Source organism: Trinickia fusca, from assembly GCF_003628145.1.
In the GTDB taxonomy this organism is placed as follows: Bacteria; Pseudomonadota; Gammaproteobacteria; order Burkholderiales; family Burkholderiaceae; genus Trinickia; species Trinickia fusca.
Genome location: NZ_RBZV01000004.1, coordinates 136,720 through 249,698, shown reverse-complemented (window position 1 = coordinate 249,698; position 112,979 = coordinate 136,720). Strand labels below are relative to the sequence as shown.

Sequence of the window (112,979 nt, the reverse complement as noted above, 5' to 3'; positions counted from 1 at the left end):
CATCCCCGATTCGGTTGATCGTACCCTGAGCGACAGCCACCAGCGTTTCTTTCTCGCCGTCGACCACCCATATGCGGCATTGGCACGTCGCGTGGCCCCGGCCCGCGTAAACGAGCTCGGCGCGCGCGAGCAGCACGCCGCGCACGGCCGGGCGTAGATAGTTGATCTTGTACTCGCCGGTGACGACGCGCGGCCCGAGCGCGATGGCGCCTGCGAACGTGAGCGCGTTGTCGGCCAGATAGCTGATCACGCCGCCGTGCACGAAGCCATGCTGCTGGCGCAACTCGTCGCGGATCGGCAGGCGCAGCGTGATTTCGCGCTCGCCGATCTGCATGAGCTCGGTGCCGAGCAGCACGCTGAAAGGCTGGGCGTGCAGCGCGCCGCGTGCGAGGTCGAAGAAATCGGTCATCGTAGTCCCTTCAGGGCTGAGCCCCGTGTGGTGTCCGTTCCACTCTAGAAACCGTTCGCGGGCCGTGCAAGGGGGCTCGAGCACTTCGTCGGCCCGCCTGCCATTGCACCGAGTGCGAGCTATGGCCCTACTAAATTTCACAAAATTGACTTCAAGCAAACGTTTTTCCTGCCGTTAACCCTTACTAGCGGCCCTGCGCCCGTTTTTTCTGCCCTTCTCGTCTTTCAGGTGTTTTGATGTTCAGCAAGATCAAGCTCGCTTCCGGCCTCCTGTCAGTATTGGCCGCGTTCTGTTTGCTTCAGCTCATCACGGGCGGGCTCGGTTTCTGGTCGTTGACCAGCACACATCACGACGTCGGCGAACTCGCCAACGTCGCCCTCACGCAGGTCGATGCCGTCAACGAAACCACGCAGCATTTGATGGACGCCCGGATCAATCTGTCGCGAGCCGGCACGCGCATGGTGCGCGGCGGCACCGAGCCGACTGATATCGTGCAGCATGCGCGCGAGCAGCTCGTATTGGCCGACAAGTCGTTCGCACGTTTTACCGCGGCGCCCAAGATCAGCGATGAAAACCGTAGCCGCGCGACCGCGCTGACGGACAAGTACCAGACGCTGCACACGGCGCTCGGCGAGCTCGTGCAGGATCTCGATACGAACAACGTTCAGGCGTTTCTCGATCAGCCGACGCAGTCGCTCCAGGATGCGTACCTTGCCGAGCAGCACGGCTTCGCGCAATTCGGCGACGCGCAAAGCCGCGCCTCGATCGACTCGATCGACGGTCGCCTCTCGTTGTTCGACGGTGTGAGCCTGGCGATTCTCGTCGCGCTCGTTATCGGCACGGCCCTGGTGTATCTCGCACTCAAGCGCGGCGTGGTCGCGCCGCTCGAAGAGGCTGGGCGTCACTTCGACCGCATCGCACGCGGCAAGCTCGTCGAGCGGATCGCTTCGCGCGGGACCAACGAGATCGGCCGCCTGTTCGACGGCCTCGCGATGATGCAGGCCAGCGTTGCACAAACGGTGAAAACCGTGCGCGATGCTGCGGACTCGATCCACACGGGCGCCGACGAGATCGCGACCGGCAACGCCGACCTGTCCGCCCGCACCGAGAGCCAGGCTGCCTCGCTCGAGGAAACGGCGTCGAGTATGGAGGAGCTGACGGCGACCGTGCGTCAGAACGCCGATCACGCGCGCGAGGCGAGCTCGCTGGCCGAAGACGCGCTGCAATCGACGGCGGAAGGGACGAGCGTTGTCGACAGCGTCGTGCAGAAGATGCGCAGCATTGCGCAAAGCTCCGATCGCATCGCCGAGATCATCTCGGTCATCGACGGCATCGCGTTCCAGACCAACATTCTCGCGTTGAATGCGGCCGTCGAAGCGGCGCGGGCAGGCGAGCAGGGGCGCGGTTTTGCCGTGGTGGCGGGCGAAGTGCGCGGCCTCGCGCAGCGCAGCGCGCAGTCGGCCAAGGAAATCAAGGCGCTGATCAACGAATCGGTCGCGCAGATCGAAGGTGGCTCGGAGCTCGTCGAGCGCGCGGGCGAGACGATGGAGAAGGTGTCGAACTCGATCGCGCGCGTGACGCAGATGATGGCCGAGATCAGCGCGTCGTCGCTCGAGCAGAGTACCGGCATCGAGCAGGTCAATACGGCCGTCGTGCAGATGGACCGCATGACGCAGCAGAACGCGGCGCTCGTCGAGGAAGCCGCGGCGGCCGCATCGTCGCTGCACGATCAGACGCGCCAGCTGAAGGAGGCCGTGTCGGTCTTCGAAATTTCGCAGGCTGTCATTGGCGAAGCGCGTTTTGCCGCGGCCGCGCACGCGGCTATGACTGGGGGGGCTGTCGAGGCTTATTGACGGCTGGGCTGGGTTGGCAGGTTTCTCTGCCTGTCCGGGTCTAATGGCCTACGGCAACAGACGCCCGATGAGAACCTCATCGGGCGTTTTCTATTTCAGGGCTTGAGGCGGGTGCTCTCGGCTATCGATGTGTATGGATTCCCAAACCACCATACGGGCGGCCCGCTGTAGGTCGGCGGAGTGAGGCAAGGGGCGTTCGGTCCTCGGGATGCTGTTGATGCGTTCTGCCATGGCGTTTTGATAATAGTCGTAGCCAGCAATTCTCATTGCAGCAGGTTTTGCGGGGCGATGAATGCGTTCATCCGTCTGCGTCTGCAAGGTAGCCAATTGGTGACGCAGCTAGCGTTGGCGGGATTCCATCCTTAGCAATGGGCCGCTAAGCCAATGAGGGCACCTACCCCGCAGCTAAGACATCCGGCAATGGTTGCCCGGTGACGACGAACTTCCGAGATCGGCCAGGAAGCGCCGTTTGGGGTGTCGCGGAGCCGGACAGTCGAACAACTTCCCTAGCCCATTAACCGGCCCTTCGACCGCCGACGCCCCGAATATCTCTCTGTTCCAAGTAGTTCAAATTCCCTCGAAAACGGTACTCGTCCACATCCGCGCTATACCTGATCGTGTGTCTAATACACCGAGCTACAGCTTTCGCCGGATAAGCACGCCACCGTCTCTGAACACAAGCCGCTTAATTACCTTGTTCTTCTCGTCAGGCTCGCATACCTCCTCCCATCCTTCCTCTACCCGCACATCAAGACGGTTGCGGCTGCACCGCTTTAGCTCGAAACCCTGCGCCAGAAGTTCGGCTTTAATGTCTTTGCGTTCGAGCCATTCAACGTCAACGATCTTGTCTTCTTCCTTCCAGTCGAAGTACTTGGCCTTGATGTCCTTCAGCGCGGTGTAGACGACACCAGCCAGTGATAATGGCAAATGAATCATGCGAACCTCGCACAGGTGACATAGGCGTAAATGTTAAACCGGGCCGAAATTTGCTCTACTAATCCGCGAGTACTATGTCGCGTCGGATGATTCGTCTTCATCGATACCGAACAGGTTTTCGCGTGAGTCAACGGGGACGAGACATAACGCTGGCACTTTTTTCGCAAACGGAAGGCTGCGCAGCGTGTGCGAATCGACTAGGAATCCCTGTTTCCGAAGTCGTTCAGTGAGGCTGTCGTCTCCAGCCAAGTCGGACATGTTTCCATTAGTCAAAATGTCTTTTAGCAGTTCGCTGAACTCGGATTGCCCTACGTCTTCCCCCGATTCTCGGGCCGAGAGTGCAAGCTCAACCACAAGGCGGGGTGCTGCGAGGCACTTCAGGACTCCGAGTTTGCCGCGCCACACGGCGGCTTCTGAGATGATGTGCCAGCGATAAATAGGAGGAAAGCTACTCGACAGCAGCTTTTCGGTGTCAGAGGAGTCCTTCCTTACTTTCCGGTGCATCACAATGACCTTCCGTTTCGACACCATGGAGGCGCTGTAGGTGACGCTGTCCCGCGTGTTGGTCGCAGTGACGATCATGGCCTCCTCCTATCGCTGTCTCCCCCAACGGGAATTATGGGAGATCGGGCCCAATTTCGCTCTGCTAATCCATAAAGTTAGCGCCCGCACACAGGCGTTCGGTTTCCTCCACGTGGTCCGCCTTCAAACGCGCCGGAGAGTCGGGAGGGTATCCCTCGGGAGCAGCAGTGTTGCGGTGCAACTTCCCTGTTCAGTCAATTACCGACGTCCCGCCAACCGCTACACATGACGAAATGACCGATCTACCTTGGAAGCTGTCTTTGCAGCCGTGAGAGCCTGAACGGCCGAAACGGGTCGACTACAGGAGTTCGGGGCTGAGTCGGGAAGATCGATCGTCGTCGGACGACGAACTTCCGAGATCGGCCATGGGGTGCCACTCACCCCGGGCCCAGGGTTGACATTCCGCTGTCGGCCTCGGGCCAGTTATCGGTACGCTCGCGTACCGATGACGGACGCGGCATCTCGGCCGTTTCGAGCGCCCAAGGGAAGTCGAGGTCGGCGAGCGTCTGCGTTTTCAGAATGCGTCGGCATTTGTCTCTCATGGGGGGCTGCCGACTCGTGCGCGCGGTTGGCATGCGTGTCCCCGTTTGCGTGCCGGTCACCTGACCTCCGATAATCCCATTACCTGCTGTTTTTGCCCGGCGCACCGGCCCCATTTAAATGACCGACTTGCTTCCCAACTCGCCCGACTACGCCGTATGACTGACCGACCTCAAATCGCGTGTCGAACAAGCGCGGCAACGAGCGGCACTCTCCGGCAACCGCGAATTGATCTCGCTTTACTGGCAGATTGGTCGCGACATCCTGGAGCGACAACGGCGTCAGAGATGGGGCGCAAAGGTGATCGACCGGCTGGCCAAGGACCTGAAAGCCGCGTTTCCCGACATGCGGGCTTCTCTCCGCGGAACCTTAAATACATGAGAGCGTTCGCCGAGGCGTGGCCGGACGGTATATTTGTGCAGCAAGCTGCTGCACAATTTAGCGTCGCCTCAGTCGGATTTGGCGCACGAAGTGCTCAAGGATCCGTACATTTTTGATTTTCTCGGCTTCCCCGCTCCATTTGTTTCAGACCTTCCCACGATTGAGCAAATCGAAGCCGAACTTGGTTCGGAAACGGAATAGAAGGCGAGAGCTCGTCGATCAATTCGATGGAGCGATCGCCGTACATCGAAATCGGACATTGCGGTGGCCCGAGTGGGAACAGCGGTTCAGGAGCCGAAGAAGTCTTTTGCCATGGATCTGGGGCTGCTGCCCACATCTTGCACCTCGACTGACGGAGCAGAGCGTTGGCCGCTCACGATTCTTTTGAACCTGTCTTCACGCGAATCTGTGAAGAATGCTAAACAAAGCCTACCGCTTCGAGTCGTTATTCCGGCAGCGACGCGTAAGCCGTAGCGAGGTGGTACGGCGTCGTCGACGGCATGTCGGCACGTGCCACGTCGCCTTGCGGCGTCTTGCATTCGTACCAGCCGCGCGGATGCAGAAAGCTCGTGCGAAAGCGCTCGATCTGCGGCGCAAGCGCGCGAAGGTCCTCGGGCCGGCCGCGCGTGGCGAGTGCCCGCAAGTATTCCGTTTGTGCCCAGATGCGCTGGGTCGCATCCTTTACCGTCCCGTCTTCCGCGAGTGCCGCGCACACGCCGCCTGTCTGCGCGTCGACGCCATGCCGCTGCGCGAACTCGAATGCGCGCTCGAGCGAGGCTGCCAGCCCTGACGCCGCAATCGTCTCGCCTGCGCACTTCACAAGATAGAACCACTCGAATTGATGGCCTGGCTCGAGGCGATTGTCGGCTGAGCCGATCGGCAGCTCGGCGATCGCGCCGGTCGGCTCGTGCACGAATGCGCGCGCGATGGCGTCGGCCAGCACGGCGAGCCGCGTTTCGAAGCTCGGCTCGCGCGTGGCAGCCAGTGCGGCGAGGTACGCTTCGGTCAGATGCATCAGCGGGTTTTGCAACGGGCCCGTGATGACCGACGCGAAGCTGCGGTCGAGCGCGGCGTTCAGCAGGCCTTGCCCGGCGGCAAAGCGCGTATCGATGACGGCTGTCGTCTCGGCAATCACGTCGAGCGCGGCGGCGTCGCCACATGCCGACGCGTACTGCGCGCAGGCGAACACGACGAACGCGTGCGTGTACAGATCTTTCGTCGTATCGAGCGGCGCGCCTTGCGCATCGACGCTGTAGAACCAGCCGCCGTGACGCTCGTCACGAAAGTATCGGCATAGCGCATGAAAGAGACGCTCGGCATGCGCCTTGTCGCCGGCTTGCGCGAAGACGAACATCTGACGCGCGCAGGCCATCGCGCGGTAGCGCGTGACGGGCAGCGGCGCGCCATCGTCGGCGCGTACGGCCTCATACGGCAATTGCGTGGCCACGTTGAAGCCGGGGCCGCGCCAGAGTGGCAGCACGATATGCGTGAAGTGCTCACGCAGGGCGGTGGTCTGAGCCGCGAGGGCGGCGTCGATCGAATTGGACATAGGCTTGAGGCAAAAGCTCGGGAGGCATGGTCTGACGGCTAACTGGGGCGGGTCAGGCCCATGCGCGAAGCGCCAAGGATAATTCAAATGGTCCGGAGCGGGGCGGGCCTGGCGTCAATCGTGTCGTGCCGCGTGCTTTACCGGGTGTTTCATGTCCCGATCATGAGACAATGCCGCGTTCGCAGAAACGATCAGACAAGCGGCGCCGCCCGCAACCGACCTCCTATCTATGGCAGATTCCGCAGCATCCTCGACTTCCCGTTCTTCACGTCGTTCGACCACGGCCAAGCGGCGTGCGCGTGCCGCCTCGTCGAACGCCGATCAGCGCGCCGCACGCACCGCCTCGGCCGTGCAGCAGCACGACGCGGGCGGCGCTTTGCCGCTCGGCAACGAGGATGTATTGCGCGCCGCGCCTATGCTCGAGTTCGATCCGCGTCAGGGCACGTTAGTCGGTTTCGAGTTGCCGGCCGATGCGTTGGCTCCGCTCAATGACGAGGTTGGAGACGCTGGCGAGGGCAACGCGGAGGGTGATGCCAAGCGGGGTGAGGTGAAGGCAGAGGGCGGCGGACTGTTTGATGCGACGCAAGGGGAGGCCGAGCAAGCCGAAGCCAAGCAAGCCGAGGCCAAGCAAGCCGAGGCCAAGCAAGCCGAGGCCAAGCAAGTCGAAGCCAAACAAGTCGAAGCCAAACAAGTCGAAGCCAAACAAGTCGAAGCCAAACAAGTCGAAGCCAAACAAGTCGAAGCCAAACAAGTCGAAGCCAAACAAGCCGAAGCCAAGCAAGTCGAAGCCAAGCAAGTCGAGGCCAAGCAGAACCGCCCAGCACCGGCTGCGACGAAGCGACCTGACACAAAGCCGTCCCAAGCCGCCCCGGCTCCAGCGGCTACGACCACCAACATCGCCGTGCCGCGCGATGCGGCGCCGCCTGACGACACGGCTACTGTCGTGGCGAAGGTCGTCGCTCAAGCAGCCGAGCGCGCCGCGCGACCGACTACGCCATTGGGGGCGCCACGCGCTGCCCGCCCCACCGCCAATTCGGTCGCGCCGACTCCGGCGGCTGTAGCGGCACCCGCATCGGCACCCGCATCGATCGCCCGGCCTGCGCCCGCCGCCGAACCGGCCGCTGACGCCGCAGCTGTGGCCGCAATCAATCAGACGATTGTGAACCTCCAAGGCATGCTGGCCGACGAGCGTCGCAGTGCTCGCGAACGCGCGCAACGCACGAGCCGGACGCTCACGATCATGGCGGTAGCGCTGGTCGTGCTGGCTATCCTCGGCATTGCGCAGATGATTGTTGTCCTGCGCTTCGCAAACGAAAGCGCGGCTGCGCAGCAACGGACCGAGGCGTTGCTGGCCAATCAGCAGACCACGCTGGCGGCGCTATCCGATACCGTCGTCAAAGCAACGACCGATGCGGCGACGGGCGCAATCGTGGAGGCTCCGGCGCAGCCCGACGACAGCGGTGCACAACCGCCCGTCAAGCACGCGAGGGCACATCAACATAGATCGAAGGACAAGGCAAAAACGTCGGCCACGCACTGAGCGTGCTTCACGCGCCGGCCCAGCTTTCGAGTCGTCGCAGCGCATACCTTCAGTTGAAACGGGCACAGCGGATGCTTATCAATCGATAGGCACGTAAGCCGGAACTGGAGGTAATGATGAAATCTATGACGATTGCCACGCGGGCCGCGACGATCGCAGCCACTGCGCTTTGGGCGCTGTTCACTGCGAGCGTCGCGACGGCGCAAACGTATGGGGAGCCTGCGCAGCCGGGCGTCAACATCCAGCTGTCGCTGGGGTGGCACGGTGACCGGTATTGGGACGGCCATCGCTACTGGGAGCACGACGAATGGATGCGTCGACATCCTCACGATCATGATCCGTACCGCGACCGGGACCATCGCCACGACGACGACCATGAAGTCCACTAACCGCTGCTAAACGAACGGCGGCCTTATCGGGCCGCCGCTTCACGCTTCAAGAGCCGCTCGCGTCGATCACTGTTTCCACCGCTTGAGCAGCAGCGCGTTCGTCACGACGCTGACGCTCGAGAACGCCATTGCCGCACCCGCGAGCATCGGATTCAACCAGCCCAGTGCGGCCAGCGGAATACCGATCAGGTTGTAGACGAACGCCCAGAACAGGTTCTGCTGGATCTTGCGATAAGTTCGCCGCGAGATGTCGATCGCATCGGCGACGAGCGCCGGATCGCCGCGCATCAGCGTGACACCGGCCGCATGCATGGCGACATCGGTGCCGCTCGCGAGGGCGATGCCAATGTCGGCCGCGGCCAGCGCGGGTGCATCGTTGATGCCGTCGCCGGCCATCGCCACGACGCCGTTCGTGCGTGCCTTCAACTCCTGCACGACGCGCGCCTTGTCTTCCGGCAACACCTGTGCATGATATTCGTCGATGCCGAGCGTGGCTGCCACGCTGGCGGCTGCACCGTGGTTATCGCCCGTCACCAGCACGCTTTTGACGCCGCGCGCGGCCAGGCGCTCGACGGCGTCGCGCGCGTTCGGCTTTACCGTATCGCCGAACGCGATCAGCGCGCGCACGGCAGCCGGTTCTGACGGCGTCGCCGCGGCGATCAGCCAGGAGACCGTGTTGCCCGCCGTTTCCCATTGATTCGCACGCGCAGCCACCTCGGAGGGGGGCTCGATACCGAGCTCTGCCAGCCAGCGCGCGTTGCCGACGAAATAGGTCCGACCGTCGACGTTTGCTTCGACGCCACGTCCGGCGACCGCTCGCACTTGCGATGCGCTGGGCAATGCAACCCGCCGGGCCGCCTCGTTCGCGTCGAAGGCAGCGACGAGCGCCTGGGCAAGCGGATGGTCGCTGCCGCGTTCGACGGCGGCAGTCAGCGCAAGCGCGCGCGCCTCATCGATGCCGATCGCTTCGAACCCCACGAGCCGCGGCTTGCCGACGGTCAACGTACCGGTCTTGTCGAAGGCGATCACGGCCACGCGCTGCGCAAGCTCGAGCGCTTCGGCGTCCTTGATCAGCACGCCGTGACGCGCGGCCACGCCTGTGCCGGCCATGATCGCAGCCGGCGTCGCAAGACCCAGCGCACACGGGCAGGCAATGACGAGCACCGACACCGCATTGAGGATGGCCGTCTCCGCTGGGGCGCCCGCGAACAACCAGCCGACCAGCGTCGCCGTCGCAATGATCAGGATGACCGGCACGAACACCGCGCTGACGCGATCGACGAGCCGCTGGATCGGCGCCTTTTGCGCCTGCGCGGTCTCGACGAGCCGGATGATGCGCGCGAGCGTTGTTTCGGCGCCCGTCGCGCGGGTGGTGACTTCGATCAGGCCCTCGCCGTTGATCGACCCTGCCGTTACGCGTTCGCCAGGACCCTTTGCGACCGGCAGGCTCTCGCCCGTGATCAGCGATTCGTCGACATGGGTATGGCCGGCACGAATCACGCCGTCGACGGGCAAGCGCTCGCCGGGCCGCACCGCGACGATCATGCCCACGCGCACCTGCGCGAGCGGCACCTCGTGCTCGGTGCCGTCGTCGCGCTTGACGTGCGCGCGCTCGGGCCGCAGCGCATTGAGCGCGCGAATGGCCTGGGTGGTTTCGCGCTTGGCCCGCGTCTCGAGCCACTTGCCGAGTCGCACGAGCACGATGACGACGGCCGCCGCTTCGAAGTACAGATGCAGGGTGTCGCCGGGGTGGGCCAGCATCTGCCACAGGCTCACGCCGTAGGCCGCCGACGTGCCGAGCGCCACGAGCAGGTCCATGTTGCCGGCACGCGCGCGCACCGCGCGATAGGCGCCGACGTAAAAGCGCGCCCCCGCGCCGAACTGCACGACGCTCGCGAGCGTCAGTTGGAGCCAGGCGGGCAATTCGAGCGCGAGGCCCAGCGGGCCTGCCACCATCGGCAGCAGCAGTGGCAGGGCCAGTACCGCACAACCGGCCACGATCGCGAGCTCGCGGCGGGCTTCGCGCAAGCGGGCCGCCTCTGCGGTTTCGGCGGCTTCGGCTGCGCTGGTGGCTGCGTCATCGTGCACGACGGGTCGTGCCTCATAGCCTGCGTCGACGACGGCCTTCACGAGCTCGTCCATGACTTCGGCCGCTTGCGTGGCCGGCAGGCCGACGGTGGCGCGCTCGGTGGCCAGGTTCACGGACACCGTGGCGACGCCCGGCACGCGCGTCAGCGCCTTCTCGACGCGCTTGACGCACGACGCGCAGGTCATGCCGCCGATGTCGAGCTCGGCTGTTGCGAGCGCGGGGGCGGGAGTAGATAGGTCGGTCATGAAAGAAAGTCTAGGAAAAGACGGCGCACTGCCGCGACAGACGACAGTGTCGACATTCCAATGATGGGAAGGTCAAGCGATATGACGCTTCAACCACGTCATGCCACAGCTGCGCACATTTTGCGCACATTCCATGCTGCCGCCGCCTTCGACCCCACTCAACCGAGCTCGGGCGGCGCGGCACGCATGGCCGCGGCCACGGCGCGGCTCTCGTCGTCTCCGAGCGCCTCGAGCGCGGCGATCGCGCCGAGCCGGTCGCGCGCATCCCGGTTCTGGCTCAGCTTCCACTTGCCGACGAGCCGCGTGACCTCGATTTCGATGCCGACGATGTGTTCGAGCAACTGCGCGATGAACTCGGGCGGCGCATCGCCCATCCGCCACGGGCGCGGCTCGCCGGCCTGCGCCTCCATGCGGCGCGTCAGGCGCGCGACCAACCCGCGCAGGAAGGCTTCGTCCTCACGGATGACCATGCGGCCATGCGCGTGCACGACCATGTAGTTATAGGTCGGCACCAGCCGGTGCGTCTCATGCTTGCTCGGATACCAGTTCGGCGAGATGTAAGCCGACGGGCCCCGGAAGATGACGAGCGCCTCCGGTTGCCCGGCCGCTTCGCGCCAGACCGGGTTGGCACGCGCAACGTGCGCGCGCAGCGTGCCGTGCGGCCCGGCGGCGGTGTCGAATTCGAAAGGGACATGGTTCGCGTCGAGCCCGTTTTCGCCGACGTTGACGAGGATGCCGAGCGGATACCGCTCGATCAGCTCGCGCAGCGTGTCGGGACGGTTTTCTTCGAAATGGGCGGGTACATACATCTTGAGAATCCTTGAGAATCCCGACGTGCCCGGTGTGCGAACATGAGGGCGAAGCGGATACGGGCGCGGCGTTGTCCTTGCCTAGCGATCGAGGATACGATAAAACGCTTTCGCGATTCATTCGACAACGCAGCGCGCGAGCCGGCTTTGCCCGAGCGGCGCGCAACGGCCTGGTGGCGAGAGCGCCGGCCGCTTCCCAATGATTGCTCCCATGACAACAAAAATTCGAAAACCGCTTTCGCCCGCCCGGGCCTGTTCCTGGTTTGCCTGCGCTGCCGTGGTCCTCTTGGCCGGCTGCGCCGCACAACCTCCCGCCACGCCGGCCGCCAGTGCGAGCGGCTGGACCAAGGACGAAGTCGCCGATTCCTACGTATTCGGCTACCCGCTCGTCGTGATGACGACGGCGCGTGCGGCCGCGCTAGGCAGCGCGAGCGACGCGCAGGCCGCGAACGTCAATACGCTGCGCCACACCGATACGCTGCCGACGGCCGGCGATACGCCGTCGATGCCCGACATCGATACGCTCGCTTCTTCGGCCTGGCTCGATCTGACGGCCGAGCCTGTCGTCGTTTCGCTGCCGGCCACGCGCGGCCGCTACCTCGACGCGCGCGTGCTCGATATGTGGACGAACGTCGTGTGGTCGACGGGGACGTCGGCTAACCCGCATAACGGTCAGCCGAAAGCGCAAACGGTTGCGCTCGTGCCGCCGGGCTGGGATGGTAAGCTGCCGGCCGGCGTCGAGCGCGTCGATGCGCCGGGCAAGAGCCTGTGGTTGTCGGTGCGCGTCGCCGCCAACGGCGCGCGCGAAGTGCCGGTCGCGAAGCGGCTGCAAGAGGAAGTGCGCGTGGCGCCGCTGTCGGGCTACGTCAGCGAAGCGCACACCAAGCAGCACGAGCCGCGCGGTAAGCATATGGCCAAGCGCGATGCCCGCGAGCGTGATGCGGCGAACAACGATCCGGACGGCACCGCCGTGCTGGCCGATACGCCGGCGGCGCAAGCCGAAGCCGTCGTCGAGCTCGATGCGGCCACGTTCTTCACGCGGCTTGCCGACGCCCTGCGCGACAACCCGCCGTCCGACGCGCATGCGCTGAAGCTCCTCGCCGATTTCGGTGTCAAGCCGGGCGAAGCCGTGCATCTGCCTGACGGCTCGGCCTCGGCGATCGCGGCGGGTGTGGCCGAGGCACGCACGCGCATGGCGACGCCGCCCGTCAATGGGTTGTCGAGCAACGGCTGGGTCTGGCTCGGCGACGGTGTCGGCCACTACGGCGAGGACTACGCGCTGCGCGCGTACGCGGCCTACACGCGTCCCGGCACCGGGACGAAGGACGATGAAGTGTCGCCGATCGTGAAGGCCGATGGCGATGGCCAGGCACTCGACGGCTCGAACCGCTATGTGCTGCATTTCGCGGCGAAGTCGTTGCCGCCCGTACGCGGCTTCTGGACCATCACGGCCTATACGACCGACGGCGCGCTCGGCGACGCGCATACCGCGCGCCGCTCGATCAGCTCACGTGACGTGCTGCGCCGCAACCGCGACGGTTCGATCGACATCTACGTGCAGACCAACGCGCCGATCAAGGCCCACCAGCCGAACTGGCTGGCCGTGCCGAGCGGTCCGTTTCAGCTCGTGATGCGGCTTTACGCGCCGCAGGCCCGCGCGATCGACAGCAGTTGGCAACCGCCCGCGGTAACCCGGCAGTAACCTGGTATTTGATATTTGGCGGTAACGGAGTACATGAATGACGAACGAGCCGAAAGCCGATGTGGCTTCACCCCTCGGCAGGCTGAGTGATGCGTTGCGTGCCCGCCGCACACGGCGGATCGCGATCGGGCTGGCGATTTTCCTCACGCTGTTCGGTCTGCTGGGGTTCTTCGCGGCGCCGCCGCTGATCCGCCACGTTGCGCAGCAGCAGCTGACCGAAGCGCTGGACCGCCCCGCCAGCATCGAGCGCGTCAAGCTCGATCCGTACACGCTGCGGCTCGAGGCGCGGGGCATTCGGCTTGGCGAGCGCGGCGGCAGCGGCGAATTCGCGAGCATCGAGCGGCTCGTCGTGCAGGTGTCGTGGATGTCGTTGCTGCGGTTCGCGCCGATCGTCAGCGAGGTCACCGTCGACTCGCCGCATGTGAACGTGGTGCGCTACGACGCGCAGCGCTTCAACTTCACCGACCTCGTCGAGAAGTTCTCCAAGCCGTCCCAGCCGAAAACGACGCAGACGCTGTTCTCCGTGTCGAACATCGCCGTGCAGAACGGTCGCGTCGATTTCGACGACCGCCTGCTCGGCGCGCGGCATGTCGTCGATCGGCTGTCGCTCGGCGTGCCGTTCATTGCGACGCTGCCTTCGCAGACCGATATTTTCGTGGACCCGCATTTCGCCGCGCGCGTGGACGGCAGTCCGCTCGAAATCGACGGCAAGACGAAGCCGTTCGCGGCGTCACGCGAATCGGAGATATCGCTCAAGTTTGATGACATCGACGTGCCGCGCGTGATGTCCTACGTGCCGGCGAAGCTGCCCGTGTCGGTGCTGAGCGGCAAGCTGGCCGCCGATCTGAAGCTGCATTTCCTCATCAGGAGCGACGCGCCCACGCTGACGGTGACGGGCACGGCCGATCTGGCCGATGCGCAGATCGTCGACGAACGGCGCGCGCCATTGTTCTCCGCGCATGCCGTGCATGTCGCCGCGGCGACGCTCGAACCGCTGGCGAGCGTCTATCACTTCGACGAGATTCGCCTCGATGCGCCCGCGGCGCATCTGGCGCGCGATCGGGCCGGCGTGCTCAGTGTCGTGCGCACATTCGCGCCGGCTGCCGCAGACGCCAATGCGAAGGCAAACACCAACGCCAAGGCGAACACGGCAACGGTAGCGGCGGCGAGCATGGCCGCAGCCGCGAGCGCGGCGAAGCCCACGGGTGCGTCGAGCGTCGAGGCCGACAGCAACACCACGCCGCCGCTCGATCTCTCGATCAAACGTTTCATCTTGACCGACGGTACGGTCGGTTACGAAGACCAAGCCACGGCGCGACCTGTCACGGTCGAGGTCAAGCCGTTGTCGATCACGCTCGATGACGTCTCGACGCTGGCCAAGACACCCGCCCGCTATGCGATTCACGCCTCGCTCGCGCAGGGCGGGTCGCTCGCGGCCACGGGCTCGTTCAACCTGGCCGGAAAGACCGCTGACGCCAAGCTCGACGCCGATGCGTTGCCGCTGCCGCTCGTGCAGCCGTACCTCGACGATGTGACGGCGGCGCGTATCGTCGACGGCACGCTCGGCACGTCACTGGCCGTCGACGCGGCATGGGCGAAGACGCCGCCCGAGGTGCACGTCGGCGATAGCACGATCACGTTCAAGGGCCTGAAGATCGCGAACGCGAACGGCAGCAACGGTGGTAATGGCACCAATGGCACCGCGGCATCGACGAAAGCCGCGCCTGCCCTTGCGCTGACGGAAGGCCGTGTCGGCATCAAGCGGGTCGATCTTGCGGCCCGCACGGCGGAGATCGCGAGCGTCGATGCAACGGGGCTCGCCGTCAATGTCTCGCGTGCCAAGGACGGCAACATCGATCTGGCCGCACTCGGCCACCCGCCGGGCCGCGCACCGCGGCCTGCCGCGGCGGCGGCGCCCGCCAGCGGCGCGCAGCCGGCCTGGCACTACACGATCGGCGAGCTCGACGTGAAGGATGCGGCGGCCAACCTCGTCGACAATAGCCCCGCGCGGCCCGCGACGCTGCATTTCACGGCGGTCCAGCTGAACGCGCACAACATCAGCGACGATCTCTCGCGGGCCTTGCCCGTCAAGCTCGCCGCGACGCTGAACGGCAAGGGCGCACTGACGATCGAGGGCAACGTCGCGCCGAGTCCGCTCGACGCCACGCTGACGCTCAGCGCGAATCGTCTCGATGTCGCGGCTTTCGAACCGTATTTCGGTTCGGCACTGAACGCGACCGTGGCGAGTGCGTTGCTCAACGCGCGCGCCGACGTGAAGGTCGGCATGCCCAAGGGTACGGTGCAAGCGAGCTACCGCGGCGGCGCGGCGCTCGTCGACGTGCGGCTGCTCGATCGCATTACGTCGGCACCGTTGGCGGGCTGGCGTGCGCTGGCGCTCGCGCGCGTGAACGCGCGCTACGACGGGCACGGCACATCGCTCGATGTAGGCCGCGTCACGTTCACGAACTTCTTCGGGCGCGTGCTGCTCGATGCGCAGGGCAAGCTGAACCTCAACGACGTGCTGGCACAGCAAAAGGCCGCCGCCGAGGTGGCCGCGTCGAGTGCCGGTGCGGCGAAGCCGTCGGGCGGTTCGGCCGTCGCGGCCGTCGAACCGAGCCCGAGCCAGCCGTCACCGGGCGCAGCGGCGAACCCGTTCAAGGCCCGCATCGGCGAAATCGTGCTTCAGCAAGGCCACGTCAATTACACCGACGACTTCGTGAAGCCGAACTACAGCGCGAACCTCGTCGACATTACGGGCACGATCGGCACGATCGCCACCGACGCGACCACGCCCGCCCCTGTCGACGTGAGCGCGAGCCTGGCCGGCAACGGGCCGATTGCGATCCGCGGCACGGTCAATCCGCTCGCGCACAAGCCGTCGCTCGACTTGAACGCGAGCGCGCACGACATCGAGCTCACGAACTTGTCGCCGTACTCGACGAAGTACGCGGGCTATCCGATCACGAAGGGCAAGCTCAACGTCGATCTGCATTACCAGCTCGACAATGACCTGCTGGCCGCGAACAACCATATCTTCATCGACCAGCTCACGTTCGGCGAGCATGTGCAGAACGATACGGCGACGAAGTTGCCCGTCCGCCTGGCGATCGCGCTGCTGAAGAACTCGCGCGGCCAGATCGACGTGAACGTTCCGGTGTCCGGTTCGCTGTCCAATCCGCAGTTCAGCCTCGGGGGCCTGATCTGGAGCGCGATCGTCCATCTGGTCGAAAAGGCCGTGACCGCACCGTTCGCGCTGCTGACCAACGCAATCGGCGCCGGCGGGGCGAGCGGGGCGGAGCAACTGCAGTATCTGGCGTTCGCGCCGGGTTCCGCGGACCTGACCGATGCATCGCGCGAGAAGCTCGACACGCTGGCCAAGCTGCTGACCGAGAAGCCCGAGGTCAAGCTCGACTTGAGCGGCCGCGTCGATCCCGCCATCGATACCCCGGCGCTGCGTCTCGTGTATGTCGACGAGCTCGTGCGCAAGGAGAAGATCAAGGCACTGGTGGGGCATGGCGAGAGCGTCGATCCGGCCACGGTGAAAGTCGACACCGGCGAGTACAGCGGCTACTTGGCGAAGGTGTACAAGAACGCCGACTTCAAGAAGCCGCGCAACCTCATCGGCCTCACGAAGACGCTGCCCGACGACGACATGAAGCGTTCGCTGGCCGCGCACGCGCCGATCGACGAGGCAAGCTTGCGCGCGCTCGCGCAGCAGCGTGCACAGGTGGTGCAGCAGTACTTGGCCGACAAGGTCGATACGAAGCGCCTGTTCGTCGTGGCGCCGAAGCTCGACGCGCAGGATCTCAAGGACACCGGACCGTCGACGCGCGTCGATTTCGGTCTCGAATGACCACGATCACTGCGATGACCGCTTGATCTGATCGAGCGGCTTGACGACATGCGGCGCGCGGGGGCTCGAACCTCGCGCGCCGCTGTGCTTTCTGCATGTGCTCCATTCAGTAGCGGCCCTCCTGTGGGAAAACGCTGACACGCGTAGTGCAACGGACGACACCAAGATCAGGTCTCGCCGATTTGCGCGGGCAATCTTCTGGCCAATACTTCGCACACAGCAAACGCGTTGGTGTTTTCCCGATCGGTTGCACTACCGACGCGAGGACATCAGGCCCGTCAAGCGGAGAGACGCCATGGACACTTGGGACTCGCAGGAAGCGATTCAGGAAGTCAATCTGTCGTACCTCATCCTTGCTCAGCACATGCTGCGGTCCGATCGCCCGATCGGCATGTTCCGTCTCGGCCTGTCGGCGCAGCTGGCGGATTTGTTGAGCAGCCTGTCGCCCGCGCAGAGCATCAAGCTCGCGGCATCCGACGAGTTGCTGTGCGGATTTCGCTTCAACGACGCCGCCATGCTGAGCGCGCTTGCCGAACCCGCGCGCGACGTGGACGTCACGCGGACGCACGCGGCGCTCCTGCTGGCCGGTCAGCCGGCCGAGCAGTTTGCCTGATACGGGGGGAGCCATGGCCAAGACCAGCCTGATCGAAGATGCACACGAAGTGGCCCGCGCGGTGGCGTTGATCGAACTCGGCGCGCGCATGCAGGTGCTCGAGAGCGAACTGTCGTTGTCGCGCGACCGCCTGATCCGCCTGTATCGGGAAGTGAAGTCGGAGTCGCCGCCCAAGGGCATGCTCCCTTCGTCGGCAGACTGGTACATGACCTGGCAGGCGAACATTCATGCTTCGCTGTTCTACAACACCTATTCGTTTCTGAAAAATGAAGGGTGCTGTTCGCACGTCGATGCGCTGACCAAAGGCTATCGGCTCTACAAGGAGCACTGCGCCTACGGCTGCATCGAGCCGCAGCTCGACCTCACGCGCGCGTGGACACTCGTGCGCTTCTTCAACGGCGGCATCTTGCAGTTGTCGCCCTGCCGGCGCTGCGGCGGCAAGTTCGTCGGCTACAAACACGATCTGCCGGGCCACAAGGTGTGCGCGATTTGTCAGCCGCCGTCGCGTGCCGGCAAGAAAGTGCGTGGCACAGAAGCGGGCGCGTCTGCGCCGGCGCCGATGCTCAACTGAGCCGTCGCGGCAGTGCCATGCCATGACGCAGTAACGCGACGCATTTGCGAGGAGGTAGCGTTGAATAGCGCAACTCAAGCTTTGCTTCAGGACGACGTGCCCGTGGGCACGCCGCTCGCTTGGCCCATCGTCAACGAAGACGGCACACTGCTTCTCGATCGGGGCTTTACGCTCGCGCGTGCCGACGAACGCACGTTCCTGTTCGAACACTTTCGGCCCGTGCGCGGCGATCTGGACATGGACCACGCTGACCCGCTCACGTTCGATGCTGCGCAGCCCTCGAGCCTGAAGGCGGCCGACATGGGGCTGTCGCTCGGCACGACGCTCGGGTTGCGTCCACGTCTGTGCGCGGCGCAGCCGATGCGCTCGAGCCGCATCATCGGCATCGCGCCGAATCACGAGTTGTTCGTCACGCTGCCCGCGCGCGGGCAGCCGCCGCTCGAGTTCGTGCCGGGTGAGCAGCTCGAAATGGTGTCGGTATCGCGTCAGGTGGTGTGTTGGTCCATCTGCACGATCGAGGCGGTCTACAAGGAGCCGCTGGGCCACGCATTGCTTTCCGCACCGTCACACATCCGGCGCCTGCGCATGCGCCGGGCCGTGCGCGTATCCGTGCACATTCCGGTGCGTTACGCGCTTGCCGCGACGGCCGACGGCGCCTATGACGGCCTCGCGCTCGGCCGCAGCATCAGCTCAGGCGGCATGTCGCTGGCCGTACCGGGGCAGCTCGGTGCGGTCGGGGCGCGTTTGCGCATTGCCTTCCGGCTCAAGACGAGCGACCTCGATCTGCGCGTGCAGACGTCGGCCATCATCCGCAACGTGCATGCGCAGAAGGGCGCATCGAAATGGATCACGCACGGCATCGAGTTCGAAACGATCGAGCCCGCGCAGCAATTCGCCATCAAGGCATTTGTCCTCGATCGCGTCTATGCGTCGATCTATGAGAACCGCGTCGATTAAAGAACGAGTGCGAACGACCTATGTCCGTTTCACTACGAGATCTCGTTGTTGTGAAATAACCATATGACGTAGAGCAACATGTCGCATGCCAATCGCGACGCTGCTAGACTAGGCATTCCCATCCCTAAAACCCTGAAAGGAGGCATTAAATGATGTCGAAAATGCTCGCAGCCGCCCTTTCCGTGGCCTTTGTTGCAGGTCGACGCTGACGTCGACGTCAATCGCCGCTTTAGTTCGGCAAATCCAAACAAACCAGTAACAGCAGTCAATCGCGCATCGGCTTATGCCGACGCGTGCGGTTTCGTTTCTCTTTCAATTCGATTTCATTCGATTGCTCGGCCGCTTTGCACGCCGGGCGGAGGACATATGACTCTTAAGAATTCAAATAGTGGGTCGCAAGTGTTTCGCAAGGTGTTGGGCTTCACGTTCGCCCACTGGAAAAATCAATGGCTACGCGGCAGCGTAGTAATCGTGCTGTCGCTGCTGACAGCGATGGCCGACGTGCTCATGCCGGTGTACTCGGGCCGGCTCGTCGATGCGCTCGCGGCCGGACTCGGGCAGCGCGATGCGGCGTGGCATATCGCGGTGGTGGCGCTTGCGATGTTGATCGCACTGGGGGTGGCCAGCGCGCTGATGCGCTACGCCATGCTCGTCAATATCAGCGTGTTCACGCTGGGCATGATGCGCGAGATGATTGCCAACGCATTTCATCGTGTGCAGCGCTTTTCGACCGACTGGCATGCGAACAGCTTCGCCGGCTCGACGGTGCGCAAGATCACGCGCGGTATGTGGGCCATCGACTTGCTCAACGACGCGCTGCTCGTGGGCATCTTGCCGTCGTTCGCGATGCTGGTGGGATCGATCGTCGCGCTCGGTGTGCATTGGCCCGTCATGGGCGGCATCGTCGGCGTCGGGGCCATCATCTATATCGCCGTGACGAGTGCGATGGCGCTCAACTTCGTTGCGCCCGCCGCGCGGCTCAGCAATACGTGGGATACGCGCCTCGGCGGTGGGCTGGCGGATGCCGTGACCTGCAACTCGGTCGTCAAGGCGTTCGGGGCCGAAACGCGCGAAGAGGCGCGGCTCGCACGCGTCGTCGGCAAGTGGCAGCGCCGCACGCTGCGTGCCTGGTTGCACGGCTCGACCAACGGCGGTCTGCAGATGCTCATGCTGGCGGTGCTGCAGGCCGCCATGCTCGGCACGGCGCTGGAGTTGTGGCGGGAGGGCAAGGCGGGTGTCGGAGACCTCACGTTCGCACTGACGATGTTCATGGTGCTGAAAGGTTACCTGCGCGACGTCGGCATGCTCGTGCGCCACGTGCAGCGGTCGGTCAACGACATGGAAGAACTCGTCGAGCTCGATGCGTTGCCGCTCGGCATCGAAGACCGCCCCGGCGCGAAGCCGATCGCGATCGAGCGCGGCGAGATCCGCTTCGAACGCGTGACGTTCCGCTACGACGCGCACGTCGCGCCGCTCTACGTGGACTTCTCGGTGCGCATCGCGCCGGGTGAGCGGGTCGGGCTGATCGGCCACTCGGGCTCGGGCAAGACGACGTTCATCAAGCTGATTCAGCGTCTCTACGACGTTGCCGACGGCAGGATCACGATCGACGGGCAGGACATCTCAGCCGTTCGTCAGGCCTCCTTGCGTTCGCAGATCGCGATCGTGCAGCAGGAGCCGTTGCTGTTTCACCGCTCGCTGGCCGACAACATCGCGTATGCACGGCCCGGCGCCACGCAGGCGGAGATCGAGCGCGCGGCGCGGCTCGCGAATGTGCACGAGTTCATCGAGACGCTGCCGAACGGTTATGACACGTTGGTCGGCGAGCGCGGGGTCAAGCTCTCAGGGGGCGAGCGTCAGCGCGTGGCGATTGCACGGGCGTTCCTCGCCGATGCGCCGGTGCTGATCTTCGACGAGGCCACCTCGAGCCTCGATAGCGAGAGTGAAGCGCTGATCCAGCAGGCGATGGAGCGGTTGATGGTGGGCCGCACGACGCTCGTGGTGGCGCACCGGCTCTCGACCGTGCGCGCGCTCGACCGGCTGCTCGTGCTCGACAAGGGCAAGGTGGTCGAAGAAGGCAGCCATGACGCGCTGATCCGTATCGAGAACGGCTTGTACCGGCGCTTCTTCGAGCGTCAGGCGCTCGAGCTGACGAAGGGGCTCCACCCGGCACTCGGCACGCCGTCGCTCAGCGTCCCGGAAGCGCAAGTCTAGGCCTGCGCATGCCCGCTGGCACCCTGCTCCGGTCCCGGGGCAGGGCTGCTTTGCCGATACACGTCGGGCCGGTGCAGTTCCATGTACTTGTGCGGATGCGCGAGCGCCTCGAAGCCGCATGGGCGGTAGAGGCCATGCGCGTCCGACGTCACGAGCACGACGCGCCGTAGTTGCGTGAGCGGCTCCGAATCGAAGATGTGCTGTACCAATGCCGCGGCGTATCCACGCGAGCGGTACTCGGGCAGCACGAAGACATCGCACAGATAGCCGAACGTGGCGTAGTCGGTGACGACGCGCGCGAAGGCGACTTGCCGTTCACCCAGATAGGCACCGAAGCATAGCGACCCTTCGATGGCCCGCTCGACGATGGGGCGGGCGATGCCGAGGGACCACGGCGCGTGGTCGCGCAGGAAGGCGTGGATGACATCGACATCGAGTTCGCGCTTGTCGGTCGAGATGCGTAGCGGTGCGTCTGTCATGGGGCTCCTCAAGGTTGGGCTCGTAACGGGGCGCTCGCTGGGAGCTTACCTGCGGTAACGCGGACCAGGTGGCGTATTCGGCATACATGCTCGAATTCGAATGTGCCACTCGGGTCAAGTGCCTCGCATTTTCGTTTTCGCGCTGATTATGTTCGGAAAAGAAAATTCGGACGTGATTGAAACGACAAGCCCAGGACCTGCGACATATCTCGTCGCGCGCAAGGCACTGCCATTCCCAGAAAGTCTGCGAGATCGCGAGCGGGTGCTCACATGAGCGCCTGGATCGCATCATTCAACGATCGGCGGCCGATTGTCGCATTCAAGGAGTACATCTCGAAGTTCCGGAAAAGGAAAATAATTGTGCGTGAGGCATCGTGCGGTTTTGGTTTGATTGATGTGTTGGATTTTAAGGAATTTATTCCGTATTCGGGTTGTTTGTTTAATTTGAAAAGTGGATTGGTCGTATTTTCGATTAAGCAATGTATGTGATTTTCAGGTGCTTGAAAGTCGATTGTCGGGGTTTCAGAAAATACCCGGATGGCTTGTCGGAAGGCTGTCTCGCCCAGCGGGGCGAAGCTTCTGCCGGACCGCGGCCCGGTTGACTCCGGCAGAAGATTAGAAGGCTGCAAAAAACGGTAGTTGAAATCCAGCTCGGCCCTCGTGGCGATTCCATCATTCGATTAGGGATACTCTTCTAAATTCGATTTTTGGCTACGCAATTCCTCCTTTTGCTGCTTCACTGCAATGCACCGCGCAATGGTCGTTGTGCGGTATTTATTAAGCGGAGTTTTAAAAAATGATGTTTTAAACGAAATTGATTTTCGTAAACGAAATGGAGGAAACGGCATGTCCAGGATGGTGAAGAAGAAACTGCTCGCAGGTGTCGCGGCGCTCGCGCTCGGTAGCGCGCCGTTGGCTGGTCTGACCGGGTTCACGACGTTGCTTTCGCTGTCGACCCCAAGCACGGCGGTAGCCGACACGGGCCCTGCGGTGGACAACTACGCGGCGACGCAGTATCCGATCGTGCTCGTTCACGGGCTGTCGGGGACCGACAAGTACGCACATGTGATCGACTACTGGTACGGCATCGCGGCGGACCTCGAAGCACATGGCGCGAACGTGTACGTCGCCAACGTATCGGGCTTTCAAAGCGACGACGGCCCGAACGGGCGTGGCGAGCAATTGCTCGCATACGTGAAGCAGGTGCTGGCGGCAACGGGCGCGCAGAAGGTCAATCTGATCGGCCACAGCCAGGGCGGCCTGACTTCGCGCTATGTGGCTGCCGTCGCGCCTGATCTCGTGGCTTCGGTGACGACGATCGGTTCTCCTCATTGGGGTTCGGAGTTCGCCGATTTCGTCCAGGAGACGTTGGCCAAAGATCCGACGGGGCTCGCTGAACCGGTCATCGCGAAGATCGTGAACGTGATCGGTGCGTTGTTCGGCAGCACCATCAACACGGACCAGGATGCGCTCGCGGCATTGACGGCCATGACGACGTCGGGCGCCGCTGCGTATAACCAGCGCGTGCCGACTGCGGGTCTCGGCGCGCCGGGCTCGTGCCAAACGGGTGCGCCGACCGAGACGATCAACGGCAACACGCATTTGCTCTACTCGTGGGCGGCCAATGCCATCCAGCCGAACGGGTCGTTGCTCGGCGTGCAAGGTGGGACCGACACGAGCGTGTCGGGAGCGCTCGATCCGGCCAACGCGACCGATCCGTCGACGCTCGCGCTGCTGGGCTCGGGCACGGTGATGCTCAATCGCAACTCAGGCCAGAACGACGGCCTGGTTTCCGTTTGCAGTGCGCTGTATGGGCAAGTGTTGAGCACGAGCTATCACTGGAATCACCTTGACGAAGTCAACCAGATGTTCGGCGTGCGCGGCGCGAATGCCGAAGATCCGGTGGCAGTGATTCGCGATCACGCGAACCGTTTGATGCTTCAGGGGCTGTAAACGATGACGCGCCCTGCCGATGCAAAGAAGGCCGTGCGCAACGTCGCGCTGTTCGGCATTGCCGGACTCGCGGCGGTTGCGGCGGTCGTTTATCTGAACGCGCCGGCGCGGGCGCCTCGCGCGAGCATGCAGACCGCCGCGGCCGACGGGCCCGGCACGTCTGCTGCTCGTGCGGCGCCAATGCCCACAGCGCCGAACGCGGCCGCGTTGCCCGTTTCGCTGTCGGGGACGGTGCCGCCGCATTTGCCGCTCGACGCGCATGGCCACCTCGCGAAGGTACGCGCGGTGCGCGACTTCTTCGACTATTTCCTGACGACCCGCAACGAGGTGTCGGCTCAGGCGCTCGATGCGCTCGTGCGCCGGGGCATCGCGGCGCAGCTCGACGGCACGCCGGCGCAGCGCGAGGCGCTCGATGTTTGGCAACGCTACCAGGCGTACGACCAGGCGCTTGATCACGCCTCGCCGCTCACGCCTTCATCACAAGGCAGCGGGATCGATCTTGATGCGATGCAGGCGTCGGTCGAGCAGCAAGCCGCCCTGGCGAGCCGGACGATGGGGCCCGAATGGAGCGAGGCGTTTTTCGGCGCCGAGTGGCGGCACGACTTCTACGAGATCGCGAGGCTTCGCATCGTCAACGATCGCACGCTGACTGAGGCGCAAAAGGCCGAGCGTCTGCAGGCGCTCGAGCAGACGTTGCCGCCCGACGAGCGCGCCGCACTCGAGCGTCAGCGGCAGGCGAGGGCATCCATCGATGCGATCGCGTCGCTGCAAAAGCAGGGGCTCTCGACCGATGAGCTGCGTGCGCGCGTGACGCAAACGCTGGGGCCGCAAGCCGCGGAGCGTGTCGTGCAGATGCAGAAGCAAGACGACGCTTGGCATGCGAAGTACGCCGATTACGCGCAGCAGCGTGCACGGATTGAAGCGATGGGATTGCCGGTGGCCGATCGCGACGCGCAGATTGCGCAGTTGCGGCAGCGCGTGTTCACGAATTCGTCGGAAGCGCTGCGGGCGGCTTCGCTGGACAAAGGCGGTTGAGAGAAAGAGCGGTAGTTCGACTGCCAAAAAAACCAATTGAAGGGGGTGATATGTCCAAGATGATCAAGAAGAAAGTGTTGGCAGGTGTCGCGGCGCTCGCGCTCGGTAGCGCTCCGTTGGCTGGATTGACTGGGTTCACGGCGTTGCTCTCGCTGTCGACGCCGAGCACGGCGGTAGCCGACACGGGTCCCGCGGTGGACACCTACGCAGCGACGCAATATCCGATCGTGCTCGTTCACGGCGTATCGGGCACCGATAGATACGCGAACGTGATCGACTACTGGTATGGCATCCCGGCCGACCTCGAAGCGCATGGCGCGAACGTGTATGTCGCCAACGTATCGGGCTTTCAACGCGACGACGGCCCGAACAGCCGCGGCGAGCAATTGCTCGCGTACGTGAAGCAGGTGCTGGCGGTGACGGGCGCGCAGAAGGTCAATCTGATCGGCCACAGCCAGGGTGGGCTGACCTCGCGCTATGTGGCTGCCGTGGCGCCTGATCTCGTGGCTTCGGTGACGACGATCGGTACGCCGCATCGGGGTTCGGAATTCGCCGATTTCGTCCAGGAGACGTTGGCCAAGGATCCGACGGGGCTCGCTGAACCGGTCATCGCGAAGATCGTGAACGTGATCGGCGCGGTGTACGGCAGCACGATCAACACGAACCAGGATGCGCTCGCGGCATTGACGGCTTTGACGACATCAGGGGCCGCTGCGTATAACCAGCGCGTGCCGAGTGTTGGTCTTGGCGCACCGGGCTCGTGCCAAACGGGCGCGCCGACCGAGACGATCGACGGCAACCAGCATTGGCTCTATTCGTGGGCGGGCAGCGCCATTCAGCCGAGCATCTCGGTGTTCGGCGTGCAAGGCGGGACTGATACGAGCGTATGGAGTCCGCTCGATTGGGCCAATGTCACCGACCCATCGACGCTCGCGCTGCTGGGCTCCGGCACGGTGATGCTCAATCGCAATGCAGGCCCGAACGATGGGGTGGTTGCGGTTTGCAGCGCGCTCTATGGGCAAGTGCTGAGCACGAGCTATCACTGGAATCACTTTGATGAAGTCAACCAGATTCTCGGCGTGCGCGGTGCGGATGCCGAAGATCCTTTGGCGGTGATTCGTGATCATGCGAATCGGTTGAAGCTGCAGGGGTTGTAAACAATGGTGCGCCCTGCCGATGCAAAGAAGGCCGTAGTTCGACTGACAACAAGACCCGTTGGAGGAGGCGGTATGTCCAAGATGATCAAGAAGAAAGTGTTGGCAGGTGTCGCGGCGCTCGCACTCGGTAGCGCGCCGTTGGCTGGATTGACCGGGTTCACGGCGTTGCTCTCGCTGTCGACGCCGAGCACCGCGGTAGCCGACTCGGGCCCCGCAGTGGACGACTACGCGGCGACGCAATATCCGATCGTGCTCGTTCACGGGCTGACGGGCACCGACAAGTACGCGAACGTGCTCGACTACTGGTACGGCATTCCGGGAGACCTCGAGGCGCACGGCGCGAACGTGTACGTCGCCAATGTATCGGGCTTTCAAAGCGACGACGGTCCGAACGGGCGGGGCGAGCAATTGCTCGCGTACGTGAGGCAGGTGCTGGCGGTGACCGGCGCAAAGAAGGTCAACCTGATCGGCCATAGCCAGGGTGGGCTGACCTCGCGCTATGTGGCTGCCGTCGCACCTGATCTCGTGGCTTCGGTGACGACGATCGGCTCGCCGCATTGGGGTTCGGAGTTCGCCGATTTCGTCCAGCAAGCGGTGGCCGCCGATCCGACGGGGATTACGGCGCAGGTCATCGCGAAGATCGTGGACGTGATCGGCACCCTGTTCAGCAGCAACTTCAACACGAACCAGGATGCGCTCGCGGCATTGACGGCTTTGACGACCTCGGGGGCCGCCGCCTATAACCAGCGCGTGCCGAGTGCCGGTCTCGGCACACCGGGCTCGTGTCAGACGGGCGCGCCGACGGAGACAATCGACGGCAACAAGCATTGGCTCTACTCGTGGGCCGGCAGTGCCATTCAGCCGAGCATCTCGTTGTTCGGCGTGCAAGGCGGGATGGACACGAGCGTATCGGGTCCGTTCGATTGGGCCAACGTGGCCGATCCGTCGACGCTTGCGTTCCTGGGCTCGGGCACGGTGATGCTCAATCGCAACTCGGGCACGAACGACGGGCTTGTTTCGAACTGCAGTGCGCTCTATGGGCAAGTGCTGAGCACGAGCTATCACTGGAATCACATCGACGAGATCAACCAGATTCTCGGCGTGCGTGGCGCGAATGCGGAAGATCCTTTGGCGGTGATTCGCGATCATGCGAACCGGTTGAAGCTGCAGGGGTTGTGAGCGAGGGTGGGGCCGGTGCATCGGTCATCGGACCCTGCTGTCGTGCACCGTCTCGGATATGAGCGGTTTATGCAAGTGTTGATCCTTGGCGAGAATTGAGGGGCTACAGTTTTGGCAACTCGACGCGCGGCTGCGCGTTGGTGCCTGGCTTGATGCCAGGTTTGTTCCAAGAATGGGCATCTAGCGCGAGGAGAAGTGATGTACAAGTCATGCTGGCTGAAAGAACAGGTAGTCACGAATGGTCGTCAGTTTCTCGATTTGTTGCGGCTTGCCGCCCGAACTAGGGATGGACTCGACTTAAAAGCAACTCTGGCGCTGCGTAATCATTTGGACAAGTTGAAAGGCGGGGGCAAAGGGACGTTCCCTGACGAAGTGGCTGGGGCGGCAATGGTGGGACGAGTATTCGAACACATTGTGTTTACGCGCGACGATTTACGGCTTATCCGTACGTTGCGGGCATTTGCGCGTGAGGAAGGCATCGACTGCTTACGGACTATCCGTAGGCTGCGGGCAATTGCGCTTGAGGAAAGCCACGATGGCTGCCAAGGTTGGGACCCCGTGCTGCGGAAGAGCGACTTCGTAGCATTGGGGATGCAGGCTTCGATCAGTATCGCCGTTAATGACATCGCTTCGCAAGGCAACGGAACGGAGGGCGGTCGAGATGCGGCTTACCGCAACCTCATGGCGCGGGTGAGCTGTCGAGACAGTGACGCACGCGACGCATTCAAGAAAACTAGCCTCGGGAAAGCGTACTGGGACCAAACCGAGAAGCTGAGGGATTGGGTGGAGGGCCGGGGCATACTGCTACCCGTCCCGTGTCCGGGATCGCCCCAGACTGTGGGGTGCTTTTCATGGTGAAGGCCGGTGAATCGCGACTGGCCATTTCGTTTCACCGGCCGTGATCGCGCTGCTTGCTCACGCCGCTCGCACACCACCCTGCGTCATTTGCTTCTCGATCACCCGCGCAAGCGTATCGAACGCTGGGCCGATTTTCTCGTGCGGCACGCACGCATAGCCGAGCAATAGCCCGCGGCGCGCGACATCCTCGTCGCTGTAATACGCCGACAGCGGCCGCACGATGACGCCCGCATCGAATGCGGCTTGTGTGATGGCGCGATCGTCGGCCGTCCCGGGAAGTCCCAGCACCAGATGCAGACCAGCCTCATCGCCCATCACGGGCAGCGAGTCGCCGAAGCGGGCGGCGATCGCGTCGATGAGGAAGTGCTCGCAGGAAGCAACTGTCATTAGCCGAGTGTCGAATCTCCGGCGCGACTCGCCGCGCTTCGCGATTTGCGGCCAACGTGATCAGCTGCTAGTGAGGCAACTGCCCCAACCAGAGCGAGTATTGCCATACCGGTTATAACCCGCTCGATGCCCTCCGCTAATCCTCTACGGAGCGCGTCTCCCGTCAGTCCATTCAGCCCTACGTTGGACGCAGCGACCTGTGCAGCAAGCACCAAGGCTCCCCCGATCTGCTGAGCGGTCGATGCAATTCCCGATGTAATTCCTTGCTCCTCATCCGGCACCCCGCGCGCTGCTAAAGCCCACATAGCGGTCCATACCAGCCCCTGGCTAACGCTAGAGAGACAGAGCCCGGGCAGGAGCGAGAGGTAGCCCGTAGGCAGCGCAAATCGGATCAGCACTATCCCGCAAGCACCGGCAACAAAGCCGTATCGCAGTGCTGAACCAACACCCGTCCGGCTGACGACTCGCTCCGAGAGTCGAATTCCAGCCGCGCAGACCGCGGTTGGTACGAGAAAGGCAAGGCCAGCCTGCAGGGTGGTGTATGCGTACACCTCCTGGTAATAAAGGCTGAGAAAGTAATATTGAGCGCCGAAGCTGCCCATGAAAATTACAGTTAGCAACATGACCAACTGCAAACCTTGGTTTGATATTATATTCCAGGGTATTAAAGGGATTTTGACGCGCTTTTCGATCTGCCATAGCGTTACAAGCAACGCAGCGGCTACACACAACGTAGCAACGACGGGCAGCGACAGCCATCCTAGGTCTGGCGCTTCGACAATCGACAATACGAGAAGCGTGCCGGCACAGGTTGCGACAATTCCGCCGCCAAAATCAATGTCCGTCACGCTGACGGATCGGCCGTCTCGAGGTAGCCAGCGGATCGCCATGAGCGCACACCCGCTGGCAATGGGAACGTTCACCAAGAAGATGGCTCGCCAACTAAACCATTGCGTCAGCAGGCCTCCGAGCAAGGCACCGAGCGCGAGTCCTGCTACGGACGCCGTACTCCAAACTGCCAAGGCGCGCAGTCTTGCCGGTCCCTCTTCAAACCACGCGTTGAGTGTTGCGAGCGTAGCAGGAAAAAGGATTGCAGCACCCACTCCCTGGACAGCCCGAGCGCCGATCAGCAGTGCGCCGCCATTTGCCAAGCCGGCTGCCAAGGATGCAACGGAGAACAATGCCTGTCCCGCGATGAACATGCGCCTATTCCCCAATACATCTGCCAAACGCCCGCCGAGCAACAGGAATCCGCCAAAAGTAATCGTGTAGGCGCTGACAACCCACTGCACCGTTTGTCGGGAGTATTCAAGCTCGGATGCAATTGAGGGGATGGCGACAAACACGATTGTGGCGTCTAACGCGATGATCCCCTGTGCCGCCGCCAATAGGGCAAGCATGGCGTTCCGGGATCTCACAAGAGATAACGTAGTGGAAAGATTGGCGGTCATAATGCAACGGTGCTTGTAAAGCGCACAAAAGGTTGGCAAACAATGTGCCGGGAGGGGGCGGCCGATAGCGAGCAGCTTGCTCAGTATCCAAAAACAAAGCTATGCCCTCGATGATGACCTTGCTTTCCGAGCGTGGTTTCCCGATACGACAGCACCCGGAGCGGCGCGTATGCCTTCTCTATGCAACTGCGAGTTCGGTAGAACATTTCATTGCCGAATGCGCCGCGTGCGCTTGTTTGCCCCTTCGCATAAAGGTTTGTGTCTGAGTAACACACTACGAGCAGTCTGGCATCGGGTCTCAGCAGGGACGCGAATTGCTGTGTGTGGCGAGCGAATGCGTCTGGAGGTAAGTGGTGCAAAAGACTGTAGTCAAGTATCAGATCGAATCGCCTGTCAGCGGGGAGAGTAAGCGAAAGCTTTGTGACATCGCCTTCGATGTATTCAATGGCTGTCGTCTCGGCGCAGTTCCTGGAGCGTGCGACAGCCAACGCATGCGGCGAGAAGTCGATTGCAGTCACCCGGTATCCGCGCGAAGAAAGAAACCGCGAATAATTCCCTGTACCACAAGCAACGTCGAGTGCTTGCCCTCCAGTCGGTGTTGAGTGATCTTCGACCAGCGCCGATAGATCGTGTGGCGGAGTCGCAATCTCCCAGGGAATTTTCTCCATCGGCAGGTCATACTGCTCGTTCCAATGTTCGATTGCGGTTTTCATTCGAATCTCCTATGGAGAGCTACGGTTATCTGCTTCCGCTCTCTGCGATCTTGCTCTTAGCTTCGTCAACTACAATTGACCGGATGCCGTCGAGAAAAGTGTCAAAGCTTGTGTATGCCTCCAGCGAGTGCATTAGGTTTCTCTCCACGTCTAGCCACGTAGCAAGAGGAGCCTCGTTGTGCTGGATCTGCGCTTCTAGTTTGTCAAGGGCCTTTGCGACTTTGGCCTCAATGGAGGAGGATGTCTCGAATTCACGCCACAGGCGTTCCACCTCCTCACCGTTAATCTCTGGAAGCATCTCGAATATCTGTTTCATCGCGTCGTCCTCACGTTTCCTTTTGAGTATGCGCATGGTGCTGTCGTTGACAACATCGAAGACGGGTATGTCGCCCGCTATGGCTTCGACCAAGTCATGAACAATTACCATCTTGAGCAACTTCTCGACGTCCACATTTGCGTCCAGATGAGGGGCGACCAACAACGCCATAAGGGACATTCGCCAGCTATGCTCCGCGACACTTTCGTGTCGTCCGTCCGAAAGCCAGCTGTGGCGTAACGTATATTTGAGTCGCTCGGCGAGTCGAACGGCGGCGAGAACCTTCTCGACAATTTCTACCATAATCTTTCCGAAAGGTGGAATTTCAGTGAGAAATGAATTTCATCGACTACTACTCGCTACTAGGTAGACATAAGTAAATTGGATTTATCGTTTTGCGGGGTCAAAAATCAGGGGATCGAGAGGTTAAAGAGGCTTTTGTCTATGTGGTTTTGGTAGTGTTTCCTTTCATTGTGGAGATCTCCCACCATTCAATGGGTGAGTCGCCAAGCTGTAGTGGTTTAATGTATTTCAATGCTTCTAAGGGCTGCTCAACGAGGTCAGTTGAGTATCCAACGCTGTTTCTTGAGAAGCCTTGTCGAATCGTCTCTTTTATTGATGTACGCTTTGGGTTGTTTGAGTGGATTCCATGATGATCAAACGAGAATTCTGGCTGTAGGAGGACAAACGCAGAGTCGCGACGCCATGAAAATCGCGGGTGATCGCCTCGATAGAATGGGGCGAAGGTCGTAATGAAGAATGAGATCCCGCAAAACCTGAAACGCCACTCTGGAGATGAGAGATTTTCTTCCATCGGATTGTCCCAACCAGCTTCTTTGCTGGCGCGACCAAGCTCGGCGACAATATGAAAGAACGCCGATGAAAAGGATGCCAGATCCCTGATCTGTTCCGGAACGTGTATACGAATCACAAAACCGTCAAGTCCCTCGGTTGGGGCGACACGACAAAACCGGCATAGAACCTGCGCAATCTGCGATGCGTTGTACGCGAAATCCTTCTTGTCATCAATATCTGGTGCTCCCCAAATTTTTGCGTGTTGGGCGAACGGGCATAGTGTTTTTCCGATAACCGCCCCAAACCGGTCCCGAGACAAGGCCGTAGACGGATCCCAGTTCGATTTGAATCGTGCACGATCGCGACGTGCATTCATGTCGAGTATCGCGTTTACTACTTTCACAAGGTTCTCACCCGTTGCGGCAGTCATTCGGAATAAAATGTGTTGAATGCAAGCAACTTCCGTGGTGACGTTCGATACGGGCTCGTTCGGTTTGGGCGTCTTATCACCTTCTAGGTAGTTGATCAGGCGGCCAAGCCGGCCGGTGCGTTGTGCCAAACAACAGAACATCACCCTTAACGAGGCATAGTCACCCGCGCCTCGTTCGCCATCCGCGGGGGGCATATTTTTTAGTAAGTCCACGACATTTGCGCAGTACTGATCGGCGATGCATGTCGTGATAATGAACATGTCGGCTAATTCGGCGGCTAGGTGACTCTGGTCGGCGCTGTCATCCACCAGTAGCTCGCCGATCTCTCCCAACTCTTCGAGCACCCTCGCGACTGCTGATAACGGTCTCCAATAGCCTCCCAGATTAATTGCGGTTTCACGCACTTTTTTGGAAAGATGAATAATCTGAGTGGCATCAAGAAATGTGTCATGTTTCATTTTTTGCCTCAAGTGCGAGTAGATGCGGAAACTGTCTTTACCGCTTCGGCGAGGTGTGTATGGAGATTGATGGAGAAGTGCGAGTCAAGTCAAGTTTGCTATTTATCGAAATTTGGTGTTGTGAATTTTGATGAGGAGGTGCTTGGGTGATGCGGAAATAACATTAATTTTACGGGGGTAGTCCAGTGATTTGCATTGAATCTGTTCGATAGTTGAGTCGATTTGTGCGATGTCACTATGTTTATTTTGCATTGAATGAAAGCAAAAAGAAAGAATTTGATTCGAAGATTTTATCTAGTAAAAAATGGAACCCGTAAAAAATGGGGGTGCTGTTTGGTTGATGGCGTAAATTTATTGATTTCACTTATTCTTCGGCGTAGTCGCAACATGGCGCGGCCGTACTGTGGCGCCAATCCTTGGGGTGTGAGGGATAGTAGGAGTGCGTGCCGATGTGCGCAGCTGACCCGGCCTCATCGCTAATGCGGTTATTGAAAGCGAAGGCCGTCATGAATACGGGGCGGCGATAGCCCTGCGAAACGTGCAGGGTTAAGCGGCTAAAGCGAAGGCTTCAGCAGGAGTTTTTGTCGTCGGCGCCTGAGGGGCGTCGTTGGTTGTAGAAGTGCATCCAGTCGGAAATCACGCGGCTGGCATGCCATAGCGTCTCAGAGCGGTGGCGATGTACGCATGGCTCCTTGAGTATCTAGGTGACGTGCCCGACCATGTTGTTTAGCTCCGGGAAGCGTAGCCGCGAACGAGCGCAGCGCAACCGCGGCTCTTGAAGATTCGGCGCCAAGCACGCTGCTTCTCAATTGGCCGAACAGACTCCAACGGTTTCTGGATCTCATCCGCCGATGACCTTGAACACAGTCATCGGCGATGTGTCGCAGCACACATCGCTTCACGCCGCCCGCACACCACCTTCTTCCATCTGCTTCTCGATCACCCCCGCAAGCGTATCGAACGCCGGCCCGATTCGCTCGTGCGGTACGCACGCATAACCAAGCAGCAGACCGCGCCGCGCGACCTCCTCGTCGCTGTAATACGCCGACAGCGGCCGCACGATGACGCCCGCATCGAATGCGGCGTTCGTGATGGCGCGATCGTCGGCCGTACCGGGAAGTCCCAGCACCAGATGCAGACCAGCCTCATCGCCCATCACGGGCAGCGAGTCGCCGAAGCGTGCGGCGATCGCATCGATGAGGATCTGACGTCGCTCGCCATACAGCGCACGCATGCGCCGCACGTGCGAGGTCAGATGGCCGTCCATGATGAATTCGGCCAGCACCGCCTGGTGCATGAGTTGCCCTTCGCGATAGAGCTCGGCCACCCCTGTGCGGAACGTCTCGACCAAGTGCTCAGGCGCGACCATATAGCCGATACGCAAGCCCGGATAAAGGGTCTTGCCGAGACTGCCGACGTAGATCACGCGGCCCGCTTCATCGAGCCCCTGCAGCGACGCGACGGGCCGGCTGCCATAGCGGAACTCGCTGTCGTAGTCATCCTCGACGATCCACACATCATGCTGGCGCGCGTATTCGAGCAGCGTGCGCCGGCGCGCGAGGCTCATCACCATGCCGAGCGGATACTGATGCGACGGCGTCACGAGCGCGAGCCGCGGCGGCTCCTTCAACGCGCGTCCGCGCGGATTCAATCCTTCGCTGTCGACGGGAACGGGGGCCAGCACGAGGCCGGCCGATTGCAGTACGCTGCGCGCGCCCCAATAGCAGGGCTCCTCGACCCACGCGCGGTCGCCCACGTCGGTCAGCAGCCGTACGGCAAGATCCATCGATTGATGAATGCCTGTCGTGATGATGATCTGATCGGGCGTGCACTTGACGGAGCGCGCGACGCGCAGGTAATCGGACAGCGCACGCCGCAGGGGACGATACCCGCCGCCGGGCGCGTACGTCAGCAGCTCGGGGTTCGCCTGCTTCCATAGCCGCGCTTGCAAGCGGCTCCACGTCCGTGACGGAAACTCGGTGACGTCGGGCACACCCGGCATGAAGGCTCCCCACTGCTTTGGAGCGACGCCTGCACGCGCGATCAGCTGCCGGCCGCGCGCCGACAGATGTGCGTGGGCCGGTGCAGCCGGTGCGACTGCCGGCGTTGCCGAAGCATCCGTGCCAGCATTACCGGCGCGCGCGACAGGCCGCGCACGCACGGCGGCGGTGTCGGGGCGCGTATCGGCGACGTAAGTGCCACTGCCGGTCGTCGACAGCACATAGCCTTCGGCCGTGAGCTGGTCGTACACGCGCAGCACGGTGTTGCGGGCGATGTCGAGATCCTCGGCGAGCGTGCGCGAGCTTGGCAGCTTCGTGCCGGGTGCGAGCTGGCCAGTCAGGATCGCTTGCTGCACGAGCCGCAGCACCTGCCGATACATGGGCTCCGTGGTGCCGCGTTCGAGTCGTGCGGCGAGCCAGTCCGACAAGATGATCGTATCCAAAGTGGTTCCCTTCGGAATAATGAAATGGCTCCGTCTCGTAGAGCCGTGACCGATTATATTGGATCGCAAATGATGTGCGGTACTCGCTTGTCGATGGAGCCAATCGGGGCGTGGTGCGCTGCATGGGGCCCAAGTAAGCGCTAAAGCGGCAACTTAGGCCGACCGCCGAACAACTCCCGGTAAGCGCTAAAGCGCTAACCGGGACTATTTCGGCATGGGGCCTAAGTAAGCGCTAAAGCGCTAACTTAGGCCGACACAGGAGACACGGACGATGAAAACGGACGAAGTGATCGTGAGCTTTCGCGGCGTGCGCAAGACGTACGACGGCGAGACGCTGGTCGTTAAAGCGCTCGATCTCGACATTTATCAAGGCGAATTCCTCACGCTGCTCGGTCCGTCGGGCTCCGGTAAAACGACTTGCCTGATGATGCTGGCCGGCTTCGAATTTCCGACGGGCGGCGAGATCCGGCTCGACGGGCAGCTGCTGAATTCGGTGCCGCCGCACAAGCGCAACATCGGCATGGTGTTTCAGAACTACGCGCTGTTCCCTCACCTGACGGTCGCGCAAAACGTCGAATATCCGCTGACCGTGCGCAAGATGCCGGCCGCCGAGCGCGCCCAGCGCGTGCACGACGCCTTGAGGATGGTGCGTATGGAAGGCTTCGCGAAGCGCTATCCGTCGCAGCTCTCGGGCGGCCAGCAGCAGCGCATCGCACTCGCCCGCGCGCTCGTGTTCGAGCCACGCCTCGTGCTGATGGACGAGCCGCTCGGCGCGCTCGACAAGCAACTGCGTGAGCACATGCAGTACGAACTGAAGGCATTGCACGAAAAGCTGGGCCTCACGTTCGTCTACGTCACGCACGATCAGGGCGAGGCGCTCACGATGTCGGACCGCGTGGCCGTGTTCGACAAAGGCGTCGTGCAACAGCTCGACACGGTCGATGCGCTCTACGAAACGCCGTGCAACGAATTCGTCGCGAGCTTCATCGGCGACAGCAATACGCTGCGCGGCACGATATCGGGCGTCGACGGCCAGTACTGCGAAATCAAGCTGCGAGACGGTACGCGCGTGGTCGGCCGCAGCGTCGGCCAGGCTCGCACGGGCTCGGACGCCGTCGCCTGCATTCGCCCCGAACGTTTGCGACTGGCCCCCACAGCGGGCCGCGGCCTGCACGGCAACACGCTCGCGAGCGAAGTGCGCGGGCTCATCTATTTCGGCGACCACGTGCGCATGCGCTGTGCGTTGCCGGAGCAGGACGAGTGCTTCGTGAAGGTGCCGCTCGGCACCGAAGCGCTCGATACGTTCGTGCCTGGCGCACCGGTCGCACTCGAATTCGCGCCCGAGCACCTGCGCGTTTTCGCCTGATGTCGGGCGATTTGCGCGCAAAGTGCGACATCGTTCGGTCCGTGTTTTGGCGGACACGAATCACCCAGAGGAGAACCTGATGATGACGAAGCTCACTTTCACGCCCCGCGCTTGCGCGCTGCTCGCCGCTGCCGCGGCCTCGACGCTGTTCGGGATGGCCGGTGCCAGCGCGGCCGAACTGACCGTCGTGAATTTCGGCGGCGCCAACGCCGATGCGCAGAAGGTCGCGTTCTACGGCCCGTTCGAGAAGCAGACGGGCAACAAGGTCACGGCCGTCGAGTACAACGGCGAGACGGCCAAGATCAAGGCGATGGTCGAGGCCAAGCACGTGAACTGGGACGTCGTCGAAGTCGAATCGGGCGATCTCGGCCGCGGCTGCGACGAGGGGATGTTCGAAAAGCTCGACTGGTCGAAGATCGCCAAGAAGGCCGATCTGATTCCCGAATCGCCGCGCACTTGCGGCGTGGGCTTCTTCGTGTGGTCGACGGCATTGGCCTATAACGCCGACAAGCTGAAGACGGCGCCGACGGGCTGGGCCGATTTCTGGAACGTCGGCAAATTCCCGGGTAAGCGCGGGATGCGCAAGGGCGCGCGCGGCAACCTCGAATTCGCGCTGATGGCCGATGGCGTAGCGCCCAAGGAGGTCTACAAGGTGCTGGCGACGAAGCCAGGGCAAGACCGCGCGTTCAAGAAGCTCGACGAACTGAAGCCGAATATCCAGTGGTGGGAAGCCGGTGCGCAGCCGCCGCAGTTCCTCGTGGCGGGTGACGTCGTGATGTCGACGGCCTACAACGGCCGGATCGACGCGGCGCAGCGTGAAGGCAAGAACCTGAAGGTGGTCTGGGCCGGCAGCATCTACGACCTCGACTACTGGGCGATTCCGCGCGGCACGCCGAATAAGGCCGAGGCCGAGCAGTTCATCGCGTACTCGCTTTCGTCCAAGTCACAGCAGGACTACGCCAAGCACATCGCGTACGGCCCGGCCAACGTCGCGGCGATTGGCTCGCTCGACGCGAAGACGCTCTCGAATCTGCCGAACTCGCCGGCCAACGGCAAGAGCGCCGTGCTGCAAGACGCCGCGTTCTGGACCGACTACGGCGACGAACTCGAGCAACGCTTCGCGTCGTGGGCATCGAAGTGAAGTGTGACGTGGTGAGGAGAATAGGGCGCGTATAGCGCTCGCATCTGCGCCGCCCGTGATACGCGGGCGGCGCAGGAAGCAGAAAGTTGCAAGCAACAAGCGGGGCGGAAGACATGACCGTGAACACGATGACGATCACCGGCGAGCCGAGCGCTCGTTCGACGGCTGCACTGAAGCGCGAATTGAAGGCCGCTCAAGTGCGCAAGCAGGTAACCGCGCTGCTGTTGATCGCGCCACTCGCGATTTTTCTGCTGCTCGTGTTCGTCGTGCCGATCGGCGCGCTACTTCAGCGTGCCGTGCAAAACCCTGAAGTGGCCGAAGGTCTGCCCAAGACCGTCGTGGCGCTGCGGCAGTGGGACCGCACGAGCGTCCCCGATGCGGCGGCCTACGCCGCGCTGGCGGCCGATCTGACTGCGCTCAGCGACGGTGAGACGCTCGGCGGGCTGGCTCGGCGCCTGAACGTCGAGATCCCGGGCTTTCGTTCGCTCGTGGCGAAGACGGCCCGCGCGATGCCGCTCGACGACGATGCCGGCCACGCGCTGGCACCCGAGAAAATTCGCGCGAAGCTGATCGAGCTCGATGCGCGCTGGGGCGAGCCGCACTACTGGCGCGCGATCGCGAAGAACGGCTCGCGCTATTCATCGTTCTATCTGCTGGCTTCGCTCGATCATCGGCAAGACGCGTTCGGCCGCATCGAGCGCACCGATCCTGACCAACGCATCTATCTTTCCGTCTTCGCGCGCACGTTCGCGATCGGCGCCGTCGTGACGTTGGCCGCGCTCGCGCTTGGCTATCCGCTCGCGTACTGGATCTCGACATTGAACGAGCGGCGCGCGAATCTGGTCATGATCCTCGTATTGATTCCGTTCTGGACGTCGATCCTCGTACGCGTGGCCGCGTGGATCGTGCTGCTGCAAAGCGAAGGACTCGTCAACCGGACGCTGCGCGCGATGGGGCTCATCCATTCGCCGCTCGATCTGTTGTTCAACCGCGTGGGCGTGTACGTGTCGATGACGCACATCCTGTTGCCGTTCATGATCCTGCCGCTCTACAGCGTGATGAAGTCGATTCCGCGCAGCTATCAGCGCGCGGCCGTCTCGCTGGGCAGCCATCCGTTCGCGGCGTTCTGGCGCGTGTATGTTCCGCAGACGTATCCGGGCATCGGCGCGGGTGCGCTGCTCGTGTTCATTCTCGCCATCGGCTACTACATCACGCCGGCGTTGCTCGGCGGACCGAACGATCAGATGGTCAGCTACTACGTCGCGTACTTCACGAACGTGACGATCAACTGGGGCATGGCTTGTGCGTTGGGTGGCTTGCTGCTGGCGGCCACGCTCGTGCTGTACGCGATCTATGGCCGCTTCACGCGCGCCCAGCCGACGCTTTGACGAAGCCTCTGGAACTGAGAATTGAGCCGACACCGTTATCGGAGCCGACGATGAAACTTTCGAAACCGTGGTTCGCGCCGCATACCTCGCTGACCGAACGCGTGTGGTACTTCGCTTTGCGCGGCCTGGCCGTGTTGACGCTGCTCTATCTGGTGCTGCCCGTGCTCGCAATCGTGCCGTTGTCGTTTTCGTCGAGCACGTTCCTCGTCTATCCGATTCCGGGCTGGTCGCTGCGCTGGTACGAGAATCTGGTGATGTCCGACGAATGGCGCACGGCGGCCAGGAACAGCTTCATCGTGGCGCCAATGGCGACGCTGCTGGCCACGGTGCTCGGCACGCTCGCGGCGTTGGGCCTTGTCAAGGCGAATTTTCGCGGCAAGGCGCTCGTGATGGCGATCCTGATTTCGCCGATGATCGTGCCTGTGATCGTCGTGGGCGTCGGCATGTATCTGTTCTTCGCGCCGCTCGGCCTCGCGAATACCTACGCGGGCCTGATCATCGCGCATGCGGCGCTCGGCGTGCCGTTCGTCGTGACGACGGTCGGTGCGACGTTGCAAGGCTTCGATGGCAATCTCGTCCGCGCGAGCCTGTCGCTCGGGGCGAATCCCACGCGCACGTTCTTTCGCATCACGTTGCCCGTCATCGCACCAGGCGTGATCTCGGGCGCGTTGTTCGCGTTCGCCACGTCTTTCGACGAGGTCGTCGTGACGTTGTTCCTTGCGGGCGCGGATCAGACAACCTTGCCGCGCCAGATGTTCACAGGCATTCGCGAGAACATCACACCGACGATCGCGGCACTCGCGACGATCCTCATCGTCTTTTCGACCTGCCTGCTGCTGGCGCTCGAATGGTTGCGTGGCAGGAATGCGGCGAAAGCGACCGGTTAGCGGTGGGACTCGCTGACTGCGCGATGTGCGCCATGCGGCTGGCGTATGCGATTGTCGAGCTTCGTGTTGCGGTGCATCAGTTCGTAGCCGCGCCAGCGGTACGCTCAGCGTTCCTTAATATCGCTCATCTCTCAATCATACCCATTCGTGGGCGAAGGAGCAGTGATGAGCGGCATCGGCGGCGTTTCCGAACTGAAAGATGTAGAACAAGGGTCTCGCGACACGCAGATCACGCCAACGGTGACTGCGCACACATCGAGTCCGGCACCTCAAGCGTCAGCGGCAATAGGGGGGATTCCTACACGCCCGAAGCTCGGTGGTGTCGGGGGCAATCGCCCGAAAATGAGCCTCAATCTCGGCGGCTTGATGAGGCCTCCGGCGATCCCCGGCGCGGCGACCCGGGACCACCTGCAATCGAACCTCGGGTCACTGCGAACGGCGATGGCCGGGCTGGAGTCGCATACGTTCCAGTCCAACGATGCCGCGCTCGACTACAAGCAAATGCAGGGTACGGGATTTACTGGTGAGCACGAGGGTTTCAAGCTCAGCAACGTGCCGTTGCAGGACGTCTTCATGCATGCGAAGCGGCCCGGGGATCAGCCGAGTGGCGAGTTCGCGGGCGACAAGCTCCATGTGAGCCTGGCCGAAGGTCAAGTCGAAGAAGGATTCAACGCGTTAAAGGGCCTGCTGTTCTCGCAGAACAGCCCGATCAACGAATGGAAGATCACTGACATGGGACGTGCCCCGGCCGGAGAGCGGGTCACGCAAGGCGCACAGTTGACGCTGTACGTGAAGCCCGGCGCGAACGGCAACTATTCGGCTCAGGATCTGAAGAAGCTCCAGGACTTTACCGGCCAGCTCGAGCACACGCTGAACGCCAATGAAATCGGAAGAGGCGCACGGCCGGAATCGGACGTGGCCCCGGACCACTGGAACTACGTCTCTTATCGCAACGAATTCAGAAGCGGTCGCGAAGGAGGCGAGGCACAGGCCGAGTCGCTCAAGAACGAGCCTTTCTTCAAGCTTGTGTCGGGCACGTAGGCGCATGCTCGGGAGGTCGTCGCATCGAGCGCCGACCCGATCCGTTTCGCAGCAATGTGACACAGCGACGACTCGCGTATTCCGCGCGACTCGTCGCTTCGTTTTTTTCGCTGCGCCATCGCGTGCGAGCAAAAAACGGTATTTCCGCTACCTATAGTCCCATTGACCAAACAGCGAGGATTCGCGAACGAAAAGGGGATTACCATGTTGCACAACGTTACCGAAAGCGAGGGGTCGTCAGGCGCTTCGCATCAGATAGAAAACGACGCTCAACCGAGCACGAGCAGCGAGTTGTCGATACGCTCGACACCGTTGGCCAGATCGAGCTCGCTCGGGGCGCTCCCGTCGATGCAACACACACAGACCGAGGCGCACGCGGCACCCGCATTGCGCGCGCGGTTGCCGCAAGGAACCCTGCATTCGTCGGCCGGCGCGCTCGAGACGTCGCGTGGGACGCAGGTCGACCACCCGGTGCCGGCCTCGCTGGAGCAGGCGCTCGCCATGCTGGGCCGCGTGCTGCCACCCGGGCCGCGTCCGTCGCCGGCACAAGTGCGGAATCAGGTGGAGAACGCACTCGACGTGGTCGAGCAGAACCTGACGGAGGACGAGCAAGCGGTCCGGACCACCACGCAAGCGCTGCTGAATGGCAACTTTGCTCACAACCCCGAACTCGCCAACCTGATTGCCAGCGGAGCAGGAGACCCGGGGTTGTTCGCCAAGTGGGCGACGATGAAGCCGCGGGACCAACAGAACGTGCTGCTGCGCTTTCTATCGGATGTGGCCAACAACAACTTCGAGAACAAGGCCTCGGCGGTGCTCACATCGTTGTTCAACATGACGGCCAAGTCCGCGTTTTGCGTGATGGCGATGACGACGGCGCGACAAGGCGCGGACCATGCGCTGAACGACGATAGCGAATTTTCTCAAAACGCACGGGCCGTGCTCGGCACGGCCGCGATGGTTGTCCCGATGGCCCTGCTTGCGGCCGGCGGCGCGAGGGATATCAACAAAGGCACGGCTACGACATGGTCTACGCTCGGACGCTCCGGGCTGTTGCTGGCCGGCGGCGCGTCGCTGGCGATGACGGCCGCGTGGGGCAACCTCGGCGCAGCAGGTGCTGACATGCTCGCGTTTTGCGTGGGCTACTGCCTCTCGCGTGACGTCGGTCAGCTTTTCGTTCGTACGCCGGGGCAGACGGGGCCGTTGCAATTCGCGCCGACGTTGGTCGCAGGCCTCGAATACGGCGGCGTCGAGGAGGGCGTCAATACGCTGATGTCTTACCACGCTCAAGGCAAGACAGGCAACGCCGACGCATTGCGCGGCGCGATCAACGGTGGCGGCGAGTTCTTCGACAACGTCAACCTGGAGGTCGCCCACCTGGTCGCCGAGGGCGCACAAAAGACCGAGGGCGGTATGGTCGGCAAGGCCCTCGGCGGCGCGAAGAACATCGGCAACATGCGTAACCGGCTGTCGCTGCAGGTGCCCACGGGGGCGGAAGTTACCAATATGCTGTTCGGCAGCTACGCGGGACGCGCCGTCTTGTTCGGCATCGCCGTGCTGGCCGCGACCAACTTCCAGATGAAGACGCCCAAACTCGATCCGCAGGCTGAAACCAACGACGGCAACGCGATGGGCGCGGCGATCCTGGCCCTGCTCTATACGGCGTTCGCAGGGATCTTCGCTCAGCGGGATCCGAACGCGACGCGCGGCGACGATATGGAAATGGGGGTTCGACGTGAAGGCCCCGAAACGCCGACGGCGAACTATCAGGCGATGAACGACGAAACGCCGCATTGATGCAGACTGCCGTCGAAGCTCGTCAGGGGCGTCACGCAGACGCTCCCGAATAAGCTCACCTTGCCGGTCGACGGCGAGGTTGTTTTCCTCGCGGCACGCCTGCATCTGGCGCGCCGCGAGTGACTACCCTTCACTCGTGCCCCGACGCCTGCCAAGCCGCTCCCTTTTCGACGCGAACGACCGCCGTTTTCAACGGCCGCGGAAACAGAAAATACGTCACGGCACCGCACACAGCGGCCGCAAACCACACCACGGGCCAAGACCACACGGCGATCATCCACGGAATGACGGCGGGCACGAGAAAGAACGCCGTATACATGAACGTGTTGGCCATCCCCAACGCCGTGCCGGCGCGCGACGTGCCCGCGAGCGTCGCGAGCTCCGCGTAGGCCACGCCTTGCCATGCCATCACGAGCAGGCCGGCGATCGCGATGATGATCGACAGCGCGGTGGCGCCATACCCCGATGCGACCAGCGCGTGCCACCCCGCCACGGCCCCGAGCAATCCGAACGAAAGCAAGCTAGTCACGCAGCACAAGCGAAGATATTCGCGGCGATTGCGTCGCTTGTCGGTCCAGCGGCCACCCAGGACGCGAAGCACGATGGCCAGCATTTGAATGGCCGACATCGTTGCACTGATGAACGGAATGCTTGCCCGGCCGTAGTCGTGCAGGAACACGGTCGCGAACGTGAGGACCGCGAACTGAGGAATGCAAAGCACGCCCATGCCGACGACGAGGCCCCAGATGACCGGATCTTTCAATGGCGAGCGCGGCGCGGCCACCGATGCGGCACCGGAGCCGATCGAATGGGGCGCGTCTTCTTTGGGCGGCTCGTAGACCCAGAGCCAAACGAACGACGTGGTCACGGCACACACGGCTGCAAGTGTGGCAAACACGGCGACGAAGCCCCAGCGACCTGCCACGTATGGCAGTACGGCTGCACCGAGCCCGCCTCCGAGTGGCACCGCTATCTGCCGGATGCTCATGGCGAGCCCGCGCTCGCCCTCGTCGAACCAGCTCATCACCGCGCGTCCGCTCGACCCGTTGACGCTCCCGCCCAGCACGCCGACGACCAGCATGCTCAGCGCCAGGTAGTAAAACGCAGGGACATACGCGCCGTGCGGGCTCGCCCACGCGGACATCATCGCCAATGCGGCGGCTGTCGTGCCCAAGCCGGTCAGCAGCACGCGCCGGTCGCCCCAGCTGTCGGTCAGCAGCCCCCACGGCAGCTCGCTGACGGCGATGCCGAGACCCAGCAGTCCGAGCACCAGTCCCAGATGGGCATTGTCGAGCCCGTATGCGGTGCGCATGAGCACCGCGGTTGTCGGGATGCCCAGGAATGCTGCGGAAAAGCTCGCGTTCGCCGCGACCCCGATCCCCAAAACTTTCCATCGATGCGACCGATTGCTCGGCAATGTCATGGTGTACGACATGCGCTTTCTCCCAGTTGATGAGATGCCTTCCAAAGGAATGCGAAAACGGGCCGAAGCGAGAGGACCGGGCGGGGATGTACAGCCTCGCCTGGTCGTGACAAAATTGTCCTGTGTCCAATCATATATTGGCATAGGACAAAAATGAAGATTGTGGGGAAGACTGCCGCGGAGATTTTCGACAGCGTCCGCACGCTGGCCCAATCGGGACAGCTGGGGCCGGGGCAGGCGCTGCCGCCGGTGCGCGACTTGGCCGCCTCGCTCGACGTCAATCGCAACACGGTTGCCGCCGCCTACAAGCGGCTGGTGACGGCCGGTATCGCCGTCACGCAGGGGCGGCTAGGGACCGTCATCCGCCAGCGGGAGGCGCCAGGCGAACAGGAGGGGTCGTTGCCGGACTCGCCGTTGACGGATCTGGCCGGCGGCAATCCGAACCCGGCGTGGTTGCCGGACCCGGTCGCGGCGCTGAGCCAGCGCCCGGGACGGCCCCGGCTTTATGGCGAAGCGCCCGTCAATCCCGAGCTCGAAGACTATGCACGCCGATGGTTGGCGGCCGATTGCCCGGACGAGTTCGAAGTCGACGTGACGCACGGTGCGGTGGATGCGATCGAACGCTTGCTCGCCGGTCATCTGGTGGCGGGCGACAAGGTCGCGGTGGAGAGTCCTTGCTTTCTGACCAGCATCAATACCGTTCGCATCGCGGGGCTGCAGCCGATCGGCGTGCCCGTCGATGGCGAGGGCATTCGTGCGGACGCGTTGGAGGCGGCGTTGTCAAAGGGGGCGCAGGCCGTGATCGTGACCCCGCGCGCCCACAATCCCACCGGCTGCAACCTCAGCGAAGCGCGGGCCAAGGCGCTGCGCCGGGTGCTCGCGCGGCATCCGAACGTACTCGTCATCATCGACGATCATTTCGCACTCCTGACAGACTCGGCATATCGCTCGATCGTTCCGCCTTCGACACAGCGCTGGGCCTTGATCCGCTCCGTGTCGAAAGCGCTGGGGCCCGATTTGCGGCTCGCCTTGGTGGCGAGCGATCGCCGGACGTCGCAGCGTTTGCGCTTGCGTCTGGCGCCCGGCACGAGCTGGGTCAGTCATTTGCTACAAGACATCGTGTGTGCTTGCCTGAGTTCGCGGAAGGTCATGCAACGTCTGGCCGATGCCAAGCTCGACTACGCGAACCGGCGCGCATGGTTGGTCGACGCACTGCACGAGCAGGGTCTGGCAGCGTTGGTGCCGGCCGACGGTTTGAACCTGTGGGTGCCGCTCAGTCATGACGGGCAGGCCGTGGTGCTTGGGCTGGCGCGGCGTGGTTGGCTCGTGCGCAACGGCGAGGTGTTCTGCGTGCAAGACATCTGGCAGGGCATGCGCGTGACGATTTCGAATCTCGATCAAGCCGGCGCTCGTCGCTTGGCGCAAGATATTCGGCGAAGCCTCGACGAACTTGCGTCGGCCGAGGCGCGTGTCGGTTGAGTCGCCTGCCCCATCTACGCGACTGCGATCACCCGATCGCTTCGATTTCCTAAATAGCCCCACCGAACGCAGAAAGCGGGCACCGTCGCACGGTGCCCGCTTTCTGCCGTACCCATCCGACGCGATAGAGCGCCCAGAGTGCGAAGCCGCGTACGCCAAATTCGGCAAGTGACGGTCGTCATGAGTTGCCGACTTCTAAATTTATGTCGATGCGCGATTATTCGTATTGAGTTATTCAATAAAATGCTGAATGCATATTATTCGATAGAATTATCATTTAATGTGTTCCGGTGAATAACGAAATACTACGATATTTGGCAGATGCATCGTGATAGGTATTTGCTTAACATGCATCGCCAGTTAAACCAGTTCCGCGCTGCCGAAGTATCGGCAGATCATCATGCTCGCCTCGGCTGTCGCGCTCAGATCCTTTCCTGGGGCGGGGAGGGATGTCGCCATGAAAATCAGTAGCTTGTGGCGTCGTGGATGGGCGTGAATCTTCGCTTTCGAATCATCGATTGGTAATGAATCTGTCATTGGGCTCGATTTGCCCAGGGCGGATGCTTGTCTGTTGAAAATGGAAACTTGAATTGGGAAGTCGTATTTCTTTATATTGGAGGCGGGAAAATGGCGGTCACTCAGGAATTCCTTTCTGAACAAAAACCTGAATCAGGCGATGCCGGTTCGGACATCTTTTCGCGTCTGGATCACGTGGTCAATCAGGGGTGGGCCGAGGTTCACGCGGGCAGGCTATGGAAGCACATCCGCGAGCACGGCATCGACCAGGATCTTTATCAGGCGCTGATGGTCGAGCTGTTCCACTACACGCGCCATAACTCGATCAATCAGGCATTTGCCGCGTGGAAGGTGTCGCCGGAGAACATTGGCCTGCTCAAGTTTTGCTACGAGCACGCCGACGACGAGCTCGGCCACGAGAAGATGGTAGAGCACGATCTGCGCGTGGTCGGTCTGCTCACGCCCGATCTGCTCGCCCGTGCGCCGCTGCCGCCGACGCAAGCGCTGATCGCCTACCTCTACTACATCGGCTTCACGAAGGGAGCGATTGCCCGCCTCGGCTACAGCTACTGGGCTGAAACGGCATACGACCACATCGCCGAAGTGCTGACGGCGATCCGCCAGCATCTGGGCTTCACGGACCCGCAACTGACGTTCTTCGTGAGCCACCAGAAGGTCGACGTGCATCACGCGAAGCAAGTGCACGACGCGATCGAGCGTTATGCGGTGAGCCCGGAAGATCAAGCGTCGGTGATCGAGGTCGCTCGCACGACGCTATACCTGACCGGCAAGCTGCTCGAAGCCGCTTTCGACGCCTATACCGCCGGCCGCTCGAAGGAGTAGTCATCAAATGGAAACGTTACTTACTTTCGGTCCAGTTCGTACTCCCGCCGATCTGGAAGATGCCAGGGCCGTGCGCGAACACCTGTATCAAAGCCGCCTGGGGCTAACTTTCCATGAGCGGGAGAAAGAAGATCAACGCGACGCCCAAGGCGCGGTCATGCTGCTGCGCCACGGCGAGCGGTGCGTGGCGACGGTACGTCTGACGCCCGTCGGTGCCCGCCATGTCGAGATGCGCGATCTAGGGCTGCTGCCGACCGAGTTCGAGGGGGCCGACGATTTGCTCGAAGTGTCGCGGTTGGCGGCGGTGCCGAGCGAGCCGAATGTCCGGTCCTACGCCGGCATTCTGCTGCCCGCTGCCGCGAAGTGGGTCCAGCAGCATCTTGCGACGACGCGTTTCATCGCGTACTGCCGGGTCAGCGTCTTGAAGTTGATGGTGGCGATGGGCTCGGAGCCTATCGGCGAACCGTTCCATCTGCAGGAAAGGACCAGCGAACCGTATCGCGTGATCCTCGGCAACATCGCGCGCACCGCGGCGCTGCACGACTCGTCCAACGTGATCTTCACCGGGGCGCAGGGTGGCGAGCCGGCGCGTCTGCTGGACGAGGGCGCATTGGCCATCGACGAACAAGATACCTGGAGCTGACCATGCAGCGACGAAAAGTCTTCATCTATGGCTATCACGGCTTTCGCAACCTCGGAGCCGAGGCGCGCCTGATCTCGATGATTCACAACTTGCGGCAGCGGGCGCCGCACATCGACATCACTGTGTCGACATTCGACAAGAAGCGGCTCGCTTATGTCGGGCGCGACTACAACGTATCGACGGCCTACCTGCATCCTGCCTTCTACAAGGGCAAAGCGACGCGGCTAATCGGCGACACCGACGTGATGATCCTCGCCGAAGGGAACATGCTGACCGATGAGTTCTCTCCGCTCATGATCGAGGTGTTCGCGCATGCGATGGAGGAGGCCGAGCGGCAGCAGAAGTATGTCGTGGGCCTGGCGCTCGATTCGGGGCGCATCAGCCCCGTGCGCAAAGGCAGGATGGTCTCCGCGCTCAACAGCATCGAGCTGCTGACGGTGCGCGCGCCGTCGGCACGCGATGTGTTGCTGCAATTGGGCGTGAAGATTCCGATCCAGGTCACGGCCGACTGTGCGCTGTCGATGCCGTTGCCTAGCGACGTGTTGCGTCGACAGCTCGCCAGTCGTTACGGCATCAAGGATCAGCGTCTCGATGCCGTGGCACCGGTCGACTTTCATATGTGGCCTGCGAAAATCGCGCTGTTCGGCCGTCGCGACGAATATCTGCGCTGGCCGATCAAAGCGACGTGGGGCGATGGCGGCCGGCGGATGAGCGAGACCCTGATCGCCGATTGGGTGCGCTACGTCGATTACCTGCTCGATTTCTCGAAGGACGGCCTCGTTCCGCTGCTCGTGATGGACCCGGCCGACCGGCGCATCGCCGAGCGGATCGCGCAGGCCGTCAAAGACCCGAGGCGCGTGCTGCTGCTGGCCGGCGACGACCTGACGCCGCCGCAGATGTCGGCGTTGATGTCGATGTTCTCGTCGGTCACCACGTCGCGCTACCACGCGCTCGTGCTTCCGCTGCCCTATGCCGTGCCGTTCATCGGCTTGGGGCACGACACGCGCACGAAGTTCATTGCCGAGCACCTGGATATGCCCGAGTGCTTCGTGCCGTATGACAGCGTGGACCGCATCGATCGACTGATCGCGCTGCATCGTCAACTGGCCGGCAACGCCGAGAAGGTCGAGAGCACGCGCGCGCGCATACGGCCCGGCGTGCTGGCGCTGCAACGCGAGGACCAGCGCAACTACGACATCGTGGCGCAGCATGCGTTCGGCTGGCGCTCGAACGTAAGTCAAGGCGAGCGTAGCGTGCCGGCCTACGGGCCCGCGCTATGAAAGTCGCCGCCGATCTCTCGCCGGCCCGGCACGGCGACGACGTCCGCAACCGGTGGTATGCGCTGGTGGTGGTCGTCACGGCCATGTTCATGGCCTTGGTCGACGTGTTCATCGTGAACATCGCGCTACCTTCGATCCAGATCGCCTTCGGTGCGACATCGGAGCAGCTGGAGTGGGCCGTGGCGAGTTACACGCTGTGTTATGCGCTGTTTCTGATCATGGGGGGGCGCGCCGGCGATCACTACGGCCGCAAGAAGGTCTTTCTCGCCGGCATGCTGCTGTTCTCGATCTTTTCGCTGGCGTGCGGTCTCGCGTCGAGCGTGGGCATGCTGATCGCCGCGCGCGCGTTTCAAGGGGTGGGCGCGGCGCTGATGGTGCCGCAGGTGTTCGCCACGATTCAGACCTCGTTCGACGATCGGGAAAAGCCCAAGGCATTGGCCATCTACGGGGCCACTGTCGGGCTCGCGTCGATCCTGGGTCAGGTCCTGGGGGCGCTGCTGATGGGGCATGGCCGAGGCGGTCCCGAGTGGCGCATGCTGTTCCTCATCAACGTCCCGATCGGCATTGCTGCGATCGCGGCCGGGCTCGTCGTGTTGCCGGTTGCGAAGACTAACAGCAAGGTCGGCTTCGACGTGGGTGGGGCGGCGCTGCTGACGATCGCTCTCGTCGCATTGTTCTATCCGATCGCCGGGTTGGCATCGGGGCATGTCGACGTCTGGAAGCTGGCCGTGCCGCTCGCGCTGTTTCCGATCGTTGGCGCGCTGTTCCTGTGGCATGAGCGACGCCGCGTGCGGGCGTTGCGCAATGCGTTGCTGCACCCCAAGTTGCTCACTCAGCGGCGCTTCACGGCGGGGCTCTGGGTCGTCTTTGCATTGCAGGCGGCACTGGCGGGCTTTCTGTTCGTTCTCACGCTGTTCTTTCAGAACGGGCTCGGCATGTCGCCGTCGCGGTTCGGGCTCGTGCTGATTGCGCCGGGGTTGGGCTACGGAATCGCTTCGCTGCTGGCGCCGGCCGCGCTGCGCAAGTTCGGCATACGCCTGATGATCGTGTGCAGCGGCCTGACGGGCGTCGGCTACTTGTGGCTGGCCGTGCTACCGCAGCTGGGCGGTGAGGCCGGGTCGCTGATTCGTGTTTCGATCGCACCGATGTTTCTGATCGGATTCGCGACCGGCATCATCTTTACGCCGACCGTGGGCCGGGCGATCGGAACGCTCGAGCCGCATCTCGTCGGCGCGGCGTCCGGCGTCCTTCCGACCGTCATTCAACTGGCGAACCTGGTCGGGGTCATCGGCATCGGGACGCTGTACTTCCGTATGTCGACGGTGCTGCCTGATGCGAGAGCGACGTACAGCGCGGCTTGCGTGTTGATTGCCGTGCTGTCAGCGGCGTGCACGTTTGGCATCGCGAAGGAGGAGACGGCAGGGAGTCGGCCGTAGCAGGACAGGCGCGGGGCATGTACCCTGCGCCGCCGCGCCAACGGCGTAGTGTTTCCCAGGCATTCGGCAAGAGCGGCTTCCGCAGCAACCTGGCCCGCGGGAGCAGGCGCTCATCGACGACATGACGCAGTTCCTCAAGCGCGCTTCCGGGGCACGGCGATGGCGCCGGAATGGGCCTTTTTAGCGCGGGTTGAGCGAGGGGCTCGGGCGACGTCGCCAGCAGTCTTCGATTTCGCCGCACGCGTGTTCCGGCGCGCGGCGCGCGCGGTCTCGCGATTCTCGTGCATCGCGTGCGCATCGCTGGTCAGCTCGGGCAGCGGGTGCGACTTGATCCAATCGAGCGCGAAATCGATGAAGGCACGTACGCGCGCGGGCATGCGCTGGTGTTGCGGGTAGTAGAGATAGATCTTGCCCGGCTCGCTCCAGTGTTCACGTATGACCGGCTCGAGCAGACCGGCGCGCAAGTAGTCGGCCACCAGGTGGTACGGCAACAAGCCAATGCCGAGGCCCGCGCACATCGCATGCAGCTCCGCTGGGGCATCGTTGAACGCAATCGTGGCCGGCACGTGCTGGTGGACAAGCTCGCCGTCGATCATGAGCTCCCACGGGTCGATCCGGCCTGTGTTCGGATTGCGAAATCCCGTACACGTATGCGTGAGCAGTTCGTCGACGGTGGCGGGTGTTCCGTGCCGCGCGAGATAGGCCGGCGACGCGCAGACGGCGAACGCCAGCGTGCCGATGGGTCGCGCGACGGACAGGCTCGGCGGCTCGCCGCCGATACGGAAACCCACGTCGATCTTCGCGGCGACGAGGTCGGTAAATTGCGCATCGAGCGTCACGTCGAACCGCACGGCGGGATGCGCTTCGCGAAACGCGGCGATCAGCGGAACCAGCACGCAATGGTTGATCGACCGCGTGGCCGTGATGCGGATGACGCCGGCGAGGCCGCGCGTCAGATAGCGGGTCTTGTCCATCGCCTCGTCGAGCAGCCGTAGCCCCTCGTCGGTCAGCTCGAACAGCTTCTCGCCTTCTTCGGTCAGGCTGACGCGCCGCGTCGTGCGGTGAAACAGGCGCACGCCGAGATGCTTCTCGAGCAGCGCGATCGAGCGGCTGACGGCGGGCGGAGTGATGCCCGTTGCCTGCGCCGCGTGCGTGAAGCTTTTGGCGCGCACGACGGCGGCGAAAATCGAAAGGGCTTTGGCGGTATCCATCGAGTCGAATGCGAGTGGCGGCATCAAGCGGCGGTACGAGCGCACGGCTGCCTCGTGCGTGCGATGTTATCGGCTTTCGCGTGTGTGCGTTGCGTATTGCGCGTTGAGCGTTGTGCGTCATTATGAAGCGTCGCGCAAGAATCAATTGAGCATCGCTGTCTTGGTGTCGTACCACGTGCTGCATAGAGTCGCGTTCATCTTCAACCCGATTCATTGGACCTTGAGAATGAACACGTCCCGCACCCTCGACACGCCTACCGTCCATCTGAGCGAACGAGCCGAGAGCTTGGCTTGCGTGGCCTGCGGCGTGGCGATCGGCAGTGCCTACTATGCGCAGCCGTTGCTGATTCACATCGCCCACGCGTTTTCGCTGCCGATTGCCTCAGTCGGTCTCGTGCCGATGGCAAGCCAGATCGGCATCTGGTTCGGCGTCCTGCTGCTGTTGCCGCTCGGCGATCGGCTCGACGGCCGCAAGCTCATCGTGACGCTGCTGCTTGCCAACGCCGTGGGCCTCGTCGCCGTCACGATGGCTCGCAGCAGTACGGCACTGCTCGCCACGAGCTTCTTCGTGGGACTCACGACGGTCACGCCGTACCTGCTGCCGCCGCTCGTATCGCGCTTCATCGATCCGGCCGAACGCGGCAAGATCCTCGGCAGACTGGCGAGCGGCATATTCGCCGGCATTCTGGTCGCGCGTGCGTTGAGCGGCGTATTGGGTGAGCATGTGAGCTGGCAGGCGCCGTTTCGCATCGGCGCGCTGCTGTGTGTCGCCATGGCGATCGCTATCCGCTTCGTCATGCCGCGCATGACGGCGCTCGCGCACAGTTCCTATGCCGGCATGCTCGCATCGCTCGCGACCGTCTGGCGAAGCGAGCCGACGCTGCGCAGCGCGGCGCTGACGCAGGCATTGATGTTCGGCTCGTTCAACGTCTACTGGATCGCGCTGCCGCTGCGCTTGGCGAGTCCTGCGTTCGGGCTCGGCAGCACGGCCGTCGCATGGTTTGCGCTCGTCGGTGCGGCGGGTGTCGTCGTGGCGCCGAGGCTCGGCAAACTCGTCGATCGGCGCGGGGCTCACTTCGGTGTCGCATTCGGCGCGGCATGTGGCGTGTCGGCGTGGCTCGTGACGGCGGTGTCCGGTAGCAGCCTGACCGCGTTGGGGCTGGGAGCCATCCTGCTCGACGTCGGACTCACGATCGCTCACATTTCGAATCAAACACGCATCTTCTCGCTCGGGCAACAAGCGCGCAGTCGCGTCGGCGCCGTTTATATCCTGGGCCTTCTCAGTGGCGCAGCCATTGCTTCGCCGCTGACGACATGGGTCTGGAGCCGCTTCGGTTGGCAAGGCGTGATCGTGCTCGGCGCTTTGCCGCCGGTTGTCGTGGCACTGCGCGCATTCGTGAGCCGCAAGCGCGCGCCCATCCCGGCCTGAGCGATCAGGTCAGAACGCCGGCACCGGATTGCGCCCCTGCGTCAGCGTGTACTTGCCGTTGCTGATGCGATAGATGGCCACCTCGTCGATACTTTGCGCCTGTGTAGCCGAGTCGCCGATCGTCATCGCGCCGCTGAAAGCGATATGCAAGTCGCCGGGCGCATCGGTGCCCGGCACGACGTCGATATTGCCGCCGATGTCGAAGCATTGCGGCGAATCCGCCGCAATGCCGGGGTGGTTCGAAGCGGGTTCGCTGCGCTTGAGCACGGCCTCGCATTCTTCCTTCGCGCCGAGGTTGCTGGCGCTGACGGGCACGGTATCGGCGAGCTTGTCGATGTGGTCGGGCTCGATGCCGAACACCGTGGCCCACGATCCACAGTAGCCTTGCCAGCAACTGCCCGAGGTCACGACCAGGCCGAACGTGGCGGCCGACAGTTTGATGACGTTCGTTTGCCCATAGCTGCCCGAGGCGCCTTGATAGGCGACACCGTCGATACGTTGCTCGAGCGTCCACCCGGCCGGTTCGTGCAGGAAGAAGTAGGCGCCGAGCCATGCCCCCGACGCATGCGAATCGACGCGCTCGCCGTCCTCGGTCACCTCCACGCCTTCGGTGATCAAGGCCGCATGCGTATCGTCGAGCCGGATGACTTCACGCGGTTTGATGTCGAGCCGGCTGCCGACGAGGTCGTTCGAAAGCTTGCCTTGCTGATCGCGATCGGGGACTTCGGCATCGACGATACGCGTGTCGCCTTTCTCCGAGTCTTTCCAGCCAGGAAATATGGCTTGCATGAGCTCGGCGCGTCTGAGCGAAGGTGCAATCGCGGGCGCTTCGTTCGACGACGAAGCTGCCGACGATGTGTTCGTTTCGGCGTGTGCCCGCTGGGCGGATCGGCTCGGCGATGCGTTCGAGCTGGTGCTGCCTTGATGACAAGCCGTGGTCGCGAGCATGGCGGCCATGCACAGCACCGCCACGCGAGGGCGTGTCGTGATCGCGGTTCTCGGAAGCCCATGCGGGCACGGCATGAACGGTCGGGCAGATGTCATTGCTGCTGTTGTTGATGTTGTGGGGCAATGCGCTTGAGCGCGCGGTCTGCAACGGCGCACGAAATGTTATATCAACGTCGTGTTTATTGCCGCGCAACAGCACATACCTCTTTCGCATACTCCACGACTCGCGAATCGACCGACAACGGCCGCTACCAACGATCTCTATTGGGCGAACCTGTCTGTCGCTGAGACCAATGCGCGCAGGATGCCGGGCTCGCTGTACGCGTGGCCCGCGTCGGCCACGATCTCGAGCGTCGCCTTCGGCCAGGCGCGCGACAGGTCCCACGCGGAGCGAGCCGGCGTCGTCACGTCATAGCGGCCTTGGATGATGGCGCCGGGGATGTCGGCGAGGCGATGCGCGTCGCGTAGCAGCTGTCCTTCGTCCATGAACCCTTGGTTCGAGAAGTAGTGATTCTCGATGCGAGCGAGTGCGATGGCGCGCTCGTCTGTGCCGAAGTGGGCTTGCACATCGGGATCGGGGAGCAGTGTGATCGTGCGGCCTTCCCACAGGCTCCATGCCCGGGCAGCCTCGCGTTTGACGGCTTCGTCGGCGCCGGTCAGCCGATGGCGATAGGCCGTGATGAGGTTGGTTCGCTCGGCGGGCGGGATGGGCGCGATGAAGTCTTCCCATCGGTCGGGAAACAGCCACGACGCGCCGTCCTGGTAATACCAATGCAATTCGGCTCGGCGCACCATGAACACGCCGCGCACGACCAGTGCACTTACGCGCTCAGGATGCGTCTCGGCGTAAGAGAGCGCCAGCGTGCTGCCCCACGAGCCGCCGAAGACGAGCCACTTGTCGACGCCGACCATCGTTCGCAACCGCTCCATGTCGGCGACGAGATCCCAGGTCGTGTTGTGCTCGAGGCTCGCGTACGGCAGCGAACGACCGCACCCGCGCTGATCGAACAGCAAGATGTTGTAACGGGCGGGGTCGAATAGCCGGCGATGATCGACGCTGCAGCCGCTGCCGGGGCCGCCGTGCAGAAACACGGCAGGCTTGCCGTCGGGGTTGCCGCACAGCTCCCAATAGACGCGATGACCGTTGCCGACGTCGAGCAGGCCGTGAGCGTAGGGTTCGATGGAGGGGTACATGGCGTTTCGCTTGTGAGGAAGGGGTTGTCGGGCGAATGCAATGAGACCGTGTTGGTGGTCATTATGCGCAATTGCGCGCGTCCAGGTGAGCGAGGCACTACGGGAGCGTTGGATTGCCGAGACAGACCCGATGCACCTCGCATGACGAGCAGTCAACCCGCCACGTTAAGGAACGTTAACGGTGATGAAGCATCCCGCTTCATCTCACCCTGGAGGGATGGTCATGTTCAAAAAATTTGCTGCTGTCGCTATCGCTGGCCTGTTCACCGTTGGTCTCGCCCATGCTCAAGCGTCGGCTGCCACCGCTGCTTCTGCTGCCAAGATGGCGCCCACCGCTGCCGCTGCACAACCGGCTTCGTCGAGCTGCGACGCGAAGGCGATCGGCAAGAACGGCAAGCCGCTTGCTGGCGCGGCCAAGGCATCGTTCATCAAGAAGTGCGAAGCCGATGCGAAGAAGAGCGCGGGTGACATGAAGAGCGCAGGTGCATCGGACTGCGAAGCGAAGGCCGTCGGCTCGAACGGCAAGCCGCTGGTCGGTGCTGCCAAGGTGGCATTCGTGAAGAAGTGCCAGGCCGCGGCGGGTAAGTAAGCGCGACAGGCGGGTGGCGGAGTCGTGGGGAATGAGCTCGAGAGGTCGGGCTCATTCGACGTCGATATTTTTCTGGCGCCCGCCAGGCTGGCGAATCACGCCTTCTTGACGAACTCCGATTTCAAACTCATCGCACCAAAACCATCGATCTTGCAATCGATGTCGTGATCACTGTCCACGAGCCGGATATTCTTTACTTTGGTGCCCATCTTGATGACGCCGCCCGAGCCCTTGAGCTTCAAGTCCTTGATGACCGTGACGGTGTCCCCATCCTGCAGGACGTTGCCGGCTGAATCGCGATAAACCTTGCCGGCTGTTTCGGTCGACGTGGCCGTTTGCGCCGACCATTCATGCGCACATTCCGGGCAGATGTACACGCCCCCATCTTCGTACGTGAACTCGGAATTGCATTTCGGGCAATGGGGCAATGTGCTCATGGGGAATCCTTAGGACCTGACGACGGCAGCGAAAGCGAGAAAGTATAGCGCCGTCGGTACGTTGATCCTGTCGGAGGATGGCGGCGCGTTGACGCTATAAGTCAGTAATCCTAAGAAAAAGCGAGTCCGAAGACTCGCCTTTTAACGACATGCTCAGCGTGGTGACTGACGAGCTGGAGCGTGCCGAAGCGCGCTGATCTTATTGCGTCTTGACCGTGCCATCGGTCTTGGTGTCGGCCTTCGCGGGTGCCGTGGTGGCGTCGTTGCCGGTATCGGTCTTGGCCTTTTCGGCACCCGTGTCCACGCTTTCCTTCTTCTTGCTCATCTTGTGTGCGTGAGTCTTGGCGTGGACGGCAGCCTTCTTTTTAGCGTGAACGTCGGCGCCCGCCTTGTCGGTTGCGGGGCTCGCTTCGTTGGTCGAAGCGTCGGCCTTCGTCGCGCCGCTCTGCATTTCGGTGCTGGCCTTCAAGTCTGCTTGACCGGCCGGAGCAGCGGTGGTGGCGGCGGTTGCCGCAGTCGACGATGCCGGTGCGGCGGTCTGCGCGAAAGCCGTCGAAACGAGCAGAGCGGAAGCGAGAGCAGCGAAAATCGTCTTCATGTGTGACTCCTTTTAAGGCGGCTGAGAAAGTTCAGCGCTGCCTGTTTAACGCGAGCCCGACGACATGAGTTGACCCTGATCTCGTGACAAAACGTAAGCACTGTGAGCAAACAATTTTGCTGAGGCTAAAACGGCTTTCAGCCTGCGGTTGCCGTTGCCATCGCGTTGCGCACCTCTGCGCCGATTTCGAATGAGCGAAGCCGCGCCGCGTGATCGTAGATTTGCGCAGTGAGGATGAGCTCGTCGGCCTGGGTCTGCGCGATGATCGATTCCAGTCCGGCGCGTACCGTCTTGGGGCTGCCGATCGCCGAACAAGCCAGCGAATGCGCGACGCCCGCCAGTTCGAGCTCCGATGCTTCGAGCCGATCGACGGGGGGCGGCAGCTGTCCGGGCGTGCCGCGACGCAGTGCGAGGAACTGCTGCTGTAGTGAAGTGAAGAGCCGTGCGGCCTCGGCGTCGGTATCGGCAGCGAAGAGGTTCACGCCGACCATCGCATAGGGCTTCGCGAGTGCCGCGGACGGACGAAACTGCGAGCGGTACACCTTGAGTGCCGTGAGTAGCTGATCGGGCGCGAAGTGCGACGCGAACGCGAACGGCAAGCCGAGTGCCGCCGCGAGCTGCGCGGAGAACAGCGATGAGCCGAGCAGCCAGATCGGCACATTCAGGCCCGCGCCGGGCACCGCGCGAACGCGTTGACCGGCAACCGGCTCGGCGAAATAACGCTGCAACTCCACTACGTCGTCGGGAAACTGCTCCGCACTGCCACGCAGGTCGCGGCGCAGCGCTGAAGCGGTGGTCTGGTCGGTGCCCGGCGCGCGGCCGAGCCCCAGATCGATACGCCCTGGATACAGAGACGCGAGCGTGCCGAACTGCTCGGCGATCACGAGCGGTGCGTGATTCGGCAGCATGATGCCTCCCGAGCCGACGCGGATCGTTTTCGTGCCGCCCGCAACGTGGCCGATCACGACTGCGGTCGCCGCGCTCGCGATGCCTGGCATGTTGTGATGCTCGGCGAGCCAGAAGCGCAGATAGCCCAAGCGCTCGGCATGTTGAGCGAGATCGAGCGTATGGCGGAAGGCATCGGCCGGCGTCTTGCCGACGGGCACGGGGGAGAGATCGAGTACCGAAAATGGAATCATCGCTGTGGCGTGCCGCGCAGGGCGACCGGGCGGAAACGAAAGGGGGCATTGTGCCAAAGCGTTCGCAATGCTGCTGACGGTGGCAAAGAAGCCCTGCGACGGGCAGGGTCAAGCTTCTTCGTGAGCGCCTGCCGCTCGCCTGAAGTCCGGCATGACGGGTGCGCTATGCTGTTGTCTTGATCGGCAACGCGATGCAGCGATTCTCTTACGCAAGATGGCATCCCTGTTTAGACTGCTTACCGTCGCTTCGTTGGGCGTGACGCTCGCGCTTGCCGGCTGCGACGATCACGAGGGCGAGCGCGCCATGGAAAAACTCAAGGCCTTCTTCAACGCGATCAAGCCTGATGCGCTCCTGCTCAGAGGGCTCACGCCGGGTGTCACCACCGAGGCGCAGATCCGTGAGCAGCTGGGTAAGCCCGAGACCGAGCGCACGTTCGCGGACGGCTCGAAGCGCTTCGAATATCCGCGTGGCCCGCAAGGCCTCAACACCTACATGGTCGACATCAATCCGCAGGGCACGCTCAGTGCTGTCACTCAAGTGCTGACAGCCGAGAACTTCGCGAAGGTCCACATCGGCATGACGCAGGACGAAGTGCGGCGGCTGCTTGGCAAACCGGGCGAGGTCGCCGTTTATCGGCTGAAGCCGGAGACCGTATGGAGCTGGAAGTGGCAGGAGGGCGGGCCGACGGGCGAGGCATTCTTCAACGTGCATTTCGATGCGTCGGGTGTCGTCTATACGACTTCGCGTTCGGACGTGCTGCGTGGGCACTAGTCTAGAACGCTTGGACACCCTGGACGCAGTCCTAGCCGACAAGGGTTTTGGCCGTCAGGGGGCATGGCCGAAGCATCACACACCGTGATCACCCCATCGCGCGAATCCGCCGCCGCACATCAAGCCACGTATCGCGCCACGCTCACGAACTGGCATAAGCTGCCGCCCAGCACAAACAGATGCCAGATACCGTGTCCGTGGCGGATACGCTCGTCGTTGATGAAGAAGTAGATGCCGGCGCTGTAAATTACCCCGCCCACGAGGAGCCAAGCCGTTCCCGCCGCCGGCAGCGCATGAATCAACGGGCGAATCGCAACGAGCGCGAGCCAGCCCATCACGACGTAGAGCGCCATCGAAATGCTGCGGGTACGTCGCCCGAGCGTGAGCTCCTGCGCGATGCCGAGTGCCGCGAGCCCCCAGCTTACGCCGAACAGCGACCACCCCCACGGCCCGCGCAGCGTGACAAGCGTGAACGGGGTGTAGCTGCCTGCAATCAGCAAATAGATCGCCGAATGATCGCATTTCTGAAGGACAGCCTTCAGTCGCGGGCTGCGCACGCTATGGTAAAGCGTCGAGATCCCGTAGAGCGCGCAAAGCATCGCGCCGTACACGCTGAAGCTCACCACCTTGTATGCATCGCCGTCGAGGGCGCCCATCGTTACGAGCGCGGAAAGTCCCACCGCCGACAACACCGCGCCAACAAGGTGGGTAATGCTATTGAAACGCTCACCGACATGCATGACACGATTCTCCCGCCGTGCGGCCTGGTCAAGAAAAATAGCTTAAATGATACCGATCCCGCGAAGAAAGCGGACGTTGCACGCGCATTTCATTTCTACAGCAGATCGACTGGCCGTTATCGCGATCGCGCAGCTGCACGAGGCACCGCAAAGCGGTGCCCCGGACGGTATCGTGCTTCTCAGGACGTCAGCAGAGTGATGCGCAGGCCAGGGATGGCTGTGCAGAGGGTGTCGACGAGGTTCGCGATCACGACACGATCGATCGGCGCCGCTGTTTCGAATACCTGGGTCGTCCCGGTCTTATCGGTAGCACCCAGCATCGTCGCTGGGCCAACGGGCGTGGCGTAACGGTAGCTTTGTGACCACACTTCGCCTTCTCGCTGGCTGATGAACTGCAAGGAAGGGCAAGAAAGGTTGGCGAGCATCGGACCTAGTGAACCGAGCTCTCCCCAGATCTGCGCGCAAAGGATCGACTCGATTTCCGGCGTCGCGGGGCGACACGGATAGATGCTGGTTAGCGCACGCTGCGCGTGTGGAAGTGTATCGCCTCGATCCGGTATCAGATTCATGCCCCGACCCGTATCGGAGATCTTGCCTCCGGTTTCATTCAGCTCGACGGTGATGGCTAAGCTTGGCGTGTAGCTGTATTCGACGACGCTGAGGGCGAGGAGCTCAGCGCAAACCTGATTCGGCGTCAGCAACTGAGTTTTTCGGCGTATGGAGTTGGAATCCATAATAAGCTGTTATCTCCTTGTGATTTCCGTCGTGACTACCTGCTAATTTTACCGCGTCATGCATATCGCTATCCTTACGTTCGACGGTTTCAACGAACTCGACTCCCTCATCGCCTTGGGCGTTCTCAACCGGATCAACAAGCCTGATTGGCGGGTGACCTTGTGCTGCCCGCAACAAGCAGTCACTTCGATGAACGGCGTCACCGTCCGTGCCCAGTCGATACTGGAGGACGCACGTACAGCCGACGCAGTCATTGTCGGCAGCGGGGTTCAGACCCGCCAGATCGTCGCCGACGCTGGGCTGATGGCTCGCCTGACACTCGATCCGTCCCGTCAGCTGATCGCCGCACAGTGCTCCGGCACGTTGGTTTTGGCCAAGCTGGGGCTGCTCGGCAGCGTCCCGGCATGCACAGACCTGACGACGAAGCCGTGGGTACAGGAAGCGGGCGTGGAAGTTCTGAACCAGCCGCTTTATGCACACGGCAATGTCGCGACTGCGGGCGGCTGCCTGGCTTCGCCGTACATTGCGGCCTGGATCATCGCGCGGACGGAAGGCATCGAAGCCGCGGCCTCGGCGCTGCATTACGTCGCGCCTGTCGGCGAGAAAGAGGCGTACGTGGAGAACGCGCTGAAGCACATCTCACCGTATTTGCCGGGTTGAATTGGACAAATCCCTGAAACATTGGAGTACGTCCGAGAGCCCGGCGTATAGGCGTTTGTCACGTCTGACAACCGATGCCAGTCGACGGTGGAGCCGGGGAGACAGCGAGCGGATCACGACCTCGCCGGCCGAAGGTAGGTTGCCGGTGGCAAGCGCCGGAAGAATCGCACAGCCGAGCCCGGCGCTCACCATTGCCTTGATTGCCTCCACGCTTCCCATCGACATGATCGGCGTGATTTTCGTGCCGCTTCGCGCAAACCACTCATCGGTAATTCTGCGGGTGTTGCCGCCCTGTTCGTAGAGAATGGCAGGCCGGGTCGCGAGCGCGGCGGCCGTGATGCGGGCGGGTAGCGTCATATCGGCCGGCGCGATGAGCACGAATTCATCGTTCATCACGGGTGTGACGTCCAAGCTGCGGCCCGATACCGGCATCGTGACGAGCCCGACGTCGAGGACGTTTTCTTCGACCGCCTTCGTGATGTCCGCGGTGTTGCCGGTCGTTACCGTGATCTCGAGGTTGGGATACCGTCGACGCACGGTTGCCACGATGCGTGGGAGCAAAAAAATGCAGGCGGTAGCGCCGGTGCCGATGCGAACGCGTCCTGTGCCTTCTGCCACATGCTGGGAAACGTCAGCGATCGCTGACCTGACTGCAGCGTCGATCCCCGTAGCGTGTCCTAGCAACGCCTCGCCGGCTACGGTCGCCTTGGCCACTCGGCCGACGCGCTCGATTAGCGTCGTTCCAAGGCTCCTTTCCAGTTGCCGAATTTGAAGGCTTACCGCCGGCTGGCTGAGTTGGAGCTCATCGGCGGCAGCGGAAAAGCTACCGAGCCTGACGACGGCGACGAAGGTGTTCAGATAGTCGAGATTCAGGTTCTTCATTTCATCAAAGAAATGCTTATCGATCGCATAAGCTGTCAACGCTTCTTTTATGCGAGAGGTCACGGCATTATCCCTGCTGGGCACCGCGGAGCGAGAGCATGCTGCGGCGAATGTCGGGTTCGGCGTTTAGGGACGATAAATGGAATCAACGGTTGACAGCAAGATCTGGGTGCGCGATGCCGAAACGGCCGACATAACAGCCGTTCAGGGCATCTACGCGCACTACGTGCTGAACGGAATCGCCTCGTTCGAAGAAACGCCGCCTTCTCGTGACGATATGGCGGGGCGTCGGGATGCCGTGTTGACGGCGGGGCTGCCTTATCTAGTGGCGGAGGTAGAGGGCAAGGTGGTTGGCTACGCGTACGCGACACCTTATCGGCCTCGTTCGGCGTATCGCTTCACGATCGAGGATTCCGTCTATGTTGAAAACGGCTTGGGCCGGCGAGGGATCGGTCGGGCTCTTTTGAGCGAACTGACTCTCCGATGCGAACAGGGACCATGGCGACAAATGCTTGCCGTCGTAGGCGATAGCGGCAACGCGGGATCGATTGCGCTTCACGAGAGCCTGGGCTTCCGGAAGATCGGGGTCTTGGCTGCAGTCGGATTCAAACGGGGTCAGTGGGTGGACACGGTGCTCATGCAGCGGCCGCTCGGTAGCGGCGCAACAAACCCGCCATTGCCTGCGGGGACGCGTGACGACAGGGCGTGATTCCCTGCGACACCGGGGACGCTATTGATCCACGCGTCGTCATCCTACGAGGATGCGTGCCGCCACCGGCGTACTCGGCGCGCTACCGCTCTTGACACGATTTTCCGTAAATACCCCGGGCCACCTATCGCATTGAATTTACGGAAAATACTCGCTCGTTCAATGAGGGTGTCGACCATGATATCGCGTGCTTTCATCCGTATCGTCTCGACAGGAGAACTACCCTATGAACAACGCGATCCAAGGTGGGGCACTGCCCCTGCAATCCCCGCTCATCGATGCCGAAAACAATGCATTGAAGCAATCGCTGCAGCGCTATGACGCGGCGGCCACCGCCAATCCGCAGCCACCGACGGGTAGCGCCGCAGTGAAGGCACAGGGGGCTTATGAACAGGCGCACCGGGACTTGACCAATTCCGTGACGAGAGACGTACTCAAGTACTACCAGGCCGAAACCGGCAACGCGGGCGCGACTGTCACGGACATGGAGGCCGATCAGCACGGATTCGACGAAGCGAAGGCGACCGTGCTCAACCAGTACTCGGGTAACGACGCAGCGAACGTCAAGGCCTCCGAAAATGCCATCCAATTGCAGGCGGACGTCGATCATGCCGAAGCGGGTGCTTCGTCCCAAGGGCGCGGGGCCGCTGCGCTCGCAGGGCTCAATCAGATCCTGACGGACTTCAAGGGGCAAGACGCGAATACCATCGCGTTCGAGAATGCTGGGCCGACGGTGCACGAGGTGCTCGAGCACTTGCAGCCGACGCTGAAGTCGGACGGACCGGACGGGCTGGATGCGACGCAGCGCGGTGTCGCCGATCAAGACTTGCGTGAATTGCTCAATCCGGCGAATCATTACGTGCCCGTCGACTCGACGTCGTCGAGCCCGGAGGCAATCGAAGTGGACAAGCAAGCCAGTTGGCCTGCCGAGACTGACATGAACAAGGTCGATCCGCAGTACTTCCATGGCGCCTACACTGGCGCGACGGCATCGGGCGAGGAAGTGACTGTCGTGAGCTCGACGGCAGTACGGCATAAGTAACTGGGCGCTGACCGCGTTGTTGAAAAAGGGGAGTGCCCAAAGTCGCTCCCCTTGAACCAAACCATCGGTGTTCTCAACCGCTACCGCGGGTCACGTCGAACCTCATTGAGCGCCGACGACAGTAGTCAAATACTTGGACTTGTCGCTGCTCAGTGCTTGATACGTTGCCGCCCCGACGGGGTGGTCGGCCAGCGTGAAGTCTTTCCCCTGCGTGATGAAATCGAAATAGACCAACGCTTGAACCGCCGGGTTTGCCGTCGCCCAGTTGAATACCAGATTGAACGGGTCAGCGGTGTCGGGATGCGGCGTATTGGGCGCCCACTCGGCGAGCATCATCGGCTTCCCGTGTGCCAACGCGAAGTTGGCCATTTGATTCATGCCATCGGTCTCGGTGAGCAAATTGTTCGGATTAGGGTCGCTTTGAGGATAGGAATCCAGTCCGACCCAATCTACGACATCGTCGCCCGGATACCATGAACTGGTTCTTACCCGCGCACCGGTCTTGGTGAAGTGGTCGCCGACGTTGGGGCACCATACGAAGGCGACGTTCGTCGCACCTTCCTCGTTGAAGATGGCTACGACATGTCTCCACGAAGCGACGTACTCAGCCGGTTGGACCGGGTCCATGTTCCAATTGGGATACCAAAAGGCATTCATTTCCCAGTCCAGACGAACGAAAACCGGCTTGCCAAATGCTTTAGCCGCGTCCGCCTGAGTGCGTATGTAACCGTCATGGCTGCCATCGGTGACCTGGCCCCCTACGAACGGCAAATTCCAGGTCACCATGGGCGTGAGGCCAGGACGGAGCGCCGTTTGATCTAAGATAGGTTGGAAAGGGCCGTCCGGTGTCGTCCAGCGCCCGTAGATTGCCGGGCCGGTGGGCAGTCCGGCGTTCTGGTCGAATTTGTCCAGCCGATCCCAGTCAGTCGATACGCCGAGATAGATATCGCCACTAGGTGGAGAAAATTTTCCCGAGATAACGGGACCTGCGTTCGCCGCTGTAGTCAGCAAGACACCGATTGCGATCGACACTATAGAGGACCACGTATGTCGCGTTCTAAACATGACTGCTCTCCAATGGGTGTACTAGTGAAAGGAATATTTCTCGTAGCGAATGCTGTATAAAAATAGATCACTCTGTTAGGAGACCTATTTGCTTGCCAAATGGCAGAGGCAGGCCGAATTTAGCATGCGCGTACATTCGCTTGCAGTGAGGTTGACATTCAATTTGTGTGGGATCGGCAATTGAGTAGGTTTGAGCGGAGAATTACGAAAATGACGCGCTTTTCCTACGAATTTGCGACGAATTTAATTCGTGAAGGACGCAGTCATGGAATACTTGACTGACAGCACCAATGCATCGATGCAAGGTGGGGCCGAGTTCAGCGATTGCGGCTCGTATCGATACCTGCTGTGGCGCGAGTGGGATCGCGCACATCCAACGGTTGCATTTCTGATGCTCAATCCGTCGACTGCCGATCATCGCGTGACGGACCCGACGATCGCGCGCTGCCTCGCCTGGGCTGTCAAAGAAGCCTTCGGGCGGCTCGAGGTCGTCAATCTGTATCCGCTACGCGCAACTAATCCAAACAAGTTGCTTCAGCATCCCGACCCGCTCGGCGAGCGCGCTCTGGCAGATGCCGCAATTGTGAAGGCGATCGAGCGCGCGTCGACAGTGATCTGCGCCTGGGGCTCGCATCGCGCTGCGCGCGAGCGCGCGATCGAGGTCATGCGGCTATTGTCCGCTGCCGGTGCGCAACACAAGCTATTCCATCTTGGGCTCAACCACGACGGCAGCCCGAAGCACCCGCTTTATCTGGCCGCGAGTGTGCGGCCAGGGCATTTTGAGCTCCGCGCTTGCGGAGAAGGATCATAGGCGAATCGCGAAATGCTGCATCAACGCGTGCTGTCGTTCCTCGGGCGTCCGAAGCTCGGTCACTTGCCGGGATTCGCCAGTGGTTTCGATCAACTGTGTCCCGCTGATCGTGATCCGGCCTGAAGGCGTGACGCGCGAGCAGATTTCCTTTTTGGTGAAATGCGAACGTTCGGATGTTTGATGGTAGATGCACATCTCGTTGAACTCCGCGAGCTGACGCGGGGTGGTCGAAAATCTGTACAAAGGTTGCATTGAATGGGGCTCTGCCGCAGTCCTCTTCATCAATGTAAGCCCGTTCGTATCGGCGCAGATTTGATAGACTCCGCGGCCACTCGCTTGCTCACCCCGCTCGCTGAGTCGCAACGGCATAGTGGAGGAATCGCCGAATCCGACATCGACAAGATATTGCTCGTTGCCGACGGCGACCAACAACGCCAGGTGATCGAACGGAGGGCCGATCGTCCCGTCGTCTTGAAATACCTGTGCGGCGATAAGGGTCACCTGAAAGCCGAGTTGCGTCAGCAGGCTGGCAAACAAACTATTGAGCTCGTAACAGAACCCGCCGCGCCGTCGCTCGACGATTTTGTCGAACAGCTGCGCCTCGTCGAGGACGATCTTCCGCCCGAGATGAACGTCCAGGTTTTCGAAGGGAACGGACAGCATATGGGCATATTGCAGGGCCGATAGACCTGACTTGTTCGGCTCAGGTGTCGAATGAAAATTAATCCGGGCAAGGTACGCTTCGATGTTCATCCTGGTGCTCACTTTTTCGTTCCAACGCTTCTGATCAGCAATTGTACAAACGCCTCGCCTGCCGCCGTGCGATAACCCTCTTTGCATAGCGGGAGCGCGGCCGTGCGCGCCGACATCGTGAATCGCATCGGCCACTGGCGATCCATGCAAAATGGGTAATCACGTCCGATTCACTGGGTATTAGTGGACTAAATCTAGTGGTGCCTTTGACGATGAGGGTGTTTCGTCCTAAAACCTAGTCGCGGATAAGCAGCGTAAAAAGCCACGACGACCCAACAGGGAGGCGGCGTGAAGCAATCGAAAACGCTTTGGAGACGCGCGTTGCTAGTGGCGGCCATCGGTGCCGCTATCGCAGTCTGGCGATATGAGACGCCATCGCAGGCGGTTGCCACTCGGCCCATACGATCCGATACGACGGCGAGTGTGCAGGGCGGGCTGCCCGTCGGTGCGTCCGCGGATGCGCTTGTCAAAGCCGGTCCCGCAGAGCGCGCGCTGGATCTGAACGCATTGCGCAAGAGTTTGGCGGGTCGCAAGGACGCGGAAGCGGAAGTACGGCGCATCGTCGAGTTCGCGCGTTTCCGCGATCAGGTCGAAGCCTACGGCAACGGCAGGAGCAGCATGCCGGAGGCGGAGAGGGCCCGGTTAGCGCGCGCGATTCTTGCCGAACTGCCTGAGCATGTCGCAAGCCACGAGATCGTGCCGGTGCAAGCGGAAGCACTCAGCGTAGCGCTGCTGACAGACGCGGAAAGCGATCCGACCACACGCAGCGCAGCCATTCAGGCGGCGCAGCAGCAGTGGGATGCCTATGCCCGTCAGACCGTGGGGCCATCGCCTGCACAGGATCCGCGCTATTTGACCTACACGCAGCAGAGCCGCGACATCATCCAGCAGGTTCAGGCTAGTGTCCCCGATCCCGCCCAGCAACAGCTCATCATCACGCAGCGTCTACAGGCACTGCGCGTGCAACTGTTCGACAGCACTTCTTCACCCAATACGCATTGACCTTCCCGTGTGCGCCTCGTCGCGCCTGTACGCGGTGGAGACACCAAGTCAATTAAATGGAGGAGATATGTCTGTGCCTAAATTGTTGAAACCCCTATGCGTCGGCACTTTGCTAGGCTGTGCCGCACTCAACGGCAATGCCTCGGATACGACAGTGCCGGATCCGTCGATTCCCTATTATTCGTGGTACGAAGTGACGTTGCCGGAAAGCACCGGCGCCTCATGCGGCAACGGTACGCCGATGCGCTTCTATATCAATCGCGCGCAATCGAGCAATCTCCTCTTCATGATGGAACCTGGCGGCGCATGCTGGGACTACGGCACCTGTACTGAAGCCGCGACTGGCCCGGAGGCGGGGCTAGGCGCCTTCAATCCCAATGGCATTCCGCAGAACTACATGAACGGCACGACTAACGAGAGCTTGTTTTCGTCGTTCCTGTCGCCGTTGATGATCCGGATGGATCTCGCGCATATCCTCGTTGGCGAGCCGAAGGTGGAGACGCAGGATTGGACCCAGGTGTTCGTGCCGTATTGCACGGGCGACATTCACATGGGCAGCGCGGTGCGCAACTACACCTCGCCCACGGGTGACTGGCGGGTCCAGCACTTCAACGGGATGCAGAACATCCAGGCCGTTGCGCAGTGGCTCGTCGCCAACGGGTTCGGCCAGCCGAGCCGGATGTTGGTGTATGGGACGAGCGCGGGTGGCTACGGGACCCTCGCCAACTACGCGACGCTGCGCAACACGTTGCAACCGCAGGCGCATAGCTCGCTGCTCGACGATGCCGGCACGGTCTTCAATACGCCCTTCGACGCGGACCCGACGATACACCCATCGGTCGGCTTGTACGACAAGGCGCGCACCGAATGGGGGATGAACGCGCCCAACGGCATGATCACGATCAATGCCCAGCTCGCTCCGTCCTTCGATCCGAACAACATGGGCAGCGCGTACGCGGCACTGTCGCAAACGTATCCTCACGATCGCTTCGGCTATTCGACGTATCAACAAGACAAAATCATCGCGGCCTACCACTACCGCCCGTTCGTGCCCGCGGTGATCGCCGCGCCGGACGGCCCGACCAAGGACGCCCTGTCGCTCACGATGTTCGACCAGGAACTCGATCTCCTGAAAGAGACGTTGAATCCGCTGCCGAACTGGGGATACTTCATGCCGTGGGCGCGCAGCGACTTCATGAGGAACCATCAGGTGACCGCCGTCAGCTTCACGGGCTCGGGTATCCATGAGAACGGCATCGATGCGGATATCGGAACGTTCGTCAATGATCTGCTCAACCAGCAGGATCCGGCCGATACGCCTGTCATGAAAGCATTCCGCACGCAGCAATGGTCGGACTTCACATTCTCGACGTTCCTCTCGTGGATCGACAGCATCTTCAATCTCACGGGGCAGGCAGGGGGCTGATGGTGTAGTCGCTCCTCCGGGCGACGATCCCGGCTCTGGGCCGCTCGAGTGTGCGGCGGCCCAGGGAAACTGCGTTCAGGAGCAATAGGAGGGGGAGCGACGACGAAAGGCCGTGCCTACCGAGTGCGTCAATGAAGGTGCCACTGCACGCCCGCCGATGCGGCCATGGCGGCACCGATCGCCACACTGCTCAGGATGACGTAACAACTGCCCAGCAGCATGCCACGCGCCAATTGTGGCCACCACCGGCCGCCGTGCACGCGTTTGAGCGCGACGACGAGGTAGAGGAAGATCACTGATGCGGCCCAGGCAGCATGAGCCTGCACGGCAGGGATCAAACCAAGCAGAAAGACCGCAAAGATGAATGCGTTCAGGTGCAGGGTAAACAAGACATGCATGCCATAGTTCTGACGCCGTCTCCGATAGACGAGCGCACACATTGCCGCGAAGATCGGCATCAGCGCGAATATGGCATACGGCAGACGATGCAGAAGATGTTCTCTGAACTCGGCCAATTTGTCGGGGTCTTGCAGCTCGCTCACGGCGCTGGCTAGCGCGCCGAGCACCTTCCGCTCATCGGGGTCGGCTTTGGCGGCCGCGAGCCCGGCAAGGTGTTGCTCCGGATGAGCGACGGGCCGATTGTCGACATAAACGAAGTGGTCTGGCGTGCTGGAACTCGTCAAGCTCAGGAAAAGAAAAAACAGAAAGCTGAACGTGACATAGAGCGACAGCGGTTTGACATAGCGCTGCCGACGGCCTGCCAGATATTCGAGCGTCAATTGCCCAGGCTTGAGCAGGAGCAGCTTCAGCGTGGGCAGCAGCTTGCCATCCGCTGCGACATAGTGGTGCAGGTACTCGTGTGCGAATTCGCGTAAGGTCGGCAATTCATGCACCGTTTCTTGACCACATTGCGCGCAATAAGGCCCATGCACGGCAGCACCGCAATTAGGACAGTGATCAGGAAGTGCATGAGCGTCGTGAGCCATGGGATTGCACAGACCGGTTTGGGACCGGCGCATTCTGAGCGTTCGCCAATTGCGCGTCAACTTGGGAAGGCCATACTAGCGATGCTCGTGAATCAATCGCGCTAATTGCCGGATAAGCGGCACGAACAGCGACTCCGACGTGTTGCCATACCCGAGAACAAGCCCATTGTCTTCGGGGCGCGGGCACAGCGCAAAGTGGGACAACGGCGCCGGCGCCATGTCGAATTGGCGAGCCGCTTGCGCGATTCGCCGGTCGATGCATTCGGCAGGCAGCCGGATAGTCAGATGCATGCCGCTGTCACCCCCCATGACGACGTGCGGCACATCCAAATGCTGCTTCAGGGCTGTTCTGAGTGCGTCCAGTCGTCTCCTGTAGAGGCGGCGCATGCGTCCGAGGTGCCGGCTGAACTGGCCGCTCTCGATGAACTCGGCCAAGGCGAGCTGCTCGTAACGGTGGCCGCCGCGCAGTGTTTCCCTTAGCAACGGCGTAGCCTTGGCGACCAATACCTCGGGAAGCACCACGAAGCCCAGGCGCAGCGACGGAAATAGCGTCTTGCTGAACGTGCCTATGTACAAGACCGGCGCTTGCGGCACCATGCCCTGCATGGCACAGATGGGTTCTCCGGAATGGCGGAACTCGCTGTCGTAGTCGTCCTCGAGGATCCAGGCACCATGCGCCTGGGCCTTGCCGATCAAGTCGAGCCGGCGTGACGCCGTCAGGACAGCGCCTGTCGGGTATTGGTGAGAAGGCGTCGTGTAGACGAGCCGCGGGGCCTCGGCATTCCAGGCGTCGTCGGAAACGTGTAGGCCATTGGCATCGACCCGCACCGGCACGACGTTCAAGTCACCGCATAGCAACGCAGTTTGGGCGCCGCGCCAGCCGGGCTCTTCCACCCAGGCGACCTGCCCTGGATTCGTCACCAGCCGGATGCATAGGGACAGCGCCTCTTGCGCACCCTCGGTAATGACGACCTGTTCCGGTTCGCAGCGCGCGCCGCGCGCGACCGCCAAGTGCTGCATGATGGCGACGCGCAAGGCCCGCTCGCCTTGCGGATCGCCATAGCCGAGGGCGGTGACACCTGCGCTCCGAATCGCGCGATCGAGGCAGTTCTTCCAGGCGCTGAGCGGGAACCGCCCCAAAGCGGGAACGCCGGGCCGAAGGGCAAGGGTGTCTGGCGCGTCGAAGAATGCATCCCGAATACGAGTGCCGCGTGTTGAAATTTCGGGCGATGCGGTGTGCTGGACCCGCTGGTGTTCCGCCTTCAACCGCTCCAGCGTGGTGACCCTCGTTCCTTGGCGGCTCAACGCGATATATCCTTCCGCCCCCAGCAACTCGTACACCGCTGTCACGCTGTTGCGCGAGATGCCAAGCGCGGCTGCAAGGGCACGTGAGCCGGGCAGGCGGCAACCGGATGGCAACCGGCCATCCAGGATCGCGCCGCGGATGCGGTGGAGCAATTGCCGCTGCAAGGACTCTCCGTCCCGGTCTCTGACGAGCGGTGTTTCGAGAAGAAGGTCCAGCACCGGGCTGGAAGATTCATCGGTTGCAGACATGCGTGTGAGCAAGCCTCGTAGAAGCCGCTTTTGTTCGTGGCACCATTGAATTCCATGCTTTTGGCTCTTTTGCATGAGCCACAGGAATTCTAAAGTCTTCTCCATGCCACGCAAACCGGGAGATGCCATGTCCACGCGCACCAACGAATACGCTCAACCTATCGGCGAACCGGTGCCGGGATGGTCCTCGCGCCCTGTACCCGCGGGCGTGACGCTCGAGGGCACGTCCTGCCGGCTCGAACCACTGGATGCGGAGCGCCACGCCGACGATCTCTACGCGGCCTACCGTGCCGCACCCGATCACCGGGACTGGACTTACCTATTCGTCGGGCCGTTCGACCATGCCGAAGACTATCGCCGCTACGCTGAAGGCGCCGCGCGCAGCACCGATCCTCGGCACTACGCGGTCATTGAACGCAAGACGGGCAAAGCGGTCGGCGCCCTGGCGCTGATGCGCATCGAACCGACCCACGGCGTCATCGAGGTGGGCAGTGTGGTGTTCTCGCCGCTGCTCAAGCAGACGCCCATTTCGACTGAAGCGCAGTTCCTGCTCATGGCCTACGTCTTCGATGAACTCGGGTATCGCCGCTACGAATGGAAATGCGACAGTCTCAACGCGCCTTCCCGCAAGGCGGCCGAGCGGCTCGGCTTCAGTTTCGAGGGGATCTTTCGTCAGGCGGTGGTGTACAAGGGGCGCAACCGCGATACCGCGTGGTTTTCCATCCTCGACAAGGAGTGGCCTTCGCTCAAACAGGCCTTCCAGGCATGGCTGTCGGCCGAAAACTTCGATGAGCAAGGCCGGCAGCGACAATCACTGACCGATGTTCGCCAGCGCTATTCGGTTTGAAGGGACTCGTGCAAATCGGATGCGCACGTGAATAGCCATTCGACAAAGGCGTTGAGCGGCTTATTGTCAGTGGTTTCACGATAGAGGCAATGAAACGGAGGGCCTTCGAGCTTCACCTCGGGAAACAGCGCGACGAGGCGCCCGTGCGCTATCTCATCCTGAACGACCGCGCGCGGAGCGAGGCCGACGCCTAGCCCGCTCACCACGGCCTTTACCTGCAAACAGAATTCATCGTAGAACGGTCCGCGGAGTGTCTCTCCGGTCGGCACGCCTGCGCGCTGGAACCAGTACTGCCATGCTCGCGGCACACCGGCGTAATGCAGCAGCGGCGCGGCGAGCAAATCGGATGGCGTACGCATCGCAGGCAACGCCGGAAGATGCGGCGAACAAACCGCCACGACTACGTTGCCCAGCAACGGCTTCGACACGAAGCCCCTGCGCCGTAACTCGGGCGTGTAGCGGCGAATGACCACGTCGCACGATTCGTCGATGCGTTCGACTTGCATGTCGGGCGTCGACACCACGTGAATCTCGATGTCGGGATGTTGCGCATGGAAACGCGCGAGTTGTCCAAGCAACCAGCCATGCGCGAACGAGGCTGACGCGTTGACCCGGATCTGATGCCGGTCGGGCTCGAACATCTGCTCCGTCGCCTCGGTCAGGCGCCCGATGCAGCTTGCGACATCGACGAGGTAATGCTGCGCGCGCAGTGTCAGACGTAATGATCGTCCGTCGCGTTCAAAAAGCTTCTGTCCGAAAAACGCTTCCAACACGCGAATCTGTTGGGCAATTGCGCTCTGGGTGACGTTCAACTCCTCGGCGGCGAGGGTCAGGCTATTCAGACGCCCGGCGGCTTCGAAACTGCGCAAGGCATTCAACGGCGGCAATCGACGCATGACTCGATATCAAAGAATTACTACGGAGTTAGAGAGAATAACTCGTTTGTTGCTATGCGGAATGGTCAATATCATAAGCGCCATTGGGGTTTAGAGATAATGAACATGTCGGCCATTTCACGAAGAATAATGAAGCGGCGCCGCGCGAAAGCGATTGGCCGCACAGGGACTACGCTAGCGCTCGCCAGCGCACTCTCGATGCTGGGCGCCTGCGCCAGCCCGCCCAAGAATGAACGGGAAACGGGAAATGGGGGAACACTGGTACGATACAGCTCAAGTCAGGTAGCGGTTGATCTGACTGATGCGGAGCAACAGAGCTTGCGCGCCATGCGGGACCACGCCTATGCCAATGTGACGCGAGATCGGACGATGGATGCGGTGGCCAAAGTGCTGGGTGACCTGGGCTTCGCTCCCGTATCGGTGGACAGAGACTCAGGGCTGGTCGAGGCTGAGCACAATGCAACGCTAGTGCCGAAATGGCGACAACTTCTCCGGGGCGCGCTGAAGTCCTATACCAGCATATTCCCGGCTAAAGCCGACCACGAAAGAGTCGCGGCCATCGTCACCGTCAGGGCTGGCGACGACGGTGGGGCAACGATCGTTCGGACGAGGTTCGACGGCACCGTTTGGGACAGCAACGGTGATTCACGGACGAAGACCCTCTTGCAACCCGAGCTCTATGACGACTTCTTCTCGAAGGTGAGCAAGGCGCTGTCTCCGGCTGCCGACAAGGATGGCGCCCCAAAGTAGGCGCGTTGCCGATAGATTGGGTGTCGCCCATTCGCCAGGATGTCGATTTCCGCTGGCCTCGTTCGTCGTATGAAACACAATCCGTGTTCATCTGGGGGCGACTCAACAATGAAGATATTCGACGACGATCTTGCTCACTTCGAAGCACATGGCGCCAAACCGCTGCCGGCTGCGAGCGATCAGGGATACGTGGACCATGATGGCGCCCGAATCTGGTACGCGACGTACGGAGACCGAGCCGACGCCCCCGTGATCTTGCTGCATGGTGGCCTCGGCCATAGCGGCAATTGGGGCTATCAGGTTTCGGAACTGGTCGGCTCCGGTCATTGCGTATTGCTGGTCGACAGCCGCGGCCACGGCCGCAGTACACGCGATACCCGCGCCTACACGTACGAGCTGATAGCATCCGACGTTCTGGCCGTCATGGACGCATTGCATCTCGAACGAGCGCCCATCGTGGGTTGGAGCGACGGCGCCTGCATCGCCATGATCCTCGGGATGAAATTCCCCGAGCGCGTGGTAGGCGTGTTCTTCTTTGGCTGCAATATGGATCCGAGCGGCACCAAGGAATTCGCGCCGAGTCCGGCCCTTGATCGGTGTTTCAAGCGGCATGCCAAAGACTATGCCGAGCTATCGGCCACACCGGACGAGTTCGACGCGTTCGTGCGTGCGGTCGGTGAAATGATGAAGACCCAGCCCAATTACGACGCTCGCGATCTGGCCGATATCTGCGTGCCCGTCGCGATCGTCCAAAGCGAGCATGACGAATTCATCAAGCTTGAGCACGCCGAATATCTTGCCCGTAGCATTCCCGGTGCCGAGTTGATTCTTCTACCGGGCGTCAGTCACTTCGCCCCGCTGCAAAGGCCCGGGGAATTCAACCGCGCGATACGTTACTTTCTCGACAACGTTGCGCTCTGAAAGGGAAAGACTCGCTGCGCGCTCAGCCCCCCCCCCGGCTAGCTTCCGGGGGCGGTGAAGCGTGGTTCACCACTCCGCATGACACTTGAACCCCAACAGCGATGGCCTATATTGAATCGACCGCTTGCGAGGCCAGTCGTCAAAAAGGGGGCAAGGTCATGTGCGACATATTTGGGTATCCGAAGCAATACCGAGGCTCGGGTCGTCGGAGTTTCCTCAAGTTGGCTGGCACCGCGACGGTGGTTGGGCTCACGGGACCGCTCTTCACCGAGCCTGCGCATGCGGACGCATTGACCAAGGCGCAGCGCGACAGCATGACGCCAGATCAGATCATCGAGTTCATGAAACGAGGCAATGCTCGCTTTCAGAAGGGCGAAAGGAAACCGCGCAATTACTTGCGCGAGCAGAGAGCGAGCGCATCCGGGCAGTATCCCGCTGCCGTGCTGCTCAGTTGCATCGACTCGCGCGCACCGGCGGAAGTGATCATGGACCTGGGTATCGGCGACATCTTCAACTGTCGCGTGGCCGGCAATGTGGAAAACAACGACATCCTTGGCAGTATGGAGTTCGCCTGCAAGTTGTCTGGGGCAAAGGTCGTCGTCGTCATGGGGCACACGGCCTGTGGCGCCATCAAGGGAGCCATTGCCAATGCCGAGCTAGGCAATCTCACCGGATTGCTGTCCAAGATCAAACCTGCCGTTGAGGCAACGACCTACGACGGCGATCGTTCTGCAACGAACTACGCTTTCGTGAATGCCGTGGCGCGCAAGAACGTCGAGTTGACCGTTGCCAACATTCGTCAGGATAGTCCCGTGCTCGCGGAACTCGAGACCAAGGGCACGATCAAGATCGTCGGTGCGATGTACAACCTTGGGACGGGGGCGTTGGAGTTCTTGACGTGAGCGTGAGTGCGTCGTGAAGGATGGCACGGGGGCTCGCCTGGCCCCGCTGTGGCCCCCTATCTCCAGGCTGCGATTGTCTTGTTAAGGGAAACAGTGTTTTCGGAATCTAGGTATTTACCCTAAAGATTCTTGCTCCTAGAATTCATTTCAACAGCTAGAGACAACCGTTTATAGCTGATTACGAAATAATCCTTGGAGGTAGTTACCATGAAATCGCTCATCAGTGCCGTCGCTCTTGCCGCCGTTCTGGCCACCCCGATCGCTTCGTTTGCCCAATCGAACCAGCCGGTGACGCGTGCAGACGTTCAGCAGCAACTCGTCGATCTGGCCAAGGTCGGCTACGTTCCCTCGCGCGGCAGCGACCCGTACTATCCGGCCGACATTCAGGCAGCAGAAGCGCGTGTCGCTGCGCAACACGCCGGTACGCAACAAGCGGCGGTGACGCAGACGGCGGCGAACGACGTCGGCGGCGTGGCTGACGTCAAGGTCCAAGCGGGCCATGCCGCAGGGGCCGCTGAGAAGTCGATTTTCTTCGGTCAATAAGCCTCGGTGAGGTCGCATCGCCCGATGCTGCGTCTCTCGCCTTCTCTTTCTGCAAGACACAACGAGCCTGCCTTTAACCAAAGCAGGCTCGTTGCATAGGACAACGTATTACCTCCGCCGTTGGGATACCGACGGTTTCGCCCGGCCTTGGTGGGCCGGGCGCTTTTTGGCGCGGTTGGATTCAGTGGCGGTTTTTCGGCAGCTTGAAGACGACGGCCGCCTCGCGCAACTGGTTCGCTCGCGTATTCATCGACTGCGCGGCGCCTGCCGCCTCGCTGACGAGGGCGGCGTTCTGCTGGGTGACCTGATCCATCTGGCCGATGGCCTGATTGACCTGCTCGATGCCGATCCCCTGTTCGTGCGACGCGGTCGAAATCTCGCCGTTGATCGACGCGACCCGCCGGATCGCCTGCTGCACTTCTTCCGTGAAGCGGCCGACTTCCCGCGCATGCACCGAGCCTGCTTCAACCGTCTGCGCCGAGCTCTGAATGAGGGTCTTGATGTCCTTCGATGCGTTCGACGAGCGCTGTGCCAGACTGCGGACCTCGGAGGCCACCACCGCAAAGCCACGTCCGTGCTCGCCCGCACGCGCAGCCTCGACGGCGGCGTTCAGCGCGAGGATGTTGGTCTGGAAGGCGATGCCTTCGATCAGCGCCGTGATGTCGGCGATTTTCGTCGAGTTGGTGGTGATGTCTGCCATGGTCGCCAGCATTTGACCGACGACCGCGTGGCACTGATCAGCGATGTCGGCGGCCGCGGCCGCCAGCGTGGTGGCCTCGCGTGCGTTCTCGGCGTTCTGCTTTACCGTCGTGGTCAACTGCTCCATGCTGGCCGCGGTTTCCTCTAGCGAGGCGGCTTGTTCCTCGGTCCGCTGCGACAAGTTGAGGCTGCTTTCAGCGATCTCGTCCGATGCCGCGGAGATCGACTCGGCCGTTGCCTTGATGTTGCTGATGAGGCTGGCCAGATGCTCACGCATCGCATTGAGCGAGGCCATCATGCTCGTGCGGTCGTTCGCGTGCAGCGCGATCGACGTTGCCAGATCGCCGCTCGCGAGGCCCTTCAACGCGGTCCGCGCATCATCGGGATCTCCTCCTATTTCCGTGCGGACTGTCCGCGTCAGCAGCCTGACCATCGCGAACGCGCTCAACAAGGCCGCGAGCGCGAGCACAAGCGCGAGCCTGACGGCGTTTTGCGCGTGCGTGATGGCCTCGGTACGGACCTCTTCCGTGTGCGCTTGCGAGCGCTTGATGTCCTTGACCAGCTCGCCGCGCAGGCGTCGCCAAGCAGGCGTTTCCTCGTTGACGAGGAGCTCGCCCGCGTGGGTCAGGTCGTTGCCGCGGATCGCGAGCAGGACCTTCTGTTGCGCCGATCGATGCTCGTCGCGCAGCTTCGATAGGGCGTCCAGGGTGGCTGCCTCGGACGTATCGCGCGCATAGGTGGCGGTCTCCGCCGCGACCGTGGCGTATTGTTTTTCGGCGTCGTCGAGATTGCGAAAACCCTGCGCGTCGGTCGGCTTCAGCAGCACGTTGCGCAAGGCCTGTCCCATTTGCAGACCTTGTGCGTACATCTCTTCCAAGCCGCCGCTGATCTTCTGATCGACCCCGATGTAGTGCTCGAACTCCGACTGCGTGCGCATCGATCCCCAGATGCTGGTGCTCACCGCGACCATGAATATTGCAGCCGGCACCGCCGAGCAAACGATCAACTTTCTATCGAATCGCATTTTTTTCTCTTCTCTTACTCACTACACCACACGGTCGTCCGGCATTTACTGCGAGCCGAGAACATGTCCGTTGACCGTGCGGCCATACATCGACCACGGAGAGTCGTGGTAACGCGTGCGCGTTGTTTCTACCGAACCCGTGAAGCGAGGGTCCTGCGGACGTTCGTGACTGTCCATGAACTTCGCGACATCCCATGCTTCCTGATCCGTCAACGTGCCGCCGAGGCCAAGCGGCATGTTCGCCTTGATGAAGGCGGACGCGTTCTGCAGTTCGTGCATGCCGGCGCCCCAGTTGAACGAGCGCGGGCCCCACAACGGCGGAAAGACCGTCTCGCCGTGGCTCGTCTGGCCCTGCCCATCGTCGCCGTGACACAACGCGCAATGCTGCGCATAGACCTGGCCGCCGCGCGCATAGTCCGGCACTTGGGCAGGGGCGGGCAGCTTGGGGTAGCCGCGTCCCGACAGCGTGCCACCCACCGGCGCACCCTGGGCAAGCCAGAAGGCGTAGGTTTCCAGCGCAACCATCAATGGATCGTTGGCCGGCGGCGCCTTGCCATTCATGCTGTACAGGAAGCACCCCTGCATGCGTTCGGCCAGCGTGCTGACTTTGCCGTCCTTGCTGCGCCAGGCGGGATACGAGACATAGGCGGCCCACAGCGGACCCGAATCGGCTTTGCGCCCCGCGTCGAGGTGGCAGCTCGCGCAGTTGAGTGAGTTGCCGACGTACTTGCCGGCCAATTCCCCGGTGTGCAAGAAGATCTGTTGGCCTAGCCTGACCGTTGCGCCGAAGTCGCCGGTCGCCGGCATGCTGCTTTCGGGCGGCGGTGCGAACGGCCGCGTCACGGCTGCTGCTTGCGTTTGTGCTGCGGGGGCGAGTGTGGTTTGCGCGTGCGCCAAGTGTGGCAGCGCGCTCACGATGGCCGTGATAGCGGCGGCGAGCGCAAACCGGATCGATGCGCGCGTGTTCATGGCTGGCCCTCCGGCTTGGCGTCTTGCGGCGCGGGCGTGCCAAGCGTGGCGTAGTAGTCGGCGACGGCGGTGATCTCCGCGTCCGACAGCTTCTTCGCAATGGCGGGCATCAGGCCGAGCGGCCCGGGTGGACGTTGTCCGGCCTTCCAATCCGACAACTGGCGTGCAAGATACGTCGCAGGTTGGCCCGCGAGCGGCGGGAAGTGCTGGCCGACCCCGGTACCGCCCGGTCCGTGGCACTGGACACAGGCGGGCAAGCCATCGTTCCAGCGTCCGCGTGTGGCGAGCCAGGCGCCGGTCTGCGACGGCGTGACCGGGAGGCGGGCGTCGGTCGGCGCAGCCGCGGGCAGCGTGCTGAAGTAGCGGACGGCCGCCTCGCGCTGCTCGGGCGACAGGGCTTGCGCGAACGGCTGCATGACGGCGCTCGCGCGCTGGCCGGACGCGAAGTTGGCGAGTTGCTCGGACAGATAGGCGGCGCCGGTGCCCGCCAGTCGCGGAAAGCCGGCAGTCACATTGCCCTCGCCGCGTGCGCCATGACAGCCGATGCAGACGGCAACTTGTGATGGCATTTCCGCGGTGCTCGCGTGCTTATCAGGTTTGGCGGGAGCCGCTTGCGCATTGGCTCCCATGCAAAGGGCGTAGGCCGCCATGATCCACGACGACATGCGTGTCGCGAGTTCCCGAGTTGCGCGTTGCCTCATCGATTGAGTGTGTGGGGTTGTTCTCGAGGTCTGTCCCATGTCCGCGTCGGACGGGCAGGCTTATGTTCTCCGCGAGATAACGACGCTTGCAGACGAAACTTTAGGGAGCGCTTAAGTGCGTGCGCCTTTCCGAAGGGCCGGCATACGCATCTGCGCAAACATGGCGGGCTCCCATTCCCGAGTCGCCAGCAGCATGCCGACGCCGCGCCGCTGCGCCAACGGAGCCGTCGACGACTCGTCATGCAATAGCGCGAGTCGCGCTCGAACCTTCTGCAATTCCAGCCGTAGCTGTTCCAGCGCCGGTTCGGTCAGCATGGCGTGAGCGAATTCCAGTGTCTGTTCTGGCTCGTCAAAGCTGTTGCTCAAGAAGTCGCCCAAACCCTCCTGCATGAAAAAAGCGCGAATAGGGCCGTCGGGCAGCCAATGAAAATCGCGCATGACGATCAGCCTGATTCGGTCATTCGGCAAGAGCGCGATCAAGCCCATGCGTTCGAGCACCAGAAGCCTCTTGAGGCATTCGGCGTACGTGACCCGGTAGGCAGCGACGATCTCCGCCACCGACCAGTGGTTCAACGCGCAGACCGCCACCAGCAGCAACTTGCGATCGGAGACTAGTCGTGTTTCCTGTTCGATGGTGAGCGTGCGCAGCGCCGGCAGTTCGGCAGCGGCATCCTGAGCAAGCTCGGCCAGCGTGAAACCCAGCAACGTGCTGAGCTGCACCAGACGATCCACCGTAAATCGTTCGCTGGCAAACAGCCGCTTGATACTGGCCTCGGACAGTTCAAGCGCGTTGGCCACCTCGCGATAGGTCAAGCCTTGCGCTTTGAGGTGTCGTTTGATGGTGGCGATGAGTTGGGCAACTTCGTTCATAGGTCTACGGCGTCTGCGATGGCGTCTGCCCAATTTCTGGGATTGGTATCGATTTTTAATACTCTACCGCTCGTAAGTTACCACTAACACCATAATGTGGTGCACTTTGCGAGACTCGATAGCAAGCTGTGGTCCCTACATCCAAAACCACCAAGAATCGACCATGCGCTTCGATACCGACGTTCAGGCACTGTCCGCCAGCTTGCAGATTGGCGACGTCCTCTTCATCCGCGTTCGTGCCCGCCCGTTCCGCGAAATTTCAATCGCCACGGGATCGTGGACCAATCATGTCGGCATCATCGTCCGCAATTCGGAGGGCGAAATCGCGATCGCAGAAAGCGCATTTCCCCGTAGCCGAATTACCTCCATCGAGCGCTTTGTCGCTCGCTCCGAATATGGTCGTATCGCCGTTGCCCGGCTTAAGCGCTCATTGGAGCCATCGCAACAAATTCGCGTGTCGGAGGCGGCTCGCCGGCGCATGGGCATCTGGTACGACACCGGGTTCAACCTGCATTCGAAACGCCAGTTCTGCTCGCGCTTCGCACGCGAAGTCCTTGCGGAGGCAACCGGCATCAACGTGGGCGAGGTGGAAAGCTTTGCGACATTACTCGAGCGTCAGCCCGGGGCTGCGCTCGGCTTCTGGCGTATGTGGTACCTCGGCTGTATCCCGTGGGAACGAGAGACGGTCACGCCCGCCAGCCTGTTGAACAGCCCTTCGCTGGAACGGGTATTCGATGGCGTCGTGCGATCCAACCATGGCACCCGCCGCCATACGCAGGGAGGGCGAGCATGATTGCCATCGCGTTCCTTGTTATTGCTTGCTGCTTCCTCGTCGAGCGCCTGATCCCAGGTTGGCCGTTGCCCAAAGTCCGCCATTGGCCCGCGCGTGTTCTGCTCATCAACGGCATCCAGATCGCTGTTGTGCTGCTTGCCGGCGTGAGCTGGGAACGGTGGTTGGCATCGTGGTCGTTATTTCATCTCTCACGGCATGTCCCCCCTGTTGTTGGAGCCGTGCTTGCTTACTTCGTCGCAACGTTCGTCTTCTATTGGTGGCACCGCTGGCGTCACGAATCGGACTTGCTTTGGCGTGTGTTCCACCAGATTCATCACAGCCCGCAACGGCTCGAGGTCATCACGTCGTTCTATAAGCACCCGGCCGAAATGGTGGTGAACTCATTGATCGGCAGCTTGCTGGTTTATACGTTCCTTGGACTGTCTCCAGCGGCAGGCGGCATCTACACGCTTTGCACCGCGTTGGGCGAGTTTTTCTATCACACCAACGTCAAGACACCGCGCTGGGTTGGGTTCGTCTTTCAGCGACCGGAAATGCATCGCATCCATCATCGCCACGGATGTCACAAGAACAATTACGGCGACATCACCTGGTGGGACATGCTGTTCGGAACCTATGAAAATCCTGCCGAGTGGCGTCATCGATGCGGCTTCGACGATGCGCTCGAGCAACGGTTGCCGAAGATGCTGGCATGGCGCGATGTCCACGTCGAGCCATGTCGAAATTTTTCGAAGGAATCCTGATCTCATCACGGTCCTTATACAGCGGAACCGATCGGTTGAGCCGGCACGGTGAACTGAAACTCGGCGCCATGAGGCACGTTCGGGCTCGCCCACAACCGTCCCCCGTGTGCTTCCACTATCGAACGACAAATCGACAACCCCATGCCCATTCCACCGGTCTTCGACGTGTAAAACGGCTCGAAGAGGCACTCGATGTCGTCGACCGTCACCCCCGGCCCTGAATCGCACACGGAAACGACGATGCCACCGGAATGATGCCTGCCGGTCCTGATGGTCATTTCTCGAGGCCTATCGTCGACCGTGCCCATCGCCTCGATAGCGTTGATGATCAGGTTCAGCATCACCTGCTGAAGTGCGACGCGATCGCCTTCCACGGGAGGCAGATCCTGTGCAAGCTGCGTTCGCACGAAGACGCCGTGCTTCGCGAGCTCACTGCGCATGAGGGCGATGACCTCGCCAATGGCCTCGTTGATCTGCAGCCTCTCCATCGACGGCGGCGCCTTCTTGACGAGGCCATGAATCCGGTTCATGACTTCGCTGGCGCGCCTCATGTCCTTGTTGATTCGATCGAACGCTTGTCGAACTTCCTCCAGATTGGGCGGCTTGGCATGTAACCAAAGCAGCCCTGCCTGAGCATTGGTGGCGCTCGCCGCGATCGGCTGCTTGATTTCATGGCTGATGGAAGCCGTGAGCTGCCCCATCGTCATGACGCGGTTCGCGTGTGCCAGCGCCATCTGAACCTCGCGGTACCGCCGCTCGCTCTCGCGCAATTCGGCTTCCGCACGCTTGTGCTCCGTGATGTCGCGCGAGATGCCGAGCAAAAACTGAGGCTCGCCGCGCACGTCGACGATCGGAATCTTCATCGTATGCACCAGGCGCGGCCCGTGACGTGTCAGAACGGGCTCCTCCGGAATGTTGACCATCTGCCGCGACTGAAGCACGTCACGATCCTTCAGAGCGAAGAAATCGGCCTCCTGAGCCGGAAACAGTTCGTAGACGGACTTGCCGATGAGTTCCTCGCGCCGGTAGCCAAGCAGTTGCTCCCCCGCCTTGTTGAAGCGGACGAAGCGCAGCGTCGCGGCATCCTTGACGAAGATCATGTCCGGGATGTTCTCGATGATGCTGTTCAGGAAGTGCTCGCTCGCCCGCGCGGCCTCTTCGGCATGCTGCCGATCGCGGATCTCGGCCGTCCGTCCCAAAAGCGCCGTGCTGAGGTCGGCCGTGCGCCGCACCACGCGCTCCTCGAGTTCAGCGTTGAGCACCTTCAGCGCATCCTCGGCCTGCTTGCGCTGGCGCCGGTCTTCGAGGAACTGCTCGACGGCGCGCGCCATGTCGGCAATCTCGTCGCGTCCGTACACGGGGACACCGGTTTGGGTGCCGCCGACATCGCCGTGCCGCAAATAGTGGCTGACTCGGCGCAGTCGACCCACGATATGGCGACCGAGGAAGACGCGAGCGATCAGCCAGGCCAACAACAGGCTCACCGCCACTTCGCCGACGACCCACGCACGCGTGCGATCCGAATCGTCGGCCAGGTTCTGGACCGCTTGGCGGTATTCGCGCGTGAGTTGAGCCGATTGCTGGCGCGCTGCGACGGCCAGGGTATTGGCCTGGCGGTGCAGATCGTCGTCGAGGCTGGACAACGACGCGTTGGGCCGCGGCGCGGTTCCCAGGGCCAGCGCAGTCTCGCGCACCTGCGCCTCGATGTTGACCGTGTTGCGAAAGCGCTGGCTCGATCGATGCAGCGCCAGCGTGTCGACGCCAACCTCTTCGCGCGCAGGCGGCGCGGAGGCGAGCCCGTCAACGAGGCGATCGAACGACGTCAGGCTTTCGATGACATGCCGTTGCGTCTCGCGCACGGCGTCGACGGTTTCGTCACTCGAGAGCTGCAGCGCCATGCGTTCGATCATCAGGGTTTGCTGGACCAGGTCCTGTGCGTCCTGCAGGCGCGCGAGCCGATCTTCTGCCAACTGGCGCAGCGCGTGAGCCGACCCGGTCAACGAGTAGAGGGTCGTTGCACCGACTGCGACCACGAGCGCGGCCAGGCATGACGCGACGAGCGAGAATTGCGCGGTGAGGGACTGGGGAAGCGGTAGTTTCACGGGCGTTGCCAGATGTGGCGATAGATGTCGCGGTAGCCGTTGGCGGGATCGTAGAGCAGGCGATCGCCGCCGTCCGCGTCGATGTTGCTCGCCGTCACGAGATGCACCGGAAATACGTAACCGGTGACGCGTTCCCCAGCGAAGCGCCTGTTCATCTCGTCGATCAACTGCCAGCCGTGCAGATTCAGCGGTTCGGCGACGGTGGCTGTCTGGAACGTGCTTTGCCGGATGCGCAGGAAGGCGGACTCGCTGCCGTCGCCTGCAGACAGCATCACCATGGCACCGTTCGGAATGCCGGCCTCGGTCAGAACGGGGGCAGCGTAGTCGAAGTAGATGTCGTTGATCGCCAGCGCATAGGTCCAGCGCTTGCCATACTGCGCGAGCAAGGCGTGTGTCGTGCCCGGCATCAGTGCCTCGCATTGCGAGATCGCCACGTCGCGCACGCCGAGCAACGTGCAGCTGCGGCAAGCGCGTACGACCGCAGCCATTTCATCGGCCTTGTCTTGCGCAACTTGAAAATTGGAGTCGGTGAAAATGACGACGCCTGCGCGCCCACCGGACTGCACGATGGCCGCCAGCGCGGTGACCCGCGCGACTTCGAGCGGATCCGTCGATACGTTCATCGCCACAGGCGTGCCAGGCACCGGTCCGGCCTTCGCTGCGACATGCCAGCCGACGATCGGGAGGCTCTGCTTGGCAAATGGCTGCAGGCCGGGCAGCAGCGCGTGTGCGTCGCCGCCGACGATGATGAGGCCGTCCGGACGACTTGCCAGCGCATTCGCCAGCACCTTCAATCGCAGATCCGGCGAGCCGCCGGAGTCGAATATCTTCACGCTCCAGCCTATGACCTTGGCCGCCTCCAGCACACCGTCGATGACGCCGAGGATGCCGCCGTTGCGCAAATCCTCGGCGACTACCGCGAGGTGTTTCCCGGGTTGAGCGCGTGGCCCGGTGCGCGGCCCGTTCCAAGGGGGAGCAGGTTGCGCCGCGGCGTCGACGACGCGCTTCGCTTCGGTCAGGTAGCCCCGCCAGGCGGCGACCGGGGACTGGGGTACGGAGGCCGTGGACAAACCCTGAGCCGTGGTACCCAAGGGCATGCACGCGAATGCCCATACCCATGCTAGAAGCAAGCCCCTCATGCCGCTCCCCAACGGCCCCATCGGGGGCGAGTTGACCACCATTGAAGGCGAACCACCATGCTGCTCGCAGCGTAACCCTGCGAACAAAATACTATTCCAGCGGCCTCGCCTAAAGACACGGCTGCCGCACATTTCTTGAGCGTAGAATGACCGCCAGCAACGCTCATGGCCACTCGCAAACAACAGACAAAAACATCGGCTTGTACGATCCGATTCTCTTCGTCAGACAGAAGATAGAAGATCGGATCGATCCGGCACGGCGAGATCGCTGTAAGCGTCTACCCCGCGGCATCGCATCGTTACGAGGCTTGCCGTCACCAAGCAGCGATCCCACCGGGAAGAGGAAGGGGAATGGGATGAGCCTGGGTTCCGATCAGACGCCGTGCGGCTGCGCGGCAGGAGACAACCCGCCGGTCGTCTATGTTCTGGACGATGACGAATCGATGCGGCTGGCGCTCAGCTGCCTCTTTCGCTCGATTGGATTGCATGTCGAGACGTTCGAATCGTCGCAGGCGTTCCTCGCGTTCCCGAAGTACGACGCGCCTAGTTGCCTCGTGCTCGATGTAAGGTTGCGCGGCGAAAGCGGACTCGCGTTTCAGGACGAGTTGGCGAAAAGCCACCTGTGCATGCCGATCGTATTCATGACGGGGCATGGCGATATTGCGATGACGGTGAAAGCGATGAAGGCGGGCGCCATCGACTTCCTTGCCAAGCCGTTTCGCGATCAGGACATGCTCGATGCGGTGTCGAGCGCGTTGACGCGAGACGGCGAGCGTCTTGCTGCCGAACGATCGATCGCCTCACTGCGTGCTTCGTTTGAGTCGCTGACGCCGCGCGAACGCGAGGTGATGGAGTTCGTGGTGGCCGGGCTGCTGAACAAGCAGATTGCCTCGGCGATGAATCTCAGCGAGATCACCGTGAAGATTCATCGTGGCCAGGTCATGAAGAAGATGGGCGCTCGCTCGCTGGCCGATCTCGTCAGAAGGGCGGAAGCGCTGCGCGTCTGTCCGCGGATGGCGAAGCCGAACGTCATGGCCGGTTCAGCGCAACGTTGAGCCAATGCTCGATCGTTTGCGCGTCGACCGGCTTTTCGACGACGGCTAGTACCGCATTCGTGCCGATTTTCGCGCACAGTTCGGGCGTTGGAAACGCGGTGACGAAAATGGTCGGCATCGCATAGCCGCGCCGCAGGAGACGATCGTGCATGGCCGTGCCGGTCATGGTCGGCATGCGCTCGTCGGAGATCAAACAGGTCGTGTCGCTCAGGTGCGCGGAAGCGAGGAATTCCTCGGCCGACGCAAACAGCTGTGCCTTCCATCCCAATGAACGAACCAGGCTCGCGACGGCCAGACGGACAGCCTCGTCATCGTCGACGATCGAAACGGTTCGGCCGGCACCCATACGGCCCTCCTCGCTGCGTCGGGTGATGCAGCGTGATCAGGTGGACATCTGGCACGCGTTATGAGGGTAGTCTAGGTCGCGAGCGACGGAACGGACACTATACGAACGTATCGGCCGATGCCCTATACGAAAGGATGATCGGCTCATGCTCTCGTCCGAGGCGGGCCACCTGTTCGTAGATTTGTGTATTGCGCGCCGCTCTTATATCGTGAAGATGTCATCGGCATACGCGACCGGCGAAGCCCGAAAATGAAAACCAGAAGCCGGCATTGATTCGTCTGTCCCGATCATGCGAAGCCATTCATCGCTTTTTCCTCGAGAGGCGCCCATGTCGACTCAACCTCAGCGAGGCCGCGTCCGCCCTTACCGTACCCGGCGACGCTCCCCGATCGTCATCCTGCGCGGTCGCGATCGGCCCGCTTCTCCGGCTAGCCTCACGAGGAGTAATACCCGTGTGCCGATCATGTGCATGCTGTCCAATGGCCGTCCGGCTGATCGTATCTCGCTGCCGAAGAGTTGAAGTCGCCGTGGGTGTATAGCGCGCAGCATAGGCGTCGACGCGCCGATCGGCGGCTTCGAGTGATCGAGGCCGCTTCGACCTAGGGGCGCGTACGGATATACCTTTGTATGAGGGCGGCATGCCTATGCAGGGGCGAGGCGAATCGTTTGTAGGATGGTGTCGAAGACGCAGCAGGCCTACCTTTGCTCTATGGCCGATACGCGGCCATACCGTATGCGACGAACGCAGCGCGTACGGCGGCGAGATTGTCGATTCACAGGTAAGGGCTATGACGAACGTCTTGAGTCACTGGATCCATGTTTCTACTCACGCTTACTACGAGTACACGTTCGTGCCGTGGTTGAACAGAAGTGTATTTCGCAGGACCGTGGATCTGAGCCGTATCTGTATTCAATGACGATTCCCTCGGCGAGGCTTCATAGCGAAGAATTCAAGCGACGTGCGATCGACATCATGGTCGAACATCGAATCGAGGTTCGGCATCCGGGATGCACGGCAGGAAGCGCAACGGCGCGCCAGGGTGGCGGACTCATCGAAGCAGCAACGCGTACGAGCGCCACGCCGTCCCGGCAGGCCATGAACGACGCGATCGGTTTTCGCAAATATCAGGGCAGCATGGACTACAGCAGCAACCAGGTCTATAGTAGTCGGAGGTATTACCTTTTGCTATAGAGGCCGCGTCATGGTAACGGCAACATCCATCAAACTCGATGATGAGCTGAAAGGGCGGGTGCAGCACCTGGCCGAAGCCCGTCGGCGCACTCCGCATTGGATTATGCGTGAAGCCATCGAGCAGTACGTCCAGCGCGAGGAGAAGCGGGAGGCGTTGAATCGCGAGACGCTCAACGCATGGGATGAATTTCAGGCGACCGGCCTGCACGCGACGGCTGCGGAGGTCGATAAGTGGCTTGCGGGCTGGGGAACCGAAGACGAGCTGCCCACGCCTGAATGCCACAAGTAATCTTCGCGCCAGCAGCAATCCGAGACATGCAACGGCTGCGCGACTTCCTGCGGCCGAAGAGCATCGAGGCCGCGAGGCGTGCTGGCGAAGCGATTAGACAGGGCGTACAGGCCCTCGGTGCGCACCCTCGAATGGGACGTCTTGTGGAGGATCTGCCCGAGCAGTATCGGGAGTGGCCCATCGACTTCGGGGATAACGGCTATGTGGCCAGGTATCGCGTTGATGCCGATAGGGTGACGATTCTGGCGGTCCGGCACCAGAAGGAAGCGGGGTATTAATCGTGAGCGACGACGCCAAAGCGCAGATTGCCGTACTCCATGATGACGCGGTGGCGATCCTGGCCGCGCTAGGGCTGACACCCCTGCAGGCGTACTAGACCCTCACGCAATCATCGAAAGACGACCATCATCTTTGTCATAGAAGACCCCGCAGCGGACGAGTTCGATGACTTGGGCTTCCGTAATGACCTTGGCGAGCGCCCTGCAATCTATGTCGAGCCAGATATAATTTTCCGCTGCGTCGGCGATCATCTCGTCCTCCGACGGCTGGATCGTGTTCAGCAGGATGAAAGCATGTAAGTCCGGTCGGCTACTCAGCTTGTATGTCACCCGGTCGAATTTCAGGAACTCATCTTGGAACTTCTCGAACATCTGGAACAGGTCGATTGCCATATTTTTCTCGCAAAGAGTGGTCTGATCGTACTGGCCGGGTTTTCAAAAAGTGCATCGTCCTGGGCTGGGGCTTTGCCCGTATATAAGTCTACATTCGCTTAGGAGACGGTTTCCTGGTTCGTTGCATGCCGGTTATTTCGGCATGCTCAGTATTAATCGTGCGCCGCCGAGCGGCGACGTGTCGATGGATACGATGCCTCCCTGCGCTTCGACGACAGTCTTGACAATCGACAGGCCGAGGCCAAAGCCGCCCGTTTCCCGCGTTCGGCTTTGATCAAGTCGATAGAAGGGCTCGAAGACATTCAAGCGTTCGGATTGCGGTATGCCGGGCCCGTCGTCGTCGACGACAATGGTCCAGGTTCCATGTTCTGCCGCTCGGGTACTGATCCGCATGCGTCCGTGGCCGTATTTCATGGCGTTCTTGACAAGATTCATCAGCATCCGCGCAGTCAGCCTTGGTTCCACCTGCACGACCTGAATCGTTGGATCGAGATCCAGCTCGCATTCGATGTGATCGCGCTGCATTTCTTCGGCGAACGATTCCACGGCGTCGTAGATCAGTTCGCGAACCGAAACCGATACTCGCGGACGGTTGGATGCAGCATGCTGGAGACTACCCAACGTCAGTAATTCATTGACCAGTTCATCGAGTTCCCGCAAGTCAGCCGCAATGCTGTCGATCCGATGTCCATTGGATTCCAATTCGGACTCTTTGCGAAGCAGCGCCAGCCCGAAGCCGATCCGCGAAATCGGCGTGCGCAACTCATGTGACACGGCATGAAGCAGCTCACGCTCGTAATTGACCATGCGTTGAACACGTTCAGCCATGCTGTTCCACTGTAGCGCGAGCTGCCGTACATGCGAGCGCTTACCTACCACCGCACGTTGCGTAAGCTCGCCGCTACCGAACTTTCGCGCGGCGTTGGTGAGTACTACAAGATCCCTCCACAAAACGCGTACCCATGTAAGCAACGGGAGCAACATGGTCAGGGCGAGCATGGGCCAACCGATGTAGCTCAGCATGCGCAGTGCACGTGGCTCCGCCAGTTGGCGAGCCTGGAGTACCGTTTTGCCGTCGGCGAGCAACAGATATTTTGTACAGTCCGGCACCGTGAATTTCGTGCAGTCCGGCATCGCGACGACTATCTGATGGTGGCGTAACTGGTTCTCCTGATCGCGATCGAGTTTCAGCGATGCGGCCGGCACCAAGGATATTGGCGTGGCCGTCAGCGCCCTCACGGATTGCATTCGATCCTCGCGCCCGGAGCTCGGGGCCGAGTTGAGCGCTTCGGCGATCAACTGCATTTCGCCTCTTGACGTTTCTCGGGCCTGCGCCGCAAAAGAATCCGAAAACGTGTATTCGAACGTCTTGTTTAGCGCGACGACAGCAATGGCCATGACAAGCGCCGCTGGCACGTAAAGCCGCAACAACATTTGAAGCATGTCAATCTTCCCACTCGGAAGGAGCAAACAAATAGCCTCGCCCCCATACAGTCTTGATACGTCGTGGTTCGGCTGCGGAGTCATCGAATTTTCTGCGCAGCTTCGAAATACCGACGTCAGTCGAACGGTCGATGCCGTCGAAGCCGATTCCTCGAAGCTTTTGCAAGATCGCGTCGCGACTCAGCACAACCCCCGGCGAGGACGCAAGTATGTTCAGAAGGTTGAGTTCGGTCGACGTCAGGTCCATCGGCTGATCGCGCCAAATCACCTTTCGGTCCTGCACGTAAATGGCAAGGCGGCCATAGCGCAGCGGATCGCGCTCGGCCGATGTGCTCATTGGCGTGGATTCCTTAGCGCGGCGCAGCAAGGCACGAATTCGCGCCAGCAATACGGGTGGGTCGACCGGCTTGACCACGTAATCGTCCGCGCCTATCTCCAAACCCAAGACCTGATCGTGTGATTCGCCGCGCGCCGTGAGGATCAGCACCGGCACGGACGAAAAAGTACGGATTCTCTTGCAAACGTCGACGCCATTGAGTCCCGGCAACATCACGTCGAGCACGACGAGGTCCGGTGTGTCGTTCTGTACACGCTCGACAGCGGTATTGCCGTCATTCGCGATGGTCACGTCAAAGCCGTAATGCCGGAGATACTCGGACATCAGCGTCGCGAGCTTCTCGTCGTCTTCGATCAAAAGGAGTCTTTGCATGGCACGTCTTTCCGCGTCCAGAATGGCGCATTTTAGGGGCAGGTGACGCTTGCAGGGTGGTCGGCGCCCCATCTGAATTCGCCCGGTTGTCACTTGAGACTAATGTAAGCGTTTCGATGCGCCCAACACCACTGGGATTTTGTTGGTGGTTTGTGAAAAAGTGTGTATACACATCAAGAGGAACAAGGCGATTCGTCGGGCGCGATGCGCCATCGAACGCGATACGCGTCACAGGTTTACACATATTCCCGCCAATCGTTCACAGACGCGCCTATCGCGTGTCCATACCATGCATCGTCTTTCAATCAACTCCAAGACGATGATGAACAAAAGGCATGCGGTGATTTTCGGTACGATCCTATTCATCTCAAGCGGCGCGCGCGCTGAAAGCGGACCTGTTGTAAATGGGCCGGAAAAAGCGGGGAACGGCTACGCTCTCAGCGTGGGTGTCGGCGGTGGCTACGGGCCGCGCTACATGGGAAGCAAGACTTATCAATTCGCGCCCGTCATACTTTTCGACGCGAAGGCCCCCTGGGGATTGTTCGCCAGTTCCTCGCGCGGGATCGGTTATGAACTGGCGTTGCCCTTCAATTTTTTCGCGAGTGCTGCGCTTAACTACGATGCGGGCCGTAAGGCCAGGAACACGCAATTTGGCCAAGGCTCCGATGCCCTGAAGGGGATGGGGGACATCAAAGGGGCTGTGCTTGCGAGCCTGACGACCGGCTACCGATTCGGCGAATGGGGTAGCGTTGATATGTCTGTCGATTTGCCATTGACGGCGCGTGAGCGGGGCATCACCTACCATTTGATGGCCGACGCAACCGTGCTCAATGCGCTCAACGACAAAATTGCGGTCAACGCGGCGGCCCATTTTGGCAGCGCAAAATATAACCAGACATTCTTTGGCGTGACGCCTGCGCAAAGCGCGCAATCCGGGTTTCCGGCGTATATGACCGGCGGTGGCCTATACGCCCTGGGTACCGGCGTCGAGTGGACTCACACGTTTTCGCGACACTGGTCCACGACGGTAGCTGGCCAGATCATGAGGTACACGGGCACGGCGTCACGCAGCCCAATCGTCAAGAGCAGATTCAACTATCAGGTGCAGGGCGCGGTGAATTACACGTTCTGAGGCATCGCGTTGGGTATAGGAGAGGTCTCGTGGGCAAAGCCTGGGGGGACGGATTGATAGCGATCAATCCGCCGGAGTGAAGCGGGAGCGGTCGGCCGAGCTTAGGCCTTACCGTCACCCGCCGCGAGACCTTGCCGCAGCAACTCGTCGAGCAAACCCGTCATACCCTCCGGATGAGCCGCCGCACGTTCCTTGAGCACGCTCACCAGCTCGCCATCGAGCTTGCACGCAAACGGCACGAGCCCTTTCGCTTGATCGAGCTTGCGCTGCTCGCGCCGGTCGAGCGGCACTTCAGTCGCGCCTTTGCCGAAGCGCTCGGAGCGCGTTTGCTTCATCGAGTGCGTCAGTTTCAATGCCTTGTTCTTTTCAAGGTCGGTTTTCTTCATTGCCATGCGACAGTGTCCTGCAGTTGGAATCGGGAAACCCGTATTGTACGCAGTGCGAGCGGGCCCCCGACGTGAAGCTCGATGCTACGAGCGTAGCGGCGACTAACGAACCAGCTTCGCTTGCCGCCTGAACTTGTCGTTGATGATCTGATGACGTCGATGGTCCGTCATCTTCTTCCAGTCCCGGATTTCATCGCGTGTACGAAAGCAACCGACGCAGAGCCCGGTCTTGCCATCGAAAGTGCACACGTCGACACACGGGGATTTGATTGCCATAGCTCAAGCCGCGACACGCGGAGCGTTCACTTCGACCGTCACATGCGACAGGTTCCTGAAGCGCTTGAGTGCCGCGTGATAGAAGCCAGGATGGCGCGCGGCGTCGTTGGTGATGACCGACACCACGGCGCTCATGTGCCCGGGGCCTACGCGCCAGACGTGCAGGTCGAGCACCTTGTCGCCGTTATCCTCGATGACGTGACGAACGTTGTCGGCCATGCGTCGATCCGAGCTCATATCGAGCAGAATGCCTCCCGTATCGCGCATCAATCCCCACGACCAGTTGGCGATCACGAGGGCGCCAATGACACCGGCCAGCGGGTCCATCCAGAGCCAGCCGAACGCGCGGGCCAGGACCAGGCCGATGATCGCCAGCACCGACACAGCGGCGTCGGCGATCACGTGAATGTAAGCCGAGCGGATGTTGTGATCGCGCGTCGCGGCAACATGCGCGTCTTCGTGGTCATGCGTGTGCTCTTCAAATTCAATTTCGTGCTCGCCGTCCGGCAAGCCGACGATGACCTTGAACGCGTGTGGCTCGGGGATGTCTTGTTTCGATTCCAGATAGCCGCCCCGGTCGGAAAACGCGAACGTTTGACGTGTTCCGTCGGGCCGAATCGTCGTGACGGAAACGGCATCGGCGGTGAGTTTGGAATTCGATGTCTCAGGCGCGATGCGGAACACCGGCGGTACGCCATCTTCGAATATCGACACGGCGAATACGCCAGCCGGGGCGAAGATGCGTCGTACTTCCTCATCGTGGGCGTGTTCCTCGTCATGGTCATGTCCATGTCCGTGACTATGCCCATGACCGTGACCGTGACCATGGCTGTGACCGTGATGATCGCCGCTCAGCAGCCATACGCTCGCGAGATTGACCAGCAGGCCGACCACGGCGATCGGAATGGCTTCGCCGAAGTGGATGGGCACAGGCGCCAGGAAGCGCGCAACGGCCTCGTATCCGATCAGTAGAGCAATCATCGCGAGCACGATGGCGCTGGTGAAGCCTGCGAGGTCCCCGAGCTTGCCGGTCCCGAAGACGAAGCGAGGGTCCGTCGCGTGCTTGCGCGCATACGTGTAAGCCAACGCGGCAATCAGCATCGCACCTGCGTGCGTCGACATGTGAAGGCCGTCGGCAACGAGTGCGAGGGAGCCAAAGAGGCTGCCACCGACGATCTCCGCCACCATCATCGCGCTGCACAGTGCGATGACCATCCACGTCCTGCGTTCGTTTTCTTCATGAGCCGCGCCCAGGAAGATATGGTCGTGTCCCGCCCCGAATGCGGCATCCTTGAAGTCGCTCATGTCTGGCTCTTACTTGAAATAGCTGTGGACGATCTCGATCAGCTGCTCGGTCGGGCTGCCGTGGTCGTGGTCGGTTTCCGCATCGACGAGATGCGTGCGGATGTGATCCTCGAGCACCACGGCGAGCAAGCCGTTCATCGCGCCCCGGCAGCTGGTCAGTTGCTGCAGTACCTCATTGCACCCGCGCTCGTCCTCGAGCGAACGTTCGATGGCCTCGATCTGCCCTTTGATGCGGCGAATCCGGTTGAGCAGTTTCTGTTTCTCGCGAATGGTGTGGCTCACTGTCGGCGGCCTTTTATATAGGGTAGGGGGGTATACTAACACGAGCTCGGCGCAACACCATTCGTCGATCGAAATGGGGTGAGGAACTCGTCCCTCCGCGCATCGCTTTCCGCAGGATTTACAGCATTTTTATTCCTGCCACGGTATACCTCGACTGGACCAATTCACATTGCGAAAGGGCGGCTGCCACGCGGGCGGTCAACCCAGTCGAGGCCTACAACATGAAGCACAAGCTGCCGAGCCTGCGGACATTCTTTGGACGGAATGCCGGTATGCCGCACCATCGCGCTCGTCCTGACTCAGACCGTAACGTCATGCTGCGCGTCACGCTCGATGCGCAGCATGCGACACCGCTGCGCCAGGCGTTGACCAGGGATTGTGGTGACCAGCCTTGGACCATGCGGGTAGAGCCCCTACATGGGACTGGGCGAGTGCGGCTGGCGCTCTATCTACCCAAGGCGGCCGTAGGCGACGCGATACAGCGGGTGACGGCGCTCGAGCCGTCGGCACAATTCGGGCACTTGCTCGAGGTGCCGAACGTACCGACCGACGGGTGGCAGGATTTGATGCAGCCGGTGCAAAGGGCGAAAGCGAACGGGCGTGACGGACACAGCAGTGGTCGGATGGTGGAAGACTCGCTTGCGAAATTGATCCCGCCGAGCCATGTATTGATAGGGCTGGAGGTCGCCAGCCGGCGCGCGCTGTTCGATGAAGTGGCGGTGCGCGTCGAGCGACTGGACGGCATACCGGCGAGCGCCGTGATTCGGGGGCTGGAGGAACGCGAAGCGATGGGTTCCACAGGGCTCGGCCAGGGCGTGGCCGTGCCGCACGGCCAGATCAAGGGGCTGCATCGCGTGATCGTCCTTTATGTTCGGCCTGTCACACCGATTTCGTTCGACTCACCGGATGGGCTGCCTGTAAGCGATGTGGTCGTCCTCTTCGTCCCGGAGTGGGCGAACACCACTCATCTGCATTTGCTGGCCGACGTGGCGCAGTGCTTCTGCGATCGGGATTTCCGCGAACGGCTCCACGCATGCCGTGATCCGCAGGCCGTTTGCCGGCTGTTCTCCGAATATCAGGCATAGCGGGATGTTCGCCCTCGCGCGAGTTGACCTGCGTCAACGATCCTAAGCGTTACGCCCCCCTTTCACTAGGTTCGGGGTTGGTGTGACCCTGCAGAACTACGGAACACCGCGTGCAATGCGCGGTGCCAACGTGCGATCTTCTTCATCGCGCAGTGGACGTACCGATCTTGCAGCACCTGCCGTCCAAGCTTTACCCCTTCCCCTGCGACAGTCGTTCAGCGCACTACCCTCGAGAAAAGCCTGTGCCGGCGCTAACGGCCTATGCGCCGGTACCGATCGATCATGGCCACATTGCGAGAAACCATGTCCTTCATTCGAACTTTTGCTTTGGTTGCTTCAACGGCAATTGGCGTGACCGCGTGCGGTCCTGGCGGTGCTTCGGCCGATGGATCGAGCTTGGCCAGCGCGCATGGCGCAGCAACGGCCTTGGGCGTATCGAATAGCGTCAAAGAGGCGGCGGCGTTGCCGCCCGGCGTCACGCTTCAAGACATCGATGGAGGGACCAGCTACTACGCCAAGTGGACCAATGCCTTTCCCTCCGGCGCGAACTTCTACCCTATCGGCGTCTTTCCCTCCGAAGCCACGCCGTCTTCGCTTGCCGCGATCGGCATCAACTTCTTCGCGCCGACGCGCGACGATAACGCCGGTGTTTGGGCGCCGGTCTGGAACAACCCGAACGGCAACGATATGACCGGCGTGTATGCCCAGCCCGGGTTCTACGCCGGCGGTGCGTTCTATACGCAGTCAGGGAGTACCCCCTGGGGGCCTCGTGCCGCATTCGACGTTTTCGGCGACGAGCTCGACGGTAACGGAACACAATTTTTCGAGCAGGTGCCCACGTCCATTTCATCTAACAACCAGAAGAACGAGTGGGGCGGCCTGACCGCAGCGGCGTTCCTGGGTGCCCTGAAAGCGTCGCGAGCCGCAGACCCGACGCGTCCCATCTATCTGCAGGTCACGACGAGTTTGATGGACGGCGGGATCAACGACCATTACAGCCTGGCGGACAAGCAGGCGATTTGCGCCTCGACGGACATTTTCAGCTTCGACATCTATCCGCTCGTATTCCGCGGCGGCTCGGTTTTCGATATGGCGGACCAGGTGAAGGAAGCGCGCGGATATTGCCGCAATGCCAAGGCGGTCTTCCCGTTCGTCGAAATGGACCATATGGACGGTGGCTCGATCGACCAGATTCCTATCTACCCGATGCCTGCCCAGACGGTGGCCGAGGTCTGGAATGCCGTCATCGCGGGCGCGCGGGGCGTTCAGTACTTCGATCAATTCGGCAACATCGACGAGCCCGCCTACGACGGCAACGGCCACTACGCCCCGGGCGCGATGTACAACGCGATCAAGACCGTCAATGGACAGCTGACGGAATTGGCGCCCGTGCTCAATGCGCCTTTCGCCAACGGCTACGTCACCACGACCGGCAACATGAGCGTCATGGCGAAGTACGGCAACGGCCACTTCACGATCTTCGCCATCCCCCACCATGCCGGTGCTCAAACGATCACGTTCAGCGTGGCGGGTGCGCCGGATACGACGGCGACCGTCCTGTACGAAAATCGCAGTGTCTCGATCAAGGGCGGCCAGTTCAACGATACGTTTGCCGATGAAAACACCGTGCATATCTATCAGGTGAACTGAACGACGTCATCGCCAACCCAAGCCACCAGTGCACGCAGATCGATGCTGCAATCCGGCAGCGGTCGAGGAAAGATGTGTCGGGTGGTCTTGGGCGGATAGAGCTCGCGTGAGCGCGAGCGCGCGATGATCTGGTCGCCGTCGACGCGAAAGCCGGGGCGTCGCGGCACCACGTCGACCTGCAGATAGTCGAGCAACAGGCACGGCACGCGCGGCAGTGACAAGCGCCGTGCCGCTGCCAGCCGGTGATGGCCGTCCATCACCGCAAGGCTGGCGCGCTCGAGCACGATGGGCGCGGTCCAGCGCCCGGTGTGCTGGATGCTTTCCAGCACCTCGAGCATGCGTGCTTCATCGTGTTCCTCATTGGGCAGGATATGGTCGGTGGCGATCAGCTCGATGCGCCAGATGTTGTGGTGCATGGCGATGTCCCTCAAAGGTCGACAAGCGGTTTGGAGTGGGAAAGACTCAGGTAGGACGATGCGATGGCATGCAGGTCGGGCGGCGCGAACCCATCCGGGTGAAGGTGGGCAGCCGCCTCGGCCAGTACGGCATGGCGGGCGATCGGACCGAACGATTCGATCCAGTGATCGCCCACTCGCACGATGCGCGCGCTGCGCACGGCCGACAGGTGCTGCCACACCGGGCTCCGCTCGAAGGCACGCGACGGTCCGTCGTCATAGACGAAGATCGTGTCGGGGTCGGCCAGCAGCAGCGCTTCGAGACTCATCTGGAATGCCGTGTTGTCGCGTTGTGCCGGGAGCGGGTTGTGACCCGCAACATTGATGGCGCCCAACGCGTTCAGCAGCGAGCACGTCATGTTCTCGTCGTAGAACGCCCAGGGCGCGGACCCGGCACCCCAGACGAACAGATAACGCGGCGCGCGGTGCGGCGTCACGCGCGCACGATACTGCGCCAGCACGCGGGCGAATCGACGGTTCAGATCGGCAGCCGCCTCAGCTTTGCCAAGCGCCGCGCCGACAAGCGCAATACCGTGGTCGCTGTCTTGCGAGGTCTCGAGATCGAGCGCGAGATAGGGGGCAATCCGCTGAAGCCGCCCCGCATTGGCTTCGGTGTAGCGGCGAATCGCGACGATCAGGTCGGGTTGGGCGCGCGCGAGCAGTTCGAGATTCGGGCTGGCGCGCTGGCCGAGATCCATCACGTCGTTCATCCGGTCGAGCAGATAGGCGGGCCGCCTGCCCCGCACGAGAAACGTCGAGGCAACCGGCTGCACGCCTAGCGCGAGGGCGGCATCGGCGCCGAAGTAGGAGATCGTCGCGAGCCGGCGCGGTGCGGCATCGAAGCGCAGTTCGGCGCCGCGATCGTCGGTCACACTGAATGCAGTCCGTGCGTGTGCACGTGCACGGGACTGCCACATCAGCGCGGACGAAAGCGACACGGATAACGCGAGCGCTCGCCGCTTACGGTCGATCATGGGACGTCCGCCTCGCGAGTGTCACCACGTTGCCGACCTTGCTTGCCACAGTGGATGCGTCGACGTCGTGGGTGTTGCGCATGCCCTGTACAGGGCGCATAGGGCGGACCGGGTTCGGCGTCGCCACTGGGCTGAGCGGGTGGCAAACGGGAAAGCCATCGCTTGCCCCTTGTAGCCGCTCGGTGCGCACCTGAAACACGTCGGCGACGAATTCGGGCGTCAGCACGTCGACGGGAACGCCATCGGCCACCAGCCGTCCATTGCGCATCACCAGTGCGCGATGGGCGTAGCGCATCGCCTGGTTCAGGTCATGGAGCGACATCACGAGCGTCAAGCCGAACGCCGCGTTGAGGTGATGCAGCGTCTGCATGACTTCGATTTGATGACCGAGGTCGAGATAGGTCGTCGGTTCGTCGAGCAACAGGATGTCGGCTTTTTGGGCGAGTGCCATCGCAATCCATACGCGCTGCCGCTCGCCGCCCGATAGGGCGATGAGCGGGCGATCGCGCATGGCGACGAGGTTCGTCACGTCGAGCGCCCATTCGACGGCCTCGCGATCTTCAAACGTCGTGCCCCGCAACGCCGCCCGATGGGCAAAGCGGCCATGACGGACGAGATCCTGCACCGACAAGCCGTCGGGTACGTCCTGCGTCTGCTTCAGGAAGGCGATGCGCCGCGCGAGTTTTTTGCGCGGCCAGTCCCGTAGCGGCACGCCGTCGAGCAGCGCCGAGCCTTGTTGCGGCGCGAGCAGGCCGGCGAGTGCGCGCAGCAGCGTGCTCTTGCCGCAGCCGTTGGGGCCGAGCAGCACGGTGATTCGGCCCGTTTCGATGGTGAGCGACAGGTCATCGACGATACGGCGCGAGCCATAGCCGAGCGAAAGTTCACGGGCAACGAGCGTCATGAGGAGCGTCGAGAGAGCAAATAGAGAAAGAGTGGCGCACCGAAGACGGCAGTGACCGCGCCTACCGGAATTTCAGCGGGCGCTATGACGACGCGCCCTGCCAGGTCCGCCAGCACGGTAATCAGCGAGCCGATCAGGACCGCGGCCGGCGCGGTACGCCCGAGCGATGCGCCGATCAGCAGGCGCGCCAGATGCGGTGCGATCAAGCCGACGAAGGCAATCGGCCCCGCGATCGCGACCGCGCAGGCGGCCGCAAAGCCCGCGTAGGCGATGGCAGCCAGGCGCCAGCGTTCGACATCGAGCCCCACGCTGGCGGCTGGATCGTCGCCGAGCGAAAGGACCTGCATCGCGGGCAGAATCAACGGCAGCAGGGCGAGCGTCGCGACTGTCCACGGCGCGAGCAGGCGCACGTGTTGCCAGTCGCGTGCATACAGATTCCCGGAGAGCCAGGTCAGCAATACTTCGATACGGCTCGACCCCCAGCCGGCGAGGATCGTCATCGCGATGGCGTACAGCGCTGCGCTGACGGCCACCCCCATCAGAACGAGCCGCAATGGCGACGTCCCGTCGCGCCACGCCAGCGCATAGACGGTGAGTGCCGCTCCAGCACCGCCGAGTTGCGCGACGAGCGGCATCCACGTGGTGTCGTACGAATCGAGCCGGCTGCTGTCGAGCGACCCGGCGAAGTTCGTGGCGAGCAGCAAGACCATGACACCGAGCATGGCGCCGGACGAAACGCCAATGACACTGGGTTCGGCGAGTGGATTGCGGAGCGCGGCCTGCAATACCAAGCCGCTCGCCGCGAGCTGCGCACCGATCATGAGCGCGAGCAGCACGCGCGGCATGCGCAAATCCCACAGGACAAAGGCGATGTCGTGAGCGGCATGACGGCGGGCAATCGCTTCGGCTGCGGCCCAGAGCGGAAAATCCGTTGCGCCGTACAGCAGGGCCAGCACGGTGGCAATGGCGAGCGCCCCCACCAGCCCTGCATACAGGCCGTATGCACGCACGGGCGTGCGACGCATAGGAACGTCAGGGGCGAATGTCTTCGGGCTACCCATCATGCCGGCGCTCCTATATCGCGGCGAATCATCGCGATCAACAGCGGCGTGGCGACCAATGCAGTCAGAAAGCCGACAGGCAGTTCGCGCGGCGCAGCCACCGTTCGCGCTACGAGGTCCGCTGCGGCAACGAGCAGGGCACCGGCAAGCGCTGCGATGGGTAACGTGCGCCGACAATCGGTGCCGAGCGCCAGCCGCGCCAGATGCGGCACGCACAGCCCGACGAAGCCGACCGGTCCGGCCATCGCGACGACCGATGCCGACAGCGCAACGGCGATGCCGCCCAATATCAGGCGCCAGCGCAACAAGTCGAGGCCCACGCTCTGCGCGGCGTCGTCGCCGAGCGCCAGCGTATTGAGCACGCGCGCGCCGGCGAATGCCGCAGCCAGACCCGCCGCGGTCCACGGCGCAACGGTGGCGACTTGCTGCCAGCCGACGCCCGCGAGCCCGCCAGCCAGCCAATAGAACAACGGTCCGGCCTGCGGCCCCGCCGCGATCATCAGCGACACGATTCCGGCGCTGCCGAGCGCAGCGACTGCCGTGCCGGCCAACGACAGCCGCAGCGGCGACAGCTGGGCGCGCCATGCGAGCGCAAACGTAAGTGCGGCGGCGCAGAGGCCGCCGCCGAGCGCGACGAACGGATAGGCTGCCGCGGGAACAGCGGGGCGAAGCACAGTGACGGCGACGACCGCGAATGCCGCGCCGCCGACCACGCCGGTGAGCGTCGGATCGGCGAGCGGGTTGCGCGTGATGCCCTGCATCAGCGCGCCCGCCGCCGCGAGGCTCGCGCCGACCAGCAACGCCGCAACGAAACGCGGCAGCCGCAACGTGGTGACGATCATGGCGGCGGGTGTGTCGCTGTCGCTGATGATGGCGTGCCGCGCAAAGCCGGGGCTCAGCGAGCGATTGCCCAGGCACAGGCTGGCGACGGCGACGATCACCAACGCGGCGACCAGTACAAGTACAAGCGCTAGGGCCGAACCTGCCGCACGCTGCCGCCCGTTCATGGCCGCTCTCCGGACACTTGTTTTGCCAAGACGCCGAGCCGGTACTCGAACTTGCGCAGCAACAGCAGGGCGGTCGCCGCGAGTCCGGTGGCGAGCCCGACCCAGATCCCATACAAGCCATAGCCGAACACGACGCCCGACGCCCAAGCGATGGGCAGACCGATCATCCAGTAGCCGACCAGCGAGATGCGAAACGAACTCTTGACGTCGCCGAGCCCGCGCAAGATGCCCACCCCGATGTTCTGGCTGCAATCGAAGATCTGCAGCAGCGCCGCAATCGCCAGCAATCCTGTTGCGAGTTGCAGCACGTCGGCGTTCGCGGCCGCGTCCTGCTCGAAGAAAGGCGACAGCACGCGCGCTGGGGCCGTCAGATACGGCAGCGCGACGAGGAGCATCGCGGCGATGCCGAGCGCAAGCCCGGTATAGCCCAGCCGCCGCGCCCCCCGATAGTCGTGACTGGCACACGCACGGCTGATGCTGATCGACGACGCGTGAGACAGCCCGACCGAGATCATGAACACGATGTAAATGACCTGATTGACGACCGTCTGCGCCGCGAGCGCTTTGGCGCCAAGCGTGCCGATCACGAGCGTGAGCACCGTGAAGAACGCCGCTTCGGAACCGTAGGTCGCGGCAATCGGCAGGCCCATCTTCCACGTGCGTGCGAGGGCGGCCGCATCGGCACGCCAAGCCGCAAGCGACAGATGTTGCGCGAGCCCCGCCCGCCTCGAAACAATGGCGAGAAACAGGCCGAACGAGATCAGGTACACGGCGCTCGTCGCGTAGGCGACACCGGTCAGCCCCAGCTTCGGCAGACCGAATCGGCCGAACATCAGCGCATAGTCGAGCAACGCGTTGACGACGATCGACACGAGCGTGATCGCGAGCAGCGGCCCCGGCTGCCTCAGTCCCACCGTGTATTGCCGCAACGACTGGAACCATAGGCACGGCAGCATGCCGGGCGCGGCTGCGGCGAGGTAGCACGCCGTTTGCCGCGCAATCGCGGGATCTTGGCCGAGCCACGCCAACGGCTTTTCGACGGCGAGCATCAGCAGGGCGAACACGAGGGCGGCGAGCGTCGACAAGGCAAAGCTCGCGCGCAGCAAACGTTGAATTTGCGCGTGATCGCTTTGCCCGTCGGCAAAAGCAACGAGATTGCCGGTGCCGGTGACGAGACCGGTGCCCATCGTGCGCATCTGGTTGAAGATCGTCAGCGCGAGACCGCCGGCGGCGATCTCGCGTGGGCCGAGCATCCCCATCATCACGACATCGGTGGTGGTGAGGGCGACCTGCGCGAGCTGCGTGAGGATCAGCGGCGCGGCGAGGGTGCCGATTTGCGTGGCATCGGACCAGAACTGTCGATGGAACGTCATACGGCGTTCGCGAAGATGGGATCGAGTTCGGGGGCGATCGTGTCGTCGAGCAGGTCGCGTTCGCGCATCCAGTCGTCGTCGAACACGCTGTCGAGATATTTCTCGCCGCCGTCGCAGACCAGCACGACGACGGTCGCGTTCGGCGGCAGTGTCGCGAACATCTTCAATGCGTGCCAGATCACGCCGCCCGCCGAGCCGCCCACCAGCAGCGCCTTCTTTCGCGCGATGTAACGCGCGGTATTGAACGCGGCCGCATCCGATACCTTGATGCCTTCGTCGAGCAAGGCGTAATCGACGAGCGCACCGATCTCGGCGCCGGGCGGCGTGCCGGTGCCCGACTGATAGTACGGGCCGCCGTCGCCGCCGAACGCGATCGAGCCGATCGGTTCAACGCCGATGACACGCGGTGCCGGGCCGGTTGCCCGCAGTTCGCGCGCCGTGCCGAACAGCGAGCCGCCCGTGCCGACCGCGCCGACGAGGTAGTCGATCTGCTCGCCAAGCACCTCGCGCAGCTCGCGCGCGACCATGCGATAGCCGTTGCCGTTCGCGGGATTGTTGTGCTGCTCGGTCCAGATGCTGTCCGGATCGTCGGCTGCCATCCGTTCGGCCAGCGCTTCGCGGTCTGCCGTCGCCAGCGCGTCGCCGTCGCAGACATAGACGAGTTCGGCACCGAATGCCTGCATCGCGCGCAGCTTGTCCTTCGACGCGTGCCGGTCCACGACGGCCGTGAAGCGATAGCCTCGTTCGGCCGAGAGCAGCGCGAGACCCATGCCCGTGTTGCCGGACGTCGACTCGATCACGCGTCCGGCTGACCGCAGGCTGCCGTCCTGCTCGGCTTCGTCGAGCATCTGGCGCGCCATGCGGATCTTGGCGCTGCCGGTCGGGTTCGTCGATTCGAGCTTCAGCAGAATGCGCGCACCGTTCGCACCGCGAATCAATTCGAAGAGCGGGGTGCGGCCGATCAGGTCCGACACCTTCGATACGATCGGCGGATGCATGACGGCGGATTGCTCACCTATGAAACGCATGTTCATTCTCAAGCTCCTGAAAAAGGGGAAATGCGGTCGATGCGCCAGCGTGGTCGATCGCCGGCGAGCGTGACGACGATCTTCGGCGGCAGCGGCAGCTCGTGGAACGGCGATTCGTTCGAATCCATCTGATAGCCCGCCGTGTTCGGATAGAGCAGCAGGTCGCCCGCGCGAGGACGTTGTGGGAAGGCCACCTTGCGCCAGGTCAGCATGTCGCTGTCGAGACAGCTGGCGCCGCCGATGCATGCGCGGTACGGTGTGCCTTGCGTGTCACGCACGGCAGGCAGCAGCTCGGGATCGGGCAGGAATTCGCTCGCGAACCATTGCTCCGAGACGCTGAAACTCGTGCCGTTGACGGTCGCGATGCCGTAGCCGTCGCGATCCTTCACGCCTTGTACGGCGAAAACCGTGAAGCCGGCCTGATCGAGCAGCGCGCGCCCAGGCTCGAGCATCAGTTGCAAGTCGTGCTCGTCGAGCAGGGCGGCCAGCGAGCGGGTTTCTCCGTCAGGCACGCCGCCGAGGATCGCATCGAGCATCGCGGCGCCAAAGGGTGCCTGGTAGTAGGGATAGAAGCCCTCGAACGTCTTGCCCGCGTGGTAGTCGTGCGGTTGATGGGTGGCCAGAAACGCCTGCCAGTCGGACTCGCGGACATACGACATCGCGAACCCGCCGCCGATGTCGATCATGCGCGGCGAGAGTCCGCGCGCGCGGGCCGCCACACAAGCACGCACTGCGCGTCCCGCCTGTGTGCAGCGTGCCTGCGCGCTATAGCCGGAAAGATGGAACGAGAGGCCTTCGAACCGAAGATGAGGTTGGTTCGATACACAGAACGCCAGAGCCGATTCGAGCGCGTCGTCCATCCAGCCGAAGCGGCTGCGCTTCTGGTCCGCTGGCTGCATGCGCAGCAGCACACGCGCCGCACGCCGCTGGTTGCGCGCCATGGCTGCCAGCCGGGCGAGTTCGTCAAGGCTGTCGACCGCGACGAGCGCATCGTGCATCACCGCGAGCATCAGCAGGTCGCTCGCTTTCGCGGGACCGGATACGCCGATGTCCGCGCCACGCACACCGGCCGCCAAGGCGTCGGCGAACTCGCCCGTGCTGGCTACGTCGACGCCGATGCCCGATTCGGCACACGCACGCACGAAGCAACGCGCCTTGTTCGCCTTCTTCGCGTAGAACGTGCGGCCGGCAATGCCGTGCTCGGCCAGCACCTGCTGAAAGGCTGCGACGTTGTCCGCGAACGGCTCGGGAAACACGAAGTGGAGCGGTGCGCTGAAACCGTCGGCGAGTTCGCGAATCAGCGTGTGATGGTCGTCGACGAATCGTCGCAGAGCAGGGTGCCATAGCGCGGGTAAGGACGGCGGCATGGTCGCTGTCGCCATGGCGCTCACCATAGCTCGACCTCCTGCCCGAGACCCTTGGCGCGCGCGGCTTCCGCGAGCGTCCGGCCGAGTGCGATGTCGGTCACGACCATGCCGCTGTTGTAGGCGAACACGATCTGTTCGGGCGAGCGGCGAGCGGGTTTGCGGCCGAGCAGGATGTCGGGCAGCTCGGCATCGATCGGCGGAAGCTGGCCGTGCGCATCGGCAAGATCGGTCCCGGTCACGCGCATTTGAGCTTCGCTCGTGGCGATTCGGTAGTCGGCACGATGGAGTGCCTCCGCGTCGATGCCATAGCCCACCAGCAGCGCGAGTGCGCCGGGTTTCAACGATTCGTATCGCACTGCTTCAGGCGCGCCCGCTCCCGCGACGCCGAGCACGATGTCGGCTTGCCGCGCGCTCGCATCGAGATCGGAGGACACCTCGATGTCGCGATGCGGATGGTGGCGCTTGAGGTTCTGCCGCACGGCGTGAATGCCCTCGTCGTGATGCCCGTGCAGGATCACGCGCTCGATCCCGGGCAAAGCAGTCAGCAGAAACGGGGCTGCCATGCGGCCCTGCGTGCCGGTCCCGACAATGAGCGCCGTGCGCGCATCCGGCGCAGCCTCGCGGGCGATCAGCGCCGACACCGCGGGCGTGCGCAGCGCACCCACGAGGCTAGCGTCCATCAGCGCGACGGGCAGCCCGGTGGCATCGTCGAACAGCAGCAGCGTGGTGTAGTACTTCTGCAGGTCGCGATGGTGGTCGGGGTCGTACTTGTATGACGTCTTGAAGCCGACGGTGCGGCGGCCGCCGTCGCGGCCCAGCATCGAATAGGCCACCGAATGCTTCTCGGGTGGCTCGCTCTTGAGCTTGCGCGGATTGTCCGATTCGCCGATGCCGAGTGCGACATACGCGTGCTCGATCGCGGCGAGCACCTCGGCCGGCGAGACGTCGATTTCGTCGAGCAACGGCTTGCCGAGCACGAGCAGACGCGACGGCTGATTGGCCAGAGCCGGCCGCACGGCGGCGAGCTCATTCACGGCGGATGCGTCGAAAGTCACTGCATTCATTCGTTGCCTCACATCACAGGATTTCGCGCGTGGACGGCGCTTGCCGGAACGGCAGCGTCTCGCGCAGGTTGACTTGAACGTTCACGCGGCGCAGCCAACGCTGGCGCGGACCATAGTTCGGGCGATAGACGGTGCGCCCGTGCACCGCGCGCTTGTTGTCGATCCACACCATGTCGCCGGGCTGCATCTCGACGGCGGTCTGCTGTGCGTAACACGCGTCGAACAGCCATCGCAGCGCGTGCTCGGCTTGCTCGTCGCCGGGCAGCGCACGCATGAACGCCTCGTCGATGCGTACCCACGGCTTGGCGCGCTGGCCGGCGAGGGCGGCAACGGGCTGTGGGCTTTCATGCATGAGACGAATCTGCTCGAACACGTGATCGTCGAGCCGCCATTGCGCGCTCACGTTCTGCTCGGGCAAATGGGACTTGTCGGGGAGGATCGTGAAACGCGGCGCCGATAGCACGCGCCACATCTCGTCCGGAATGTCGATTTCGTCGATGCCGCAGAAGATCGTCTGCGCGCGTTCGTCGTTGCGGTAGCAGAGCAGCGACAGGAAGTCCGCGCGATGCTCGTGAAACGCCTCCTCGTTGTGCCAGACCAGCGTCACGCTGCTGCCGCCGCCTAGTTGCTCGGCGCGATCTTTCTCGATCGGCACGATGTGGCGCAGGAAGCGTCCGTTCTCCTGCGTGCGCCAGCCGAACATATCGCCGAGCAGCGAGGTCATGAGGCACTGCATCGTCTCCTCGAGCAATGACGGCGGGCTGCGCCAAGGGGCGTCCCAATGCGAGGGCGACGGACCGATGCGCGCATCGTCGACGGGCATGCCGCGCAGCATCAGTACGCTGCACGGCAGTTCGAGTTGACGGTAGCGCTGGGCGAGCGCGCGCAGCGAGCGAGGCAGCTCTTGCGACGCGAGCGCGCAGTCGGTGGCGAAGTGGGTGCTTTCCACGCTGTCGTGAAGCGCGAGAAGCTCTTGTGCTGTGTCTGCCAGGCCGGCGATTTCGTCGTCGCGCAATTCATAGATCGCGAGCGACTTCGAAATGGGCTGCAGACCACATATATCGATGCCTTCAGCGAGATTCATACGTTTCCCTTGTGTAATGACGGGCGCCGTCACGCCGGCGGCGCAACGGATGACCCTCGGTCATGCCTGTTTTTGTGGGGAAACGACCAGCGCGCTCAGTGGCGCGTCTCTGAAGGCCGTGTTGTATGCGTCATGCGCTGGCGCAGCGTGCGTGTGTCTAGATGTCGAACTGCGCCGAGATGAAGAACGTTCTAGGTTGACCTGGCCACACCGCGTTGTAGTTCGCCGCCGCCCAGTAGCGTTTGTCCGTCAGGTTCTCTACGCCCGCGCGAAATACCGTCGTGTAGCCGCCGATATGCGTCTGATAGCGCGCGCCGGCATCGAAGCGCACGTACGCGGGCATGGACACCGTGTTCTGCGCGTTCACCGGACGGCTGCCGACGTAGTACACGCCAGCATCGACGCTGAGCCCGCGCACGGGTGCGATCCGGTAATCGAGGAACGCATTCGCCTGGAAACGCGGTACGTTCGCTGCGCGCTTGCCGTTCGTCGAGGCGTCGCCGGTGTCCTGCTGTACGGTGTCGAGATAGGCGGCGCCCGCCATGACCGACAGGTCGCGTGTCACGCGGCCATTGAGTGTCAACTCGGCACCCGTATGGCGTTGCGTCCCACCCTGCACGAAGTAGTTGGCGGTGTTCACGTACTGCAACGTCTTCTCGATACGAAACACCGCGGCGTTCACGGTCAGGCTGTTGCCTACATCGGCCTTCACGCCCGCCTCGTATTGCTTGCTCTTGATCGGCGATAGATATTGACCGGCGTTGACCGTGTTGTACGGCGCGACACCGCCCTGCTCGAAGCCTTCCGCGTAGCTCACGTAGGTCGAGAGCGCGGGCAGTGGCTTGAAGATCAGGCCGGCCGACGGCACGCTGACGTTCGCTTCGTAATGCGATGCCCCGCCTGACGCCGGGTACGAGTCGTTGCGATAGCGCACATGGCGTACGCCGAGCATCACGCTCCACTGCGAGCCGATGTCGACGATATCGCTGACGAAGACGCAGGGCTGGTAGTTCTTGTTGACGTTCTTTGCCGGGAACGACCCCGCAGGCAATCCCGGCGCGTAGACGGGATTGAAGATGTTGCCGACGGTCAGCGGAACGTCGCGGAAGCCACCCTCGCGCGCCTCGTAGTTGCGCGTGGATACGCCGGTCACGAGCTGGTGCGCGAGCGGGCCCGTATGGAACCTGCCGGTCACGAACGTGTTCGTCGACAGCACACGGAAACTCTGGTCTGGCGAGAGGTAGATGTCGCCGCTGAGGATGTCGCCGTTGGGCGCGACCGAGTACACGTCCGGAAAGGCCGCATCGCGGTTGTTGTACGACTGCGCGACCTGCGTCGTGAAGCTCCAGTTGTCGGTCAGCTTGAAGTCGAAGCGGCCGCCCAAGTTGAAGCTGCTCGTGCTGTATTGCAGCCACGGCTGGCCGAGCAGCGTGCGCGGATCGAACTGCGGCGGCAGCGAGCCGTCCGGCTGAAGCCCGATGACGGGCTGCGCGGCGAGCCGCTTGTTCTGATAGTCGAAGTCGAGCCGCAGCAACGCGCGCGGCGAGATGGCCCAGTCGAATGCGCCGCTCACGAATGTGCGGCGCAGATCACCGGCGTGCCCGAAGTTGCCGACCTTTTCGCCGGCCACGTTGAAGCGGTAGCCGAACTGACCATCGCCGATCGGGCCACCGGTGTCGACCGCACCGTAATAGCCGTCATAGCTGCGCACCTCGCTGGTCATCGTCGTGAATCGATCGCGAGTCGGACGTTTGATGACGTAGTTGACCGTGCCGCCCGGCGAATTGACGCCATACAGGAAGCCCGACGGCCCCTTGAGCAAGTCGATGCGCTCGATGTTCTCGAGCGGCAGATCGTAGTACGGGGCGACGGGCATGCCGTCGCGTCGCATGGTGTTGGTCCAGTCGATCGGGAAGCCGCGGATGCTGATGTTGTCCATGGCACCACCGACCGCCGTGTTCTGCACCGACGGGTCGTTCTTCAGCACATCCATCAGCGTGCGTGCGCGCTGTGCCTCGATCAGATCGGCCGAGTAGGACTCCACCGACATGGGCAGGTCTTTCGGGTCTTTCGAGCCGAGGGCGCCGACATTGACGTCGGGCTCCGAATAGAGCGACGCGCGGGTTGCGCGAACGCTGATCGTGCCGAGCGACTTCGCGGCGCTGTCGGTGCTCGCGTCTTGGGATTGCGGCGTCGCGCCTGCCGCGCTTTGTCCATGTGCCTGCAACGACAAGAACGCGAGCGTGCAAGCGAGCACGAGGGAGTCTCGACGCAGCATTGCCGGGCACCGGGGTGTGTAAGCCACGGCGCTCATTTGATTCGTAGTGCTAAATGGATGTTGCATATCTGTTTCTATCTTCTTTTGTTACCCAATTGACTCGACGACACGCAGCCGCCAGCGACATCCGGCTGCGCTTCCAAAAGAGACACTACGAACTGGCGCGCGTGAATCAGGTGACGCGCGTTTGAATGAGACAGTTGCCACCCGACGAAGCAAGTGGGGATACATGCAATTTCAGTAAATGAGAATTATTCGTGTTTACAGAAACTTGTCAAGAATTTTGTTGAGTTTGCCTCATCGTTCACGCGATGAGGCACGCCAGTTTGATGAGAGCAGAACGTTCCGTTCATTCGTGCTCGAGCGGCTTATCCGGCAAGTTTGGTATGCCGTGTTCCGGTCACTTCCTCGTGGTAATGCGGCTTCGTCAGTTCTGCTGCCATGACGATCGGGTTGGCCAGAATCGTCTCCGTCGTCAACGTGGACCGCGATCCGTCGAACCAGCAGGCGAGGGCCGAATTCCGGTTTCCATGCAGATCGATGATGCTTCTGCGGCGCTTGTCCGGGGGCGTGCCTTCGGCAGGCGGCGGCGGGAAGAACTTCGGCGGCAGAACGAGCGCATCACCGGGCGCCACCCAGAGATCGGCGAGGGAAATCTCGTTCACGTAAGGGCGCCAGCGTGCCACGGAGACGACCAGCGGCAGGTGTTTATCCTGCGAGAAAAAAGCATGCGTAAAGGCGTGGTATTCGAGGTCGGTCGGATTCCAGGGCAGTAATTCACGCCGCCGGGATCGTTCCAGATAAGGCGACTGATGCCCCGCCCATTTGCCGTATTCGTATTTCGTGCTGACCAGGCCTTCGTATTCGAAGGGGATCGACTGCCCGCTTTTGAGCAAGGTCATGCCGAAAGCCTGCGCAGTCTCGCGCGTTGCACGCAATGCCCGGTAGTGCACTTCGTTCTGGTGGAAATTGAACAGCGTGATTTCGTACGGCGGGTCGCCGGCAATGGTTTTACGTGTGTGCTCGATACCGGTGTACTTGGTGCCTAGATCGAGATCCGGGTTGTCGGGCGCGAGGTCGATAGGCGTACCTTTCGGTCCCGAGACGAATTCGGGAAAACCTCCCGCATTGAACAGGTAGCGCTTGCCTTCGACTTCGGGCAAAGGGACCGCGCTACCGTCGAAGATGAACACGACCGGATCGAAGACATTGGCGTACACGGGTTCTGCTCCTCACTGATGACGATGGGATAGGCGCATTTCAACAAAAAAAGACTCAGGCTGAACTGACATCGATCCCCCGTGGGGGTGTCAGCTCGGCCTGAGTCAGGTACCGGCGCTAAGAAATGTGTCTGGGCAGATCAGGCGAACGATTCCGCGGTGATTTCCAGCGGGCGCGTGCTCGGTGTGCTCGCGTGGCCCGTGGACGACACGGGCGTAAACGAAACCGTGAAATCGTGGCACTGAGAGCCCTTGTACGTGCCTTCGATGCGTGTCCTCACTTTGGTACCGGATTGGTATTCAATCGCGACCGTTTGCGTGTAGGGCACGACGAGCGTCGAGCGAGTCGCCGAGACCTCCGCGGACACGGCCGAATTGGCCGGCACCGAAACCGGCGTACTGAAGCTCCAGGTCTTCGTGACCGTGGTTGAACCGTTCCAGACGAAGTTGCCCGCATCCAAGGAAATCACGACCTTGCCGTTGGCGGTGATGTACGGAACGCCCGGATTGAAGGACGTGCTGACGCCGATCTTGGCACCTAGGGGATCGGACCAGGCCGACGTCTCGGTCGCGGAGGCCGAACCGGAGAGGGTAACGATTTGCGGTTGCGGCGTCTTGTTGCTGACGGTCTCGTTGTAAAGGTTGGACTTGCCGTCGGTCTTCAGCTGGCGCCGATCGAGATCGTAGACCAGGCCGATAATTTCCGTGATCTCTTTCACCGAGTCGGTATTGCCGGAACTCCAAACCAGCGCGCCTCGGTCCGCCAGTCCCTTTCCTTTGTAGATGCAGAGATTGCCGTCGTCCTGCAAGACCAGGAAGAACTGACCGCCGCTGTCCAATTTCTGCGTGCCCCACAGCCAGCGCGGGTGCTCAACGGGGGCGGCACCATAGTAGACGCAGAAATTGCCGTCGCTTTGCAAAATTGCATAGAACTCGCCGCCGTCGCCGAGTACCTGGCTACCCCACAACCAGACACCCCCTTTGTCGATATCGGCGCGGTAGACGCAAAAATTGCCGTCAGGTTGGACGCCGGCGAAAAACAGGCCGTTCTTTGAATACAGCGTATCGCCCACGTGCAAGGCCTCATTCATCGGCAATACCGATCTCTTTTCGGTTTGGGGGGCGTGTGCGGCGAGCGGTGCAGGTTGGTTCATGATGGCTTGCTCCATGGATTTGAATTGAATTTCTCGTTTTTCGATTAACGACTTGGGCTGAAGGCGGCCCTTTGGTCGTCGGTCTCCGCCGGCATTAACTCCGCGCTCTGCTTCAATTCCCGAGCGGATACTCGTCCACTTGCCCGACGTATAATCACGTCTTGGCGGCGAGCGGGGCGTCGTGCTGTGTGCGTATTGCGGAACGAAGTATGCGAATCAGCCGCGGTGCAAGACAGGCCAGTGCGGTATCAGCCTGGTATCAGTTCGGTATCAGAAACCGACGGAGGTGACGCGAATACGCTGCCCGACCAAGGGCCTCCTGCGACGCGTTCGTCTCCACAAAGGGGGCAACGTTGTTCGTTTCAGAGCTAACGGATTCTCCGCGGCGCGATGCAGCGCCGCCCGTCCTGTCGGACGCGGCATCCGCCGCATCGGATGGACGCATCGTGCTCGATTCACGGTTGCTGAAAGGCCTGCGAAAAAACCTCGGCATCAGCCAGGAAACGCTTGCCGAACGCTGTTTCAACAAACAGCTTTGCGTATCGATCGCTTCCATCAAGCGTGCTGAGACAGGCAAGCCCGTGCTTTATCGCACCGCGCGCCATCTTGCGGACATCTTCGAAGTCGACGTGCGCGCGCTGGTGGGCAAGGCCGGCACGGCGATGTTCGTCGAACATGAACCAGCGAACCCCCCATCGGATCTGCCCTCTGCTCACGCTGCCAAGCCGCTCACGGCCAACGACTACACGCAAGACGACCTCCTTCGCTACGCGCTGGAATTGCGTTTCGAATGGCATCCACAGGCTGCCGCATCGCCCGCTGCTCGCAACGAGCTGGCGCAGTTGATCGGGCAATTCGGCGGTGTGCTCGACACCGGGCTGGCCAGCCAAAGCAGCTATGCGGTCGCGTATTTCGGCATGCCGCGTGCCTATCGCAGCGACGCCGAGCGCTGCCTGTTGTGCGCGCTCGCCATCAGCATGGAGAGTGCTGCGTTCATCCACCCTGGTCGCGCGATTCGCGTGCGCTTGCAGCGCTGGCCATCCGAATCGCCGAAGCTCGCGTGTGCCGGTCCGGGGCCGCAGGACCGTGCCAGCAGCACATACGGACATGCATCGATTTACGTGGCAGGTGGCCTGATCGCTCAGCTGGCCGACCGCTTCGACTTCGCGCCTGCCGACACAGAGAGCGCCCCTTACCGGAAGTGTCTGCGTGTACGGACGCCCAACAGCGGCTCGGAGCGCAGCTTGACCGGGCGCACGGTGGAAATCCGCCAGTTCAAGGGCATCGTCGATGCCACGCGGGAATGCCAGAACGGGCACGTCGTTTACGTGCGTGGCATGGCGGGAGTGGGCAAATCGCGCTTGGTAGCGGAATTTGCCGACATCGCGCGTCAGGCTCAATTCGCTTGCCACTACGCCGAAGTGCTCGACTTCGGCATGGAAAGCGCGTTTGCGCCGCTCGGTCAGCTCGCGCGCAGTCTGCTG

The 112,979-nt window shown here is 62.2% G+C and carries 103 protein-coding genes and 3 pseudogenes (2 of these 106 only partly in view); 50 read left to right on the top strand and 56 right to left on the bottom strand.

Annotation, left to right across the window (positions count from 1 at the left end; translation table 11 throughout):
* Positions 1-409 carry the 5' portion of a PaaI family thioesterase gene (locus D7S89_RS13115; RefSeq protein ID WP_121278113.1) on the bottom strand. 59 nt of this gene lie to the left of the window's left edge, so the window shows 409 of its 468 coding nt (coding positions 1-409); it begins with the start codon at positions 407-409; its stop codon lies off the left edge, out of view.
* 236 nt (positions 410-645) lie between these two features.
* On the opposite strand from D7S89_RS13115, the gene D7S89_RS13110 reads away from it, so the two are divergent.
* Positions 646-2,262, top strand: coding sequence for a methyl-accepting chemotaxis protein (locus D7S89_RS13110; protein WP_121278112.1), 1,617 nt, complete (start codon positions 646-648; stop codon positions 2,260-2,262).
* A gap of 636 nt (positions 2,263-2,898) precedes the next feature.
* On the opposite strand, the gene D7S89_RS13105 is transcribed toward D7S89_RS13110, so the two are convergent.
* The 3 genes from D7S89_RS13105 to D7S89_RS27440 form a co-directional block, all read right to left on the bottom strand.
* A complete protein-coding gene (locus tag D7S89_RS13105) occupies positions 2,899-3,198 on the bottom strand; it encodes a hypothetical protein (protein WP_121278111.1) in 300 nt (99 codons plus the stop codon).
* A 72-nt stretch (positions 3,199-3,270) separates the two neighbouring features.
* Positions 3,271-3,780, bottom strand: a complete 510-nt coding sequence (locus D7S89_RS13100; protein ID WP_121278110.1) for a hypothetical protein — start codon at positions 3,778-3,780, stop codon at positions 3,271-3,273.
* A 377-nt stretch (positions 3,781-4,157) separates the two neighbouring features.
* Positions 4,158-4,322 (bottom strand): hypothetical protein, encoded by a 165-nt coding sequence (locus D7S89_RS27440; RefSeq protein ID WP_183085184.1) that lies wholly within the window; start codon positions 4,320-4,322, stop codon positions 4,158-4,160.
* 160 nt (positions 4,323-4,482) lie between these two features.
* Here D7S89_RS27440 and D7S89_RS13095 point away from each other — a divergent pair.
* Positions 4,483-4,757 (top strand): annotated as a pseudogene (locus tag D7S89_RS13095) (DUF1016 N-terminal domain-containing protein); the annotation flags it as partial.
* Between the two features lie 389 nt (positions 4,758-5,146).
* Here the strand turns inward: D7S89_RS13095 and D7S89_RS13090 are convergent.
* Entirely contained in the window at positions 5,147-6,250 is a 1,104-nt protein-coding gene (locus D7S89_RS13090) for an AGE family epimerase/isomerase (RefSeq protein ID WP_121278109.1), read from the bottom strand.
* Positions 6,251-6,479: 229 nt separating this feature from the next.
* Between D7S89_RS13090 and D7S89_RS27180 the strand changes: the two genes are divergently transcribed.
* Complete coding sequence (locus D7S89_RS27180; protein ID WP_147426647.1) at positions 6,480-7,790, top strand: hypothetical protein; 1,311 nt, start codon at positions 6,480-6,482, stop codon at positions 7,788-7,790.
* 116 nt (positions 7,791-7,906) lie between these two features.
* Positions 7,907-8,179: a hypothetical protein gene (locus D7S89_RS13075; RefSeq protein ID WP_220702153.1), complete on the top strand. Its 273-nt coding sequence runs from the start codon at positions 7,907-7,909 to the stop codon at positions 8,177-8,179.
* Between the two features lie 66 nt (positions 8,180-8,245).
* Here the strand turns inward: D7S89_RS13075 and D7S89_RS13070 are convergent.
* Together D7S89_RS13070 and D7S89_RS13065 are read right to left on the bottom strand one after the other, a co-directional pair.
* Positions 8,246-10,495, bottom strand: a pseudogene (locus D7S89_RS13070) (heavy metal translocating P-type ATPase); the annotation flags it as partial.
* A 176-nt stretch (positions 10,496-10,671) separates the two neighbouring features.
* The gene (locus D7S89_RS13065; protein WP_121278104.1) at positions 10,672-11,322 is read right to left on the bottom strand and encodes an FMN-binding negative transcriptional regulator; all 651 of its coding nucleotides are present in this window, start codon (positions 11,320-11,322) and stop codon (positions 10,672-10,674) included.
* A gap of 211 nt (positions 11,323-11,533) precedes the next feature.
* Here D7S89_RS13065 and D7S89_RS13060 point away from each other — a divergent pair, with 211 nt between their 5' ends.
* The 6 genes from D7S89_RS13060 to D7S89_RS13035 all read left to right on the top strand — a co-directional run bounded on the left by D7S89_RS13060 (position 11,534) and on the right by D7S89_RS13035 (position 21,232).
* Entirely contained in the window at positions 11,534-13,024 is a 1,491-nt protein-coding gene (locus D7S89_RS13060) for a DUF1254 domain-containing protein (RefSeq protein WP_121278103.1), read from the top strand.
* Between the two features lie 37 nt (positions 13,025-13,061).
* On the top strand, positions 13,062-16,877 hold the full coding sequence (locus D7S89_RS13055) for a DUF748 domain-containing protein (protein ID WP_121278102.1): 3,816 nt from the start codon (positions 13,062-13,064) through the stop codon (positions 16,875-16,877).
* Positions 16,878-17,172: 295 nt separating this feature from the next.
* Complete coding sequence (gene flhD / locus D7S89_RS13050) at positions 17,173-17,490, top strand: flagellar transcriptional regulator FlhD (protein ID WP_121278101.1); 318 nt, start codon at positions 17,173-17,175, stop codon at positions 17,488-17,490.
* 13 nt (positions 17,491-17,503) lie between these two features.
* Positions 17,504-18,061: a flagellar transcriptional regulator FlhC gene (gene flhC / locus D7S89_RS13045; RefSeq protein WP_121278100.1), complete on the top strand. Its 558-nt coding sequence runs from the start codon at positions 17,504-17,506 to the stop codon at positions 18,059-18,061.
* 60 nt (positions 18,062-18,121) lie between these two features.
* Positions 18,122-19,018, top strand: coding sequence for a PilZ domain-containing protein (locus D7S89_RS13040; protein ID WP_147426645.1), 897 nt, complete (start codon positions 18,122-18,124; stop codon positions 19,016-19,018).
* A gap of 366 nt (positions 19,019-19,384) precedes the next feature.
* On the top strand, positions 19,385-21,232 hold the full coding sequence (locus D7S89_RS13035) for an ABC transporter ATP-binding protein (RefSeq protein ID WP_121278098.1): 1,848 nt from the start codon (positions 19,385-19,387) through the stop codon (positions 21,230-21,232).
* Here the strand turns inward: D7S89_RS13035 and D7S89_RS13030 are convergent.
* On the bottom strand, positions 21,229-21,711 hold the full coding sequence (locus tag D7S89_RS13030; RefSeq protein ID WP_121278097.1) for a GNAT family N-acetyltransferase: 483 nt from the start codon (positions 21,709-21,711) through the stop codon (positions 21,229-21,231). The two genes, D7S89_RS13035 and D7S89_RS13030, sit on opposite strands and share 4 nt — an antisense overlap.
* An 846-nt stretch (positions 21,712-22,557) precedes the next feature.
* Between D7S89_RS13030 and D7S89_RS13025 the strand changes: the two genes are divergently transcribed.
* The 5 genes from D7S89_RS13025 (at position 22,558) to D7S89_RS13005 (ending at position 27,893) form a co-directional block, all read left to right on the top strand.
* A complete protein-coding gene (locus D7S89_RS13025) occupies positions 22,558-23,664 on the top strand; it encodes a triacylglycerol lipase (RefSeq protein WP_121278096.1) in 1,107 nt (368 codons plus the stop codon).
* A 3-nt stretch (positions 23,665-23,667) separates the two neighbouring features.
* Positions 23,668-24,699, top strand: a complete 1,032-nt coding sequence (locus D7S89_RS13020; protein ID WP_121278095.1) for a lipase secretion chaperone — start codon at positions 23,668-23,670, stop codon at positions 24,697-24,699.
* A gap of 50 nt (positions 24,700-24,749) precedes the next feature.
* Entirely contained in the window at positions 24,750-25,856 is a 1,107-nt protein-coding gene (locus D7S89_RS13015; RefSeq protein WP_121278094.1) for a triacylglycerol lipase, read from the top strand.
* A gap of 72 nt (positions 25,857-25,928) precedes the next feature.
* Positions 25,929-27,035, top strand: coding sequence for a triacylglycerol lipase (locus D7S89_RS13010; protein WP_121278093.1), 1,107 nt, complete (start codon positions 25,929-25,931; stop codon positions 27,033-27,035).
* A gap of 198 nt (positions 27,036-27,233) precedes the next feature.
* Positions 27,234-27,893 carry a hypothetical protein gene (locus D7S89_RS13005; protein ID WP_121278092.1) on the top strand — a complete coding sequence of 220 codons (660 nt, stop codon included), beginning with the start codon at positions 27,234-27,236 and terminating at the stop codon, positions 27,891-27,893.
* Positions 27,894-27,950: 57 nt separating this feature from the next.
* Here D7S89_RS13005 and D7S89_RS13000 read toward each other — a convergent pair.
* From D7S89_RS13000 to pdxR (D7S89_RS12970), 6 genes and pseudogenes are all read right to left on the bottom strand, one after another.
* Positions 27,951-28,253 (bottom strand): annotated as a pseudogene (locus D7S89_RS13000) (MocR-like pyridoxine biosynthesis transcription factor PdxR); the annotation flags it as partial.
* 26 nt (positions 28,254-28,279) lie between these two features.
* Positions 28,280-29,680 (bottom strand): MFS transporter, encoded by a 1,401-nt coding sequence (locus D7S89_RS12995; RefSeq protein ID WP_121278091.1) that lies wholly within the window; start codon positions 29,678-29,680, stop codon positions 28,280-28,282.
* A gap of 131 nt (positions 29,681-29,811) precedes the next feature.
* On the bottom strand, positions 29,812-30,444 hold the full coding sequence (locus D7S89_RS12990; RefSeq protein WP_121278090.1) for a class I SAM-dependent methyltransferase: 633 nt from the start codon (positions 30,442-30,444) through the stop codon (positions 29,812-29,814).
* A gap of 25 nt (positions 30,445-30,469) precedes the next feature.
* A complete protein-coding gene (locus D7S89_RS12985; protein ID WP_220702146.1) occupies positions 30,470-31,063 on the bottom strand; it encodes an HD domain-containing protein in 594 nt (197 codons plus the stop codon).
* A 139-nt stretch (positions 31,064-31,202) separates the two neighbouring features.
* The gene (locus D7S89_RS12980; protein ID WP_121278089.1) at positions 31,203-32,444 is read right to left on the bottom strand and encodes a YqcI/YcgG family protein; all 1,242 of its coding nucleotides are present in this window, start codon (positions 32,442-32,444) and stop codon (positions 31,203-31,205) included.
* An 898-nt stretch (positions 32,445-33,342) separates the two neighbouring features.
* Positions 33,343-34,887, bottom strand: coding sequence for a MocR-like pyridoxine biosynthesis transcription factor PdxR (gene pdxR / locus D7S89_RS12970; RefSeq protein WP_121278088.1), 1,545 nt, complete (start codon positions 34,885-34,887; stop codon positions 33,343-33,345).
* A gap of 271 nt (positions 34,888-35,158) precedes the next feature.
* On the opposite strand from pdxR (D7S89_RS12970), the gene D7S89_RS12965 reads away from it, so the two are divergent.
* The 6 genes from D7S89_RS12965 (at position 35,159) to D7S89_RS12940 (ending at position 42,507) form a co-directional block, all read left to right on the top strand.
* Positions 35,159-36,253 (top strand): ABC transporter ATP-binding protein, encoded by a 1,095-nt coding sequence (locus tag D7S89_RS12965; RefSeq protein ID WP_121278087.1) that lies wholly within the window; start codon positions 35,159-35,161, stop codon positions 36,251-36,253.
* Positions 36,254-36,335: 82 nt separating this feature from the next.
* Positions 36,336-37,394 (top strand): ABC transporter substrate-binding protein, encoded by a 1,059-nt coding sequence (locus tag D7S89_RS12960; protein WP_121278324.1) that lies wholly within the window; start codon positions 36,336-36,338, stop codon positions 37,392-37,394.
* A 119-nt stretch (positions 37,395-37,513) separates the two neighbouring features.
* Positions 37,514-38,782, top strand: coding sequence for an ABC transporter permease (locus D7S89_RS12955; protein WP_121278323.1), 1,269 nt, complete (start codon positions 37,514-37,516; stop codon positions 38,780-38,782).
* Between the two features lie 50 nt (positions 38,783-38,832).
* Positions 38,833-39,669 carry an ABC transporter permease gene (locus D7S89_RS12950; RefSeq protein ID WP_121278086.1) on the top strand — a complete coding sequence of 279 codons (837 nt, stop codon included), beginning with the start codon at positions 38,833-38,835 and terminating at the stop codon, positions 39,667-39,669.
* A 165-nt stretch (positions 39,670-39,834) separates the two neighbouring features.
* A complete protein-coding gene (ospF, locus tag D7S89_RS12945) occupies positions 39,835-40,710 on the top strand; it encodes a type III secretion system effector phosphothreonine lyase (protein ID WP_121278085.1) in 876 nt (291 codons plus the stop codon).
* Between the two features lie 348 nt (positions 40,711-41,058).
* The gene (locus tag D7S89_RS12940; RefSeq protein ID WP_147426644.1) at positions 41,059-42,507 is read left to right on the top strand and encodes a hypothetical protein; all 1,449 of its coding nucleotides are present in this window, start codon (positions 41,059-41,061) and stop codon (positions 42,505-42,507) included.
* A 130-nt stretch (positions 42,508-42,637) separates the two neighbouring features.
* Here the strand turns inward: D7S89_RS12940 and D7S89_RS12935 are convergent, their stop codons facing one another.
* Positions 42,638-43,942, bottom strand: a complete 1,305-nt coding sequence (locus D7S89_RS12935) for an MFS transporter (RefSeq protein WP_220702145.1) — start codon at positions 43,940-43,942, stop codon at positions 42,638-42,640.
* Between the two features lie 141 nt (positions 43,943-44,083).
* On the opposite strand from D7S89_RS12935, the gene ptsJ reads away from it, so the two are divergent.
* The 5 genes from ptsJ (at position 44,084) to D7S89_RS12910 (ending at position 50,127) form a co-directional block, all read left to right on the top strand.
* A complete protein-coding gene (ptsJ, locus tag D7S89_RS12930; RefSeq protein WP_121278083.1) occupies positions 44,084-45,409 on the top strand; it encodes a MocR-like B6 salvage transcription factor PtsJ in 1,326 nt (441 codons plus the stop codon).
* A gap of 627 nt (positions 45,410-46,036) precedes the next feature.
* The gene (locus D7S89_RS12925) at positions 46,037-46,768 is read left to right on the top strand and encodes an iron-containing redox enzyme family protein (protein ID WP_121278082.1); all 732 of its coding nucleotides are present in this window, start codon (positions 46,037-46,039) and stop codon (positions 46,766-46,768) included.
* Between the two features lie 7 nt (positions 46,769-46,775).
* Positions 46,776-47,411: a hypothetical protein gene (locus D7S89_RS12920; RefSeq protein WP_147426643.1), complete on the top strand. Its 636-nt coding sequence runs from the start codon at positions 46,776-46,778 to the stop codon at positions 47,409-47,411.
* Positions 47,412-47,413: 2 nt separating this feature from the next.
* Positions 47,414-48,691: a polysaccharide pyruvyl transferase family protein gene (locus D7S89_RS12915; RefSeq protein WP_121278080.1), complete on the top strand. Its 1,278-nt coding sequence runs from the start codon at positions 47,414-47,416 to the stop codon at positions 48,689-48,691.
* Positions 48,688-50,127, top strand: a complete 1,440-nt coding sequence (locus D7S89_RS12910; RefSeq protein WP_121278079.1) for an MFS transporter — start codon at positions 48,688-48,690, stop codon at positions 50,125-50,127. The genes D7S89_RS12915 and D7S89_RS12910 overlap by 4 nt, the downstream gene beginning before the upstream one ends.
* Before the next feature lie 134 nt (positions 50,128-50,261).
* On the opposite strand, the gene D7S89_RS12905 is transcribed toward D7S89_RS12910, so the two are convergent.
* On the bottom strand, positions 50,262-51,383 hold the full coding sequence (locus tag D7S89_RS12905; protein ID WP_245982868.1) for a LysR family transcriptional regulator: 1,122 nt from the start codon (positions 51,381-51,383) through the stop codon (positions 50,262-50,264).
* Between the two features lie 181 nt (positions 51,384-51,564).
* Between D7S89_RS12905 and D7S89_RS12900 the strand changes: the two genes are divergently transcribed.
* Positions 51,565-52,767, top strand: a complete 1,203-nt coding sequence (locus tag D7S89_RS12900) for an MFS transporter (RefSeq protein WP_183085182.1) — start codon at positions 51,565-51,567, stop codon at positions 52,765-52,767.
* A gap of 9 nt (positions 52,768-52,776) precedes the next feature.
* Here D7S89_RS12900 and D7S89_RS12895 read toward each other — a convergent pair whose 3' ends face one another.
* Positions 52,777-53,556, bottom strand: coding sequence for a hypothetical protein (locus D7S89_RS12895; protein WP_121278077.1), 780 nt, complete (start codon positions 53,554-53,556; stop codon positions 52,777-52,779).
* Between D7S89_RS12895 and D7S89_RS27435 the strand changes: the two genes are divergently transcribed.
* Complete coding sequence (locus tag D7S89_RS27435; RefSeq protein WP_183085181.1) at positions 53,555-53,692, top strand: hypothetical protein; 138 nt, start codon at positions 53,555-53,557, stop codon at positions 53,690-53,692. The genes D7S89_RS12895 and D7S89_RS27435 overlap by 2 nt on opposite strands.
* A gap of 284 nt (positions 53,693-53,976) precedes the next feature.
* On the opposite strand, the gene pip is transcribed toward D7S89_RS27435, so the two are convergent.
* Positions 53,977-54,909, bottom strand: coding sequence for a prolyl aminopeptidase (gene pip, locus D7S89_RS12890; RefSeq protein WP_121278076.1), 933 nt, complete (start codon positions 54,907-54,909; stop codon positions 53,977-53,979).
* Positions 54,910-55,132: 223 nt separating this feature from the next.
* Between pip and D7S89_RS12885 the strand changes: the two genes are divergently transcribed.
* Positions 55,133-55,498, top strand: coding sequence for a hypothetical protein (locus tag D7S89_RS12885; protein WP_121278320.1), 366 nt, complete (start codon positions 55,133-55,135; stop codon positions 55,496-55,498).
* Positions 55,499-55,593: 95 nt separating this feature from the next.
* On the opposite strand, the gene D7S89_RS12880 is transcribed toward D7S89_RS12885, so the two are convergent.
* From D7S89_RS12880 to D7S89_RS12870, 3 genes are all read right to left on the bottom strand, one after another.
* Positions 55,594-55,935 carry a zinc ribbon domain-containing protein YjdM gene (locus tag D7S89_RS12880; protein WP_121278075.1) on the bottom strand — a complete coding sequence of 114 codons (342 nt, stop codon included), beginning with the start codon at positions 55,933-55,935 and terminating at the stop codon, positions 55,594-55,596.
* Positions 55,936-56,134: 199 nt separating this feature from the next.
* A complete protein-coding gene (locus tag D7S89_RS12875) occupies positions 56,135-56,533 on the bottom strand; it encodes a hypothetical protein (RefSeq protein WP_121278074.1) in 399 nt (132 codons plus the stop codon).
* A gap of 137 nt (positions 56,534-56,670) precedes the next feature.
* Positions 56,671-57,672: an LLM class flavin-dependent oxidoreductase gene (locus D7S89_RS12870; protein ID WP_121278073.1), complete on the bottom strand. Its 1,002-nt coding sequence runs from the start codon at positions 57,670-57,672 to the stop codon at positions 56,671-56,673.
* A 214-nt stretch (positions 57,673-57,886) separates the two neighbouring features.
* Between D7S89_RS12870 and bamE the strand changes: the two genes are divergently transcribed.
* A complete protein-coding gene (gene bamE, locus D7S89_RS12865) occupies positions 57,887-58,444 on the top strand; it encodes an outer membrane protein assembly factor BamE domain-containing protein (RefSeq protein ID WP_121278072.1) in 558 nt (185 codons plus the stop codon).
* Positions 58,445-58,563: 119 nt separating this feature from the next.
* On the opposite strand, the gene trhA is transcribed toward bamE, so the two are convergent.
* Positions 58,564-59,184 carry a PAQR family membrane homeostasis protein TrhA gene (gene trhA, locus D7S89_RS12860; protein ID WP_121278071.1) on the bottom strand — a complete coding sequence of 207 codons (621 nt, stop codon included), beginning with the start codon at positions 59,182-59,184 and terminating at the stop codon, positions 58,564-58,566.
* 179 nt (positions 59,185-59,363) lie between these two features.
* Positions 59,364-59,918 (bottom strand): hypothetical protein, encoded by a 555-nt coding sequence (locus D7S89_RS12855; RefSeq protein WP_121278070.1) that lies wholly within the window; start codon positions 59,916-59,918, stop codon positions 59,364-59,366.
* 58 nt (positions 59,919-59,976) lie between these two features.
* Between D7S89_RS12855 and D7S89_RS12850 the strand changes: the two genes are divergently transcribed.
* Positions 59,977-60,579: a DJ-1/PfpI family protein gene (locus D7S89_RS12850; RefSeq protein WP_121278069.1), complete on the top strand. Its 603-nt coding sequence runs from the start codon at positions 59,977-59,979 to the stop codon at positions 60,577-60,579.
* Here D7S89_RS12850 and D7S89_RS12845 read toward each other — a convergent pair.
* Positions 60,559-61,524 carry a LysR family transcriptional regulator gene (locus tag D7S89_RS12845; RefSeq protein WP_342766894.1) on the bottom strand — a complete coding sequence of 322 codons (966 nt, stop codon included), beginning with the start codon at positions 61,522-61,524 and terminating at the stop codon, positions 60,559-60,561. The genes D7S89_RS12850 and D7S89_RS12845 overlap by 21 nt on opposite strands.
* Positions 61,525-61,600: 76 nt before the next feature.
* On the opposite strand from D7S89_RS12845, the gene D7S89_RS12840 reads away from it, so the two are divergent.
* Positions 61,601-62,170: a GNAT family N-acetyltransferase gene (locus D7S89_RS12840; RefSeq protein ID WP_121278068.1), complete on the top strand. Its 570-nt coding sequence runs from the start codon at positions 61,601-61,603 to the stop codon at positions 62,168-62,170.
* 226 nt (positions 62,171-62,396) lie between these two features.
* Positions 62,397-63,212 (top strand): hypothetical protein, encoded by an 816-nt coding sequence (locus D7S89_RS12835; protein WP_121278067.1) that lies wholly within the window; start codon positions 62,397-62,399, stop codon positions 63,210-63,212.
* A 102-nt stretch (positions 63,213-63,314) separates the two neighbouring features.
* Here D7S89_RS12835 and D7S89_RS12830 read toward each other — a convergent pair whose 3' ends face one another.
* The gene (locus D7S89_RS12830; RefSeq protein WP_183085180.1) at positions 63,315-64,244 is read right to left on the bottom strand and encodes a glycoside hydrolase family 26 protein; all 930 of its coding nucleotides are present in this window, start codon (positions 64,242-64,244) and stop codon (positions 63,315-63,317) included.
* A gap of 298 nt (positions 64,245-64,542) precedes the next feature.
* Between D7S89_RS12830 and D7S89_RS12825 the strand changes: the two genes are divergently transcribed.
* Complete coding sequence (locus D7S89_RS12825; protein WP_245982866.1) at positions 64,543-65,088, top strand: DUF1643 domain-containing protein; 546 nt, start codon at positions 64,543-64,545, stop codon at positions 65,086-65,088.
* Here D7S89_RS12825 and D7S89_RS12820 read toward each other — a convergent pair.
* Positions 65,083-65,976, bottom strand: a complete 894-nt coding sequence (locus D7S89_RS12820; protein WP_121278065.1) for an arylamine N-acetyltransferase family protein — start codon at positions 65,974-65,976, stop codon at positions 65,083-65,085. The two genes, D7S89_RS12825 and D7S89_RS12820, sit on opposite strands and share 6 nt — an antisense overlap.
* A 153-nt stretch (positions 65,977-66,129) precedes the next feature.
* On the opposite strand from D7S89_RS12820, the gene plcR reads away from it, so the two are divergent.
* Together plcR and D7S89_RS12810 are read left to right on the top strand one after the other, a co-directional pair.
* Positions 66,130-66,843: a phospholipase C accessory protein PlcR gene (plcR, locus tag D7S89_RS12815; RefSeq protein ID WP_121278064.1), complete on the top strand. Its 714-nt coding sequence runs from the start codon at positions 66,130-66,132 to the stop codon at positions 66,841-66,843.
* A 67-nt stretch (positions 66,844-66,910) separates the two neighbouring features.
* Entirely contained in the window at positions 66,911-68,269 is a 1,359-nt protein-coding gene (locus tag D7S89_RS12810) for a pectin acetylesterase-family hydrolase (RefSeq protein ID WP_121278063.1), read from the top strand.
* A gap of 128 nt (positions 68,270-68,397) precedes the next feature.
* On the opposite strand, the gene D7S89_RS12805 is transcribed toward D7S89_RS12810, so the two are convergent.
* Positions 68,398-69,153, bottom strand: a complete 756-nt coding sequence (locus D7S89_RS12805) for a DUF3667 domain-containing protein (RefSeq protein WP_183085179.1) — start codon at positions 69,151-69,153, stop codon at positions 68,398-68,400.
* Between the two features lie 177 nt (positions 69,154-69,330).
* Positions 69,331-70,809 carry a MocR-like pyridoxine biosynthesis transcription factor PdxR gene (gene pdxR / locus D7S89_RS12800; protein ID WP_121278317.1) on the bottom strand — a complete coding sequence of 493 codons (1,479 nt, stop codon included), beginning with the start codon at positions 70,807-70,809 and terminating at the stop codon, positions 69,331-69,333.
* A gap of 127 nt (positions 70,810-70,936) precedes the next feature.
* On the opposite strand from pdxR (D7S89_RS12800), the gene D7S89_RS12795 reads away from it, so the two are divergent.
* Positions 70,937-71,656 (top strand): GNAT family N-acetyltransferase, encoded by a 720-nt coding sequence (locus D7S89_RS12795; protein WP_121278061.1) that lies wholly within the window; start codon positions 70,937-70,939, stop codon positions 71,654-71,656.
* Here D7S89_RS12795 and D7S89_RS12790 read toward each other — a convergent pair.
* Complete coding sequence (locus D7S89_RS12790) at positions 71,644-72,552, bottom strand: LysR substrate-binding domain-containing protein (protein ID WP_121278060.1); 909 nt, start codon at positions 72,550-72,552, stop codon at positions 71,644-71,646. The two genes, D7S89_RS12795 and D7S89_RS12790, sit on opposite strands and share 13 nt — an antisense overlap.
* Positions 72,553-72,657: 105 nt before the next feature.
* On the opposite strand from D7S89_RS12790, the gene D7S89_RS12785 reads away from it, so the two are divergent.
* The 4 genes from D7S89_RS12785 to D7S89_RS12770 all read left to right on the top strand — a co-directional run bounded on the left by D7S89_RS12785 (position 72,658) and on the right by D7S89_RS12770 (position 75,668).
* Positions 72,658-73,302, top strand: a complete 645-nt coding sequence (locus D7S89_RS12785) for a hypothetical protein (protein WP_245982864.1) — start codon at positions 72,658-72,660, stop codon at positions 73,300-73,302.
* 69 nt (positions 73,303-73,371) lie between these two features.
* Positions 73,372-74,223, top strand: coding sequence for an alpha/beta fold hydrolase (locus D7S89_RS12780; RefSeq protein ID WP_245982862.1), 852 nt, complete (start codon positions 73,372-73,374; stop codon positions 74,221-74,223).
* 158 nt (positions 74,224-74,381) lie between these two features.
* Positions 74,382-75,125: a carbonic anhydrase family protein gene (locus tag D7S89_RS12775; protein WP_121278315.1), complete on the top strand. Its 744-nt coding sequence runs from the start codon at positions 74,382-74,384 to the stop codon at positions 75,123-75,125.
* 207 nt (positions 75,126-75,332) lie between these two features.
* Positions 75,333-75,668 (top strand): DUF4148 domain-containing protein, encoded by a 336-nt coding sequence (locus D7S89_RS12770; RefSeq protein ID WP_121278058.1) that lies wholly within the window; start codon positions 75,333-75,335, stop codon positions 75,666-75,668.
* A gap of 181 nt (positions 75,669-75,849) precedes the next feature.
* Here D7S89_RS12770 and D7S89_RS12765 read toward each other — a convergent pair whose 3' ends face one another.
* The 4 genes from D7S89_RS12765 to D7S89_RS12750 all read right to left on the bottom strand — a co-directional run bounded on the left by D7S89_RS12765 (position 75,850) and on the right by D7S89_RS12750 (position 79,931).
* A complete protein-coding gene (locus D7S89_RS12765) occupies positions 75,850-77,391 on the bottom strand; it encodes a methyl-accepting chemotaxis protein (RefSeq protein WP_121278057.1) in 1,542 nt (513 codons plus the stop codon).
* Between the two features lie 45 nt (positions 77,392-77,436).
* Positions 77,437-78,360, bottom strand: a complete 924-nt coding sequence (locus D7S89_RS12760; protein WP_121278056.1) for a c-type cytochrome — start codon at positions 78,358-78,360, stop codon at positions 77,437-77,439.
* A complete protein-coding gene (locus tag D7S89_RS12755; protein ID WP_245982860.1) occupies positions 78,357-78,929 on the bottom strand; it encodes a c-type cytochrome in 573 nt (190 codons plus the stop codon). The genes D7S89_RS12760 and D7S89_RS12755 overlap by 4 nt, the downstream gene beginning before the upstream one ends.
* Before the next feature lie 243 nt (positions 78,930-79,172).
* A complete protein-coding gene (locus D7S89_RS12750; RefSeq protein ID WP_121278054.1) occupies positions 79,173-79,931 on the bottom strand; it encodes a helix-turn-helix domain-containing protein in 759 nt (252 codons plus the stop codon).
* A 163-nt stretch (positions 79,932-80,094) separates the two neighbouring features.
* Here D7S89_RS12750 and D7S89_RS12745 point away from each other — a divergent pair, with 163 nt between their 5' ends.
* Both D7S89_RS12745 and D7S89_RS12740 read left to right on the top strand, forming a co-directional pair.
* The gene (locus D7S89_RS12745; RefSeq protein ID WP_121278053.1) at positions 80,095-80,724 is read left to right on the top strand and encodes a YebB family permuted papain-like enzyme; all 630 of its coding nucleotides are present in this window, start codon (positions 80,095-80,097) and stop codon (positions 80,722-80,724) included.
* Positions 80,721-81,467: a sterol desaturase family protein gene (locus tag D7S89_RS12740; protein ID WP_121278052.1), complete on the top strand. Its 747-nt coding sequence runs from the start codon at positions 80,721-80,723 to the stop codon at positions 81,465-81,467. Before D7S89_RS12745 ends, D7S89_RS12740 begins: the two co-directional genes overlap by 4 nt.
* Positions 81,468-81,481: 14 nt before the next feature.
* Here D7S89_RS12740 and D7S89_RS12735 read toward each other — a convergent pair whose 3' ends face one another.
* Both D7S89_RS12735 and D7S89_RS12730 read right to left on the bottom strand, forming a co-directional pair.
* Positions 81,482-83,569 carry a sensor histidine kinase gene (locus D7S89_RS12735; protein ID WP_121278051.1) on the bottom strand — a complete coding sequence of 696 codons (2,088 nt, stop codon included), beginning with the start codon at positions 83,567-83,569 and terminating at the stop codon, positions 81,482-81,484.
* Positions 83,566-84,666 (bottom strand): substrate-binding domain-containing protein, encoded by a 1,101-nt coding sequence (locus D7S89_RS12730; protein WP_425470793.1) that lies wholly within the window; start codon positions 84,664-84,666, stop codon positions 83,566-83,568. Before D7S89_RS12730 ends, D7S89_RS12735 begins: the two co-directional genes overlap by 4 nt.
* A gap of 398 nt (positions 84,667-85,064) precedes the next feature.
* Here D7S89_RS12730 and D7S89_RS12725 point away from each other — a divergent pair, with 398 nt between their 5' ends.
* Positions 85,065-85,763: a response regulator transcription factor gene (locus D7S89_RS12725; protein WP_121278050.1), complete on the top strand. Its 699-nt coding sequence runs from the start codon at positions 85,065-85,067 to the stop codon at positions 85,761-85,763.
* Here D7S89_RS12725 and D7S89_RS12720 read toward each other — a convergent pair.
* Positions 85,738-86,109, bottom strand: coding sequence for a response regulator transcription factor (locus D7S89_RS12720; protein WP_121278049.1), 372 nt, complete (start codon positions 86,107-86,109; stop codon positions 85,738-85,740). The genes D7S89_RS12725 and D7S89_RS12720 overlap by 26 nt on opposite strands.
* 1,202 nt (positions 86,110-87,311) lie before the next feature.
* On the opposite strand from D7S89_RS12720, the gene D7S89_RS12710 reads away from it, so the two are divergent.
* On the top strand, positions 87,312-87,590 hold the full coding sequence (locus D7S89_RS12710) for a CopG family ribbon-helix-helix protein (RefSeq protein WP_121278048.1): 279 nt from the start codon (positions 87,312-87,314) through the stop codon (positions 87,588-87,590).
* Between the two features lie 26 nt (positions 87,591-87,616).
* Positions 87,617-87,868: a type II toxin-antitoxin system RelE/ParE family toxin gene (locus D7S89_RS12705; RefSeq protein ID WP_245982858.1), complete on the top strand. Its 252-nt coding sequence runs from the start codon at positions 87,617-87,619 to the stop codon at positions 87,866-87,868.
* 102 nt (positions 87,869-87,970) lie between these two features.
* Here the strand turns inward: D7S89_RS12705 and D7S89_RS12700 are convergent, their stop codons facing one another.
* From D7S89_RS12700 to D7S89_RS12690, 3 genes are all read right to left on the bottom strand, one after another.
* Entirely contained in the window at positions 87,971-88,261 is a 291-nt protein-coding gene (locus D7S89_RS12700) for a hypothetical protein (RefSeq protein WP_121278046.1), read from the bottom strand.
* 132 nt (positions 88,262-88,393) lie between these two features.
* A complete protein-coding gene (locus D7S89_RS12695; protein WP_183085177.1) occupies positions 88,394-89,704 on the bottom strand; it encodes an ATP-binding protein in 1,311 nt (436 codons plus the stop codon).
* A 1-nt stretch (position 89,705) separates the two neighbouring features.
* The gene (locus D7S89_RS12690) at positions 89,706-90,413 is read right to left on the bottom strand and encodes a response regulator (protein ID WP_121278044.1); all 708 of its coding nucleotides are present in this window, start codon (positions 90,411-90,413) and stop codon (positions 89,706-89,708) included.
* A gap of 289 nt (positions 90,414-90,702) precedes the next feature.
* Here D7S89_RS12690 and D7S89_RS12685 point away from each other — a divergent pair, with 289 nt between their 5' ends.
* On the top strand, positions 90,703-91,545 hold the full coding sequence (locus tag D7S89_RS12685; protein WP_121278043.1) for a MipA/OmpV family protein: 843 nt from the start codon (positions 90,703-90,705) through the stop codon (positions 91,543-91,545).
* 101 nt (positions 91,546-91,646) lie between these two features.
* On the opposite strand, the gene D7S89_RS12680 is transcribed toward D7S89_RS12685, so the two are convergent.
* The 4 genes from D7S89_RS12680 to D7S89_RS12665 form a co-directional block, all read right to left on the bottom strand.
* Positions 91,647-91,937 (bottom strand): hypothetical protein, encoded by a 291-nt coding sequence (locus D7S89_RS12680; RefSeq protein WP_121278042.1) that lies wholly within the window; start codon positions 91,935-91,937, stop codon positions 91,647-91,649.
* Between the two features lie 96 nt (positions 91,938-92,033).
* Positions 92,034-92,207, bottom strand: coding sequence for a DUF1289 domain-containing protein (locus tag D7S89_RS12675; RefSeq protein WP_121278041.1), 174 nt, complete (start codon positions 92,205-92,207; stop codon positions 92,034-92,036).
* Between the two features lie 3 nt (positions 92,208-92,210).
* On the bottom strand, positions 92,211-93,512 hold the full coding sequence (gene dmeF, locus D7S89_RS12670) for a CDF family Co(II)/Ni(II) efflux transporter DmeF (RefSeq protein ID WP_121278040.1): 1,302 nt from the start codon (positions 93,510-93,512) through the stop codon (positions 92,211-92,213).
* Between the two features lie 9 nt (positions 93,513-93,521).
* A complete protein-coding gene (locus tag D7S89_RS12665; protein WP_121278039.1) occupies positions 93,522-93,794 on the bottom strand; it encodes a metal/formaldehyde-sensitive transcriptional repressor in 273 nt (90 codons plus the stop codon).
* Between the two features lie 221 nt (positions 93,795-94,015).
* Between D7S89_RS12665 and D7S89_RS12660 the strand changes: the two genes are divergently transcribed.
* Together D7S89_RS12660 and D7S89_RS12655 are read left to right on the top strand one after the other, a co-directional pair.
* Positions 94,016-94,879, top strand: a complete 864-nt coding sequence (locus tag D7S89_RS12660; protein WP_245982856.1) for a PTS sugar transporter subunit IIA — start codon at positions 94,016-94,018, stop codon at positions 94,877-94,879.
* Between the two features lie 303 nt (positions 94,880-95,182).
* The gene (locus D7S89_RS12655) at positions 95,183-96,529 is read left to right on the top strand and encodes a hypothetical protein (protein WP_220702144.1); all 1,347 of its coding nucleotides are present in this window, start codon (positions 95,183-95,185) and stop codon (positions 96,527-96,529) included.
* Here D7S89_RS12655 and D7S89_RS12650 read toward each other — a convergent pair.
* The 13 genes from D7S89_RS12650 to D7S89_RS12590 form a co-directional block, all read right to left on the bottom strand.
* Positions 96,517-96,945 (bottom strand): ParB N-terminal domain-containing protein, encoded by a 429-nt coding sequence (locus D7S89_RS12650; RefSeq protein WP_121278037.1) that lies wholly within the window; start codon positions 96,943-96,945, stop codon positions 96,517-96,519. The two genes, D7S89_RS12655 and D7S89_RS12650, sit on opposite strands and share 13 nt — an antisense overlap.
* A gap of 11 nt (positions 96,946-96,956) precedes the next feature.
* Positions 96,957-97,958, bottom strand: coding sequence for an ABC transporter substrate-binding protein (locus tag D7S89_RS12645; protein ID WP_121278036.1), 1,002 nt, complete (start codon positions 97,956-97,958; stop codon positions 96,957-96,959).
* Positions 97,945-98,859 carry an ABC transporter ATP-binding protein gene (locus D7S89_RS12640; protein WP_121278035.1) on the bottom strand — a complete coding sequence of 305 codons (915 nt, stop codon included), beginning with the start codon at positions 98,857-98,859 and terminating at the stop codon, positions 97,945-97,947. Before D7S89_RS12640 ends, D7S89_RS12645 begins: the two co-directional genes overlap by 14 nt.
* Complete coding sequence (locus D7S89_RS12635) at positions 98,856-99,923, bottom strand: FecCD family ABC transporter permease (RefSeq protein ID WP_245982854.1); 1,068 nt, start codon at positions 99,921-99,923, stop codon at positions 98,856-98,858. Before D7S89_RS12635 ends, D7S89_RS12640 begins: the two co-directional genes overlap by 4 nt.
* Complete coding sequence (locus D7S89_RS12630; protein ID WP_121278033.1) at positions 99,920-100,927, bottom strand: FecCD family ABC transporter permease; 1,008 nt, start codon at positions 100,925-100,927, stop codon at positions 99,920-99,922. The genes D7S89_RS12635 and D7S89_RS12630 overlap by 4 nt, the downstream gene beginning before the upstream one ends.
* The gene (locus D7S89_RS12625; RefSeq protein WP_121278032.1) at positions 100,924-102,300 is read right to left on the bottom strand and encodes an MATE family efflux transporter; all 1,377 of its coding nucleotides are present in this window, start codon (positions 102,298-102,300) and stop codon (positions 100,924-100,926) included. Before D7S89_RS12625 ends, D7S89_RS12630 begins: the two co-directional genes overlap by 4 nt.
* Complete coding sequence (locus D7S89_RS12620; RefSeq protein ID WP_245982852.1) at positions 102,297-103,334, bottom strand: PLP-dependent cysteine synthase family protein; 1,038 nt, start codon at positions 103,332-103,334, stop codon at positions 102,297-102,299. The genes D7S89_RS12625 and D7S89_RS12620 overlap by 4 nt, the downstream gene beginning before the upstream one ends.
* 2 nt (positions 103,335-103,336) lie before the next feature.
* The gene (locus D7S89_RS12615; protein WP_245982850.1) at positions 103,337-104,710 is read right to left on the bottom strand and encodes an alanine racemase; all 1,374 of its coding nucleotides are present in this window, start codon (positions 104,708-104,710) and stop codon (positions 103,337-103,339) included.
* 5 nt (positions 104,711-104,715) lie between these two features.
* The gene (locus D7S89_RS12610; protein ID WP_183085176.1) at positions 104,716-105,759 is read right to left on the bottom strand and encodes an ornithine cyclodeaminase family protein; all 1,044 of its coding nucleotides are present in this window, start codon (positions 105,757-105,759) and stop codon (positions 104,716-104,718) included.
* A 13-nt stretch (positions 105,760-105,772) separates the two neighbouring features.
* Complete coding sequence (locus D7S89_RS12605; protein ID WP_121278031.1) at positions 105,773-106,843, bottom strand: TauD/TfdA family dioxygenase; 1,071 nt, start codon at positions 106,841-106,843, stop codon at positions 105,773-105,775.
* 157 nt (positions 106,844-107,000) lie between these two features.
* Positions 107,001-109,121: a TonB-dependent siderophore receptor gene (locus tag D7S89_RS12600; protein ID WP_245982848.1), complete on the bottom strand. Its 2,121-nt coding sequence runs from the start codon at positions 109,119-109,121 to the stop codon at positions 107,001-107,003.
* A gap of 368 nt (positions 109,122-109,489) precedes the next feature.
* Positions 109,490-110,341 carry a hypothetical protein gene (locus D7S89_RS12595; RefSeq protein ID WP_121278029.1) on the bottom strand — a complete coding sequence of 284 codons (852 nt, stop codon included), beginning with the start codon at positions 110,339-110,341 and terminating at the stop codon, positions 109,490-109,492.
* A gap of 140 nt (positions 110,342-110,481) precedes the next feature.
* Positions 110,482-111,495, bottom strand: a complete 1,014-nt coding sequence (locus D7S89_RS12590) for a hypothetical protein (protein ID WP_147426640.1) — start codon at positions 111,493-111,495, stop codon at positions 110,482-110,484.
* 446 nt (positions 111,496-111,941) lie between these two features.
* On the opposite strand from D7S89_RS12590, the gene D7S89_RS12585 reads away from it, so the two are divergent.
* Positions 111,942-112,979, top strand: the start of a protein-coding gene (locus tag D7S89_RS12585) for an AAA family ATPase (RefSeq protein ID WP_220702143.1). Its footprint extends 2,229 nt past the window's final position; the window shows 1,038 of its 3,267 coding nt (coding positions 1-1,038); its start codon is at positions 111,942-111,944; its stop codon lies off the right edge, out of view.

What these genes read in the sequence shown, in the direction of transcription:
- D7S89_RS13110 (WP_121278112.1), top strand. Translation starts at nt 646, where the DNA reads ATGTTCAGCAAGATCAAGCTCGCTTCCGGCCTCCTGTCAGTATTGGCC.
- D7S89_RS13105 (WP_121278111.1), bottom strand. Translation starts at nt 3,198, where the DNA reads ATGATTCATTTGCCATTATCACTGGCTGGTGTCGTCTACACCGCGCTG.
- D7S89_RS13100 (WP_121278110.1), bottom strand. Translation starts at nt 3,780, where the DNA reads ATGATCGTCACTGCGACCAACACGCGGGACAGCGTCACCTACAGCGCC.
- D7S89_RS27440 (WP_183085184.1), bottom strand. Translation starts at nt 4,322, where the DNA reads ATGAGAGACAAATGCCGACGCATTCTGAAAACGCAGACGCTCGCCGAC.
- D7S89_RS13090 (WP_121278109.1), bottom strand. Translation starts at nt 6,250, where the DNA reads ATGTCCAATTCGATCGACGCCGCCCTCGCGGCTCAGACCACCGCCCTG.
- D7S89_RS27180 (WP_147426647.1), top strand. Translation starts at nt 6,480, where the DNA reads ATGGCAGATTCCGCAGCATCCTCGACTTCCCGTTCTTCACGTCGTTCG.
- D7S89_RS13075 (WP_220702153.1), top strand. Translation starts at nt 7,907, where the DNA reads ATGAAATCTATGACGATTGCCACGCGGGCCGCGACGATCGCAGCCACT.
- D7S89_RS13065 (WP_121278104.1), bottom strand. Translation starts at nt 11,322, where the DNA reads ATGTATGTACCCGCCCATTTCGAAGAAAACCGTCCCGACACGCTGCGC.
- D7S89_RS13060 (WP_121278103.1), top strand. Translation starts at nt 11,534, where the DNA reads ATGACAACAAAAATTCGAAAACCGCTTTCGCCCGCCCGGGCCTGTTCC.
- D7S89_RS13055 (WP_121278102.1), top strand. Translation starts at nt 13,062, where the DNA reads ATGACGAACGAGCCGAAAGCCGATGTGGCTTCACCCCTCGGCAGGCTG.
- flhD (WP_121278101.1), top strand. Translation starts at nt 17,173, where the DNA reads ATGGACACTTGGGACTCGCAGGAAGCGATTCAGGAAGTCAATCTGTCG.
- flhC (WP_121278100.1), top strand. Translation starts at nt 17,504, where the DNA reads ATGGCCAAGACCAGCCTGATCGAAGATGCACACGAAGTGGCCCGCGCG.
- D7S89_RS13035 (WP_121278098.1), top strand. Translation starts at nt 19,385, where the DNA reads ATGACTCTTAAGAATTCAAATAGTGGGTCGCAAGTGTTTCGCAAGGTG.
- D7S89_RS13030 (WP_121278097.1), bottom strand. Translation starts at nt 21,711, where the DNA reads ATGACAGACGCACCGCTACGCATCTCGACCGACAAGCGCGAACTCGAT.
- D7S89_RS13025 (WP_121278096.1), top strand. Translation starts at nt 22,558, where the DNA reads ATGTCCAGGATGGTGAAGAAGAAACTGCTCGCAGGTGTCGCGGCGCTC.
- D7S89_RS13020 (WP_121278095.1), top strand. Translation starts at nt 23,668, where the DNA reads ATGACGCGCCCTGCCGATGCAAAGAAGGCCGTGCGCAACGTCGCGCTG.
- D7S89_RS13015 (WP_121278094.1), top strand. Translation starts at nt 24,750, where the DNA reads ATGTCCAAGATGATCAAGAAGAAAGTGTTGGCAGGTGTCGCGGCGCTC.
- D7S89_RS13010 (WP_121278093.1), top strand. Translation starts at nt 25,929, where the DNA reads ATGTCCAAGATGATCAAGAAGAAAGTGTTGGCAGGTGTCGCGGCGCTC.
- D7S89_RS13005 (WP_121278092.1), top strand. Translation starts at nt 27,234, where the DNA reads ATGTACAAGTCATGCTGGCTGAAAGAACAGGTAGTCACGAATGGTCGT.
- D7S89_RS12995 (WP_121278091.1), bottom strand. Translation starts at nt 29,680, where the DNA reads ATGCTTGCCCTATTGGCGGCGGCACAGGGGATCATCGCGTTAGACGCC.
- D7S89_RS12990 (WP_121278090.1), bottom strand. Translation starts at nt 30,444, where the DNA reads ATGAAAACCGCAATCGAACATTGGAACGAGCAGTATGACCTGCCGATG.
- D7S89_RS12985 (WP_220702146.1), bottom strand. Translation starts at nt 31,063, where the DNA reads ATGGTAGAAATTGTCGAGAAGGTTCTCGCCGCCGTTCGACTCGCCGAG.
- D7S89_RS12980 (WP_121278089.1), bottom strand. Translation starts at nt 32,444, where the DNA reads ATGAAACATGACACATTTCTTGATGCCACTCAGATTATTCATCTTTCC.
- D7S89_RS12965 (WP_121278087.1), top strand. Translation starts at nt 35,159, where the DNA reads ATGAAAACGGACGAAGTGATCGTGAGCTTTCGCGGCGTGCGCAAGACG.
- D7S89_RS12960 (WP_121278324.1), top strand. Translation starts at nt 36,336, where the DNA reads ATGACGAAGCTCACTTTCACGCCCCGCGCTTGCGCGCTGCTCGCCGCT.
- D7S89_RS12950 (WP_121278086.1), top strand. Translation starts at nt 38,833, where the DNA reads ATGAAACTTTCGAAACCGTGGTTCGCGCCGCATACCTCGCTGACCGAA.
- ospF (WP_121278085.1), top strand. Translation starts at nt 39,835, where the DNA reads ATGAGCGGCATCGGCGGCGTTTCCGAACTGAAAGATGTAGAACAAGGG.
- D7S89_RS12940 (WP_147426644.1), top strand. Translation starts at nt 41,059, where the DNA reads ATGCAACACACACAGACCGAGGCGCACGCGGCACCCGCATTGCGCGCG.
- D7S89_RS12935 (WP_220702145.1), bottom strand. Translation starts at nt 43,942, where the DNA reads ATGTCGTACACCATGACATTGCCGAGCAATCGGTCGCATCGATGGAAA.
- ptsJ (WP_121278083.1), top strand. Translation starts at nt 44,084, where the DNA reads ATGAAGATTGTGGGGAAGACTGCCGCGGAGATTTTCGACAGCGTCCGC.
- D7S89_RS12925 (WP_121278082.1), top strand. Translation starts at nt 46,037, where the DNA reads ATGGCGGTCACTCAGGAATTCCTTTCTGAACAAAAACCTGAATCAGGC.
- D7S89_RS12920 (WP_147426643.1), top strand. Translation starts at nt 46,776, where the DNA reads ATGGAAACGTTACTTACTTTCGGTCCAGTTCGTACTCCCGCCGATCTG.
- D7S89_RS12915 (WP_121278080.1), top strand. Translation starts at nt 47,414, where the DNA reads ATGCAGCGACGAAAAGTCTTCATCTATGGCTATCACGGCTTTCGCAAC.
- D7S89_RS12910 (WP_121278079.1), top strand. Translation starts at nt 48,688, where the DNA reads ATGAAAGTCGCCGCCGATCTCTCGCCGGCCCGGCACGGCGACGACGTC.
- D7S89_RS12900 (WP_183085182.1), top strand. Translation starts at nt 51,565, where the DNA reads ATGAACACGTCCCGCACCCTCGACACGCCTACCGTCCATCTGAGCGAA.
- D7S89_RS27435 (WP_183085181.1), top strand. Translation starts at nt 53,555, where the DNA reads ATGAGCTCGGCGCGTCTGAGCGAAGGTGCAATCGCGGGCGCTTCGTTC.
- D7S89_RS12895 (WP_121278077.1), bottom strand. Translation starts at nt 53,556, where the DNA reads ATGCAAGCCATATTTCCTGGCTGGAAAGACTCGGAGAAAGGCGACACG.
- pip (WP_121278076.1), bottom strand. Translation starts at nt 54,909, where the DNA reads ATGTACCCCTCCATCGAACCCTACGCTCACGGCCTGCTCGACGTCGGC.
- D7S89_RS12885 (WP_121278320.1), top strand. Translation starts at nt 55,133, where the DNA reads ATGTTCAAAAAATTTGCTGCTGTCGCTATCGCTGGCCTGTTCACCGTT.
- D7S89_RS12880 (WP_121278075.1), bottom strand. Translation starts at nt 55,935, where the DNA reads ATGAGCACATTGCCCCATTGCCCGAAATGCAATTCCGAGTTCACGTAC.
- D7S89_RS12875 (WP_121278074.1), bottom strand. Translation starts at nt 56,533, where the DNA reads ATGAAGACGATTTTCGCTGCTCTCGCTTCCGCTCTGCTCGTTTCGACG.
- D7S89_RS12870 (WP_121278073.1), bottom strand. Translation starts at nt 57,672, where the DNA reads ATGATTCCATTTTCGGTACTCGATCTCTCCCCCGTGCCCGTCGGCAAG.
- bamE (WP_121278072.1), top strand. Translation starts at nt 57,887, where the DNA reads ATGGCATCCCTGTTTAGACTGCTTACCGTCGCTTCGTTGGGCGTGACG.
- trhA (WP_121278071.1), bottom strand. Translation starts at nt 59,184, where the DNA reads ATGCATGTCGGTGAGCGTTTCAATAGCATTACCCACCTTGTTGGCGCG.
- D7S89_RS12855 (WP_121278070.1), bottom strand. Translation starts at nt 59,918, where the DNA reads ATGGATTCCAACTCCATACGCCGAAAAACTCAGTTGCTGACGCCGAAT.
- D7S89_RS12850 (WP_121278069.1), top strand. Translation starts at nt 59,977, where the DNA reads ATGCATATCGCTATCCTTACGTTCGACGGTTTCAACGAACTCGACTCC.
- D7S89_RS12840 (WP_121278068.1), top strand. Translation starts at nt 61,601, where the DNA reads ATGGAATCAACGGTTGACAGCAAGATCTGGGTGCGCGATGCCGAAACG.
- D7S89_RS12835 (WP_121278067.1), top strand. Translation starts at nt 62,397, where the DNA reads ATGAACAACGCGATCCAAGGTGGGGCACTGCCCCTGCAATCCCCGCTC.
- D7S89_RS12825 (WP_245982866.1), top strand. Translation starts at nt 64,543, where the DNA reads ATGGAATACTTGACTGACAGCACCAATGCATCGATGCAAGGTGGGGCC.
- D7S89_RS12810 (WP_121278063.1), top strand. Translation starts at nt 66,911, where the DNA reads ATGTCTGTGCCTAAATTGTTGAAACCCCTATGCGTCGGCACTTTGCTA.
- pdxR (WP_121278317.1), bottom strand. Translation starts at nt 70,809, where the DNA reads ATGTCTGCAACCGATGAATCTTCCAGCCCGGTGCTGGACCTTCTTCTC.
- D7S89_RS12795 (WP_121278061.1), top strand. Translation starts at nt 70,937, where the DNA reads ATGTCCACGCGCACCAACGAATACGCTCAACCTATCGGCGAACCGGTG.
- D7S89_RS12790 (WP_121278060.1), bottom strand. Translation starts at nt 72,552, where the DNA reads ATGCGTCGATTGCCGCCGTTGAATGCCTTGCGCAGTTTCGAAGCCGCC.
- D7S89_RS12785 (WP_245982864.1), top strand. Translation starts at nt 72,658, where the DNA reads ATGTCGGCCATTTCACGAAGAATAATGAAGCGGCGCCGCGCGAAAGCG.
- D7S89_RS12780 (WP_245982862.1), top strand. Translation starts at nt 73,372, where the DNA reads ATGAAACACAATCCGTGTTCATCTGGGGGCGACTCAACAATGAAGATA.
- D7S89_RS12775 (WP_121278315.1), top strand. Translation starts at nt 74,382, where the DNA reads ATGTGCGACATATTTGGGTATCCGAAGCAATACCGAGGCTCGGGTCGT.
- D7S89_RS12770 (WP_121278058.1), top strand. Translation starts at nt 75,333, where the DNA reads ATGAAATCGCTCATCAGTGCCGTCGCTCTTGCCGCCGTTCTGGCCACC.
- D7S89_RS12765 (WP_121278057.1), bottom strand. Translation starts at nt 77,391, where the DNA reads ATGCGATTCGATAGAAAGTTGATCGTTTGCTCGGCGGTGCCGGCTGCA.
- D7S89_RS12760 (WP_121278056.1), bottom strand. Translation starts at nt 78,360, where the DNA reads ATGAACACGCGCGCATCGATCCGGTTTGCGCTCGCCGCCGCTATCACG.
- D7S89_RS12755 (WP_245982860.1), bottom strand. Translation starts at nt 78,929, where the DNA reads ATGCCATCACAAGTTGCCGTCTGCATCGGCTGTCATGGCGCACGCGGC.
- D7S89_RS12750 (WP_121278054.1), bottom strand. Translation starts at nt 79,931, where the DNA reads ATGAACGAAGTTGCCCAACTCATCGCCACCATCAAACGACACCTCAAA.
- D7S89_RS12745 (WP_121278053.1), top strand. Translation starts at nt 80,095, where the DNA reads ATGCGCTTCGATACCGACGTTCAGGCACTGTCCGCCAGCTTGCAGATT.
- D7S89_RS12740 (WP_121278052.1), top strand. Translation starts at nt 80,721, where the DNA reads ATGATTGCCATCGCGTTCCTTGTTATTGCTTGCTGCTTCCTCGTCGAG.
- D7S89_RS12730 (WP_425470793.1), bottom strand. Translation starts at nt 84,666, where the DNA reads ATGCCCTTGGGTACCACGGCTCAGGGTTTGTCCACGGCCTCCGTACCC.
- D7S89_RS12725 (WP_121278050.1), top strand. Translation starts at nt 85,065, where the DNA reads ATGAGCCTGGGTTCCGATCAGACGCCGTGCGGCTGCGCGGCAGGAGAC.
- D7S89_RS12720 (WP_121278049.1), bottom strand. Translation starts at nt 86,109, where the DNA reads ATGGGTGCCGGCCGAACCGTTTCGATCGTCGACGATGACGAGGCTGTC.
- D7S89_RS12710 (WP_121278048.1), top strand. Translation starts at nt 87,312, where the DNA reads ATGGTAACGGCAACATCCATCAAACTCGATGATGAGCTGAAAGGGCGG.
- D7S89_RS12705 (WP_245982858.1), top strand. Translation starts at nt 87,617, where the DNA reads ATGCAACGGCTGCGCGACTTCCTGCGGCCGAAGAGCATCGAGGCCGCG.
- D7S89_RS12700 (WP_121278046.1), bottom strand. Translation starts at nt 88,261, where the DNA reads ATGGCAATCGACCTGTTCCAGATGTTCGAGAAGTTCCAAGATGAGTTC.
- D7S89_RS12695 (WP_183085177.1), bottom strand. Translation starts at nt 89,704, where the DNA reads ATGCTTCAAATGTTGTTGCGGCTTTACGTGCCAGCGGCGCTTGTCATG.
- D7S89_RS12690 (WP_121278044.1), bottom strand. Translation starts at nt 90,413, where the DNA reads ATGCAAAGACTCCTTTTGATCGAAGACGACGAGAAGCTCGCGACGCTG.
- D7S89_RS12685 (WP_121278043.1), top strand. Translation starts at nt 90,703, where the DNA reads ATGCATCGTCTTTCAATCAACTCCAAGACGATGATGAACAAAAGGCAT.
- D7S89_RS12680 (WP_121278042.1), bottom strand. Translation starts at nt 91,937, where the DNA reads ATGGCAATGAAGAAAACCGACCTTGAAAAGAACAAGGCATTGAAACTG.
- D7S89_RS12675 (WP_121278041.1), bottom strand. Translation starts at nt 92,207, where the DNA reads ATGGCAATCAAATCCCCGTGTGTCGACGTGTGCACTTTCGATGGCAAG.
- dmeF (WP_121278040.1), bottom strand. Translation starts at nt 93,512, where the DNA reads ATGAGCGACTTCAAGGATGCCGCATTCGGGGCGGGACACGACCATATC.
- D7S89_RS12660 (WP_245982856.1), top strand. Translation starts at nt 94,016, where the DNA reads ATGAAGCACAAGCTGCCGAGCCTGCGGACATTCTTTGGACGGAATGCC.
- D7S89_RS12655 (WP_220702144.1), top strand. Translation starts at nt 95,183, where the DNA reads ATGTCCTTCATTCGAACTTTTGCTTTGGTTGCTTCAACGGCAATTGGC.
- D7S89_RS12650 (WP_121278037.1), bottom strand. Translation starts at nt 96,945, where the DNA reads ATGCACCACAACATCTGGCGCATCGAGCTGATCGCCACCGACCATATC.
- D7S89_RS12645 (WP_121278036.1), bottom strand. Translation starts at nt 97,958, where the DNA reads ATGATCGACCGTAAGCGGCGAGCGCTCGCGTTATCCGTGTCGCTTTCG.
- D7S89_RS12640 (WP_121278035.1), bottom strand. Translation starts at nt 98,859, where the DNA reads ATGACGCTCGTTGCCCGTGAACTTTCGCTCGGCTATGGCTCGCGCCGT.
- D7S89_RS12635 (WP_245982854.1), bottom strand. Translation starts at nt 99,923, where the DNA reads ATGATGGGTAGCCCGAAGACATTCGCCCCTGACGTTCCTATGCGTCGC.
- D7S89_RS12630 (WP_121278033.1), bottom strand. Translation starts at nt 100,927, where the DNA reads ATGAACGGGCGGCAGCGTGCGGCAGGTTCGGCCCTAGCGCTTGTACTT.
- D7S89_RS12625 (WP_121278032.1), bottom strand. Translation starts at nt 102,300, where the DNA reads ATGACGTTCCATCGACAGTTCTGGTCCGATGCCACGCAAATCGGCACC.
- D7S89_RS12620 (WP_245982852.1), bottom strand. Translation starts at nt 103,334, where the DNA reads ATGAACATGCGTTTCATAGGTGAGCAATCCGCCGTCATGCATCCGCCG.
- D7S89_RS12615 (WP_245982850.1), bottom strand. Translation starts at nt 104,710, where the DNA reads ATGGCGACAGCGACCATGCCGCCGTCCTTACCCGCGCTATGGCACCCT.
- D7S89_RS12610 (WP_183085176.1), bottom strand. Translation starts at nt 105,759, where the DNA reads ATGAATGCAGTGACTTTCGACGCATCCGCCGTGAATGAGCTCGCCGCC.
- D7S89_RS12605 (WP_121278031.1), bottom strand. Translation starts at nt 106,843, where the DNA reads ATGAATCTCGCTGAAGGCATCGATATATGTGGTCTGCAGCCCATTTCG.
- D7S89_RS12600 (WP_245982848.1), bottom strand. Translation starts at nt 109,121, where the DNA reads ATGCTGCGTCGAGACTCCCTCGTGCTCGCTTGCACGCTCGCGTTCTTG.
- D7S89_RS12590 (WP_147426640.1), bottom strand. Translation starts at nt 111,495, where the DNA reads ATGAACCAACCTGCACCGCTCGCCGCACACGCCCCCCAAACCGAAAAG.